This window comes from Marinoscillum pacificum, assembly GCF_024714495.1.
Taxonomy (GTDB): domain Bacteria; phylum Bacteroidota; class Bacteroidia; order Cytophagales; family Cyclobacteriaceae; genus Marinoscillum; species Marinoscillum pacificum.
The window spans coordinates 57,672-173,014 of the sequence record NZ_JAMZMJ010000001.1 but is presented as its reverse complement, the minus strand read 5'-3'; the positions used below and the strand labels follow the sequence as shown (position 1 = coordinate 173,014).

Sequence of the window (115,343 nt, the reverse complement as noted above, 5' to 3'; positions counted from 1 at the left end):
TCCAAACTATCTAAACTTATGTTTATCGGTTTAATGGACTGATCAACCACTTCTGGATAACTCACTTTAGGACCTAAGAAAAAGGCAACTACAAGGAGTAAAACAATAATGAATAGGGCTTTAAGAAACTTCACTTTTTGGATTTTTCACTAAAGGTAATCCGAACCTCTTCATTATCCTAGAGTCACCAGATTCCCATTTTTACTCACAGCAACTTTTGCTAAAGGACTTGATGCCGGACCTTTGGTGACCTCACCAGAGGTGTTGAACTTTGATCCATGACAAGTACAAGTAAATTCTTCCGAATAACTCCAATTGCGTGTACAGCCTGAGTGTGTACATCGGCTAGAAAAAGCACTGATTGTTCCACTTACATTGACAATCAAAATATCATAATCCGGATGCAAAAGCCATCCCTGGTCATTTTGCAAAATACTAAATGGTGGCTCTGTAAGGTCCAGTACTATCTCTTGTCCTCCGTTTGGGTCTGGAACATCTTCTTCTGAACAGCTTTCAAGTGTCAAGCCAAAATAGGCTAATGCAGTGGCAAGACTTGCCTTTTTCAAAAATTCTCTTTTATCCATAATGCCAATTGTTGTTCTATATGAACGATGAAATGGCTCAAATCAGATTTAGAAAAATAAATTTCACATTCTCTGTCCTATTTCTAACTGACTGATTGATATACAGATAAACAAGAACGATTAATTTTAGAACAATGAACGAGTTTATGTTAATATTCAGACACGAAGATGGAGGCAAAGCAGCGTCCCCTAAACAGATTCAACAATGGATGACCATGACCAAAAAATGGCTCGATGAAATAGCCACGAAGGAACAATTAGTTAGCCCTGGAAACGGACTTTCTTTTGATGATGCTAGAGTTGTTGGACATGGGAATACCGTTACAAACGGACCTTTTGGTGATATCAAGGAAACTATTGGAGGGTATATTGTTGTTAAGGCTCAGTCTGCTGATGAAGCCGCGGAATTGGCAAAAAAGTCACCCGTGTTATTAGCTCCCGGCAACACAATTGAAGTTAGAAAAATAGCATATTACAAAGAATAAACTTATCTTCAAGCCAACGCCACAACTGGCTGAATTCCGCTCCATGATTAATAATGAATTGATACCACATTTGTTCCGGCAGGAATATGGTAAAATGACTGCCGTTTTATGCCATCAATTTGGTTTGGACCAAATTGGATTAGCTGAAGACATTGTAAGCGACACTTTCTCAGATGCCTTAGAATCCTGGCCACATAGAGGCATACCAGCTAACCCAACCGCCTGGCTATATCGAGTGGCTAAGAACAAAACAATCAACATCCTTAAAAGGCGACAGTTAGAATTCAACCTGTACAATCAGCAATTATCTGACTTCAGCAAAATTGAGTTTTCCGAAGAATTGATTGCGGACAGTCAGCTGCGAATGATCTTTGCTATATGTCATCCAGAATTACCAAACGAAGCAAGAATTGCACTTGCCTTGAAAGTATTATGTGGATTTGGGGTGGAAGAAATTGCCAATGCATTTCTTACCACGAAGGACGTGATCAACAAACGACTATACAGGACCAAAAAATATCTGAGAGCACATCAAACTGATCTAGATACGATCGATCAATATGATATTAAGAGACGAATGGATAGTGTATTGACTACCATTTACTTGTTATTCAATGAAGGTTACTACTCTGAAAGCAATGACAGCATTGTAAGAAAAGATCTTTGTTTGGAAGCTCTAAGACTTGGTTATATATTAAGCACCAGTGAAGATACCAACTCAAATGAAGTAAAAGCTCTGATTGCGTTGATGTGTTTTCATTCATCCAGATTGGAAGCTCGTATGGGGGCATGTGGTCAGGTAGTATTGTATGATGACCAGGATAGTGAACTTTGGGATCAAGACTTAATTGCTAAAGGCGTTGAGTACTTGAATCGCTCATCCAATGGAGATTCGATTTCCAAATATCATCTAGAAGCTAATATTGCCTATTGGCATACAGTAAAAGAAGACAGTGAAGAAAAATGGAAATACATCCTCACGATGTACGACTTGCTTCTTTTAAAAGAAAAGTCATCTGTTGCCGCTCTCAACAGAACCTATGCCGTTTACAAGCTTGGAGGTGAAGAAGCAGCAGCGAAGGATGCTTATAAGTTGAATTTGTATCAAAATCAGTACTACTATGTCTTGTTAGCAGAACTTCATTCCCAAAAGGATAAACAGAAATCCATGAATTATCTGGAAACTGCCTATAATTTGGCTAAGACAGAACCAGAGAAAAATCTGATTCATTCAAAAATTTCTCAATTGGCATATGCCTGTTAGAGCTTCTTATTGACCTTTTTATCCAATTTTCAACACCTTCACTCCATTCTTTAAAGAATATTCACACAAAGTTTTTCTACTTATAGATTGATTCACTGAGGAATACGCTATTTTTGCGGCTTCATTTTACAGGGATTATGACCGAAATTAGAAATATCGCCATTATCGCACACGTAGATCATGGCAAAACCACGTTGGTGGACAAGATGATTCACTTCTCTAAATTATTTAGAGAAAACCAGGAATTTGATGATTTGATCTTGGACAACAACGACCTGGAACGTGAAAGAGGAATCACCATTCTTTCTAAGAACGTTTCAGTGAATTACAAAGGCGTAAAAATCAACATTATTGATACTCCAGGTCACTCCGATTTCGGTGGTGAAGTAGAGCGTGTATTGAAAATGGCTGATGGCGTACTTCTTCTTGTGGATGCGTTTGAAGGTCCTATGCCTCAAACTCGTTTCGTAATGAGTAAGGCACTTAGCTTAGGATTGAACCCAATCGTAGTTGTAAACAAAGTAGACAAAGAAAACTGTCATCCTGAAATCGTTATGGAGCAGGTTTTTGATCTAATGTTCTCATTAGATGCTACGGAAGAGCAACTTGACTTTACAACAGTTTATGGTTCTAGTAAGAACGGATGGATGAGTTCTGATTGGCAAAAGCCAACGGAAGACATCTCTCATTTGATGGATGTGATCCTTGAGAAAGTACCTGCTCCAAAAGTTGTAGAAGGTGTTCCTGCATTACAGATCACGTCTCTTGACTTTTCTAATTTCGTAGGTCGTATCGCTATTGGAAAAGTAGTACAGGGAACTTTGAAGGAAGGTGCTCAACTTGGTCTTGCGAAAAAAGACGGATCAATGAAAAAGGTTCGTGTGAAAGAACTTCAGGTATTTGAAGGTCTTGGCAAGAAACAAGTAACTGAAGTGCCTTGTGGAGATATCTGTGCGATTACAGGTATTGAAGACTTTGACATTGGAGATACCGTTACAGATTTCGAAAATCCAACTGTACTTCCTCGTATCGCTATAGATGAGCCTACCATGAGTATGCTTTTCTCTATCAACGATTCACCTTTCTTCGGTAAAGAAGGAAAATTTGTGACATCAAGACAGATTAGAGATAGACTATATAAAGAAGTAGAGAGAAACCTTGCATTGAGAATTCAGTCTACTGACTCTGAAGATAAATTCTTGGTATTCGGTCGTGGAATTCTTCACTTGTCTGTTTTGATTGAAACAATGAGACGTGAGGGTTATGAACTTCAAGTTGGTCAGCCTCAGGTATTGATCAAAGAAGTAGACGGACAGAAGCATGAGCCAATTGAGCACATGGTAGTTGATGTTCCTGAAGAATTTGCGGGTAAAGTAATCGAGCTTTCTACTCAGCGTAAGGGTGACTTGAAAGTAATGGAGCCAAAAGGTTCTATCCAGCACTTAGAGTTTGACATTCCTTCTAGAGGTCTTATCGGACTTAGAAACAGAATGTTGACTGCTACTGCAGGTGAAGCTGTGATGACACACCGTTTCAAAGCTTATGAGCCAATGAAAGGTGACATCCCTACTCGTAACAACGGGTCGTTGATCGCTATGGAAGCTGGTGCTAGTACTGCGTATTCAATGGACAAACTTCAGGATAGAGGTATTTTCTTCATCGATCCAGGACAAGACCTATATATCGGTCAGGTAATTGGTGAGCACTCAAGAGGTAATGACCTTGCGGTGAACGTAGTGAAAGGAAAGAAATTGACTAACATGCGTGCATCAGGGTCTGATGATAACTCTAAAGTGGCTCCTAAGCGTCAATTCTCTCTTGAGGATGCTTTGGAATACATCCAGAAGGATGAGTACGTAGAGGTAACTCCTGAGTCATTGAGAATGAGAAAGATTCAATTCAAACCTTAAGTAGGTTTTGATTATAAATTTAAAAGCCATCGTAACTTAGTTGCGATGGCTTTTTTGAATAGATTCATTTCGAGAATACTGGTAGTTAAGTGATTTCAAAATTAGCCGACTATTTAAAACCCCTTAATTGATATTATACACCTTCAATATTACAAGAGTTCTAATTTAAGGGCTTGTACTTTTTCCTCCACGGATTTAAGGTCATCTTCATTTTTTGACACCATTTCGCTTAACTCATTAATAAACTCTCTAAACTCTGCTTCTCTTAAATCAACATCAGAAAAGAAATGAAGCTTGAATCTAATCCTTTTGTAATCACCTTTTATTGAACCAACTAGTAACCTGAGGTTTTTGAAGTCTTTTACAAAAGAATCAACCAAAGCCTCATTTCTTACTTTTTCATCATTACTATCATTTGAAGAAGAGATTAAATTAAGCTTGGCATTCATTTTATTACACAATAAACCAAAATCTTCATGTGAATTCCTAAAATGACCCAAATCGGTTCTTAATATGTCCCCGAAAGAGATTCCAAACACAAGAAATTTTAGTTTATCCATTGCAGTTTCAGAATCTATTTTATCAAAAGTTAAATCAACAATAATTTGATCAATTGAGTCGATAACAGGTTTATTAATGCTGACACTAAGCCATAATAAGACCAAATAATAGAGCCCAAATATGATTAATGATAATTGAAATGATAATATAGAAACATCTCCTTTATCATAGATGTCAATCGAAATTCCACACACTAAAACAATAGGTATTATCCATCTGAATACCACTTGAATAGGCATATTCCATATTCTAGAATATCTGTTATCAAGACTGTAATGAACATCTCCAATACTTTGTGAAAGATACCTTGATAACACCACCAATATTAGAATTGCGAGTAAAGAAGAACCTAAATAAAAATTAAATAAGCTTAAATAGTATTGATTGAAAAAATCACTAGAATTAATATGGTAGGCTATGACTACTAGAACCAGAACTTGGTATACTAGAGAATGTCTACTTTTAAAAATTTCAGATTGAATTATAAAGTAACTTTTATCACTAGAGTTAACAATTTCAGATCTATTGCTTATTAATAAAGCTTGGAATAGTGGTGAAACCAAGTAAATAGCAACTGAAATCTTTATAACTGCTGGCCATGTAATTACATGATTGTCTATTATATCTAGCAATAACCAAAATAGTGTAACAAAAGAGCCAACCAGTGCCCATTTTGTCCACCCAGGATCATTTAGCTTACTATTTAAGTTAATCCTATAATTATCTAATATTTGTAAAGTTTCGAATTTCGTCATTCATACAATAATCTCGATCTGTTAATTTACATTTTAGCAACATAAAAAATACAAAAACACCCAAATTCAGTCAGTAAATAATCAATATCCCGTTTACTTCTCTAGTTTTTATAGTTTAATTTATGATTGATTACACCTATAATAAACAAGTCAAATATTAGTGATATCAACTAGCTAGCCTACTCCCATATCGCTGTGCGATAATGCTAATCACAAAGATTTGAAACGGATGATACATCAAGATGGGCAATAAATATATTCCACTTTCTGACATTCCTACAAAGAGTACAGAAGCCATCACTGAGCCATGAACCAGGGATTTTTTGGTTCCGCAGAAGCTCAACGTAATCTTATCCTCAATAGAAAATCCTAACCAGTCAGCAGCTTTGTTGGATAGAAAAAAGATACTAGCAAACAACACCATCACTACTCCTAAAAGAATCAGAATTAACGTTCCTCCAAACTGCTGAAAGACACCCAAAGTGAACGATTCACTAAAGCTTCTATATACAATCAACCAGATGATGACTTTATCAAACCAGGCCAGCATTGAACTATATTTTTGAAAATAGGCTCCTAAGAATTTATTAAGCGCTATTCCGAGGATTAGTGGTAGCAAAATATGTAAAAACAGGTCTAGCATAACCTGTCCAAAGTCCATTGCAGCTCCACTTTGGTTGGTAATGAAGAAGCCAATCAGAACAGGTGTAATCAACACGCCTAGCAAACCACTCAGGCTTGCATTGAAGATGGCTCCCGGAATATTTCCCTTGGCAATGGAAACCATCACAATGGATGAAGAAACGGTAGATGGCAAACTAGCGAGATAAAACAACCCTATCCAAAATGAATAATATACCGTATCATGTGCAGTGAAATAAAATGGCAAAATCAACAATGGATAAAGCACATACGTAATCATTTGAACTCCTACATGGAGCTTCCAATTGCTTAAGTCAGAAACCAAAGATCCCACATTCAGCTTCAATCCGTAAAAAAAGAAGATTAACACCACTCCTACGTCTATCACTAGTTTCAAATGAAGTGGATGCTCCAACCCTGGCACAGCATAGGCTAGCAAAATCATGACCATTAAGCCTACTACAAACGGGTCCAATACCTTTCTCACGTCAGCAATTTACCGGACAGCCAATTACTAATAAAGATTTCCTACTGGATTATTTCATCAGTTTCTTGTATTTTTACTTGACAAGCAACTGAAGTATTTTGCTAACCACTCAATACTTTGATTTATTAACCAGCTATTTAATCTATGAAAACTTCACTCACTGTAGTGCTATGTGCATTACTATCTCTTGGAGCCAAGGCTCAATTTGACTTATCTCAGGCGTATGCCATCGAATCTAATTTTCACATCGAGTTCAATAATAATGAGTCTCTATATGAGGCAGTATTACCAAAAGAATTCGCAGGCTATGATAGTGTAAAAGTGGTTTTTCATGACACTCTTATGATTGACAATCAATTGGCCATGCGGATGAAACTCCATGTGATCAACACGAAAAATGATCATTACATCTGGCAGCAAACAGCAGTACCATTGAAGTTGAAGTCAACTAGTATTGAGCCAGCAATTGCACCAGACACTCCTCCTACCAATCTCAAATACGTACAAATTGGGGCTTTTGATCATGAAGATGGTGCGCATGAATTATCGAAAACAGCCATCCTGTTTAAGACAGAAATCATTAAGGTAAGCGGAATGTGGAAGGTAGTAATTCCTTATACCGTAGGGCTTTACTCTGAGGTAAAGAAATACCATGAGGATGCGTTTATAACGTTTTACTAAGGTCATTCAATCACTTTTATTGGATCTAGTCTGTCATCTGTCAATATCAGTTGAAATTTATCATTTGGAAAAACATCCAGTTGAATAGCTGATTTAATAGTGGTAAAAGCTGCGATTAAATCAGCATTAAGCTCACTATCTTCATTGACAACCATTTTTAAATTATAGATATCTTCATCCAACTCTAGTAACATACTTGACTCATTTTCATCATTAAATACACCAAGCATCAGCATGAATTCACCTATTTGATCAACCTGGTCTTTCGTTACTGGCTGCTCATAAAATATTTCACCTTTTTCAAATTTCCGTCTACTTCCATAATCCCGTCCCATGAATTTGCGCATAGCAAACTCACCAAAACTTTCTGAATGGTCATCTTCTTGCATTTCCTCTTCAGCTAGCTCAGGTTTTTCTTTAGCCTCTTTCAATACAGGATGCTCTGTTTGGTATAGTGGGGTTTCCTTATAACTCACCTCTGCTGATTCTAAACCTACTGGAATAGCGATTATGTCAGTTCTATCTAAGGTCAAGCGCTTTAAAGACTTCAAATCTGTTAACCAGACTGGTAATTCTGATATGGGATTATCAGATAAGTTCAACTCTTCAAGCTTATTAAAGTCGCGCAAGTAATTAGGAAGCTCAGTTAGATTGTTTTTACTTAAGTCCAACTTCACCAATTGCTTCATGGTAGACAGTTCTTCTGGCAACTCCGTCAGATTCTTATATTTTAAACTTACTTCCAGAACATTTTCCTTATCCTTCAATGCTGCATCCCAACTTGACTCATAGGTAAACCCAAATGCGACAAAAAGAATAAAAGAAGGTAATCCCAATAATAGGAGAACTTTACTCCTTTTAGGATGAGCCGAGTTGCGCAAAATGAGTTTAGGAGATATTAACCCAATCAAGGAAACAAAGCCTAGAACAAGTGAAAGTGTAAAAAATACAATAGCCATAGTCATTTGATTTTAAGGTAAATTACTAGAGCATTGACTCAATTATAATCCGCTAATCACGGTAAATTCTATACCATAAAACACGTAGTAAATTCTCAGAATACAGCGATCAACAAGTAATCAATCAATGGTGATAGCTCTTCATAGATTGTCTTGTCCGCATCCTGCATAGCTCCTATTGAGCCATACACAAGCTTGCCTTTCCTGTTAAAAATCATATTGATAGGATAATCTTCAATAGGCATCATTAAGTCGTTGATACGTTGCGATTCAGCAACCACCTTAAAGCTGCATTGATTCTTAGACAAGAATTTGGATAATGCAGATTTCGTATTGTTATTAAACGAGAGAAAGACCACATCATCATCTTTATATTTCTCTACCAATTGATTAAGCGCAGGTATTTCATCTATACAGGCTTTATGATCAATATTCCAGAAACTCATGACTACTACTTTATTAGCAAGCTCTCCAGAAGAGATTACTTCACCATCTACCGTTTTGACATCAAATAATGGATAGTTACACCCCTTCAAGAGGTCAAAAAACTCGTTTCCTTCTTGACTAGGATTTGATTTTAAATGTTCACGGATATCATCAAAACAAATTTGCTGAGCTTGTGATTGGACCAACAAGCATAGTAGTCCAACACTAAAAAATAGGGCGGTTTTCATGGCGGTATTAGTTAATTTAAGCGGGGCTCTTACTAAGTTAGGAAAGGAATCTGATTAATTACAGCAATTAACATTAAAATATTATTAATCCAATTAATATCATATTTCAAATAAACAGAAAGAATATTTAATTGAATTATTCCAATAAAAACCCTTCTTAATTATACAATTACCGACAATTTCATTGAGGTACCATTTAAACTACAAGTACAAACTGGATTTAAGAAATCACTTATTCCGTTAACTAAGATTATCATATACTTTACACAAGAAAGTATCCCATTAACTAAAAACTAGTTTTATATAAAGCCTCGATTTGACTAATTGCCTGAAGAACGGATGTGCAAAACATCTATTATTAATCTACAAACATTTTACCGCTATGAGTAACAACGCAATTGACACCGCTGCAAGGTTTGGAGACATCCCTTTCAGTGAATTTACAGCAGAACTAATCGATGGAACATTTAATGCACTGGTGAAGCAACACATCATTCAGATGGAGGAGTATTCTGCATTTGTATCTTCTTTAACAGAAGACCTATCTACTTACATCAACAACACCAAAGACGGAGTTAGTTTTGAGGAGATTACGGATTTTGTAATGAAGTATGACCTTCCTACAATTGATGACAGCACTTTGGAAACGGTGCTGGGAAAACTAGAATCACCTAAACCTGCAGAAGCAGCCGAAGAAGCTGGTGAAGGATCTGAAACAACCTGGCTAGGAGCATTGACCAAAACCGTAACTCCGGTGGTAGAAAAGTTAATAGATCAGATTGGTGGCGACTCACCCGATCCCGCATTGGAAGCCATAACTAAATACAATGAAGAGATTTCAGGCACACTACCAGATTACGAGCAAATCACTTCAGCAATGGCCATGTTAATATCCTCCAATAAGTATGGATTGCTTCAAAACCTGGCCAAACAAGGCATGATGCGACTGATAGTCACAGAAGGAGAAATAGAGACAAAAATCACCTTCAGCACCTGGAATAACAGCACCTCAGGATCGTCTACTTCAGATAAGGAACGAGTAAAAAACAAAATTAAGAATGTGAAGGGAGGCGGTTTCCTGGGAATATTCAAAAACAAGGATAAGACCAAGAACAGAACAGTAACTGTCAATACAGCTAAGTCTTATCAGCGAGACAGCAGCGGAACCAAAGTAGACATCTTTGGACGTGTACTCATCAAATTTAAGACAGATTATGCCCCTTTAAACGGTTAGAACAATGGAAGGATTTAGCAAGGTTAGTCTCGGTTTTGCAGAACTGGTTTCGCAACTAATGCATGAAACATTTGATGCTACACTAAGTGCTAACCATTATCAAACTAACAAATATCTAGAGCTCGAAAGAGCTTTAGATATCCCTCATTCCAAGTTTGCGGCACTTCATGTCTCGGAAGATGAAATATTGGAGAAGGAATTGGAAATCTTCAATGTGGAATTGACACCTCAGGTGCAGTTCACTCAAGAGCTTGATTTGATCATCTCTGAAATCTTAGGACAATATGATGATCAACCATTAATCTGGAATGCTGACCAAACACTCTCTGTAGAGGGATCGGCTTTTCTCAAAGCACATCTTTTAGAAACCATCGTAATTGAGAAAAAGGATTTTATTAAAGAATCTTTAATGAGAACCGACTCACCCAGATTAATGATTGAATCGGGCGAAATCAAAACAAAATTGGAACTTTCTAACCTGTTTGAAAATCAGGAATCATCTAACGGTGATCCAATTCAACCGATTACAACATTATCATCATCTAATCAGAATGAACATCCTTCTCCTAATCAACCTGGATTACCCATTCATGAAATTTATGATCCCGAAACTAATGACAAGATTCTGGTGATTGATAAATCTAGACTTCCGCTTCCCACATCAGAATCTCTGCAGGTTCCAGCACTTAGAATTATCTCTAAACCTGTCACGAACACTTCAAATGCATCACTGACTAGTGAAATAACCATTCGTTTTAAAACAGTATGACACTAGAACAGTTGATAAAAGAATATCAGTTAATTCGACAGTTGATTAAAAAAACCGGGATCGATATATCCTACTTGTCCATCCACTTACCGGATGGACAAGTAATTATCATTAAGTAATTAGCTATACCAAAGCCAGACTAATCGCTTTAAAACTCTGCCCGTCGGAAATAGAGCATCCCTTCTGTATCATTTTAAACAATTCGGACTCTCTAGCTTCAGAGTAGGCTTTCTCTGTAGTATAAACTTTTATGCCATCGGCAGTTGATATCGTCTTGAATACTTCCTCATTCGTAAAGTCAATTTGATCGTTATCGGTAGACATTCCAACTAATACCATCTTTTCACCAAGGCATTGAAATGCTTTGATGTCAGACTTGGTCCGAAATTCCAAAAATTGTACTTTTCGTAGTACTCCTTCAAGCACTACATCGCTAAATAAGGTGATGATGTCCTCTGCTTTCTCTTTCTCATCTTCCTTAATTTTCACCCAATCATCGGCAGTAATTCCATTCACGATTAGGTAGTCAACAAACTCTTTCTCGAGTTCCTGTAGCTCAGATGCGGTTAATTCTCTATACTTTGGTGTCACTGCCATTATTTCGCGAATATTTGACTCATATCTCCAAATGCCTTGAATTCAAGCGCATTTCCTGATGGATCCTTAAAAAACATAGTGGCCTGCTCTCCTGCCTGACCTTTGAACCGTACATATGGCTCGATCACAAACTCCACTCCTTTGCTTTTCAAATCTTCTGAAAGCTTCTCCCAGGCTTCCATTTCCAACACCACACCAAAGTGAGGCACCGGCACGTCATGTCCATCCACTGGATTGTGGTGAGCATCTACTCCTTCTGCCTTTGGCTTTAAGTGAATAACAAATTGATGACCAAACAAATTAAAATCCACCCATTGATCAGAACTACGTCCTTCTTCGCAACCTAAAATGTCTCTGTAAAAAGCTCTGGTTTCTACCAGATCGTAAACGGGTACAGCTAAGTGGAATGGTGTCAGTTTGCTCATGGAAATCAATTTTTATGCGAATTTATGGATTATTCGTTTTCTTCGTTTGGAAAGAAAAGCATTTAAGAACATAGGGATACCGATTAGCGTGTTGTTATGCTCAAAAACAGATTCTAATGATCAAGTGGTTGTCATTTTTCATTTCATTATTCCTCTTCTCACATGCAAATGCTCAGGATAGTTTAAGAACTTATTACGCTTGGAGTTTGGATGCCTATAAGCAAAAAGATTATTCGCTCTATCTGAAATATGCCAGACGAGCCAATGAACTAAGGCCTAACCATCCCATTTTAGGCTATAATATAGCATCAGCATTGGCACTAAACGGAAAACATCAAGAAAGCATTGCTGCTCTCAAAAATTACTTGCAAATGAATGCCTCTATGGACTACATGCAAGATCTTGATTTCATATCTCTAAAGGATTATCCAGAGTTCAAACAACTAAAGAAAATAGTCAATGAGCTCCTACAAAAAGTGGAATCAAGTGAATCATGGAAGAAGTTTAGTCAAAAGGAAGATCATTTTGAATCTATCGGATACAATCAAAAAGATCAAACTATAATGCTGGGAACAATCACTACCAGAACACTTTACTCAATGGATAATGGAGAGCTAGATAAGGTTTTAGATTATGAGAAAGAGCCATTGACTTATGGAGTCATGGGCATAGACTATGCTGATGACTACATATGGGTCTGTACAGCTGCACTTCCCGAGATCAACAATTACCAAAAGGAATATGAGAACAGGTCTTCTATCATTGGATTGCATCCTGGAAATTACAAAGTAAAATTTGCTTATGAAGTTCCGAATGCATTATTAGGAGACATCATTTATGTTCATGATGACTTGGTTTTAGCATCCGATGGATTGAATAATAAGGTTTATCAGGTTACAAAAAGTGGTGCCTCAGTCTATGCAGATTTTTCGGATGATCTTTTCAATGTTCAAGGAATAGCCTGGGTCAATGATAAGCTGATTCTAAGCGATTATATTCTTGGATTACATACTTATGACGCACAAACTAAAGAGCTCGTAAAAATTGATTCCAGAAGCTTATATGCTGATAAGGGAATTGATGGGATTTTATTTGATGATGGTTATCTCTATTGTTTCCAAAATGGAACTACTCCTAAGAGAACATTTAGGATAAAACTAAACAATTTTCAAGTAAATGAAGTGGAGGTAATCGACCAAAATCTGCACGAACAAGCAGAACCAACTCAAGGTGTAAAAGTTGATAACGACATCTACTATATCAGCAACAGTGCCTGGAATGCTTATGAAGAAGGAACCTACACTGGAGGAGAAGACTTGGTCATTCGCAAAATCAAGAAATAACAATTAATCGAACAAACCAGAACAAAAAAGCTCCAACCAGTAACTGATTGGAGCTTTTCATCTATATTCTCATGAAATCAATCTGCTTCCTGATACAACAATTCATCATTTGCAAAATCATAAAGTGTTAACCTGCGAAGCTCAAAATAAGAAGTCCAGAACGATCTAAGGGCTCCTATGTAATTTCTTCTAGCATCATCCTTTTCACTTAGCGCTATGTTGAGGTTAGTTATATCAATCTTACCAATCAAATATTGATTTTGAGAGACATCATATCTTTCCTGAGCAATGGCATCAGATTTCTTGGTGATCTCGATTTGAGATCGCAATACCTCAAAACGACTCACCAACGTAATTATTTCTTGTTCAAAAAGCTGAATTTCCTGAGTTAAGGTATAATCGATCAGCTCCTGGTTTGCCACAGCCGTTTGTATTCTGGCTTTGGATCGTCCCCAATCCACAATAGGCACGCTCAAGGTGACATTAACCCTTTGTTGATTGTTTGGATTTTCGTAGGTATTTGGTATAGATCCAGCAGAGTTGTTCAAACCGAAAGATGCTGATAAATTGGTTTGATTTCGCTGCAATCTGGCACGTTCTACCTCTCGCTCAGCTTCCATCCTGCGCCGTTCAAACTCTAAATAATCGGATCTATTTTGCTTGGCATATTCCAAGGCGGTCAACAATGGAATCTCAAAATTTGGCAGTTCATCAGGCAGAACTAACTCTATGTTATTAGCTGAGCTATCTTGAAGACCAATATATCTTCTCAATGCCAACCTATTGGTCTGCAAATCAAGTTTCGCTTGTACTACTTCTTGTTTTGAACGCAATAGTTGAAGTTCCACTTGTAGCAATTTATCTCTACCGGTAGTACCAATATTATACCTACCTTCTTCTATTCTAAAAATCGTATCGTTGTTCGCCAGGTTAAACTCTGCAATCTGCAGGTTAATTTGAGCATCCAGGTAATCAAAATAACGTGCTGTAGCCTCTTGTGAAACGGCCTCCATTTCCTCTACATAGGACCGTTTGGATTCTTCATATCGGAGTGGCTCTGTTCGTTTGTCCCATTTCAGTTGATTAAACCCAAAAATTGGTTGGTCTAGTTGAATATTGAAAAGGGTTGCATTGTAATTCGGATTAGGCTCATTACCAACATGGTTGAGATTATAAAACTGCTGCATACGCGTATTTACACTGATCTCACCCCCGGAGAAACTAATTGGCTGAACCAATCCGAGATTTAAATTAGATAAGAATTGCTCCTGATTTCTAAATGCGTACGTACCATCCGGCTGTATAACCTGATTATAACTTCTATTATATCCAGGCAGTGAACCACTTAAATTTAAAAATGGATTGTAACCAGCTCGGTACCTTCTGTATTCCCAATATTGATTCTTTTTACGCGTTTCAGCTGCTTTTGCTGCAGGTGACTGCTTCTGGGCTTGCTCTATTACTTCTACCAGATCAAGATTTAACTGACCATGTGCAACAGATCCAAAAACAGTGATTAGTATAATGATTAAGGCAATTCTATTCATATCTGAGTGATTGAATTGGGTCTTGTGATGCTGCTTTTCGCGCTGGAGCAATTCCAAATATGAGACCAACACCAGCAGCAACTCCAAATGATAAAATGATCGAAGAAAAAGTAATTACAGTAGGGATATCGGCGATACTTGACACCATAAAGGCAATGGATACACCTAGTATTACACCTATTAAGCCTCCAGAAACGCTAATCATCATTGCCTCAAACAAAAATTGATTAACAATGTCAAACTTCTTGGCTCCTAGGGATAATCGAAGACCAATCTCTTTGATACGTTCTAGTACCGAAGCAAGCATGATATTCATAATCCCAATTCCGCCTACCAGTAATGATATCCCTGCAATAGCTCCTAAAACGTAATTGAAGATATCGTTTGTCCTTTGTTGTTGCTTCAACAACAATTCGGGAATTTCTATTTCAAAATCAATCACACCATAATGCTTTCTGGTCAGCATTCTACTGATCACGTCAGCAGTTGGTGACATACTGTTAGACTCTTCTACCTGAACCACTAAACGATCTAATTGATGATAGTTAGTGCCGGAACCGGTGTTTTCGCCTTGCTCCTCACCTCCTATGATTACCACCATTCCCCCACTACCTCGATTTGCAGCTTGCAGCATTTCCTCTGTAATCAAAGCACGGTTTTTGAACCGGATCAACATGGTTTGTATTGGCACATACACATCCATATTGTAATCTCTAATACCAAGGTTTGATATGCTATTAGTGGAAATCAATCGTTCTTCCAATATGCCAATAACTTTCAGCCAGTTATTACCACACTTGATATACTTCCCTAATGGGTCTTCTGTAGGGAAAAACTTGGTCTTGATGCTTTTCCCAATGATGCACACAGGTTCTCCATGTTCCATATGATACTCTGTAAACATCTTACCATCTGACAACTTGAAATTGAAGATGTCAAAATAGTTTGGTTCTACTCCGACCAACTTAGCAGATCTTCTAATGCCATTATTCATCAGATAGGTGTCCAATATAATTTCAGGACTCACTTTATTGATTCCAGGAACAACATCTTTGATTGAAAGAACGTCCTGAGTGCTGAGACCGGGAGAGAACTTTTGTTTTTCTTTCTTCTCACCTTCTTTTAGATCTTCTTCACTTTGAGGCACTATCGGCTGAATAACGATGTTGTTAACACCTACGAGCTTGATTTGCTCGATGATCTCTTGTTGAGCTCCATTCCCAATAGCAAGCATGGCAATTACGGCAGCAACACCGAAAATAATACCTAAGGCCGTAAGGATAGAACGCATTCTATTTGCTAATACCGCCTCTATGGCGATATACAAATTCATTAAAATCTTCTGATTCATCAAGCTCCCGGTTTCTGTCTTCTGGAACCTCTATCACTTAAAGATTTGGCTGGACTAGCTGACTCATCATTTGTAGGATCATTATTTCTCTTCCCGTTCAGATGATCTAACAAAGCGATATCATCGAGTTCCACCTTGCTATTAGTAGGTAATGAGAGATATACCTCTTGTGTTTCTTTCAACCCTGAGATGATTTCAGCAGAATTTGCATTGGTTTCTCCCAACTCCACTTCCTGCTCAGAATATCCCAAACCATCCTTAACGTAAACATATGAAATACTGTCAGCGAAACTATGTAAAGCCTCCAAAGGCACTGAAAGAACATCTTCCTTTACAGTAGTGTATATTTTGTTACTTGTTGTCATTCCAGGTCGGAGTGTCTCGTCAATAGCGTCTAGCTTGATAGTCAATTCGAAAACTTTCGCATCTGAGTTAGGTCTTTGCTCCCCTACGTTAGCTACTCTGGTCACTACACCTGTCAATTTCTTGTCTGGGAAAGCATCTAAACCAATATCTACTCTTTGGCCTTCATCCATTTTACGTATATCTACTTCATTGACATAGGTCACAGAGTTCATTGCTGATAAATCAGGTAAAATAGCTACAGTTGGCTCCCACGCACTGATCTGACTTCCTTCTTTTATGGGTTTACCATCCCACCCTTTTTTGTAAATCAGCATTCCTGCCTCAGGAGCGATAATGGTAAACTCATTCTGCAAGTTCATCATTCCATCAAGTTCCAATCTAACTTTTTGAAGCTTGGCAGTTACTTCTTGCATCTTGGCAACATTCTGTTTGCGCTTAATGTCATATTCCTCTTCAGCTTGTTTCAAAGCACGAATGGCTTTATCAACCTCCATTTGGTTCTTCTTGATGGTAGCTGGTGGCTCATATTGTGATTGCTCAAGAACTAGTCTCTTCTCCTCTACTGTATATTTTAGATTAACGAGATTATCCCTGGCCTGACGCATCTGCAATGTGGTATCTAGCTGCGTTTGCTCAAATTGCGACTGCTTTTCATCCAATTCAAGTTGAGTATCCTTTATTCTTGTCGTGATATCCGAAGGGTCTAATCTGGCGACGTACTGTCCTTTCTCAACATAAGTACCTTCTTCTATAATATGCTGGATATTCACCTGGTAAACCCGGTAGTTCCTAAGTTTAGACGGGCCTTTGATTTCCGTGGAACTTATAGCTTCCAGTTCACCAGTTGTATTAATGTCTACAACAAATTCTCCCTTGTCTACTTTTACAATAAGGTCTCCAGTTTCGGAGCCATCGGATCCGCTCCAGATGAAGAAAGAAATAAGAGCTACTAGAATTATGGCTCCTATCGCCAAATTTCGTTTATTACTAATCATTATTCAGTTAGGTTATTTACTATCACAAAACTATACTTTGGAAAACTTCTTTGGTTACCATCCAAATCCGATAATCACCACTCAGTAAGTTTTGGACTAATATTTTAGTTGTAACGTCAAATATGATTAGATGTTATTTAACGGAAAGAAAAAGTCAAGACAAAAAAAGTTAAATAACTTCCTGCTTCTAAAACCTTTAAACTGCCTAATTCGTGAATATCTGCAACCTATTCCATACGAGATGCATCTAAAGAGATGACAACAGGGTTTAAACGAAATCCTGAATGTGGGTAAAATATCCTGTCAAAATAGTAGATATAGACAGTCAAGATATTATTTTTGACACACTTTAGAAATTCCAAAAACTGAACATTACTATGAACAAAAAAGTAAATATTGCTTTGCTTGTTGCTTTAAGTGTAGTTCTAACATACTGCAGCAGTAGTAAAAAAGACGCTGAGAAAGCTGCCGAGAAAAAACAAGAACTTGAAGAATTCATTGAAGAACAATTCGAATATCCTATTCCTACTTCTTTTGAAGTAACTAAAATGCTTCAAGATGCAAATGCATCATATGACGCAGCTGTTACTAATGATCCTGCTAGTGTAGACAAATACGAAACAGAATGGCAAAAAGCTCTAAACCTTGGTGTGTATGGAGCTGATTTGAGTTTCGCTAGCACATTTGACAAAAAAGAAGAATCAGTAGCATTTTTGGAAGCATCTAAAAAATTGATTGATGAACTAAACATCTCTACTGCTTTCAACAAGTCTTTAGCTTCTAGAATTGAGTCAAACCTGGAGAATAAAGATTCATTGATTTTGATCATTACTGAGTCTTTCTACCAAACTTACAATTACCTAAATCAATCTGGTGATGAGAAAACTTCACTTTTAGTAGTTTCTGGTAGTGTAATCGAAGGTCTTTACATCACTTCTGAATTGATCAAAGCAAGCGACTACAATGCTGACTTAATGCAAGTTTTAGCTGCTCAAAAAGATCAAGTACAGAAATTGACAGCTTTGATGGAAAAACATGCAGATGATGCGAACGTGAACAAAGTATTACCTACTTTGAGATTCGTTGGTTTATTCTACGACCAATTGGGTGAGTCTAATGAGATCAGCCAAGGTCAGTTCGAAGATGTTGCTAACAGTATTGCTGAAATGAGATCCGAAATCGTCGGATAATAAAATATCATATTTTTGATTCAAAGCCGTCTTGGTTTTTCAGGTAGTATTGGTTTAATTTTCTTGTGAAAAACAAAACCAAGGTTTAAACCACCTGCAATCAAGACGGTTTTTTTATTCCTACTATGACCGAATCGATTATTAATGCTCTTGTCCACCTTTTCGCTATCATCGAAAGCGTAAAAGAAGACCATGATGTAGTTGATTCGGGCGAATTGGTAGTGAAACCTTACCTGTCTCGTTTATTCAATCAGGAAGTTACTTCAGAATATCTCAAGTTATTTTACGATTACCTCTCCTTCTATCAGGAATCAAATGCTCCCTCCGGAGATGAGGAAGAACAGCTTGGCATTGATTCTACCAGTATTTTGCAAGTTGCCAAAATCTGCAACCAACTCAACAAAGAACTACTCGCCAGAGAGCGAATTATCGTATTTCTTCAACTTCTAGAGTTAATCAACACCGACGAAAAGGTTATTGACCGTGAAGCTGAGTTTATCTCATTAGTTGCAATGAACTTCAACATTGATCAAAAGGAGATCAATAACTTGAAGTCGTTTATCCTTCAGGAAGACGGTAAAAACATCGACCCTCAAAAGGCTATGGTCATTGACAACAAAATGACGGAGTGGCCAGAGGAAGTAGCCTGGATGATGCGTAAGAAGCGCAAAAAGGTAGATGGCAGTACCGAAGCTCATCACATGTTTGTGGAGAATTTATTCGGCAAGATCACTGTCATGTATATCGAGTCGGTAGATATCTATGTGTTCAAATACGTAGGTCCGCTCAATCTATTCCTAGAAGGGAATAAGATTATACCTAAGAAATTCTATATTCTCAGTCCTGGAGCCATTATCAAAGGACCCAACATAAGATCTATATACGAGTCTGAAATTATCAGACAGTTTGTTCAGGAAAAGAACAAAGTTAAAATCGTGATGGTTGGTGAGGATTTGGAATATCACTTCAAGAATAGTGACAAAGGAATCCAGAAATTCTCCTTTTATGAAGAGTCTGGTAACCTGATTGGAATCATGGGAGGAAGTGGCGTTGGTAAATCAACGCTTGTAAATCTCCTTAACGGCAAGTTAGAGCCAACTTCTGGAAGGATTCATATCAATGGTCATTCGATCCATAAAGCCAGTCAGGAAGGTGTTATTGGTTTTGTTCCGCAAGACGACATGTTGTTCGAAGAGCTTACCGTCTATCAAAACCTTTACTATAACGCAAGGATCTGTTTTAGTGACTTCTCTCCCAGCCTACTCGACAAAACAGTCTGTAAGGTGCTTGAAGATCTTGACCTCTTCGAAATCAAAGACTTAAAAGTTGGAGATCCGCTTAACAAAACCATTAGTGGAGGACAAAGAAAGCGCCTAAACATTGCGCTAGAGCTCATGCGTGAGCCATCCGTTCTTTTTGTAGATGAGCCTACCAGTGGTTTATCATCCATGGATTCGGAGAAAGTCATGATCATGCTCAAAGATTTGGCTCGAAAGGGAAAATTGGTGATTACCATTATTCATCAACCTTCATCTGACATATTCAAATTGCTAGATAAGCTTTGGATGCTGGATAAAGGAGGTTTCCCAATATACAATGGAAATCCAATTGATGCGGTAGTGTACTTCAAAACGATGAGTACGCAGGTCAATGCGGCTGAAAGTGAATGTACCAGATGTGGGAATGTTATCCCGGAACAGATTCTTCAAATTGTTGAGGCGAATGAAATAGATGATTCAGGAAGGATGACTCACAGCAGAAGAGTACCTCCAAGAGCCTGGTACACGAAGTATAAAACCTACCTGGAGAGCAACCTAAAGAAAATTCGTTTTGAAGAGCGTTTACCTCCAACTAATTTCCATATACCGAATCAGCTAAAGCAATTTAGAATCTTCTCGGAACGAAATGTACGGGCCAAGTTGACCAATACACAATACATCTTGATCAACTTACTAGAAGCACCTGTTCTTGCATTCATCCTTGGATATTTCTCGAAATATAATCCAGAAGGAGAATACATTTTTGCAGATAACAAAAACCTACCTGTCTATCTATTCATGGCGGTTGTAGTTTCATTGTTTATGGGAATGTCCATAAGTGCTGAAGAGATCTTCAAGGATCGACGAATCCTCGAGAGGGAATCATTCTTGAACCTAAGCAGAATGTCTTATATCAACTCGAAGATATTCTTCCTGTTCTGTTTATCGGCTGTTCAAACGTTATCCTTTGTTCTGGTTGGTAATTTGGTGTTAGAAATACACGGAATGACCTTCTATTACTGGATCATTTTGTTCTCTACTTCTTGTTTAGCCAATTTGATAGGATTGAACATCAGCTCAGCTTTAAACTCCATTATCACCATATATATTCTCATTCCTTTCATCCTTGTTCCTCAGTTATTACTTGGAGGTGCCATGATTAAATTTGACGAATTACATAAGAGTTTGGCGAAACAATCACAAGTACCACTTGTAGGAGATATCATGGCTTCCAGGTGGGCTTATGAAGCGCTCTCCGTGGCTCAATTCAAATACAACGACTATGAAGAGCATTTCTTTCCGTTTGAAAAGAATATGAGTCAATATAGCTACAATCGATCCTATTTGGTGCCAAGACTGGAAGCAATGACTAAGCAAATTCTTAGAGATAGCGGCAATTACCAAGCTTATGAAGAAGAGTTTGAAATACTTCAGAATGAAACAAACTATTTACAAGAGAAATACAATGTAAGAGGTTTTGCCTTATTGGCTTCATTGAATGCCGAACTTTTCAACGTCAGTATTGGTACTCGATTCTTGACTTATCTCGGAACTGTTCAAGAGCATTTTCAAGAAAAATATGAGGAGTCTGCAATTCGTAAAGACTCAGCTTACAGTGCACTAACCAAGGTTTACGGCAAGGACGGCTTCTACGAAATCAAGAAAACGCATTTCAATGAAAGCATTTCAGATTTGGTTGAAAACAGAAACGAGTTCAATATGATCATTCAGGCGGAAGATCGCTTGATACAAAAAAAGGATCCAATATACATGGACCCTTATAATCATTTTGGACGAGCACACTTCTATGCTCCCGTCAAGATCATCGGAAATTTGAAAATTGATACAGTGCTTTACAATGTTATTATCTTATGGATCATGATAGGCATTTTGTACATGCTACTGCTAGATGATACCCTCCGAAAAATCATTCATTTATTCAGTGGTAAGAAGAAATAATTCACTTCGCTGTATAGATTTGATAGCCCCAAGGACCTAAAGTAAACTGCTGATCTTCTGTTAGTTCGACGGTATTTCTACCATTAAAGCTTTTATACTCTCCGCTGTATACTTTATCCTCTACTGAAAATACTACTTCCTTGTCTGAAGCGTTGAATAATGCAACCACTTTATTCCCATCTTTCTCTCTAAAGATCACATTAACTTGTTCGGGTTTATTGGTCTTTAATGGAAGCATTCTTCCACCCCATTCCCCATTCCAAAGCGCTTTGTTATCTTTTTTAAGATTGTTCAACCTGGCATATAAACTATTGAATGGATGATCACCCCAGGCTATTTGATCCTTCTCAAAAAATGACAGAGACTGTTTCAATCCCACTTCTTGTCCGCTATATATTAAAGGCATTCCTTCAACCATGTAGGTGAAAGCTGCAAAATTCTGAGCAGCTAATCCGAATCGATCAAAGACTGTACCTTCCCAGGAATTCTTGTCATGGTTGCTCGTAAAAGTCATTTTGATTTCGGTAAGTCGAGTGCTATTGATCATTTTGGCTATGTATGCATTCAAAGCTGTGGCATTTTTATTTCCTTTAGCAATGGCATGCATCGTTTCTTCTAGTTCCCAGGCATAGCTCATATCAAACGCATAGTGCATGGCCCGATCGTCCCATTCTGCAAGCATAAAAACAGGTTTTACTGACTCCAATGATCGTCTGGACTGTAGCCAAAAATCTGTTGGCACATATCCAGCTACATCACACCTATAGCCATCTATGTCAAACTCCTCAACCCAATATTTTAAAGACTCTATCATGTAGTCCCTGAGCCCTTTTTGCTCATAATCAAATACAATGACATCTGACCAGTCCCAACCAATGGGAGGAATAAAATCTCCTTTGTAGTCATGCAAATACCACTCCGGATGTGACTTAGTGAGCTCATTATCCCAGCTACTGTGATTCCCTACCCAATCAATAATCACTTTCATATCATGTTGGTGAATAAGGTCTACCAGATGCTGAAAGTCTTCATTAGTACCAAACTCAGGGTTCACTTCACGATAATCTTTGACAGCATAATACGACCCTAAAGTGCCTTTCCGATTTATTTCTCCGATTGGGTGAATGGGCATCAACCACAATATGTCCACGCCAAGTTCTTTCAGTCTAGGTATATGACTTTCAAAAGCCTTGAATGTTCCTTCAGGGGTAAACTGCCTAATATTTACTTCATAGATCGATGCATCCTTTACCCATTCTGGGTGTGTAATGTTAGGCAATTCATTCATGGTAGATGTAGAAGTACAAGCTGATAAAAATAAAGCAAACACCAAGATTTGCAATTCAAGCTTTTTCATATGAATTCAATTATAATTTTAGTTTCTTATTCAGTACTTTACCCGAAATCTGAGTAATGTCTCCTGATTGTAAAGGGGCCAAATTCAAATCTTCAATTGCTACGCGAACTAAGCGTAAAGTTGGATGACCAATTTTAGCCGTCATCTTACGAACTTGTCTGTTTTTGCCTTCTATCAACCTCACTTCCAACCAGGTTCGTATCGGGTGTTTATCATAATTTACCGGCGGATTTCGTTCTTTGAGATCAGGATCGCTAATGACTTTTACCTGGCACGGTAACGTATGGTAAGTTCCTTTAACATTTATATCTAAACCATTTCGAAACTGTTCAAGGGATTCTTCAGAAGGCACACCCTCTACCTCTACCCAATATGTTCTGTTGTGTTCATTTTTAGGGTTCAGTAATGCACCGTTTAATTGACGATCATTGGTCAATATCAATAGACCCTCACTATCTAAGTCCAACCGCCCGACAGGATACACATCCTTTGGCAAAGTGTAAATAGAACCCAGCCCCATATTTCCATCTTCATCAGTAAACTGACTGAGCACTTTATAGGGCTTATAAATGATAAAATAGTTTTTCGTTTTCGCCATGAATGATATCTTCACAATATGACTTTTGCTGATAAAATTTTAAAGTTCTACCAGGCTTTAACACCTCCTAAAGGACTTGCTAAAGACATAGTCGTGCTTAATCCCTACAAAGATCAACAAGCATGGGAACTAACCAAGAAGTTCTATCATCAATATTACAATGACACCAACGAGCGAGTAGTTTTATTCGGCATTAACCCGGGTCGGTTTGGTGGTGGATTAACTGGAGCACCATTTACTGATCCCGTCCATTTAGAGGCTGTATGTGGAATAAAAAATGACTTGGATAAACGAGCTGAGCTGTCTAGTACTTTTATCTATGAAATGATTCAAGCCTGTGGAGGCCCAAAAACTTTTTACAGTCGCTATTACATTTCCTCTATATCACCTCTTGGTTATGTCTATGATGATAAGAATCTAAACTATTATGACATCAAAGGATTTAAAGACTTATTTCTAGATTACGCCAAAGACTTAATGGTCAAACAATTGGATTTTCCCTTGAACACATCTGTAGCTTACAGTATTGGCAAAGGTGATAACATCAAATTTCTGAAGGATCTGAACAAAAAATACGGTGTATTTGAATCCATTAAGCCATTACCACATCCACGTTGGGTCATGCAATATCGATTGAAAAGAAAGCAAGAGTTCATTCAGGAATACAAGGACACCTTAGGGTTTTAAAAATCAACTTCCAGATTTTCCTGAAGCCTTTCTACTGCTAGATCAGATTGGGCAATCATTTCTGATCCCATATGAGTTAAAAACAAACGCTTGGTCTTTAATAGGCTCTTTTTTAGCAGGACAGTTTCAAACCCTATATGTCCAGGAGAATCCTTTGTCAAATTATTACACTCAAGAATAAATAAATCCGTTGACTCAGCCAGCTCAATAAGGTTGTCATCCCATTCGGTATCGCCTGAGAACCCAAATAACTTACCTCGAATTTTCAATTGTACTCCGTGAGGATTTGAAGGCGGTGCATGTGTCACTTTTAATCCACGAACTTCAATACCAGCCAAAACTTCACTGAAAGTGTCATTGTATTCATAAAACTCTACACCAATTTCTTCTAATAGATGAGAGGTACCAGGGTACAACGCCTCTTGAAGCTGATATACCTTTTCTTTGATTCCTTCTGGCCCAACTACGATCAGTGGTCTGGATCGTTGATATTCTAGCTTATTGCTAATCACTATAAACGGAATACCACCATAATGATCTCCGTGAAAATGAGTAATAACAATTAAATCAATACTTTCAGGTGAAATCTTATGCTGTTTAAGTTTAATCAATGTAGATGCTCCGCAATCCACTAGAACATTGTATTGATCATCTTGTAGAAGGAAACAGGTGTTGAATCTTCCTTCAGATCCAAAGGCATCACCACACCCTAAAACTTTTAGTTTCATTAATAGTCTTTTAGTCCCAGTGCCAATTTATAATAACTTCTAATCTTTTGCGGATTCTCTCCACGGTTAAACATTCTAAAAGCTCTGAGATTTGCCAATTGCACTTTCAAATAGCCATTTGCAGCATATTTTCTAGCAGAAACGATTACATCCTTTTGAATAATGTGATACTTAGCAATTTCTTTAGCTCTCCGAAGCAAATCAAAATCTTCCATCACACAATAGTATTCGTCAAACCCATTTAGTTTCTCAAATAAAGAACGAGTAATAAACAAAGTCTGATCACCACCCCTGCACCACATCATTGGAAACCTGGTAAAAAAACTATTAATGCTAAGTAATGAAGTACCTGAATCAAACCTATATCGATAGCCACCATAATAAGACTTACAAAGTGCCTCCTGAATGTCATCACAGAAACTATCAGGGAGAACCAGGTCTGCATGCACAAAATAGAGCACGTCATGTTTAGCTCTTGATGCTCCAAAATTCATCTGAGCAGCGCGTGAACAAGTTGGAGACTTCAGCAAAATGACTGTTGGAAATTGTCGAATAGTTTCAAGTGTACTATCTGTTGAACCTCCATCAACAACAATTACTTCATAATGATCAGCGTTCTTATTATTAGTCAGCTGTTTCAGTAATTGAGCAATGTTTTGTTGCTCATTCAGGGTAGGTATAATGATACTTAAATTCATGGGGCAGTATGAAATTGATGAAATCTTACCTACGAAACAAATTATTTATTAGATTTAATAACTAAACTTATAGTTGTCACCATGATTAAGTACTACAATTTACTTTGGGTTTTTCTAGGCGGGACACTTTTGTTGATTTTTACTGTTCCAGATTATAAAGTAATAAAATTAACAAATGGTGGTAAACATATCATTGAACAGGACATTCGTAATGGTGAAGTCAGCACGTTCTACCCTGCTGGTAATGTGAAAACTACCATTACCTATGATAAAGATGTGAAAAATGGACCAGCCACAAGATATTACTCTAATGGGAAGATCCAGTTGGAGATGAAATTTATAAATGGTAAACGAGAAGGAGTCTCAAAAAAATACTATATAAATGGCAGCCTATATGCCACAACTCCCTATTCCAATAATAAAATTAATGGAGAAAGAATAACCTATTATGATGATGGCTCTATTAAGGCCAAGGCACAATACTTCAATAATCTGCATGGAACTGGATTAATTGAGTATACAACCACCGGCAATCGTATTCCTGAGCGCCGAATTAATATAGAAACTGATTTTTACAATGGGCATGATATACTCAAGTTTACCATTCCTGATTGCTATAGAGAAGCGTTTTATACCGGTAAGTTAGTTAATGGCAAATACCTGGATCCTTCAGCGAAAGGAGTAAATCCATTACCATCTACAGATGGGTATCACTTTGTGAAAATTGAAAATATCAATGATGGTGACGAAGTAATTTGTAGCTGTACAACTAGAGGTGGAAACACTTATGTAACCAGTAGACCGATCAATTTCATAGATCAAGCTTCAATTTCTTCTGCAGAAGTTATTTCCATTTCTTCACACAAATAATTGAAACAGGCTTTTTGTTTCGCTTCATTCAGGTCAGTCCAAACAGATTTTAGTGGCCTTAATGCAACAGGACATTTGTCAATATTCATCATGTGTATTAAGCGTTTCCATGTAAATTCATTGAATACAGACTCATCATCTAAAAGATCATCTGTATCAATTACTTTATCACATATGGCTTTAATCGACCCATCGAGTTGAACTCTCTTTAAATGAATCTCATAGTCTAGCGTTTCTTGATTCAATTTAATGGTATCAAGAGCCTCAAACTCCTTTTTAACCTTTTTGTAGATGAGATTAAGATCATCAATACTTTTAGCAGAAATACGTATACTGCTCATTTTAACTGCGGTTGGTTAATAGATATAATTCACTTTGATGTCGTCTAGAAACAGACCTTGATAGGTTAAATAAGTTATCGAACGACAATATTTGTTTTGGTGACTTATATTCTTCGTATCGATGCGAGAGAAGCAAAAGTACAAAAAAAAGCCAACAGAACAAGTCTATTGGCTTTTCAAATCTCTTTATATCAACTACTTAGTTCAATTTTTCAGACATTTCGTTGAATTTCTCTTTCATATCTAAGTTATTATAGATGTATGCAAGAGTTTCGATAGTTGTGGTATCTTCTGGCTTCAATTCGTAGATTCTCTCCCACTGAGGAAGCGCAGCTTTTAACTTATCCTTAATAACTGGCTGCATGTCTCTAGCCTTCTTTTGATCTGCTTTAGACATTCCAAGGTTATTTACTTCTTTGATTACATCCTGAGCTTCATTAATTAATTCAACACCAAGGTTGAAATTAGCACCATAATGATCTGGATCAATCTCGACCGCCTTTACATATGCATTTTTAGCACCTTCGAAATCTTCGGTTTCACCTAAAAGAATTCCAAGAGAGAAATATAAATCAGCGTTATCTGGCTCGTTCTCGATAGCTTTAGTTAAATCCGCTTTTGCTTCATCCACTTTTTCCAATTGGATCAACAAACTGATTCTTTGCTTAGAAAGATTTGGATCATTTGGTAACACTTTTAAAGCCTCGTCGATTAAAGCAAGGGCTCCTTCATTGTCTTTCAATCCAGAAATCATGATATTGATCTGATTGTAATAAAGGTCTGTACTTGATGCTCCCTTATCGATTGCAGTTCCATAAAGCTCTACAGCTTGCTCGAACAACTCACCATTGTGTGCAGCATATGCAGCATTCACTATAGCGTTGGTATCTTCAGGCATTACCATAGAAGCGCTGATGAAGTTATCAACTGCGGTCTGGAATTCCTCATTTTGAAAACCCTCAACACCTTTGTTGTAATAAAACGAGTAATATTCGCTTATCTGCTGTGACATCAATGTAGGAATACCCATATTCCCAGTCACATAAAGACCTTTTTCATCAGGATCTAATTCATGTGCTTTGTCAAATGCCTTAACTGCTTCTTCCATTGCATTATCAGATAAAGCCGCAATATCTGCATTGGACGTAGTATCAATGGTTGCATAAATCAACCCTCTGTAATACCATGTTTTAGCGTCATCCTTAGTTTTCTCGTGAACAATCGCTTCATCAATGATTGCCTTAGCTTCTGCTAGCTCTCCTTTCTCTCTCGCGGAATTTGCTGCATTGATTTTTGGCTTCTTTTGCGAATATGCTGAAACCGCAATTAGTGCCGCAAGTACAAACAAATATGATTTTCTCATTGTCATTGGTTATTCAGTTACTATTGTATTCGTGTTAATGTTATTCTTCTGAGTTCTCCTGAACTTCTCCTCCTTCGTTATTCAGTTCATCCGGATTTTCAATTTCTTCTTCCTCGATATTGGAAATCTTTTCAACTGCTGAAATTGAATCCTTTTCATTTAGTCTAATGAGTTTGACTCCCTGTGTAGCTCTACCCATTACTCTCAAACTCTTCACTTCTGTTCTTATCGCAATTCCAGATTTATTGATAATCATTAAGTGATCATCTTCTATCACATCTTTGATTGCTACAAGTGAACCTGTTTTTTCAGTGATATTCATGGTTTTCACCCCTTTACCACCACGCTTGGTCATACGGTATTCTTCAAACTCAGAACGCTTTCCGTATCCGTTTTCAGAAACCACCAATAAATTGGCTGGGTCTTTATGATCTACACAGACCATGCCAATCACAAACTCACCATCTTTCATGTTGATTCCACGCACACCAGCAGCCATCCTACCCATTGGTCTTACATCAGACTCATGGAAGTTAATTGCCCGGCCAGAGTTGGAAGCAATTACGATATGATTATCACCGTTTGTCAAGCGTACATTCAATAACTTATCTCCTTCGTTGATGGTAATCGCATTGATACCGTTCTGTCTTGGCCTTGAATAGGCTTCTAGTGATGTTTTCTTGATCGTACCACGTTCTGTACACATGATCAAGAAGTTGTTATTGATATAATCCGGATCATTCAAATTGATCACATTGATTACAGCCCTCACCTTATCATCTGCCTCGATGTTAATCAAGTTTTGGATAGCTCTTCCCTTAGATATTTTGGACCCTTCTGGGATAGCCCATACCTTATGCCAGAATACTTTACCAAACTCTGTAAAGATCAGTAAGTAGTTATGATTGGAAGCTATAAATAGATGCTCAGTAAAGTCATCATTCTTGAAAGTTGCTGCTTTTGAGCCAACTCCACCTCTACCTTGTGTTTTGTATTCTACTAAAGGTGTACGTTTGATATAACCTTCATGAGAAATGGTAATTACCATATCATCGTCAGGAATCATATCTTCTGCAGTGAACTCATCAGCCGCATGCTCAATGTACGTTCTTCGCTCATCACCGTAGCGATCCTTCAGTTCTAAAAGCTCATTTTTAATGATTTCCATACGCTTACCCTCATCAGCAAGAATGGCTTTCAATTCTTCAATAAGCTCTTTGATTTCGTCGTATTCCTTCTGAATTTTTTCACGTTCCAGACCTGTAAGTCTCTGTAAACGCATATCCAAAATCGCTCTTGCCTGGATTTCAGATAAACTGAATTTTTCCATCAAGCCATTTTTCGCTATCTCTGGATCTCTGGAGCTTCTGATCAAAGCAATCACCTCATCCAGGTGATCCAAAGCAATTAAATATCCTTCTAAGATATGTGCACGCTTTTCTGCTTCTTCTAGCTCGTATTGAGTTCTTCTGATAACTACCTCATGTCTATGATCAACATAATATTTGATCAAATCTTTGAGGTTGAGCGTTTTAGGTCTACCTGCTACAAGCGCCACATTGTTCACACTGAATGAAGATTGAAGCTGTGTTTGCTTGTATAGGTTATTTAATACGATATTCGGTATAGCGTCCTTTTTCAGCTCGTATACGATACGCATACCTGATCTATCGGACTCATCACGAATATCAGAAATACCTTCTATTTTCTTCTCATTGATTAACTGAGCAGTCTTTTCAATCATCGACGCTTTATTAACCAAATAAGGGATTTCTGTTACGATAATCTGCTCTCTACCAGACTTCAATGTTTCCACTTCTGCTTTAGAGCGGATTACTACACGTCCTCTTCCTGTTTCAAAAGCAGAACGAACTCCCTGGTAACCATAGATTATACCTCCTGTTGGGAAGTCTGGAGCCAGCACAAATTTGGTCAGCTCATCTATTGTTATATCGTTATTATCTATGTATGCGGCAATACCATCAGCTACTTCATTAAGATTATGAGGCGCCATGTTTGTTGCCATACCAACGGCTATACCACTAGAACCATTCAATAGAAGGTTCGGCAGTTTACCGGGCAATACACTTGGTTCTTTTAAGCTATCGTCAAAGTTTGGAGAGAAATCAACGGTGTTTTTGTTGATATCAGACAGCATTTCATCTGCAATTCTCCTCAGGCGAGCTTCCGTATAACGCATAGCAGCTGGTGAATCACCATCTACGGAACCGAAGTTACCCTGACCGTCTACTAATTCATATCTCAAGGACCAGGGCTGTGCCATACGAACCATGGTGTCGTAAACAGCACTATCACCATGAGGGTGATACTTACCCAATACCTCTCCTACGATACGAGCAGATTTTTTGTAAGGCTTGTTGTAATTAACCCCCAATTCGAGCATTCCAAAAAGAATACGACGGTGTACTGGCTTCAAGCCGTCTCTTACATCTGGAAGGGCTCTGGAAATGATTACCGACATTGAATAATCAATGTAGGCTCCTCTCATTTCGTCTTCTATATTGATCGGGATAATGTTAGTACCGGAACCGGTCGATCCTGAATCTTCTCCAGGCACATTTTCAATATCGTCTGACATGAAAAATCTTTAATAGTTTACCTTAAAAACAAGTCGCAATTTAAGCATTTTTTTTATCTGTACGATGCTTTAATACGGGTCTATTTTTTGCCTGTTTTTAAGCTTGTAACGCCATAAGCGTCTATGGTTCTCACCAACCTTTGGATTTTGCTTTTTCCAGATTGGTTGACCTCTCACTTCGATCAATCTTCCTGTAGATGGATCGACTATTACATGCTTCAATTGAACGTGATCGCTCTTCATCGGAGAGCGAGGAATTTCTGGAATATTAATACTGATTCCTACCTGAATCATCATGCCATGATTAGTGTGTCTGATACTTGTGGCATCTGGCAAATTGACCACATAGCTCTTGAAGTCATAAGAAGGTCTTACAACTACTCTGAAATACTCTGACAGATTCTTTTCTATGTTGACTCCAATGTTGGTAAAGAAGTTCTGGCCGATTCCAACCGCAGTTTGATTAATTTCTTTCCCAGCCTGAGCCCTACCTAACTGTAACTCTGCCACAAAAGTGTAATCCCACCAATCATAAAATTGATAACCAATAAGTCCGAAGTATTTGAAATAACTAGTCTTGTCAAACTTAGGCTCATAGCGCCTTATTCTATCCTCCAACACCGTAGGCTTTAGCGGGTTCATGTATTGACGCTCATATTGAAACCCTACTCCTAATCGAAACTTATTGATGTCATAATCAATAGCAAACATTATCGGAACGGTTGGCATGGCTCCAGAAAAGCCCAGTTCCATGGTATCTGTATCTAATAGAACCTGTCTGTTTCGAAGCGATGGATTATTAACAGGATTGGACAGATAATCATATGGTACATCAAACTGATCATCAATATTTACTTCTTCAGCGAGATAAGGATTACTCATCCAACCATCGTAACCAGTAAATATGCTTCCTAGCTCATTCTGATTGCCAAGAATTAACTGAGATTGATTGTCTTGATAGAAATAGAACCCTTCTAAGGAATGGGCATAATTGGTGACTCCATATCCTGTTGTTAAAGTGAAGGAGAACTTATTGATAAAGACTCTGAATGGACTTCTGTGGATGTTATAGCGCGTATAAATATCGTCGGATTGACCAAATCCAGAGAGGCCTAAGCCAATGATTAAACATATGACGAGTACAACCTTACGCAAATTTTATCCTGTTTGACCCCTAAAATTAGGCATTAATTGACACCAATCAATTGAATTTCGAAGATTAAAGGCTTATATGGCCCTACTTTCGACGCATAAGTGGGAATAATCTCCAAGTCTATCATATTTTGAGTTAAAAATGGCGGAATTACTTGTGCACTCTCTTTGTATGCCAAATAGGATGGCATAATAATTAATGCACGTTCTTGAACAGCCATTCTACCAATTCCAATTTCAAAACCGGGTATCGTTTTACTTTGACCATACACAAACTCAAAGTAATCAGGGTTTTGTACCCTATCGAAAACCGCATCATCTAAAAACCGACCTTGATAGGTAACAGTTATTGTACTATCATTAGCTGGTCTGGCACTACCTCCATAGGACAATCGCTTATAAATCATTCCATTAGGTAAGATCTCAGGTCGATTGATCGGATTCTTTACTGTATCGTCCAACTCATTGTAGACCATGTAGTCATAGATTAAGTCCAGTTCATTATCCAGAATATCTTCCTCGTTTTGAATTTGAAGTAATTCAATTTCTAATTTGATGATCGCGTTCTCAGGAATTAATGTTGAATAAGAAAAGTCACCAAATGCCACGCGTGAAGGCAATATAAAAGCCCACTTCTCTCCTTCTTTCATATATCCCAAGGAGTAATCAAAACCAACTGGATAAATCGCATTTACACCCTGCTTCACAATTAAGGTATCAGCATCAAGGGAATCATATTGATCTATGATCGTTCCATCCAATAAGGACATAGAATAGAAAAAAGACAATACCGAGCCTGATGATTGACTTTTGCCTGTAGGGTTTTCTGTAATTGGGTAATAATAAATTCCAGAAGTATCTACAGCTGCCTGATCCAAAACACCCATGGAATCAAGATAAGCCTCTATTTCTATCACTTCTTGATCATCAATAGAGATGTCAGGATCTTTTTGACAAGAAATAATAAGAAGACTAACTAAAAATAATACGGACAGTGATATTCGACTCATCTAGGCTCTAACGACGTAATCGTGAAAAGATTATATCGCAAAATTAGGCCTTTTGATCAAAGGTCTTGCAAAACATCTGAAATATTGGAAGCTTATCAATTCCTATCTGCTCTCCTATCTTCAACATCTGCAAGTATTCATTTCTACCTATATGACGATTCGTACTGATGATTTCTTCATCATTCTCCAAAAAGAAACTAGCGATGAATCGAATCAAGATATAAGGAGTATCAAGTACTTCTCTACGATATTCCTCAGTAGAAACGGCCTTATCATGATCAAAAGTCTCCTTTTCCATGGTTGCCATATCAAAAGAAGCATGCATCGCTACATTCAACACATGGAAGAACTTATCCGACCAGATGTCATATTTCTTCAAAAGAAACTTCATAGCATACACCACAGGATCTTTCTTCATGAAGTATCCACCCTTTGACAACTTACGTGCCTTTTTATTCAATGCTAACTCTTCAAATAAGCTTACGGTACCATCAGCAAGAGCAACGCCTACTGTAGGCGACATCATGATCAACGAAAAGAAATCATGCTCATTAATTTCAAGATAAGGAGCTTCTGTTTTACAGAAATCTTTTCTTAAAGCTTGTGTTGCTTCCAGTACTTCTGGAATAGCGACCATTGTTTCTATTTCGTATTCTGTGAACATCTATGCTTTTGAGTTAGGATGAATGCCTGAAAATAGTTAAAAACTTCAAGTAATGAAAAAGGGCCAGAAATATCTGCCCCTTTTTCTTTTGCTATCATCTTACTGTTTATTCTTCAGTATCAGCTTCAGAAGGTTCTACAGCAATAATTTCTTCGTAGATAGCCTCATAACGGCTTTTTACTTCTTCATCAGATTTTAATGCCTTTTTCAAGTTATTGTATAACCCTACTCCAATATCAGATTTGATCTTACCAACATAAACTTCTTTGAAATTGGCCTTCTTATCTTCGATTCTCTGTTGAATGGACTTAAAAGCTTCAACAGCCTCTGGATCTGCTTCTACCGCAGACAAATCAGAAGCTTTAGAAAGCTCATTGTAAGTGCTGATGTCAAGTGATTCAGAATTATCCAACCAGGTGGTAATCGAATCCTTAACCAGGTTCTGAAGCATTAACGTTTCTCCTTCAGCCCAGGCCATCACAGTTGCATATTTGGTTAAGTCTTCGTCTGAAAATGACTGTTCTTCTTGAGCTTTCACATTAAACATCCCGACAAGAAGTAAAATCATCAGTACGCTCTTCCTCATAATAACTTAATTTTTTGTTTAGATTTTTTCTTTTACAACTGACAATACTATCAATCGGTGAAGGAAAATCCCAACAAAATTTGGATTATCTGGCTGTCTCTAAGGAATGATACATATGAAAAACCGTTTCATTTCTAGCTGCATCAAAACTGAAATTGACCTTTTCAGTTTGACCCTTGGGTCCAATAGTTTTTAATGTAACATCATTAACTCCCTCATTTAAAGGTACTCGCGTATAGTAAATGCTGTGAGGTATTGTTTGCCAGTTACGCGTATCAGCTTTTTCTGTTGCAGCATTAACCACTCCTACCAATAACGACAATCCTTCACGCAAAGCTTCTTCTTGTCGTTCCTCTTTTGTTTTCTCCTTATCACTCCCTCCAACATCTCCACGTATTGCTGCTTCAACTGCCTTTTTGGTAGCCGCTCTTAATAAACCCTTCGTTAACTCCTTAAACATTCGCTCATCCAATGTTTTATGAGCAATCGCATTCACATCTTCACCAAGTTGAAGTTTGTATTGATGTCTATCGGAGGTTTCTATTACGGCACGCTGATAAAACTCATTGCGATCCTTATACTTCGGAAAGGCGATTCTGAACAATCTCAAGTCAGTTAACTGCTGCTTTTGATGTGGATCAGAAAGCTGATATGGAAAAGAAAAGTTATAATCTTCATTAACGAAAGTAACAAACCCATCTCCTCCATCCAGTGCGGTGAAGTTAATAGACCATTCATCCTTAACAGGCCCTAAGCCATTTTCCCAGAAGAAGACCAATTCTTGCCTATTGGCAGAGTTGCGATTATAAGTAATTCCAAATTGCTTTTCGTAAAAGTCCAGTTCTGTATCAAACCCATTAAGGAAAGCTGTTCTTAGGATATCCTGCTTCAATTGATCAGGAACTCCCAAATTGAAAAGCTTAGCATAGTCAGTTTGATAAATATCAAGAGAATTTCTGTAAGCAATGAATGCATTGTTCACATCCCCCGATGCCTCGTAAATAATACCCATTAAGTTATGGATAAAAGCATCTCGCTTGTACTTATTATCTCCTTTATATCGATCACTCAGCTCACTCAAACGAAGATTCAAACGTCTACACTCAACCAATGCAGCTTCATAATCTTTTAGCTTTAAATAATTGAGCGACTTATAATAGAGCAGCAACAAATGCTCATGGTCTTCACCAGGGTAAGTGATCGTAGTAGGATTGACTAAAAATGATGCCGCAATATTGGCGTAGTTCTTTGTGTAGTCTTCTCCAAACAAGTATGCTTTTTCTAGCCATTCATTACTTTCTTCGTAGTTTCCAAGCATACTATTGACCACTCCTTGATTGGCAAAATATAAGAACTGGGCTTTCTTACGCCCAGCTTTTTTGTTTTGATCCAATACTTTCTTGGCGGCTTCAATATTGCCCATTTCAAAATCCTGATTGAATTCAGAATTTATCTGGTAATAGGTGGCGCAGGAAAACGAAAAAAGAGTCAGAAGGCCAATAAAGAAAGTATTGACCGTCTTATTTTTCATACTCAAAGTGGTTTGTTTTCCTTAGTTCTTGATGTATTTCTTGATCTCCTTATCACCAATCCACACTTTCTCATTGGTTTCCAGGTTAGCCAACTCCAAATTGACTTTGTAGCTCACTACCTTCTCATTTTTGTACGAATCCGTCACAGAAGTGATTACTCCAAACATCATAAAATCAGCACCAAGCTCACGTCCCCATTTTGATTGAGTTTCAGGAGATGCGAACTCATTTTGATCAGCGCGCTCTTCTCTAAGCTTTTCTCTAAATACAGAGTTTTGTACCACGCGTACCATTCCTGAGTTGATAAATTCACGCTCTACATCTTTGATGAATGTTTCTGGCTCAATGTGTTCAGTAGTCTTATTTTGAATCATCCCAACGATGACTACAGGTTTTTTACCTGTTCCCTGGAAGAATTCCTCTCTCCATGGTCTGCTCAACACATCGTTGATCATTTCTTCCGCAACCAGTTTAGAATCGGTATCATTCCATCTTCCGCTTAAATCTATTTGCTGATCTGGGCTGACTCTAGTTACTGTTCTGTTGGCACATGATGATACCAGTGCTATAGCTACTACAATTAGGAAGGAATTTGTAAGTTTTCTCATTGTTAAATCAAGGTTTGATAATGTTTTTCCCACAGATGTAGACGAATTTATTCGCCTAAAGTTCTGCTGAAATCTTAATATTCAAAAACCTTGCCGATAATGAGTTCGGAATAGCAAATTGATTACCATTAACATCCTCAATCCAGGTATAAGACAAGGTATTGTCTGCAGCTAAGGCATTTAGCACTTCAGCTCGAATCCAGATGTGCGAGAAAAAATTATTGACTCTCATGTCAAATTTCTTACTCAGACCAAGATCAGCTCTATAATACTCATCTCCGGAGTACGCATTACGGTATCGAGCATTGTTGGGAGGACTAAATGGATAGCCAGAACCGAAGACTAAATTCAAATACACTCGCAAAGTTGGATCTCTTGGCATGTGGTCCTCAAAATAAGCGGCTATATTGATTCGTTGATCCATTGGTCGACGAACTTCTCCTATTTCTTTAACTTCTTGTCTAGCAATTATCGATTGATTGGCAGGACTGTTAGACACTTCATTTCCATCTGAATCAAAGTATGCTATGTAGTTATCACCAATGATGTCTTCTTTGGTTTGAAGAAATCCAACACTAAACCAGGATTGAGTTCCTTTCACAAACTCGCCATTGACTCTAAAGTCCAGACCTTGTGCAAAACCATTTCCATTTTGATCTGGATAATATCGCAAGCGCACATTGTCTATATCGTAAGGAATGATGTCATACAATTGCTTTCTGTACATATCAGAAGTAAACAAGAATGGTCTTCCCCACATGTAAAACAATCTGGTGGTACCCAAAATAAAATGCAATGAACGTTGTGCTTGCACATTGTTAGCCAAGGTACCATCATAGGCTCTTAACTCTCTGTAAAATGGTGGCTGCTGGTATAACCCTACTGAGAACTTAAAGGTGGTAATGTTCTTCCACTTTGGTGCTAACCGATAAGACACTCGAGGACTGATCAGTAACTGCTCATTGTAGTCCCATAAAGTTGCTCTTACACCTGCATTGATTGCATGTACAGAATCTTTCCAAAGGTGAGTTGTTTGGACATAGGAATAATATTGATTGGCATTCAACGACAGATCATTGAAAATGGAACTCTTCATCTGAATGTAATCCGATGAGTCTACATAGCTGTATTCGTTAATCTGATCTTGAATATCCTGTATGGCTATTCCAACTCCTCCTTCCAATACACTGTTTTCATTTAACAAATATTCCCAACGAGATTCAGCCGTGTACAAATCCGCATTCAAATTATTTCGACCGTATTCATAATTGGTCCCAATACCTCGTTCTACCACGCACTGATCAAAGGAAGATGAAGTTGGGTTGGTGTTGACATCACATAGTCGGTACGCTCCTTCTACATCGAACTGCTCCTTTTCATAGGTAAATAAGGATGATCCAATGAAGTGAGTTCTCAATCGGGTATTGAACCGGTGAGTTAATCGAAAACCTAACTGATAGGTATCATATCGCATGATTTCACTTCCTTCAAATGCTGTTTGCAAGCGGAAGTTCCTTTGCACTGAACCAAACTCTGTGGTTTGAGATACTGGTTCTGTATAGTATCTATTGCGACCATAAGATGCCAGAATATTGAGTTTAGTTTTATTCAGGTAAACTGATCGATCTTTGGTCAAATCAAACGTAAGAAAGGCCTGAACATCTGTATATGTTGGAAAATACTGCCCTTGCGTTTCTAACGTGTTCAATAAATACCTGGAGTCTCTATGACGTGCACCTATTAGATACGAAATCTTATCAGTACTACCACCTGTATACGCTGTTCCACCTAGTAAACCTATTGTCACTGCAGCTTCGAGGCTATCCGGCTCTTTATATTCTATGTTAAGGCTACTGCTTAGTTTGTCACCATACTTCGCTTCCCAACCGCCAGCATAAAACTCTATATCGCTAACCATATCAGGGTTGACAAAGCTCAAACCTTCCTGGCGTCCTGCATTGGCCAAAAATGGTCTGTAGACGGGAATATCATTTACATAAACCAGGTTTTCATCAAAGTTTCCACCTCTTACCGAATAAGCTGAACTTAACTCATTATTGCTGGAAACTCCGGGAAGAGTGACCAACACTTTATTAAAGTCACCAAAAGTGGAAGGCAAACTTTTAGCAGACTTGGCGTCTACTTTATAAGAACTTACTGGCTCCTGATCAATAACACTTTTATCTTCTATCTGAACATCCTGTAAACGAGTGGTTTTCTCTATAAGAATGACATTTAATTCTTTATCACCTGCTAGTTCAAGCTCGATGGATTTAGTTACGTACTGAACATGAGTAAAAATGAGCTTGTAGCTGCCTTGTGGAATTCGAATTGAGTATGCGCCTGAAATATCTGAAACCGTACCAAGAGAGGTGCCTTCCAGTAATATGGATACACCAGGTACATCATCCCCAAACTCATCCTGAACTTTACCAGAAACCACAGCGGTCTCTTGAGCAAAACTCTTCAGAGTGATGAATAAGAATAGAATTAGGTAGGCAGGTTTAGACATCATTCCTGATATCAAACGTTTTTAAGAGTGGATATTGTCTCCACAGGATCATTTGATTTGAAGACAAAACTTCCCGCAACTAGCATGTTGGCTCCTTTCTGGACTAATTCTCTGGCATTTTCAGAGCTCACACCTCCATCAACTTCGATTAAAAGGCTAGGATTAACCTCTTTAGCCATTTCTGCAACACGCTCTACTTTGGAGAAGGTATGTGGTATAAATTTCTGACCACCAAAACCTGGGTTAACACTCATTACCAATACCAAATCAATATCAGCAATGATTTCTCTTAACACTTCAACGGGGGTATGCGGATTCAACGCCACTCCTGCTTTCATTCCTAATTCTTGTATAGCACTGATAGTACGGTGAAGATGTTTACACGCTTCGTAATGTACGGTAACAATAGCCGCTCCACTATTCTTGCAATGCTCCAGGTATGCATCAGCGTCTTGAATCATCAAATGAAAATCCAGCGGCTTTTTTGCATGCTTGGCAATCGCCTCAGTTACTGGAAAACCAAAGGAAATATTTGGAACAAAAACTCCGTCCATGATGTCGATGTGGATGTAATCAGCTTCACTATTGTTTAGCATTTCTACATCTCGCTGAACATTTGCAAAATCTGCAGCTAGCATTGAGGGTGACACCAGGCACTTGTCCATTCCTTAAATCTTTACGAGTTTAACTGTTTTATTGAATCGTTTCGTGCGCAAGATTAAGAAATACACACCATTTACGGTAGGATCAATAGCGATTTCTAGATTATTTGGAATCTCTTGACCGTCTATTTTATTGTGGTAAATAGATTTACCTTCCATATCCTTAATGAGGATTTCTAGCTTTCCTTTTAGTTTGAGGTCTCCAAAGTCAAGTGTTACTTTGTCTTCAGAAAATGGGTTAGGATAAACTTTTAGTTTGTCTTCAAATACATCTACTGCATCAATAGTAGCTCCGTTAACTGCTAAACGGTACTTTGGTACACCAAATCCATACAATGAATCTGGCACCAAAGAGCTCGTTCCGGACATGCGAATAGACTCCATCACTTCCTCGTTAGTCCACTCTGGATTAGCCTGCCAAATAGCTGCTGCAAACCCTGCAATTTGAGGAGAGGAAAAACTAGTACCATTACCTGTTGTTATTCGAGCACTTGTAGTCTCCCCTGATGTAGACAAGCTCGCATTAAAAATAGAAGCGCTTGTTCCCATGGCACAAACATCTGGCTTAATACGCCCATCAGCTGTAGGTCCCACGGAGCTAAAACTTGATTTATTGTAACCAGATGTTACACTTCCAACAGTCAATATGTCTTTTGCATCGCCAGGACTCGTGATATACTTCCATGATCCATTTCCTTCATTTCCAGCACTCACCACTACAATCATTCCTTTCTGTGAAGCGATATTTGCAGCCTTCGCGACCAAAGTATTCTGACCATTCATGTCTTCATAGGTATAGTCCATGTTCTTATCAGAAAAGGTGGAATACCCCAAAGAACCATTGATCACATCAACACCTAAGCTATCTGCAAACTCCGCCGCAAACAACCAATTATATTCTTCAATCCAATATTCTGACTTGACATCTTCTGTCACACACAGCACGAATGATGCTTTAGGTGCTGTTCCAATTACGTCCAAATAATCAGAAGCAATGTTGGAAAATACAGAAGCACCGTGGGTATTGTATTGAAACACATTGCCTGAGTTGGCAATAAAATCTCTCGTAGCTACTAATCGATCTTCTGCAAAAATATGCTCAAATGGTTTGTATTTATTCACTCCTGGAAACCCACTATCAAATACAGCGATCATCATTCCCTGACCTTCAAAACCATCTTCATGCATATCGTCAGCACCAAGCATGGCTAATTGCACTTCGGTATTACTATTTACACTTTCAGGATCCAAGAATGTCTCAGCAACCGTATAAGTCCCGGGAGTTGTCAATAATCGGGTGCCTCCTGCGATATATACCACACTATCCACAAAGCTTAACTGTCCCACAGATGTAGCCTGAGAAGCAGTCATCTGAGCTAATACGCCATTGAACCACTTGGTAGAGAAGAACACATCTACTCCTTTATCAGCTACTTGATTGATGTAATTCTGATCAACAGGCAAATCCTGCTCTGTGATGGCAATTCCATGCTTTTCACGACGAGCTATCGCCCTTGATGTAAGAAACTCTTCTGGATGGTCTATTGAATAGCCAACATTGGCCTTATCTGAAAAAAACACCATGTAGCGATCTTGCGCTGAGGTGATTAACATAGCTACCAACATCAGGCAGCTTAACAATACTTTATTCCTTCCCATATACTATCAACTTCTGACTCAGAATCCGGCCTTTCTCAATCGCTCCAACTTCGGATCCTTTTTGTGTACAATTCACTGTACAAAATGAGAGCTGAATGTAGTCTTTCTCTACAAGACCGACATTTCTTAAATATACTTCAGAACGCTCGTCTTGATTTACTAAATTCTGTTCAATGTCCTCTATTATTACTCGAATGGCGTCAGATGAGGTATAACTGACATCACCTAATGAATAACTATCCACTGATTCATAGTAATACTCCTGACTTTCACGAGTATTGTAGGCATTTCCATCCCAGGTTTTATTTACAGATACTGGAAATACTAACTTCACCAGATCAGTATTGTTTTCACTGAACACCGCATCTCGACCTGTTTTTCGCACCGCCCAAACGGAATCTAATGCGAGTTCTACCTCAGTATTTCCGATGTAACGATTGATTAGGTATTTAACCGTACCATCACCAGCTACTAAAGAATCAACAATGACCTCTTTTAATATGTAGGTTGTTGTAACCGGTTCGAAAACCTCGTAGACTGTCTCTTCAACCTGGTAGGTCCAGAAATTACCAACCTGTAGCGGTAAAAAGTCATATCCCTGATCTAAAGTGAGATCGCTCACTTCTTCCGAACAACTCAAAGTTGCCGTTAGTATCAAGGATATGATGAAAAATCTTTTCACTGATTAAATCTACTTACTTCGCGTTAATTTCTGGCATGCCATTGCTTGCATGGTGCTTGCTCTGATGGAAACTTGATTTAATCCATCCACCGCCAATTACGTCATTACCTTCGTAGAATACAGCTGCCTGACCTGGGGCTATGGCACTAACTCCATTACCAAAGAATACTTTGATGGTATCACCAACCTGCTCGATCACAGCAGGCGACCCTTTGTCATTGTATCGAACTTTAGTGATGGTATCCTTACGCTCTCCTTCGATAGAAGCGTATTTCTGCATGGTTAGGTTGTTGACATACATGCCATCTCTAGACAGTTCATCAAACGTACCCAAAACCACTCGATTCTTATCTTTTTGTATTTCAGTTACATAAACTGGAAATCCCAAGGCAATTCCAAGACCCTTACGCTGACCAACTGTGTAGAATGGATACCCTTCATGAGTTCCTACCACAGTTCCATCCTCCAATACAAACTCTCCTCCTGCAACCTGCTCTTCCAATCCATCTACACGACGTTTTAAGAAACCTCGATAATCATTGTCTGGTACGAAACAAATTTCATACGATTCAGATTTGGTCACTAGTTCATGGAATCCACGCTCAGTAGCCATGTCTCTAATTTCTGACTTGTGTAAGTGACCTAATGGATATTTCGTACGGCTCAAGCTTTCCTGAGAAATTCCCCAAAGAGCGTAAGACTGATCTTTATTCTCATCTTTCCCTTTAGAAATAACAAAGCGACTGTTCTCTTCACGAACATTGGCATAATGGCCAGTAGCAATGAACTCACAGTCTAGTTTATCCGCTCTACGCAACAAAGAATCCCATTTGATGTGCGTATTACACAGCACACAAGGATTTGGCGTACGACCGTCCAGGTATTCATTCGTAAAGTGATTGATTACATAATCACCAAACTCTTCTCTGATATCAACAATAAAGTGTGGGAATCCGAGGCTAACGGCTATGTTCCGTGCATCGTTGATGGAGTCCAGACTACAGCAGCCAGTTTCTTTTTTAGATCCTCCTGAAGATTGATAATCCCATGTTTTCATGGTCATACCGATCACTTCATAACCTTCTTCGTGTAGCATCACTGCAGCCAGTGAGCTATCAATGCCGCCACTCATAGCGACAAGTACTCTTCCGTGTTTGCTCATAATTCGTCTCGCGAGGTTCAAAGCCTCGTTTACGTTCGACATGTCATCCTGAAAACCTTCAGGACCATTCTGATTTCTTTCAAATCAAAAAAGAACGAGAAATCCCGTTCTGCTTGCAAAGTTAAATCATTTTATGCCAGTAAGTTCACTCCCCTGAAATAAAAAAAGCTGGAACTAAATGTTCCAGCCTGTGCTTCACTCACGTTAGCAACCAACGTGCATCTTACACATATGAGCAACCACTCTCATATTTCTTTCTCCATTACTGGACAGGAAACTCTACGTCCTGCGTAGTAACATTTGCAGCGTTGATAGTCACATCCTCAGCCACAATTGAATCATATGTTAAATACTCAAAAACTACATCATATGATCCAGCCTCCAGCCCTAGGATAGCGTAAGCTCCATCAGCGTCAGTAAATGAACTCGTATTGAAGGTATCTGCAGCGTAAACGGATACTTGCGCACCTTCAGCAACAGCGCTTAAGCTGTCTGTTACAGATCCTACTAATCGACCTGCAGTCGATAAATTCGTTGCCTTGATAGTTGGCTTGAATGTAAAGCCATTGTATCCATCTTTCGCATTTCCTTGCGGAACAAATGAGTTGGCTACATCAAAATCTAACAACAACTCTGATGTGAGGCCACCAACTACTTCAATGGATGGGCTAATAAATACTTTGATTCCAGAAGATGATCCACTAGGAACTTTTAGATCATATGTAGTACCATCTTTCAATACTACGCTCGCTTCTGATACGTAAACGCGTACCAGGTCGTAAGTACCTACAGGCACTTCCAGGTCAACCAGACTGGCTGTTACTCCATTGGTAAGATCCAATAGATTATAAGACGCAGGTTCCTCTGTCAAAGTCATAAAAGGACTTCCCTGACTTTCACCTTTACCTCTTACCTCGACCTTAGTAACGGTCACGTTTGCTTCTGATACGTCATCGGTGGGAAACGGGGCATCAGTCATACGCACACTTAAAGTACCATAGGCAGACTCATTCTCAGGATCGCTGCAACTACTCAACATTAATGCTGAAACAAGTACTATAATTAGTGTGAAATATATTTTTGCTTTTGAATTCATAAACTTCCTTTCGGTCATCCGTTATAAAAACAGACAGCTTATGATTTCTCCTACCGGCTTTTTGAAAAAAAATATATTTTAATCAAAAGAGTTGAGGGATTTACTCCGGAGACATCTCGAAGTTAGCAGTTACTTCTTCCAGGGACAGTACATCAACCTGCTGTGAATCTGTTAGATAACCATCCTTTTCAATGTAAATGGTATAGCTACCTTCTTCTACTCCAAGAATGACATATTCTCCTGAGGATTCGGTAAATGTAGATGTATACAAATCATCATTATCGTCAAAGACCGATACCTGTACATTAGACAAAGCCTCATCAGTATCTGAATCTACTACAAAACCTCTGACAGTTCCGGATGAAGCTAAATTAGTAGCTTTCACTGTAGGCTTGAAATTGAACCCGCGGATTCCATTGGGGCTATTGTCACTACCTAGAGGCACAAAAGATTGGGACACATCAAAATCGATTAGAATTTCCAATAGATCATTTTCAACAATTTCTATTGAAGGAGATACTTTCACCTTTAACCCAGAAGAGGCACCAGATGGCACATTTAAATCAAAATTTCTTCCATCGGTCAGAGTTATTTCTGCTGCTTCTATGAATAAATTGAATGATTGAATATTGCCTACTGGGACTTTTAGATCAACCAAATTTTCTGAAAGCCCATTCCTTAACTCGAAAATATTGATAGTGAACAATTCCTCTGACAACAATAAAGTTGAATCACTGTGATCTGCAGTTATTTTATTGATTGTTATATAAGCCGATTCAATCAGTTCTACTGGATATGGTGCATCCGTAATAAGTAATCTAAGTGTGGCCAACCGATCAATTCCACCTAACTCAAACGGCTCATCACCTTCATCGCAGGTACTTACAGCAGCGTTGATCAAGTTTTGCATTTCATCATTTCCAGAAATCGCTACTTGCTCTCCCTGGTGATCCAGAACTGTAATGGGGTACCCAAGCCCAAGCACTTCTTCGGTCTTTCTATTAGCTAGTAAATAATAAAGCTCATTATCATTTGGAATGGACTCAACTTTTGCGCTTTGATAAATTGGATCATAGGATACCACTTCTAATGGATAGACGAAATCAATACACTCGATATCTGAATCCGTCCCTCCTTCTACACAATTCTGAGCTTGAAGCTCAAGATCAATGGCATTACTAATTTCTGTTTCCAGGTATTTTTCATTGATTACATTAATTGGATAAACGAGCCTGAACTGATCTCTACTGGTGATCTCTTCTTGATAGGCAGTCTCAAATGCTTGAAGATCACTATAGGTATTGATTTGGTATAACTCATCATTCAAATAAGCTTCGACAGGAAGCTTTACAGTCAAACAACTGGCATTGTCCAACACATTATCGATAGATCCATCCAATAAGGTTATATTGATCAATTGTCTTTCAAAAGTGGAATTAAGATTAATTACCTCATTTTCATCAGGGTACTGCACATCTTCATAGCTCTCCATACAACCTGTAAGGCCAAGAAGAGCCACTAAAAGCAGCATCAAGCTCGATCGATATGTATTATTCCTATGCACCAAATTATTTTTCAAGAGTTAACTATTTCTCCTTCAGGAACATTGAATTCTATCCAGATACTATTATAACAGATAGCCATTCATTTTTCCTACATTATCTAATAACTTGCCGAAATATTTTATCTTGAAAATGTCCAAAGAAAACTCCGATAATGTATGTGAAGAAAAGGTTTTCGATCAACTGTTCCGTTCGTTTAGTGAAGAGTTGCACAAAGTTCTTTACTATAAATACGGAGCAGACAATGATCCATTAGATATTGTACAGGAAGCCTTTTCAACCTTATGGGATAATTGTGCCAAAGTAACTCTGGAAAAAGCACGTGGATATTTATATACGATCGCCAACAATAAAATGCTCAACGTGATCTCCAGAAGAAAAACGGTTCTCAATTATGCCAGTCAATATAATGGCTCTGTCACGTCCAATCAAACACCCCAATATGTATTAGAAAGTAAGGAGTTTGACCACAAACTCAAAACCGTATTGGAATCGCTTACGGAAGATCAACGAGTTACCTTAATGATGAATCGTGTGGAAGGTAAACGACATAAAGAAATTGCTGAGATACTTGGGATTTCTACGAAAGCGGTAGAAAAGCGAATTTATAAGGCTCTGAGTATCATTGAAGAGCAATTAGGTAAAAAAATTTAAACTTGGGTAGGAAAAATTAAGGGTCACCTGTTTTTAATTCAGAAGATATGAAAGACCAGGAGCGCATATTGCAATATTTGAACGGATCTCTTTCCGCCAAAGAAAAAGAGGAGTTCATGAAAACTGAAGACTATCAATTTATTGATCAGGTCACTCAGTCATTGCAGGCCTTCAAGGCACCGACATTGAATACAGAAGAGGCCCTAACCACGCTGAAAAATCGACAAAGCAAACAAGCCAAAGCTGTCGAGTTCTCTCTATGGAACAATGCATGGAAGGTTGCTGCTTCTATTGTTATAGTAGCAGCCGCTCTATGGTTTTTATATCCAAAATCATCCACGGAACAATTTGTTGCTAGTCATGAGCAACAAACAGAATGGATCCTGCCTGATGCTTCAAAGGTAGTCCTTAACAAACACTCCGAACTCTCCTACTCAGAAGAAGAATGGGAGAAATCCAGAAATCTCCAATTGACCGGAGAAGCCTATTTCGAAGTGGAAAAAGGAAGTCAATTTACCGTAACAACCACCTCTGGGATCGTTACCGTATTGGGCACTCGCTTTACGGTCAATTCTAGAGAAAATTATTATGAAGTAACGTGTTATGAAGGCACAGTTGCCGTTACCACTACAGATCCAAAAAACAAAGACACCAAAACGATCTTGGCGAAAGGAGAACAAGTTCGGTGGGTAAATGACCGTGTGCAGCGCAATACAGTCAGAGCTGTACATCCATCCTGGGAATCAGGGTTCTCTGACTTTGAAGAAGTCCCTTTTTACTTTGTTATCAAAGAGTTTGAAAGACAATACGACGTAACAGTCGAATACCCTGAATCAGAAGCAGAAAGGCTGTTTACAGGGTCCTTCCACAACGAAGATTTTAATTCTGCATTGAAAGCTATCACAATTCCACTAAGTTTAGAGTTTCAAACCAAAGGAAACTCTGTTACGCTTAGTAAATAGTGTGTAAAAACTTAGTAGTATTTATACTATTCTACATTGTCACCTTATCCTCTCAACTTCTAGCTCAAACAGGTAGAGTCCCTCTTAAAGAGCTCCTGCAGAAAGTTGAACAGGATTATCATATCCGATTCACATTTGCAGATGACGTCATACAAGAAGTAAACACCTCTCCTATTCAAGCTGAAAACCTAGAGGATGTCTTGCAACAATTGAGATTACAAACGGGCCTACAGTTCGAAGCTATTCAATGGGATATTATTGCGATTAGCCCAAAGAAGAATAGCCTCATCACTCTTAAAGGCTATATCAAGGACATTCAATCCAATGAAATGATCCCTTTTGCAACGATTCAGGTAGGATCTCAAATAACCACATCAGATGTAAATGGTCAATTTCAGCTGGAGAATGTATTGGTAGTTGATTCCACTAACATTATCATCGGCCAAATCAGTTATTTTACTCTGGAGAAGAACCTAAACTCTTTTGATAATCCTGGAGAACTAACCATCTCTCTTCGACCTAAATACGAAGCCTTATCCGAAGTGATCATTGACAATTACTTTGTTCCTGGCATTAGTCATGTGCAAGGTGGTGGTTTTCGATTTACACCTAATGAGCAACAAATTCTTCCTGGTTTAACAGAACCAGACCTCCTATTTTCCTTACAAACCTTCCCTGGCATATACAGCGCCAATGAATCAGTCTCTAATATCAATATTCGTGGTGGTACCAATGATCAAAACCTGGTATTATGGGACGGAATCCGTATGTTTCAGACCGGTCATTTCTTTGGGTTGATCTCAGCTTTTAACCCTTACATCACCGAAAGTGCCACTGTCGTAAAAAATGGAACAACTAGTGATCTGGGACAAGGCGTATCGGGAACACTTGACATGAAGCTCAAAGAAACAGTACGAACAAAAAGCGAAGTAAGTGGAGGAGTTAACCTTCTACATGCCAATTTTCAAGCCGGCGTGCCAATTACCAAAAACATCTCATTAGAACTTGCAGCCAGACGTTCTCTGACTGATCTATGGCAAAGCCCTACCTATGACTCCTATTTTGATCGAGCCTTTCAAAACACGGCTCTGAACCGAGCCCAGAACAACGATAGCCTGATTCGTCAGGACCATCGATTCCTCTACTACGACTGGCTGGCCAAAGTCAATTACCAACCCGACACGCAAAACAAACTGAGTTTCACCGTTTTTAACATTGCCGATGAACTAAGCTTCGCAGAGGAAACGACATTTGATAATGCTAATACCTCTAAAGAAAGCCAGCTGAATCAAACCAGTAAAGGAATCAGACTGGGCTACACCCGTTTCTGGACGCCAAAACTGAAAAGCAAAATCAACCTCTACCAATCTGAATACCTACTAGATGCTACGAATCAGTATCTAGTAGCTGATCAGACATTAACACAGTCAAATAAGGTCACTAACAGACAAGTTTCGATAACCCTAAGCCATCTGATTAACTCGCAACTGGATTGGCAATGGGGCTATACTGCAGACATGACGGCTGTAACAGATAAAGTCAATCTCAACAGACCTTCACTAACCAGTGATATTCAGAGGGTTCTCAATTCACACATTGTTTATGGTCAAGCCAACTGGTCGCAAGAAGCTACAGGAACATTTGTCTCAGGAGGATTACGACTCAACTACTTCCAACAGGCAGATCCTCAATTCATACTGGAGCCGCGCCTGAGCGCGCATCAATACCTGACAGATGAATTGATGTTGGAGTTTTTGGGAGAAATGAAGAGTCAGACAATCACACAAATCATTGACTTGCAAACCGATTTCCTCGGTATAGAAAAGAGACGATGGGCGTTAGCGGATGGCAGTAATTTTCCTATTATCCGAAGCAAGCAAGCCTCCCTTGGATTACACTACGAACTGAATAACTTCTTTGCTAGTGGAGAATTGTATGTAAAACAAGTCAAAAACATCATCTCCACAAGTCAGGCCTTTCAAAATCAACTAGAATTTATCCAAGTACCCGGAAGTTATGATAGCTATGGACTCGATTTTATGATCAAAAGACGTTTTGGGAAGCTAAACTCATGGCTAAGCTATGGGTGGGCACATACTAATTATACTTTTGATCAATTAGAGCTAGATCAACCAACCTTCCCTAGCAATCTGGACATTCGACACAACATATACCTCGGCAACTCACTCAAAACTGGGCAATTTGACTGGTCTCTCGGAGCCAATTACCACTCAGGAGTACCTGTGACACGTCCAGACAACATTGATCCCGTTCTCAATGGACTAATCAACTATCAATCTCCTAACCACGGCAAACTTCCAGATTATCTCCGACTAGATTTCTCTGGTACGTACCGATGGAACTTCCCCAATGGGCATTATTCATTAATAGGGTTGTCCATCTGGAACATCATGAACCGAGACAATCCGCTTCGCACCTACTACGAGCGCATTGCCAATACACCTATTGCCATTGATCAACTAGCGCTGGGCTTCACTCCTAATGTAAGCCTGCAGTTGCAGTTTTATTTTTGATAGGTTAACCCTCGTTATTAGAGATCAAGTACCTACCGATAATAATCAAGCATTGCAACCGTTAATGAACCAAAAACCATAACATATGAAAACACTAATCTTCTCTTCCCTATTATGTTTCAGCCTGTCATCCATCGCACAGGCTGCAGCCGAAAGTCCTGCTGATACCTCAAAAGACTCCAGCTACACTTGTGAGAAATTAGTTTTCAATCCTGAAACACAGGAACTGATGTTAACAGGAGATGTCAGCTTTAAGATGGAAAACATCGAACTGAAGCACGCTGAAAAGGTCGTTTACAATAAACGAACAAGGGAAATTACCGCAACTGGATTGAATGAATTCACTTTTAGTGGAACCATTGAAATGGCAAAAAAGCCAAAAAACAAACGTCTTAGTTACAAAGTCGGTGAGCAGGTGGCATACCTTGATTGATACTTAAAATAACTCAGCAAATTATCTAACGCAAGACCAAAAAGGATCTCCCTTAGCCTACATCTGGGATGAGCTAAGCACTAATTATCAAACACATAATACATTTCCCCGTCTCCAAATAGCCAGTTTTTATCACGTGCAAAGATGCTTTTCCGCCAATGATTGCGTTCAGACAAGTAAACAATTTTGGTGGTAATGGCCACTTCATTGTTGATGGTTATCTTCACTTTGTACAGGCCATCCACTTTTTGGTTCACTTTCTTGATCTTAATGGCATCAACTGGCACCACTGTAATATCATCTTTGTAAAACATGAACTCTTGCTGTGGACCAATGGTGACCTCATCAAAATCAACGTAAGTAGCAAGGTATTCCTGAACGGTACTGTCAGAAGCCACGAGCTGTAAGACGTTTTGTTCCTCTTTAGCAATGTTCTGAGCTTGTAAGGTATAATGTACCAAAAGAAAGGCGAATAAGTAGCAGTATCTAATCATGGGAGTATCGTTTGGAGGTAAGATGCGGTTAGTGAGGTGATGGTTGCATGTGGGGTGTTCGTGATTGCTGGAGTACCAACTTTCGAGGCTAAAGGGAGTGAAAGTCTTTATGTATTATTTACAACTTCTGCAACTCAATAGCCTTATTACATCTTCGTAAAATACAATGTGCACCATTCATTCTTGTTTTAATTTCAAGGAACAGCACGAACTTTCTGGTACGAAAGCCGAAAATGTCCAAGAACATCCTACACGAGCCAAAAAGAGCCTTTTTAAAACCCGCCGTGATTTGACCTAAAACCTGCGCAGGTTTTGGCAAAAGTCTGCGCGGGTTTAAGAGAAAGTCTGAGCGGGCTTTAGAAACAATCTGCTGATCATTGGGCAAACTCCTGACTGAACCTGAGGAAGTCCACGTCTGAACTTAAAAACTCCAAAGTAGGCAACTTAAAAAAATACAAATTCATCATTTACCATCTATACTCTTTTCTTTTTCATTATTAAATAGCTGTTCTCCATCACCAGCTAACACCCACATCTCGCTTGTATTAAAGACTAAATTATAATTGTTTCAAAATAGGATTACAGGTTAGGCTCATTGTGCCTTACCTTTCTTGTTATCCACAAACCGGTATAAACATCTCAGGCAACCTTTTTGGCTAAGGATGAAGACTTGGCTATTTTACAAGAGCATCCACTGTACAAACCGCTAATCCATGCTCAAACTCTTTCGAAAAATCAGAAAAGAATTGCTCTCCAATGGCAAGATAGGCCAATACCTCAAATATGCTTTTGGAGAAATTGCCCTAGTGGTGATGGGCATACTCATAGCCATACAGATAGACAACCTCAATGAAGAGCGCAAGCAACTGGCATACGGTCAGGAGCTGATGCAAGAGTTGGTAGTGGAAATCAACAAAAACATCTCCATACTCAATTGGGCTATCCAAAATAACCAGGAAGCAAGTTCAGTTCTGGAAACCATGTATGGTATCGAGGACTTGCGCAGCCTACCTACCGATAGTCTTTTCAATTTCTTTGCTGAAGCCAATATTGACATTCAGGCACCCAACAATACGTATGAAAAAATCAAAAGTCAGGGCATAACGCGTCTCTCCAAAAACGAGGAGTTGAACAACAAAATCAACTTATACTTTAACCTATCCGTGATGACCTACAATAGGAGAATATCATTCTATCTGGACCGACAAGCTAAAAGGCGTGCTTACCTAAAAGACAACCTAACGGTGAATTTCAATTATGATCCAATAAAGGGTTTCGATCCGGTAGATGAAGTGGAAATGAAAAAGGAAATGGTAGCCTTTCTCAATCTGTCACAAACGAAGCAGCTAATCATCGAGATGGAAAATGATTTAGACACACAGCTGTCTTTCCTAATATCCTATAAAGAGGTCTGGGAATCTCTGGTAGTGGACATCCACAACGAACTATCCAAGTCAATGGACAACTTGGACCCCTTACCGGACTTTGACAAGTTATAAGGAACAAGCAACTATGCTGTTGTAGGTGTTTAATAATGTTGCGCCATATATCATCTACTCCTACAACCCTCCCTGAGTTTAATTGGTTGAAAAGTTTATTTAGGTTTTGTCCCTCCCTTAAGAATGGAGGGAGAGAATATTTCTTCAAAATTCATGCGACCAATGCAATCAATAAACTTTTGACCCTTCGACACCCTACAGGGTCGGGGTAATCGAAGGATGATATCAAACCTGCTACTTAGATTTTCATTTTCTTCCTCGTCTACTTCTCCAACCCTCCCTAAGTTAATTGGTTGTCATAATATTATTTAGAGACGTCCCTCCCTTGCTAAGGGAGGGAATGAGGGTGGGTTCGAATACAATTAAAATCTAGCCCATACCTGACTTTGACAAGTTATAAGGAACAAGCAACTATGCTGTTGTTGGTGTTTAATAATGTTGCACCACTGTTGTGCTCCAGTTCTTAAGTCAGGGATTGATTAATTCTTCTAGAGTTAGAGAGAGGTATTTGTAAAGGAGGATTAAATCTAATAGTTTTAATTAAATCAACTATATTCTATTTATTCCTGCTTCATAATGACTAATCAAACATGGATTCCTAAAATTCTTCCAATTATGCGAGAAGAAGATTATCACACTCATTATATTAGTACAACTAAAAACAAAACGCAATTCTTTGGTTATCAAACCTTTGTATTCCCTGATGGTTTTCCTGGATCTGATTGGAAAAAATCAAGAAAAGAATATGTTATTCTTCACCTGTTTGATGATCAAGGAAATCACATCAAAACCGAGCATTGGTTTGCAGGCACTACGGATCAGATAAACCCTGAAGAACTGGCTCATAAACTTCACGAAATGATCAATGAGTTAGAAGAAGTTACATTTCAAGATATTGCAGTAGTACCTTTCAGCACTGAAGTAGACGGAATCCAATTTGGACTTATACCGAACGATGATGATGAGTCCATCTCCTTGCAGCCGAGTTCAACAATCGCATTTTATGCCCCATGGGATGGTGAGTATTACACTTAAGTTCGAGATTTAGCAGACTTTAGCAGCTGGATCTATTTCAACTTGGTTTTATAAGCTTACTCAAGTGTCCTCCAGTGTCCACTGCTGAAACATGCTTTTGTTATCTGCGATTTTGGAAAAGTCTGAACCATCTTCTGTAGTGAAAACGCATAAAGTAAACTGTCAGACCATCTATGGTAAATTCATTTATTTTCTGGCAATAGATCCAATTTTGGATGATTCTGATCCAGTCTGAGTACAGATCAAACTAATTCTGAAAATAGTACAGAAATAAAAGTGCAGCAACAATTATCATCAATAGCTTAGTTAATGAACGATACATCCATAACATTAGATGGTCTAATCTCTGCTCCCGTCAATCCTTTATTTTCTATTTCAATCTTCAATCTTTGTGATACAAAAGTATCAGGTGATAGGTGGGTATTAAAAAGATCTAATTCTCTATCAAAATCTTTATTTAAACACAACTTCTTCGTATAAATAAGAGGGTCCTTCTTTTTATATGCAAGCCAATCTTCGATGTTACTAATTGGTATTTCATATTGATATTTAGGTTCAATTTCAGACCCTCCAACAAATATGCATCTACCAAAATCTATAAAATCCGTTGTGATCATAGGACAATGTAATACCTTGTATCCCTTTATTTCAACTCCATTTTGATACAAGTTGGCTTTGTAAAGTCGAAATTGAGATAGTTTAAATTTATTTAGGACTTCAATGGCTTTTGGACTCAGTAGAAATTTCCCTCCCCAATACAGAGCCTCCGAGTAGGATAAAAAATCCGTAATCTTTGCCTTTTTATCCAATCTCAAGTATTCAAAAACAAAATCTTTCTTTGGAAAGGCATAATAACTTTTGGCAAATTCTGGAAAACTACCTTTTGGAAAATTAAATAGGCAATATCGGTTGTATTCTTCAATATTCTTATATTTCTCTTCATCCAAGTATACCTGAACACCTCCGTCGTTAATACCGATTTCTTTTGGATCATTCGAAAAGCGCAATGTGTAGTACTCAGAATACATTAATAGATCTTTGTTAATACCCGTTAGTTTTAAATCAGTATCAATAAAGATATACTTTATTTTATGACCAACTAAAATTATCTAATCTGAGACACGTAATCGAAGGATGATATCAAAACCTTGTTATTTAGATTTCCATCCTCTTCCTCGACTACTTGTCCAACCCTCCCTAAGTTTAATTGGTATATCTGCTTGATTCAATCCTGTCCCTCCCTTTAAAATGGAGGGAGAAATTGATTTTTCTAAATTTGGAATGAGGTGTTTGAAAAATATATGACGTTGAAGGCAATCATATTTATCATTTCTCAATCTATTCCATTAAAAAGATTTATAATTAGATAATATTTCAAAGTACCAGTCTATATTTTAATGATTAACTATCACACTTCTATTGCAATCTTAATCCTAATTATTCTTTTCATTTCCTGCGACTCCATAAAGAATAAAAACACTACTACAACAGTTACTGACACTATAGAACACAATCCAAACAGACAAAATACCGATAGCCTCATCTATGTATCAGAAACCAACATTTCTAATCAAAAATGGACAAACTTCATTAGTCGCAGTGCCAAGCGCAACACGATCATTCTTAATGTTAAAGGGGTTGATGCACATAAACTGATGTATTCTTTCGAACAATACGATCCAAATGGTGAACTAGTAGAAAAGTATACCGGTTACGCCCAATCAAAACCCAGATCATACACTTCAATCAATGTACGGTTTGAAACAAGAGCACGTGCTATATATTTCATTGATGAGTCCACAAACAATAGTAATGCCTCTGGCACCCCTCCTTATTTGCATAGTATAAGCTTACGAATAGAAAAAGACTCCAGCAGGTTTGCCTCTTTCATCTATCAAATAAGAGGCAACCGTTATCGGTTCGACAACCTTATGACACCAAATGCAATGGAGCCGTATTCCAAATATATAAAACCTCTTATTATGCCAATATATGAATCCAAGAGAAGCTACCAGTATTTTATAGGGCAAGGAGATACAGCTAATGCTGTAAATCATCATAAAAAATACCAGGATCTATTGGACAACATGAATAAGGCATTAGAGCTAACATCTCAGCACGTTGATACTAACTATGACTTTAAGCATGACACTACTTTAACAGATCTAGCATCCTTTTATCAGCTGGATTCAGTGATCAATTTATTTCAATCATACAATATGATTTTTAGAAGCAACAGTCTAGTGTCAAAACCACAGGTAATACCGAAGGAATTAAATGAAAATCTAATAGCTATTGTGCGATTTGACAAGGACGGAAATATTTTGAATAAGTATTTTGAAAAAATCGAGGGAATGAAGGAATTCGAACGCTTTAAAGAACCCATAGGTTCTAACCCGTTCATGATAAGAAACAATTCCTTTCATACTTTTGATAACAAGGTAATAGGGATAATGAGTCATCTTTATGGATTTGAAAACATTCAACATTTATTTAGTATATGGGAAGACCAAGGGGATAGTCTTGAGCTGGTAACTATTTTAGATAAGACAATAAGCATAGGTATTGGTGGAGTCAATCTGGACACAATGATTACAACTTCAACAGGAAGAATACTACTAATTGGGGATAAAGCAGGTGGAGACGCAGGAGATACTTGGGGTGCATTTTGGATAGCCGAATTAACTAAACCCAATCACTTAAAAGTGATATTTCAATCCAACTTTGAAGGAAATACTGATTATATGGAAGCTATTAATCACTATTTCATTAACGATTCTACCTTAGCATTGGATAGAGTAGAAAGAAATTGGACTAACGAAGGCTATCAGGATTCAGTTTTATCAACTACAAAAGTTAACCTATTGACACTTCCATATGAACTTAAAACAGAAGAAAATGAATATATGTATTAGTAAAAAATGAAATTCATAAAGGGTCTATCCTCTTCCCCATCTCTCCCTGAGTTTAATTGGTAGTAAAGTTCATTTTGTTCTAGTCCCTCACTGGCCATGCGCCACTAGCCGTGCGCCCCTTAAGAATGGATGGATTGATTTCTCGAGAGATTTAATGAGGTATTTGTAAAGGAAGGTGAAAGAGGGTAGTTTTAATTACTAAATGATAATGATTTGTGAATAATTATATAATCATTCTAGCAACCTTTTTAAATTTCAATTCTACCACATCATTGGGAGGAACTTATGATCCAGACCATTTAAGAGAATTACTAAAGACCCACACAGCCCAGGAAGCATTTAAAATGGAAGGTGCAATTCTTCTTAACCTTGGAAACGAAGAATTAATACACGAAGATTATGATGGATCACAAATAATTAACATCTCCAAAAGTCTTGCAAAACTTGATGATGATCTTAATGAACTTACTAATTTAAAATTTAAGAAAGGAGAACTATCCTTAGGAAAATCACAATACAAATTTTCAACTACGAAACAGTTTTTCCGACATTATGACAAACCTGATTGCCAATATCTTCAACTGATTAATGATTGTCTTGTCCGTTCTAAATCTGACAAAAAAGTTTTCTTGTTATATGATTATGATGAAGGAGAATTTGCTTTGTGTATTGTAACTACTGAGCTTTTCGAAGAGATCATCTATACCCTATCAAAACTGGAAACAATGAATCAAGAGAACAATCCAAGAAGACTTGATTTCTTGATTAAAAAAGACCCTAGAGTTATTGAATTCACTGGAATTCTCAATAACTCCCCCAAAAGAATTGATATTATCATCCGAACTGAAGAATAGAATCTATCCTCTTCCCCATCTCACCAGTCTCCACTTCAGGTAAGATCTCACAGTTGTCCCAAAGACCTGTGGTTAAGGTTTTGGCATAAGATGCTGGAAGATTATTCTCCTTCATGAGTTGAGCAGCTGTATAGTGATCATATTCAAAGGACTCATGGCTAAACTGAAATCCTTTGGCATCGCCAAGGATCATATACCATACTCTGGTGGTACCATCATTGGCAGGCATGCCAATTACTCCAGCATTGAGCCAGTACTTTTCAGCCTGCACATCGTGAAAAGGAAGCCCACAATGGCCAGATAAGATTACATCTGCTCTAGTGGTATAAAAGTTCATTTCCTTCACTTCCCATGGAGTAGATCGGAAGATAAACTCGGAAGTATTGAAGTAGCTGCCATGTAGTACAAACACAGACTTCCCTGCATAGTGGAAGCGGATAAAGTCCGGCCATTCATGTAGCCAATTCTTACTCTCTTCGCTCACATTTGAGAAAGCGTATGGATACCACTGTCTGGAAAAGACATCACAGCGAGATTCTTCGTTGAAGTTGCAGCCACAGTCCTCTTCTCCGTTTCTGATTTGCATTTCTACATTCCCCGCAATGGAGTGAATCCCCCACTCTTTGATCAAGTCTAGACATTCTTGAGGTTGTGCACAATAGCCTACAGCATCACCTGTATTGACCACATTTCTGGAAGGAATACCAAACTCCTCTGCAATAGACTTGAGCTCCCGCAAGGCTTGCAAATTGCTATAGGCTCCACCAAAGATGAGCACCTTTCCTGTGAGCTGACCGATATCCTTAACGCTTCCTTCCATAGATCAATGATGACACAAAAAACACAACAAAACAAGCAACAGTTCCGACTAGATTCACAGACAACAATGCTCCATAGGTGGTATTCCAGAAGATCAGAGGTTCTGGATAAATCCCTGTGGCATAAGCGATTCCAAACAGTACACCCGTAACAATAGTTAAAACGAATACCGGGCCTTGAGCACGGTATTTCCAAAACAAAAAGATTGGTGCAAGACCAATCACCATCGTTCCTGAGACAGTCGTGGCAGACAAGATCGTTGGATTCAGGAAGACCGGAATGGTTCCCACCACTGCCATGATAGCCATCACCAAACGTCCAGTGGAAACTTCCGTTTTTAAGATGCCCAGATCCATCACGATGAGTTTAGAGAACGAGGCAAAGGCTGAGTCCAAGGTGGAAGCTGCAGAAGTAATCATGATGAAATTCACTAGTAACATCGCTACTGTCCCAAGCGATCGACTCACTTCCACCGCTGCTTGTCCAGACATGCCTTGCTGAGCAGCGTACACTCCTACCAAACTAAACAGGACAATTGCGGCAAATCCAATTGGTACGGCAATGGCAAAAGCTCTTAATGTGGTCTTGGGATCTGTAAGAAAACCTCTATCGGTCATCACCGGATCGTGGAACGGATAACTGAACACCTGAATCAATGCCACCAACAACAAGTCAACTCCACCTTCCAATGTCCAGGTACCTGAAGTCAGCACATTGCTTACTCCTTCTGTTTGGGGCAGGATCATTCCAAGAATCAACAGCAACAATACGCCAAAGAAGATCATCTGCACTGCATCGGTGAACATGGAGCTCTGCAAACCACCTCTGAGGCTGTAAAACAGCGTTAGTCCGGTGAACGCAATGATTGCCAGGTAATACGAGACAGAGCCTGCATCACCAAAATATGAGCCAATGACCATGGTATTAGACCATACTTCATTGAATAGTCGGAAACCAATTAAAATAGAAAAGACGATCACCGCAGATCGTCCGTATTTAGAAGTCAGGAAATCATGAATACTCGAATAACCTCCTTTCGTTCGCAGTTGATAGATAATCACTCCAGCAAACAAAAACGACAGATAATAAGTGGCATAAGCTACACCGCCAACAATACCATATGCCAACCCAAGATTGGCTGCATTGGTGATCGATTTGGCAAAGATCCACGAGATCACCAGGCTGCTAACCAGCAACCACTTGCCCGGAACCTGACCAGTCTTAGATCTCGCCTGAAAGAAAGTTTTCCAATTGCTTGCCACTGGTGATAACACAATCATCAGGATCATGAACACTCCTAGTAGCAGCCACTGTATTGTTGATGTATTCACTTAAAGCTTTATTCTTTGATCAGTTTTGATTGCCCCTTCCCTAAAGGGTGCAAAACTGACCTTCTATTTTCATTATCTTTTCATCAAATAATTCATTCCCCACATAGGAGTATCTCAGCGTGACAATTCTATTATAAATCATTCCATCTGTTTAAAATGGATTTCTCCTATCGTCGAAATGACAATAAAAAGTACTCCCACCTTCATCTTACCCATTTTGTCATATCGCAGCAAAGCGGAGATATCTTTCTTTTTTATTTCACGATTCATCAATTTGGATTTCTCCTATCGCCGAAATGACAATTCTTTCAATTTCACCATCCCTTTAGGGAATAAAAGGGCAAAATGGTGAAATCACTCATCCCACCAAACCGAATAGTTTATGCTATTACCCTCTGTTTTGCCTGAAGCGTCAGTATAATTCGTCTTATTAAGTGCTTCTTCACTTGTTGGGTATGGCATTCTAACAGGAATCATCCCATTATTTAAGCTAGCGGACACAGACTTGAACTGCGGATAACCTGTTCTTCGGTACTCAATCCAACCCTCATAGCCATTGATCAGGTTTCCCAGCCATTTCTGCGTGATGATCTGCTCCATCCGATCAGACACGCCATAGGCTGCATTTCCAGTAGTTAGATAATCTGCTGGCAGTTCAGTATTCCAATAGGCAAACGCTTGCTCCACTCCTAGATCATAATAACTCTTAGCATCTCCGATAGTGATCAAGCTCCTTTCAACAGCTTCCGCTAATAAGAAGTTGGTCTCCCAGGCGGTCATAAAATTGGCATCAAGCAAGTCTGTTTGCTCTCTGAACATTACTCCGGGCAGACTGTAATTTTTCAACGTCACAGGATTAGTGGACACATCCTGACCATTAAGCAATCCTCGATATCTGGAGTCCACAAACGCACTGTCAGTTGGCCGGAAAAACACGCTGATTCTAGGATCATTATAATCCTTTAGCACTTCTTCAATGGTTTCAGACATCACAAATGAATTAAAATCACCATCCCGTAGGTTAGCCATTCTAAAGTTATTTGGCCTGCTTGCAGTGAAATCAAATGCTGCATTTTGGTCATTGGACTGAATATACTCATCAGCAGCTACAATGCTTTGAAGCTCAGTCCTCACATCCACTTTTCCAGAAATCCGAATCAAATATTTGATGCGCAGCGAATTAGCAAACCTCTTCCAATTATTCAGATCTCCACCTAACAAATCATCTCCATCCAATGGTTGTACACCTTGATAGTTTTCAATGATGGTTATTGCTTGTTCCAGATTATCCAGAATACCATTAGAACCTGTATAGATTTCCTCTTGAGTATCATAAACAGGTGAAGTAATTCCGTCCGTTTTTCCTTTGAATGCTTCACTATACGGTACATCTCCATAAAAATCCGTCAAAGCGGCGGTCATATATGCTTTCAGAATCAAAGCAGGTCCTTCATACACGGCATACACTTCATTTTCACGAGACAGATTGAGTAAGATCTCATTGTCACGCAAATTGGAGTAAAAGATTGGCCAAGGATTGCCCCCCAACTGAGGAGAATATAAATCTCCACGATCAAATAAGTTGAAGTCCGTACCGGTAAAGTATTGCCCTAAGAAGCTACCAGCTGTAAAGCCTTCGTAAGACATCTGCTCACCATAATCAAAGATCACTTTACGTAATAGCGTAGAAGCAGGCACCTCCGTTGGTGCATTGGGGTTGGTATTGATTTCTTGAAAGTCTTCAGTACAGGCAGCGAACAACACCACCAGACTTAATAAACTAATGTTTCTTATTTGTTTCATGATGTTGTTGATTTAAAAGTTTAAGCTGATTTTGATTCCATAACTGCGTGTGGTAGCATAAGACATGTCTTCGACTCCACTTACAAATTGATTTCCCTGCACTGCAAGTTGTTCTGGATCAAAATGCGGTATCTCGCTGATCGCAAACAGGTTACGACCAATCAATGAAACTGATAACTTCACATCATCTGATAAGAAACTTCCTTTTAGGTTATTGAAGGTATAACCAATGGCTAGCTGTCTCAATTTGATGTAACTAGCGTCATAGGTATTGTTCTCTTCATGGTTACGATCATAGTATTGACGGTAATATGTCTCTGGATTAATGGCGGTCGTATTCTTTTCCCAAACAGGGTTTTCTTCCGTTCCTACATTCACTACTCCATCGGCAACAATGCCGCTTTCAGGACGATAACCCGTTTCCTCTAGCTGGCCTGCAACTCCAGCTAAAGCTTGTGTTCTGGAGACCAATATTCCTCCATGACGCCAGTCAAACAAGAAGTTCGAATTCCAATTCTTGTAATTCAATTCATTATTCCATCCAATGATGAAATCCGGATTGTAATTACCCAACAACATCAAGTCATTGTTGACGATGTACTGTCCATTGCTATTGATGATGAAATCATTATTCCCATTTTTCAGATAACCTGTACCGTACATATCTCCAATTCGGCCCCCTTCTTCTACCTGATAATAAACCGCTTGATTTGGGTTGTCATAAACACTTGAGTAAGCCAGAGTTATGCGACCCGCATTGTCTGGAAGTGATTCCACCGTTGTTACATTTCTGCTAAAGTTCGCTTGAGTACGCCACGTAAAATTGTTTCTATAAACCGGAACTGCTGATACGATCGCTTCTACTCCCTGTGATCGTACTTCTCCTCCATTGATCACTTCTTCTTCATATCCGGATGTTATGGAGATCGGTAATGAAATAATCTGATTCTCGGTTAACGCATTGTAATAAGTCACATCCAAACTCAATCGATCATCAAAGAAACGGACATCAGCTCCCAACTCGATAGCAGTTGTTTGTTCAGGAAGCAAATTGGCATTTGCAATGGTGCTCGCATCTGTAAAAGTTGGCAATGAATTGACAGGTGTGGATGGTGTGAAAGTACTTGCTGTCTGGTAAGGACTAGTATCATTACCAACCTGTGCCCAACTAGCTCTTAGTTTGGCAAAAGAGACTTGTCTCGGCAACGTAAATGCATTAGATAGAACATAAGTCGCTGCAACTGATGGATAGAAGAAACTTGGATTAGGCAATGAACTTGACCAATCGTTTCTTCCGGTCACTTCTACAAACACATAATCTCTAAATCCAAACTTGGCCAGCCCATAGGCACTATTGATTCTCTTTTGATAGGTGTTTTGGAAGATCTCAATAGGCGAAGCTCCATTGGAAAGGTTAAATACTGCAGGTACCGCAAGTGTCAACACTTGTGACTGAATACTCGAGAACGATTGATCCATTCGATTCCCTCCCAAACTCACGTCTAAAGAGAAATTCCCAAAAGATTCATTATAATTTAGGAGAATATCTGAGTTGGTTTCTCGATACTCAACTCCTTGCTCGGCATAGGCTCCTTGCTTGAATCGGTTTGTACTGAAATGCCGTCTAAACTGTCGATCTTCATTGGAATAATCCATTCCAGTTCTAACTGCTAAACTCAAATTGTCTGTGAAATTGTATTCTGCTCGAACATTTCCAAACACGCGATCCCGATCAAACGAATTGCGGTTTTCCTTTAGAATAAAATATGGATTATCGAAATAAGCATAGTTGAATGAGAATTGTTCACGATTCTCCAATCTTGGTTGCCAATATTCTTTCAGAGCAGCAATATCCAATGAACGTGGCCCCCAGGCAACTAAAGAATAATTGACATTTTCTGACCCATAACCATTCGATGGACGGTTGTCGCTATTAGAATTGACATAGTTGATACTTGTTGAAACCTGAAGTGCCTCTGTAGGTCTAAAATTCAATCGTGCAGTAACGTTTTTTCGATCCAGATTTACTCCGGGAATAATCGACTTACTCTGCAAATCGGTAATCGAGAATCGATATGAACCATTTCGGAAACCTGAACCTATTGACAAGTTGTTAATGGTCGTTACACCAGTTTCATAGAAGTTCTTCAAATTGTCTGGATATGCCTTAAATTCCGTTGGAGTAATGCTTTGTCCATCATACAAGGCTAAATCAGCGCCTCGTACCACCGATCCATCAGGTAATGTAACCGGACTATTAAACTGTGGAATCAATCCTGCTTCATTAAACTTTGGTCCCCAACTGTAGGAAAGCAAATCATTCGTTCCACCGCCGTTTCCATCTACAAATTCAAATTGACCTGAATTCCCCTGTCCGTATTCGTTTTGAAATTGAGGTAACTGAAAGGCTTGCTCTAGATACACAGAGGAATTAAAACTGATACCTAAACCTTTGGCTTTGGAGCCATCCTTGGTGGTGATGATAATCACTCCATTAGATGCCCTTGTTCCATACAATGCTGCTGCTCCTGGTCCTTTTAATACCGATAAAGAGGCGATATCATCTGCATTGAGTTCCATTCCACCATTTCCAAAATCAACTTCTTGAAACCCTGCTGCCGCTGCATTGGTAAAGTTCAAATTGGTGTTATTGTTGATTGGAGTGCCATCCACTACGAACAATGGGTTATTATTAGTAAAGGAAGCTTCTCCGCGAATGACAATTTTAGAGGTAGATCCGACACCCGTTGCTCCTTGACTTATGGTCACCCCAGCTAGTTTACCAGAGAGGTTATCAATGAAATTTGGGGTTTTAGCTTCAATTAAATCATCTGGATTGAGTCGCTGAACGGGATATCCCAAATCTCGTGTTTGTCTCTCAAGACCTAAAGCAGTCACGACCACCTCATCCAACTGACTTGCTTTTTCGGTAAGCGCAATGGTTAATGGGTCATTTGAACTGACAGTAACTTCCAGTGTTTCATATCCTAAAAAGGATATTATTAATACCTCATCTGTTGATGCATCCAATTTGAATTCACCATTGTAATCCGAAATAGTCCCGTTAGAGGAACCTTTGATCAAAATGGATGCTCCTGGAATAGATTCTCCAGTCTGATCCGTGATTTTTCCGCTGATAGACGATTGTGCGAACACAATAAGCCCACCTAACTGCAGCAATAGCAGTAGATAGATTTTCTTCATGTTTAGTTGATTAAGTTAGTTGTTGTCTGGGTGGTTGACGGTCAGGTACTAACTATTGGGAGGTCCTCTATGTGAATGTATTCCAACAAAAGGCTGTGGAATAATTTTCGACTTTGGAACTTGAGTATTCTTGGTATTCAGCGCATTCAACAAAGCCTTTATTCTTGATGAGGAGGCATAAATTTGAATATCTTCAGAAAAATTAAGATCAGATTTGGAGATCAGTAACTCACATTTAGCTTCAATGGATCCAAAATACAATTCAAGATCTGAACACAGGTTATTGGTTTGCCAAAGGAGACGTTCAAACACCTCTGATTTGAACATACCTCTGTTCATAGCAATCAGGTATGCTCCACCGCGCTTATCCGGTCCGATTACTGCATTACCATGCTGCAACGCCTCATGAGCATGCTCAATGTCTTCGGAATTTAAGTCAGGGCAATCAGCGCCAATACCTATAACGTTGTAATAACCTTGATAGAAAAGTTCTCTGAAAGCATTAGCGATACGTTCTCCGAAAGAATAGCCTCTCTGTTGGTCTTCAGTAATGCAAACAACAGGAAGTCCTGAACTTCTTGCCGTGTTTAAGACTAAATCTTGGAGGGATCTATGGAGTGATAGGTTATTAACCTGTAGTTGTTGAAGTCGCTTCAACGATGCTTCTTTCTCGGAAGTCCGAGTAAAGAGCAAAATGGCGGTATGTTGAGTGTCGACTATCATTTTAGGGGCAATAACATGAACAACCTACGTAACTCGAGATTGTTTTGGATGTAAGCTAAGCTAATTTTTACTACATCCTATTGCGCTATGCTAGCACTGTATGCTAGCCGACACTCAAAAAATGTGCTTAATTCAATTTGGAGATTAGATCTACTACAGCATCTTCTTTGCTTCCAGCAAAACCTTCTACAAATGCCCCACCCTTGAAAATAGCGAAATATGGAAGGTTAGTTACTCCCCCTGCCTTACGCGCTTCCGGGTTTTGTTCTGCATTCACATCTAGAAAAGACACCCCTGTAAATCGGTCATCATTAGAGAGTCGCTTATATTTTGGAGAGAACAGTCTACAGTTACCACACCAATCTGCATAATACTTCACGACCACTTTATCATTTTCACTCAGTTTGTTTCCAAACTCAGCATCAGTTACTATTTCTACTGCCATTGATTTCTGATTTTTTAAGAATTAGACAAATTAAAAACTCAGTTTTGGGTTACTTTGTTGCGGCAAAAATAAACAAGGATGAGCTTAAAGACTTTTGTGAAGATCGGAAAAATTGACAATCTATCAGACGCGCGTTATTGTGCAGGAATGATGGTTGATATATTAGGTTTTAACCTCGAAGAAGGCACTGAAGGATATGTGTCACCAGAGAACTTTTCAGAAATCTCCGAATGGGTAGCTGGTGTTTCTTTTTGTGGAGAATTTACCAATGCTCAGCCAGCAGAGGTTAAACTAGCCACTATTCAATATAAGATTGACTATATAGAAGTTCAGAATGTTGATTTACTGGAAGAACTTTCAGATTTAGACACTAAACTGATTCTGAAAATCACCCTTAACTCTACTGACGATCTGGAGAAGCTCAATAGTCAATTGGAACTGGCAAGCGGTTTGGTAGAACATGTCATCATTACGTCACTACATCCAGAACTTTCGGATGCAATTGTTGCCAAACTCGCAACTATCGATACTGATCTATCGATTTTGAGAGGATTTGATATCAATGAAGTAAGTGCCTGTGAAGCGGCTGACAGCAATGTATTTAGTGGTATCGAAGTAGAAGGAAGTCCTGAAGATCGTCCTGGTTTTAAAGATTACGGGATTGTAATGGACATACTGGAAGAACTAGAAGAAGACTAAAGAAATAAAGGCACAACCATTTGGTCGTGCCTTTTCGATTTGATTAGGGTAATTGTTGTTTAATTAATCTGGTTTATTGGGGTAATTAAATTGTATCGAGTGCTCCTTTGATATCATTCCAGATATCTTCTACATTCTCTACTCCTACTGACAAACGAACCATTTTCTCTGTTAGGCCTAATTCGTTTTTGATTTCACAATCGACATCAGCATGAGTCATGGTATAAGGATGCTGAGCCAAACTTTCCGTACTTCCCAGAGATACGGCCAGCTTGATCAATTTCATATTGTTCAGCACCTTAAAGGCTTCCTTCTCGCCACCACATACGTCAAATGACAACATGGCTCCAGGTGAACTGTACTGACGTTTATAAATTTGGTAATCCGCACTATCCTCTTTAAGTAGACCCAGATAATGAACTCTTTCTACTTTAGGATGGTCTACTAATCGGTGAGCAATGATTTCAGCATTACCTGCTTGCTGGTCCATGCGAACTTTCAGGGTCTCCAAACTCCTCATTAGCAACCAGGAAGTCCACGGGCCTGCCATATTGCCAACAAACGTTCTGAAACCCTTTACTCTAGCAATCAATTCTTTACTTCCAAGACATGCTCCTGCAACAACATCACTATGACCACCAATGTATTTGGTAGCTGAATACAACACCAGGTCCGCACCATGATCCAACGGATGCGACCATAAAGGCCCCATGTAGGTGTTATCCACGGCAACCAACACTTGATCATTCGTTGAATGTTCATCAGCCAATTGCTTGCACATCTCAATATCAATGAGTGCATTGGTTGGGTTTGCAGGAGTCTCCAGATAGATCATTTTCAGAGTTCCCTCAGCTTTTTTGATGATCTCTGCTATTTCTTCTTTCGTATGATGAGGCCTAAATTCAGCCGTTTTGATTCCATACTGAGTTAAAATCTTGCGGATAAAGTGATCCGTACCACCATAAACTGGAGCACTATGCAATAAAAGATCACCTGGTTTCAAAAACTCAAACAATGTGGAAGTGATCGCCGACATTCCACTTTCGAAAACGGCACAATCTCCTGCTTTGTCCCAAAGCGACAAACGGTTTTCAAGAATCTCTAAATCTGGGTTATTCAGTCGACTGTAGATGAGACCTAATTCCTCATTTTCTTCCTTTTCTCTGAGACCATAAGCCACTTCAAAGAAGGCCTTACCTTCCTCAGCATTCTTGAAAACAAAAGTGCTGGTTTGAAAAATTGGACATTTTATGGCTCCTTCTGATAATTCAGGTTTATAGCCATAGGACATCATTAAACTTTCGGGTCTCATATTCTCTGGGTTTGTTTCAAAATTAGAGATACCCTAAACTATTTCCGAATTATGATTATGTATTAGAAATTAAATCTACAAAATCTATATTTACAGAAAATATTTCCAATCAGCTCAATTAAAATCCATTCAATCAGAAAATAAAACTATGGATTCAACTGATATAAAAATCCTCAAACTGTTGCAAAGGAATGCACAGTACACGCACAAAGAAATAGCCGACAAGATCGGTTTAACAATTACACCCGTCTATGAACGAATTAAGCGTTTAGAAAAAGATGGCACAATACAGCGATATGTGGCTATGCTCGATCAGGAGCAACTGAACCTATCATTGGTGTCTTTTACGAATGTTTCCCTTAAAGAGCATTCAAAAAATTACATCAAGAAATTTGAACAGGAGATTACCAAAATCGATTCTGTAGTAGAATGCTATCATATCGCGGGACAATACGATTACATGCTTAAGATTGTGATAAAAGACATGAAGGCCTACCAGTCTGTAGTAATCAACCAGTTGGCCTCCATGGAAAATATTGCTAATGTCACCAGCTCTTTTGTGATGACTGAAGTAAAAAAATCTTCAGAACTACCTATTCAGTAGCTTACTTAACTGAGTTCAAGCGAACTTCAAAAATCAAAGTTGCATTTCCAGGAATTGTTCCACTTCCTGTAGTACCGTATCCGTACTTAGATGGTATAAACATAGTAATTTCACCACCCTCACTTACATATGGCATCAAGATTCTCCAGCCTTGAATCAAGTTTTGTAAATTAAAATCTACCGCCACGTTCGAATCAAACTGTTTATCTGTTGACAATAGTCTTCCAGAATAATCCACATTCACAACATCAGAAGATGTTGGATAAGTCTCTCCATCACCTGCTTCTGTAATGATGTAACGCAAACCATATACGCTATCCACTTCCGCGGTTAATTCATTTTCTTCAATATATTGATCAATTAATAGTTGCTCATAATCGAACATAGACAAGGTTTCCTTCAGCTTGACATTCAAAATCAATGTACTATTTGCTGCTACTTTTCCATCAAACGCTGTGTTTTGTCCATAACCGTAATAAGAAGGTACAAACATCGTCATAGACCCACCTTCTTTAATATATGGCAACAATATCTGATATGCAGGAATCCAGCTACTAAACCCTATGGCTACACTATCCTCATCCAAAAATTGAGATCCTCCTAAAATAGTACCAGTAATTTCAACTATCGTAATATCATCGGCAGCAGGTTTTGCACCAGTACCCTGATCATGGATGATATATCTTAGATCATATCCTCCCGTATCGATCTGTGCGGTCAGGCCATTTTGATCAAGATATTGATCAATTGCTTCAGTTTCTTTATTAAACTGGTCTATCGGATTGACAACATCATCATCATTTAAACAAGATGTAAGCGACAACATAGTTAAAATGCCGAAACTTAAAAACAACCTATTCATCATTTGAACCTTCATTCTATTTAAACCTAAATTTCAAATATTTAATTTTTTCTCCTTTTGCAGTCCAGATCCCCTCATATTTTGTTTTAATGCCATGGTGATCTTTTAGCAACTCTTCCTCATTATATAAATCTTTGGTGTAAACGAGATCATCAACATGAAACTCGTTCTCCAAAACTTCCAAAGTGTAATCAAACAGCGAGGTACTATCAGTTTTAAACTTAAACCAACCATTTGGCTTACAAAGTTTCTGATAGACGTTTAAAAATCTTGGATTGGTCAACCGACGCCTAACATCCCTATCTCTCGGTCTTGGATCTGGAAATGTTAACCAGAACTCATCTACTTCTCCTTCCCCGAAAAATTTATCCAATTCATGAATTTTAGTTCGAAGAAAAGCCACATTGTCTAGATCGTTTTCCAATGCATACGTGCTACCTTGATACAATCGATCTCCCTTGATATCCACACCGATGTAACTTCTATCTCGATCTACTTCTGCCAGCCCTACACTATACTCTCCATCTCCACATCCCAACTCAACGGTTATAGGACGCTCATTCTTAAAATATAGTTGGTGCCAGTTATCTTTTATTTTTTCAAAAAGTGGTTTACCTGGCTCAATGATGTTTTCTCTCTTCGCATTCTCTGCGAATCGAAATAGTTTCTTTCTCACAATCCTTCAATTTCTGCGACCACAAAAGTACTACCACAAACTAAAATGAGATCAGTAGTTTGAGCATTCTTTGTAGCTACAGTTAAGGCATCGTTCACATTTTCAAATGCTTCACCTGATATTCCTGCCTCAAGTGCTCTGGATTGAAGTTCCGTGGCTGCCATGGATCGTGGAACAGATGATTGGATAAAATAGAATTGAGCTTGCTCAGGCAGCATTTTAAGTACCTTATTCACTTCTTTATCCTTCACCATTCCTATGATCAAATGAAGCTTTCCTTCACCGTGATGGTTAATTTGGTCAATTAAAATGGACAAACCAGGTTCGTTATGACTTACATCCGCTATGGTCAATGGTTCACTTTTTAAGATTTGCCACCTTCCTTTCAAGCCTGTTTTGCTCTTGATAGCTGAAAGGCCTGCTCGAATTGCTTCTTCACCTATTGTAAAGCCTGATTGGTTTAATACTTGAACACTCTGGTAGATTCCAGGAATATTTTTAAGGAAATAATTTGCTGTAATATCCGTAAACACATTGTCAAGCAATATTTCATTCGCCACTTTTAGATCAAAATACTGACCTGTCAAGCTTTCAGAAATTGATTCACAGTAAGTCTCAGCGAAATGAATAGGGCTTTCGCCTTCTTGAGCTTTAGCTTCAAAAACATGTGCGATTTCAAGCTGATTGGCTCCTATCACCACGGGAATACCTGACTTGATAATACCAGCTTTTTCTCCTGCTATTTTTTCCAACGTATCACCCAACATATCTGCATGATCAAAACCAATCATGGTAATCAACGAAACAAGTGGTGTAATCACATTGGTACTATCCAATCGACCACCCAGACCCGTCTCTATGATGGCAATATCTACCTGTTGATCAGCAAAATACTTGAAAGCCAGGGCAACCGTTACTTCAAAAAACGAAGGATTAATTCGTTCAATATGTTGTTGATTATCAGTTGCGAACTGAGCAACATATTCTTCTGGGATCTCCTCACCATTCAACCGAACTCTTTCTGTAAAAGACTTCAAATGAGGAGAAGTATATAGGCCCGTTTTATAACCTGCACTTTGCAGAATAGAAGCTAGTGCATGTGCAGAAGAACCTTTTCCGTTGGTACCAGCTATATGCACACTTTTGAATTCATTTTGAGGATTCCCAAGAGCTTCCAGAAGTGCTATTGTGTTGGTCAAATCCTTTTTAAAAGCAACTTTGCCGACACGTTGAAACATCGGCAACCGATCGTAGAGGTAAGTCAATACCTGCTCGTAATTCATTACTTGGCCTTAATAATAAAAGTTATGGTGCCTGATGAGGACCTTGCAGGCATGTATATGTTTGTTTTCGAGAATGTCAAACGTTCAATCGATTGACGGTAGAGTCGTTCTACACTTGGAGAAACCGTGGATGAAATCAATTCAATTCCAATGATGTATCCTTCCTGATCCACTTTGATTTTATACTCTATTTTGCCTTCCTCTGATGAATTATCCTTAGGGTCAGGTTGTTGATCCCAAACCCAACCAGACATCTGAAGGCTTGCACCATTTGCAGATCCTTGATCACCCATTAATGCTCTACCATCAATAGTTCCTTCCTTTTTGCCTTCACGACCATCTTTGGCAGTCTCTCCGCTGCTATTGTTGGTTTCACCTTGATCAGCTTTTGGCATTAACGCCTCTTTTTGGACTTCTGACTTCTTAGGTTCCTCTACTTCTGGCTTTGGAGTTGTTTTCTTGACTTCCTCTTTCACCACTTCCTTTTTCGGTTGTTCAACAGGTTTTTTCACCTCTTCAACCACCTGAGGACTTGGCTGATCTGTCACTGGAGTTTCCTGCACCGGATCCACCTCATCCACAGGTTCCTCAATGGATTCAGTTTCTACAGGTTCCTCAACACTGTTTTCCTCTGCTGTTTCTTCAGCGGACTCTTCAGAGGCTTCTTCTTCCTGTGTTATTTCTTCTGCTGGATCAGGAGTTGTTACGGGTTTTGGACCAGAACCGACATTTTCAAGCCCGAATGCTAATTCAATCCCGTAAGATGGAATGGGCGGATCCGGCTCCCTCCATGCAATCAAAAAGTAGAACAGCAGTAGCAAGACTAGCTGCACACTAATAGAGGCAATCCAACTTATCCGACGATATTTCTTTTCTTTCTCCTCAGCCATATTAGTTCGGCTTGGTCGCAATAGATACTCTAGCCTCTAAAGCTGTTGCTATACCCGCAACGCTCACCACTTTCTCCACAGGAACAGTCTTGTCGCAGTGCAACACCACTACACCTTGCTTTCCAGCTAATGCACTTCTAAGGACTCCTTCCAGTTGATTCAATGATACTTTCTTATCATCTACGAAATACTGCAAGTCATCAGTGATAGTAACACTTACTTTTTGCATCACGATCTCTGAACTCTTACTGGATGGAAGGTTTACAGGCAAGCCAGATGGCGTAATGAATGATGAAGTCAACATAAAGAAGATCAACAACAGAAATATCACATCCGTCATGGATGACATGCTAAATGATGCCTCTATCTTATGTTTCGAATTTAAATTCATTTCTGCGGCTCTTGTAATAGATCAACGAAATCAATAGAACTATATTCCATTTTATGAACTAGTTTCTGCACTCTTGAAACCAGGTAGTTGTAACCCAGATAAGCCAAAATACCTACAAACAACCCTGCAGCAGTGGTGATCATCGCTTCATAAATACCACTAGACAGCAACTTAGGGCTAACAGCTCCTTCTTCCTGAGCGATAGCAATGAAGGCCTGAATCATACCTGTCACTGTTCCTAGGAAACCGATCATTGGAGCAGCACCACTAATAGTAGCCAACATGCTCATGTTCTTTTCCAAACGATACACTTCAATCTTACCTGTATTCTCGATACTGGCTTCAATATTCTTTAACGGACTACCAATTCGAGAGATTCCCTTTTCGATCATTCTGGCAACTGGAGTATCTGTCTGAGCACACAACATTCTTGCTCCATCCACATTGCCATCTAAGACCATATTTCGGATTTGATCTTTAAATCCTTCCGGGGTTTTATACGAATTGTTAATCACCAACAATCGCTCTACGAAAATATAAATGGCTCCAACCCACAAAAGGATGATTGGGATCATCATATAGCCACCATTCAATAACAACTCCAATACTGAAATTGTCTCTGCACCTTGCTCAGGTTCTATTTGTAGTAATATCATTTATTTCTAAAAGTGTATAAACAAAAAAATCGTTTAATCTCGCACACTAAACGCGAGATTAAACGATAGATTGTTAACTAGGTTTGATTAATATCTTAGAGGCCAAATATCTTGTCCAAATTCTGCTTTAAAACCTTCTAAACCAGCTTTAGCATCAGCAAATGAATTGTATTCAGCAATTGCCACTCTGTAGAATCTCGACTCTCCAAAAGGAGGAATCACAATTGGGCTTCTGCCGTCCTTAGACAATTTACTTGCAAAATCCTGAGCTAAGTCATCATCAAAGAAACTACTCACAATGATATAAGTTTTACCAGTTTTCTCTGTTAATGAAGTAATCTCACCAGCTGGCTTTTGCACTGCCGGCTGAGGTTTTGGCTCTTCTTTCTTAACAGTTTTCTTTGGCTCTTCCTTCTTGGCTACTGGAGTAGTTTCAGCAGGCTTCGTTTCGGCAGGTTTAGTTTCCTCTTCTTGCTTTGGCTCTACTTTTTTCTCCGGAGCCTTCTTAGCAGGAACCTCCTTCTTAGCAGCAACTTTCTTAGGTGTCTCTTCAGAGTTCCTGTCGATTAACAACAATACAAAAGCAACTAAAGCGATTCCAAGAACTCCAAATACTACATAGCGCACAAACTTACCACGTCCACCACTCGGCTCTGTTTGATAAGAACCTCCTGCTGGAGGAACTGTACCACCTGCGCTAGCTGCAGGTTCTGTATATTCTATTCCGGCATCAATGTCATCAGAATCATCATCTGATCCGAATACGGAAGCAGCGACTTCATTGTCATCACTCTCCATACCGATTTCATCAGAATCAAAGTCTTCGAAAGACTCTTCTTCATAGAACCCACCAGTATCTCCTTCAGCCAGAAGTTCTTCTTCTAGTTCTTTTTCCAATTCCTTCTCCCAATCCTCAGGTTCAGAATCATCAAAACTACCAAGGTCATCTTCTGTGATTTCCTCTTCTAGCATCTCCTCACCTACAGGCTCAGGAGTATCTTCTATTACCGGAACTTCTTCTTCAACAACTTCCTCTTCTAGTTCGTCATCAAATGGCTCATCATCCATTGGTTCATCACCATCGTCATCAAGCTCATCGTATTCTAGATCAGGTAAACCAAAATCCTCATCATCATCAAAATGATTCTCTTCTGGATCTTCGTTTAGATTTTTGTCGTCAGCCATTAGATTTGATTTAGTCAAAAACAAGTTAGTAAAAACCTTAATAACCCCCAAAAAACCTCAATAACGCATGAAAAACAGGTGATTGATAAAGGCGAGTCAGGTCGGTGTTTACTATTTATCACTTAATTCAGCTAAAATATAACTTAATTTTAACCTGAGAAAACTTTTTGATTCGTTACAGTGCAATTTTCTAGGCGATCTACCTATTCATTCACTTAGATGATCTTTTCTTAAAACCTCCAAATCACACCGATCTTTCCAGTAAAACCTCTTACCGGGTAATTCAAATACCGCTCATAGTTCGTTCCCAGAAGATTATTGATCTGTACAAATGCAGACCAACTATGATCAATTCGATACTTTCCACCTAAAGACATGTCAAATACAGTAGACAAATCAATAGCTTCTCCATCCACTGGTGATGGCGCTTTGATCCCCTGCAACACCTTAGCTCCTGCTGATAACTGGAATTTAGGTGTTATTTCCTGAGTGTAATTGACTTTGAGTTGTGTTGTAGGCAAATACCATGCTTCTTCTACAGTTGTTGGTTGATAAGCTGAGATAATCATCTGCCCTATCAAACTTGACTTTTTATTAATTAAACGAACAGTTGCTCCGAAATTAGTAGTACCCAAGCCTTCTACATCATACCCAACAGCAAAGCGTGCCGAGTCTGCAACAGAATGATAAAACAATGGTTGATATGTAGAATAGGTATACTCCACAAACGGCTCTAATGTGAGATCAGGTCGTAAGGCATAATTAATTCCTCCTTTGATTCGGATCTTGTTGTTTTCATTTAAAAGAGTCAGCGAATCATCTAAGTAACGATTCTGCATTCTTAAATCATTCAGATTGGTTGTATACAAACCACCAGTAGCATCAATAAAAATTCCAAGCTGATCTGAAACGGAGAAATCAATGGCTACATCTGGATATATATTAACTCCAGAGGTGCTATCATCTTTACCGATAGCAACCAATGCTCCGGCTTTAATAGTTAGTGCATCTTTGCTGAAGATCACACCAGGATTTAATCCAAAAATATTTCTAGTTGATGAATAACCGCTAGTATACTTCCAGGTTTCAAATGAAATGCCTCCGTATGCAGCTAGCTCATCACTCAATTGATACTGACCATTCAAATCAAGGGTTACTCCATTGTCCTGATTGAAAGCTTTCCCATCATAACCCATTGTAACTGTTTGAAATGTCGGTGTAAATACTACGCTCACTTCATCAGATTGCACAAATGACACTGGAGCTGCTAACGCAAATTGATTCAATCCTACTTTATCAGTAATCTCAGGCTCAACATCATCGGCATAACCATAATAGAAGAATGCTTCTCGTTCAAACTCAATCAACGGATAGAATGTCAGCGACTCATTCGTCAACTTACCCATTACATCCACTTTGGTATCACCATAAGCGCTTTTCTCATCTCTAACCGGACCAGTAGCAAACGACTCATGAAACACATAAGCGCCTACTGAATTACCATCGGTGAGTTCTGTACCAACATATGCTTGCAACAATGGCGACAGATAATTACCAAAACCTAGCTTCACGTAATTGTTTTGGCTGATCTCAGCATACTTTGTTTCATAACCTCTAATCGATGGAGTAAATGGCAATGTTTCCAGGCTAATTTGAGGTTCTGACAATTGATATTTTAAAGAAACCGTATCTTCCGTCAATGGACGTAGAGATGACTTCAGGTACACTCTATTGGCTTTTGGCAATGTGAGTGGTTTATCTTTCTCAATAATGATCTGTGCGTCTTCTATTTCACCAGAAGGCGGTTCTTCTTGAGCAAAAACCACGTATGATCCAATCAGACAAATTAAATATAGTGCGTATTTCATCATTATTTGATCGAGTCCCCCTTAGCCTCTGAAACGATTACTTCCTCCGTTTTCCTTTTAATTTTTTCCATCTTTTCACGAGCCTCCTTCACTATCTCCGGAATCGTCGCGTTTTCAATAATCGATTTAGTGGTTGCTTCCGCCTGAAGCAGCTCTCCCATCTCTAAATAATCATCAGCTATTAACAAGAAAGATTTCCCAATCCAGTATGGATAGGATCCATAGTTCTTGTTCATATCAAACAAGACCTCTAATGAGCGTTTGAACTGCAACTGATCATGATAGACCTTACCTATCATATATTTAGCTTCTGCGCCGTTTTCATTTTGAGCTTCGTTGGCTACTTTAATGAATTCATCCATTGCCAAACTGTAGCTCTTCTGACGATAGTAGATTCTACCTTTGATCAACCAGGTATCGGTTTCTATATTTCCAGGCTTCCAATCACCAGCTAAGATCTCATCGGCATAATACAACGCACTGTCCAGATCATTTCGCTGGAAATAGGCAGTCATCAAACCTTCTTGAGATTGATACAATTCCTTTCTATTTGAAGCTTTGACCTTAAGCAATTGATAGTTGTTGATAGCGCCTGAGTAATCTTTCATTTCCAGATACGCTTTGCCTCGCTTGTCCAATGAGCGCATCAAATAAGAAGAACTGCCCTGATCAATCACTTTTTTAAATTGTGCAACAGCATTCTTCCAATCTTCCATTCGCAAATAAGAGTCAGCCTGGAAGTAAAGCGCATCAATCGCAAATCCACTATTTGGATACTTGTTATTAAACTGAGTAAGTTTCCTAATGGCTTCAGAATATTCCTGATTGTAGTAGCTTGCCTTAGCATTTTCAAAAGCAACTACCTCTAAACTACCGTCATCCGGATTGGCTGCCTGGAACTTATCCATGTATTGCTCGAAATCTTTGACCTTCTCTCCTTTCTTAATCACTTCTTGTAATCCTAATAAGGCATCATTCGCCACTTCATGGTTCATATGATTATCCAAAACATCGGTATAGTATTGTTTGGCATTGGACAGGTCATTTAAATTCAAATAGCAAAGTGCTAAATCTGTCTTTGCATAAGGAATGAGATTACTTTCCGGAAAAGCACTCAACATGCTTTTGTAAACTGGCACAGCGCTTTTAAAATCTCCTGAAGCCACATAGATTTTACCTTTTTGGAAATATGCATTATCCGCAAAAGCTGAACGATTGTCCGCGATGGTCTTATCGAAAGATTGTATGGCTTTAGTAGTCTCTCCTTTCAATTGGTACGCAAGTCCCAATTGATAGCTGATATAAGAAGCGTATTCTGGTTGGGTTACTTCACCATACTGTTTGATGGCTCTGTCATAATCTTTCTGCACATAGAAACAATCCGCCAAACGCAGACGGGCATCTACTGTCAATTCATCACGCTTGAAGCTATTCATAATAAAGTCCTGAAAATACTTCTCAGCACTCTTGTAGTCCTTTTCATTGTAACTGATATAGCCCAGACCATATCGAGATTTATTTGTCCAATCATCAATTCGCTGATCCATGCATTTCTTATATGCAGCTTGCGCCTGATCATATTGATTAAGAACAGAAAGACACTCTCCTTTCAGATAATAAGCCTGAGCAGTAATCTCTTTATCCATTGCGTAAATCGCAGCTTTATCGAAATACTCTGTTGCCCTTTGAAACTTACTATCATTGAACAACAATTGACCTTTCTGAAAGGCTACTTTTTGATAGGCTCTTTTCAATGGAGTTGACTTGTTTGGAATGGATTCCAAATGAGCCAGGGCCTGGTCGTAATTAGAGCTCTTTAAGTAAGATTGAGCCAATAATTCATTGGACTCCAGCTTATATCTACTATTTGGATATTTGCTTAAAAACGTATTGAAATCTGATACAGCATCCGCAAACTGGTTTCTTTGATAATTAATCTTGGCAAGCGTTACATAAGACTCTTCAACCATTTCAGGATTGGTAGTACCTTCTGTCACTTTCTTGAAAGCTGAATAAGCATAGTTCAGATTGTTTTCTTTCATGTAAAGCTGACCAAGGTAGAAACTACTTAACTGGCCTAATTCTCCCTTATCCAAACCAGACAACTTGAAATACTCAATGGCATTCTTATTCTGATCTAACTTGAAGTAACACATTCCTAGTTTGTAGTAGGTAGATGCAGTAGTTCTTCTGTTCAGGTCTATATATCGCTGCAAGTATGGCGCAGCGTTTTCAAATTTCTTTTGCTCATAGTAAGCTTCACCTAACAAGCGGTTTAGCTCCTTTTTACCCTCTCCAGTTACTTTCTTCAGCTTCGGCTCTGCATATGCATACAACCTCGTATACGAACGCGTCTCAAAATAACAACTTGCAATAAGCATGGAAACCTGACCACTATATTCCGAACCTTCTTTATCAATAGGCTCTAACACAGCTAAAGCTTCATTATAATTCTTTTGACGATAGTAAATAACTCCGAGGTAATAAGAAGCATCTTCCATATATGCTCCTCTAAAATCAATCGCTTGCCCAAAATTGGTTTTTGCACGCTCGACATCTTCCGTTTCCAGATAGGCATATCCAGACTTAAAGAGCATTTCCTCCTGATCTTTGATATTGAGTTGACTTCTTGAGACTAACTCATAATAAGCAATAGCTTGTTCATAATCTCCTTTGGCAAAAAAGTGATTACCAATCAAGAAATTAGCTCCTCCTGCCAACGGATGCTGAGGTTCATCTGCTATGAATCGTTTAATATCTGTGAGACCAGACTGATCGCTACTTTTCAATTTAGAAAGAGCAGCATAATAGCGTGCCTCAACACTTGGTGATTCCGTACGATTAAGATACTGTTGGAATAAAGTGGCCGCCGATTGATAGCTTTCTTGTCTGTAGGACTCCATGGCTTGCTGATACAAGCTTTCAGATCCTTCATCAGCAATGGACTGCTGAGCATTTAGAGAGAATACAGATAAACCAAAAAAGAATAACAATATTCTTCGCATGTAGTAAGTTTTTGATTTGTGGATAGAACGCAAGAATCAGTCCAATTGTATTAGTGCATCAGTTTAAATATCAGCTCACGCAAAATATCTCCTTCTTTCATCGGGCCATAGCCAATTCCTTTGGACTGTAAATCTGCGTGATGAATCATCTCTATGTTACGAACTACCACATGAATTGGATAGTTTTTAGCAGCCATAATGTATTCACCAGCAAAAAATGGATTGACCCCTATCGCTCTGGCAGCAGCTCCTTTCTCATAAGCATTCTGATGATGCAGCACCAAAAGTTTGGAAAAATAAGCATACAAATTGGCAATGATCAAAATCAGAGGATTACTCGAAGGATTTGCCGCAAAGTAATTGATAATCTTAACAGCTTTCACTTCATCTCGGAGAGAGATCGCTTTTTGCAACTCGAAAGCATTGTAGTCTTTGCTAATCCCTACATATTTTTCAACCGCCTTATCATCGATTTGCTGACCGTCAGGAACATTCAGTTTTAGCTTATCCAACTCATTGGCCAAACGCTGTAGATTATTCCCAATGTTCTCGGTTAGGATCATAATAGCCTTGTCAGAGATGTTTGCTCCTGAAGCTTTCGCATAGGAACTCACCCAACCTGGCACTTTGTCATCATAGATCTTTTTAGAATCAAGAAATACAGCATTTTTGGTCAGCACCTTAGCCACCTTAGTCCGCTTATCCAGACTCTTATACTTATGGCCAAAAACCAGTATGGTAGACGGTAAAGGATTTTCCAGATAAGCACAAAGCATTGTCTGGGCGTCTTCCTTTTTCCAATCCTTGATGTCTTGTGCTTCTTTAATTAATACTACCTGTCGCTCACCCATCATGGGGTATTTACGAGCTACATTGAGTATATCGGTAAAACTCACATCCTTACCATAAAGCACATATTGGTTAAAACTCTTCTGAGTTTCATCCAATGCATTTTTCTCGATGTGTGATAGAATATTGTCAATAAAAAACGGCTCATCCCCTTGTAGGAAATAAACCGGTGCATATTTACCGTTCTGAAGATCTTTTACAATCTCTACATATTCAGCCATGCGGTAAAGTTAAACTGTCTTACCAGATGAGAAAGTAGTTGCTATGAGTTTTTCAAAATTGTTCAACCATTCCACTGCTCTCTGAAAATTCATTAATTCACCTCTGCTTACCATCACACAAATTGAATTAGAGATTATTTTATCCTGTAATAATTGATTTTTTCATAATCATATTTCGATTTCAATAAGAAATCAATAATTTATTGATGGATTTAATAAAAACATCAACTGTTCAATCGTGCTTTTTGATCAATATAAACCGTCCGAGCATTTCGATGAGATGTTCGAACAACAGGATTGCCGAGGCCCATATTCGGAATTTAAAGATCACTTACAGAAATTCTCTAAGAAGAAACTGTTTCAACTACAGGACTCTGCAGATAAAGCGCAGATGTCTATGGGGATGACCTTTAATGTCTATCATGACAATCAAGGAATAGAGAAGATTCTTCATTTAGATCTTATTCCCAGAATCATTTCAGGAAAGGAATGGGAGATAATTGAGAAAGGCCTGATCCAACGAATCACAGCATTAAACATGTTCATCGGAGACTTATACCATGAACAAAGAATTTTAAAAGAAGGAATAATACCTGAAGAACTTGTCTTGACCAGTCAAGACTTCTTGAAGCCATGCGTCGGACTTAATCCTCCAAAAGGAATCTGGTGCCATATTACGGGAAGTGATATCGTTCGAGACAAATCAGGTAAGTTTTATGTACTTGAGGACAATCTTAGATGTCCATCTGGTGTATCTTATTTATTAGAGAACAGAGAAATCATCAAACAGGCGTTTCCACAACTTTTCTCTAATATAGGTGTAAGACCAGTATCTGATTATTCAAACATGCTACTAGCTATGTTGCAGAACTTATCAGATAAGCCAAATCCGACTGTTGTGGTCTTAACTCCTGGAATTTATAATTCGGCCTATTTTGAGCATTCATACCTCGCGCAGCAAATGGGTGTAGAGCTGGTAACCGGTCAAGACTTGATTACACAAGATAATCGTGTCTATATGCAGACTACTAAAGGTCTCAAGCAAGTGGATGTAATCTACAGACGAATCGATGACACATTCCTGGATCCAAACACTTTCAATCCTAAGTCTATGCTAGGAGTACCTGGAATATTTGAGGCTTACAAAGCTGGAAACGTTGCCTTAGCCAATGCACCTGGCACAGGAGTAGCAGATGATAAAGCCATCTACGCTTATGTTCCTAGAATCATCAAATTTTATTTAGGTGAAGAACCAATTCTTGAAAATGTACCTACTTACTTATGCTCTGAAAAAGAAGATTTGGAGTATGTGCTGGAGAACATCGAAGAACTCGTAGTAAAGGAAACAAACGCAGCTGGAGGTTACGGGATGATGATAGGACCAAAAGCATCCAAAGAAGAGCATGCGAAATTTAGAAAACTCGTAGCTGCTGAACCTAGAAAATACATAGCACAACCAACCCTTTCTCTTTCAACAGTTCCTACCATTACAGAAGCAGGAATAGCACCAAGACATGTAGATTTAAGACCATACATACTGTATGGAAAAGAAATCAAGGTTTTGCCAGGAGCACTAACCAGAGTAGCTCTGGTGGAAGGGTCACTAGTTGTTAATTCCTCTCAAGGTGGAGGAAGTAAAGACACATGGGTTTTGTTTGATTAATTAATGACGTAGAGAGGATGTTAAGTAGAGTAGCAGATTCATTGTTTTGGCTCGGTAGATATACTGAAAGAGCCGAAAATTATTCCAGATTCATCGATGTGAATTTCAATCTTTCAATGGACTTACCTCCAGGCATGGCAGAGCAATGGCAACCATTGATTGCTGCAACAGGAGATGAAAAACGCTTCCTGGAACTTTATGATGGGTATTCCAGAGAAAATGCCATTAAGTTTTTGGCTTTTGATAAGGAAAATGACAACTCCATATTGGTATCGGTAACAAAGGCTCGTGAAAATGCCAGACAGATCCGTGAAAGCGTATCTAAAGAAATTTGGGAGGTATTAAATGATCTCTATCACTTTATGAACAATGCGGTAAAGCGTTCTGCATGGAAGTCTCTGGACCCTGATCAGTTCAAACAGATTAAGTATAAGCTTCAGCTATTGCAAGGAATTGGATATGATACTTCTCCAAGAACTCAAGGATGGTACTTTAATAAACTGGGCCAGTTTCTGGAGCGTGCTGACAAAACGTCCAGAATATTAGACGTCAAATACCATGTATTGCTCCCATCAGTTGAAGAAGTCGGATCACCATTGGATTTCCTTCACTGGAGTGCTTTGCTAAAATCAGTTAGTGGATTCAACGCCTATAAAAAATTGTATGGGAAAATAGAACCATCCAACATTGTGGAGTATCTGGTTCTGAACGTATACTTCCCCAGATCCATCTTTTATTGCTTGACAGAAGCTGAGAAGTGTTTACACGAAATTTCTGATGCCAAAAGAGGATATTCCAATCCGGCGGAGAAGGCCATCGGTACTTTGAGGTCGGAGCTGGAATATGCTGATATCAACGACGTATTCAAATACGGTTTGCATGAATATCTCGACCAACTGCAGCGAAGAATAAATGATATTTCGACGGCTGTATATGAACAATATTTCAAGATTCAACCTAATTTCGCTACTCAGGCACAGGATCAATAATAGATGACATATTGTTTAGGAATTTTGAGTAAAGAGGGCGTCGCTGGACTTGCTGATACTCGTATTACTTCTGGTAACGACACTACCACAGCAAAGAAAATTTACACTGTTCAACGCGAGAAACACTCATTTTTCATCATGACTTCTGGCCTTAGATCTGTGAGAGATAAGGCCATTACGTATTTTGGAGAGGTAATCGAAGCGCAAGACGAGAAATTCACTAAACTTTACAAAGCCGTTAACCAATTTGGTGAACAGGTAAAAAGAGTGGCATTGGAAGACAAAAGAAGTCTTGAAGAAGCTGGTCTTTACTTCAACTTATTCTCCATTGTAGGTGGTCAATTAGAAGAAGACAAAGAGCCTAAAATGTATCTACTCTATCCACAAGGTAACTGGATAGAGATTGGACCTGGAACACCTTACGTAATCATCGGAAATACAGGCTTTGGGAATCCAATTCTAAAAAGATCATTAACTTATGATTCGACTTTGGAGTTTGGACTCAAAAGTGGATTCCTTTCTTTTGATGCAACAAGGATTTCTGCCAATGACGTGGATTATCCTATTGATACGGTTGTTTTAAGAAAGAATGAATACAACCTGATCGAACATCGTTTCGAAGAAAAAGAGCTCGGCCATATTTCAGAGTTTTGGAATTCAAGATTAAAAGCAGGGATTGAAAAGTTACCAGCTGTAGCATTGTCCAGAGCTTTTGCTCCTAATGAACAAATGACACTAATTGAGTGAGAATAAAAGTAAAACACCTTACACAATACATATACAGCAAAGAGGTTGTTCTGCAGCCTCACCATCTTTACTTTTGTCCTTCCCATAGAAATTATCTAAACCTTGAATCCTTCGATATTCAAGTAAATCCTCATGCTTCAGGACTATCCTTTCGAACGGATATTGAAAGCAATGCTTTTCATCAGTGCTGGTTCAATGATCCAATCAAGGAACTAACTGTCGTAGCTGAGTTTATAGTGGAAACTCAGCCAATCAATCCTTTTGATTTTATTGTAGAGGAACCTGTTGGTGATCCAACACCCATTCAAACTCCTTACCTGCAACAACAATCACTATCTTCCAATTTGAGTGATTGGTTGAATGATGTGGTTTCACCTGCCGGCAACAACATGGTGACCTTATTGACCTTTTTGGCTAGTGAAATTCATGAAAATTGGGAACATACAATTCGCTATGAGCCAACCATCATGCCTCCTGATGAATGTTTTTCGAGTAAAAAAGGGTCGTGTAGAGATCTGAGTTGGATGATGATTCAGATGCTTCGCAGCATCAATATTCCAGCAAGGTTCGTAAGTGGGTATGGATACAATCCTAATCTCGGTGAAGGTCATGAATTACATGCCTGGGTCGAGGTTTTGTTGCCAGGTGCCGGATGGATTGGAGTAGATCCAAATTCTGGTTTGTTAGCGACAGATCGCTATATACCTGTAGCTGCCAGCTATCTCCCACGCAACACCTTCCCTATCCAGGGAAGCTACTTTGGTGATGCTTCATCTGAATTGAAATTTGAAGTCACTTTAGAACAATTATAGAAGTATCTTAGTCATGTGACTATGACTTACTCCTTTCAATCTCTAGAATCTCAATCTGACCGTACTGCAGTTGTAACTGGCGCTAACGTTGGACTTGGTTACGAAACAGCGAAGGCATTAGCATCTAAAGATTTAACCGTAGTTCTAGCTTGTCGAAATCTGGACAAAGCCAATAAGGCGATTGAAAGAATCAAGAAGTCATATCCTGCCGCAAAATTAGATGCGCTGGCGTTAGATCTGTGTAGTAATCAGTCCATACGATCATTTGCATCAGCTTATAATTCAAAATATAAGTCACTTGACTTATTAATTAACAATGCTGGCGTCATGATGCCACCCTATCAGCAAACAGAAGACGGGTTAGAAAGCCAGATGGCGGCCAATTACTTTGGACATTTTCTATTGACAAGTCTCCTACTACCTACATTAGAATCTACTCCAGAATCAAGAATTGTCGCGTTAAGTAGTCTAGCTCATGCCTGGGGTGACATTGATTTTGAAGACATCAATTCAGCTAAGAATTACAATGCTCGAAAAGTCTACGGTCAAAGCAAATTAGCTTGTCTGATGTTTGCTTATGAACTGTCACGACAATTGAAAGCGAAGAATTATCAAGTATCATCATTAGCGGCTCATCCAGGAGTGACCATCACAGAAATTGGAAGAAACCTTCATCCGCTTTTAGTGAGATTAGGTCATATAGTCTCTCCTTTTGTTTTTCAAAAGCCTAATGAAGGTGCATGGCCAATCTTAAGAGCTGCTCTTGATCCTAAGGCCAAAAGTGGTGAGTACTTTGGCCCTGGAGGATTTCGTCAATACAAAGGACCAGCCGTAAAAGTGGGATCAGATCGAAACTCAAGAAATGAACAGAAAGCGCGTCGTTTGTGGAATCTTACTGAAAAATTGATGGAGATAAACTTCTTTCCTACTTGAAATCTCGGGTTTTGTATTTGGTTTGTTCAAACTGTTTGAAATACATTATCTTCAATTGATCGGCGATAGCGTTTTCTTGAAGCAAAGATGCGAAATGATACAGTAAGTAATAATGCTCTTCGTTGGTTCGATCAAACACTTCCCTATTACTCAATAGCATAAATCCTGTCATCAAATAATCTTCTTTGGTCATATGATGAAGGACATTGTTAACAAACCTCAGCTCTTCTGTGTATCCCGGAGTCCTGTAACTCACATATTGATAGATATTGTTTTCAGGATTGTCATCATACCGTGCCCAGTACAAATCATTGAGCAATAGACCAACCATGGTTCCTGAGAATGAATCATGTCCCGTTTGATCAATATAAATTAACAAATAAAACAGGGTCAAATCAAACTGTCTTTGCTCGTAGCCAGACCAGATAACTTCACGCCAAACATCGTTCACCTTCAACTCATTTGTAGAAACACTATCCTGAACGATCAATTCCAAAGCCTTTACCCGTGCTTCTAGATGGGGATGACTCTCCAATGAATCCGTCTTGTAAATCAGGAATTGACTTTGTTGCTTACTCTGCATGGGTAAACTCTTTACAAACCACTGAGGCTTTGGTTTGAAACGTGATGTAAATAGGCGAAGAAACAGTCTTTCCATAGCCACTTCAGATGTACATGCACTATATCCAAGTTTGTTTAACACTTGCATGCCTTCAGCTGGATCATAACCTGCCTTTCTCATGTAAATAGTGGCTAATGAATCTGCTTGCAATTCCATTCTTCGCATACTATTTCGGTATTCATACATAGCTTCTTGAGCTTCAGAAAGCCGCTCATTGGATGTAACACCCTTAACAACACGCTGCATTTCTGATCGTAACTTTCCTTCTGGATCATATTCCATATTAAGCACAATGCGCTCAGCAACGTGATATTTCAACTGATGCGCCAATTCATGTGCCAGAACAAAAGCCAGTTCATCTTTTGAGTCTAAGGTTGCAAAAAGAGCAACATCAATTTCAAACACATTGATCATCAATGATCCGGCATTTACGAAAGCTGAAGATTTGATAAAGAATATTGGATCATCAAGATGAAGTTGATTGGCATCAAGAATTCCAGCAGCTAGCTCATTAACCAATAGGCTTAAAGAATCATGTTTAAGATAAAAGCCATTCTCTACATTATCTAGAATATAATCTCGTGTGTCTAAAATGAAAGACTTATAAAATAAGGTTTGCTGATCTAGTTTTGCAATTTCTCGCTCGGCATTGTGAAAAATCTGATCAACAAGCTCAGTATCATCGCCACTATATCTTGGAGTCAAATTCGCAGGACGATCAATAAACTGAGCCATTAATGGATTCAGTAAGAGAATAGAGAGAAATATGTGGATTAAAATTCGAAGCAAACTCAGCTAAACTTTTTAGAATTCTGGCATTATTGAAAAGGCCGTCTATTTTTGCGGCGGTAAGATAAAAACTAATTCTTTGAACCAATGAAAGATTTCGTTGCTGAACTGACATGGAGGGGTATGATTCAAGACATCATGCCAGAGACTGATGCACACTTGATGGAAGAAATGAGAGCTGCTTATGTAGGAATAGACCCTACTGCAGATTCCTTACATATCGGTCACCTGGTAAGTGTTATGATGTTGAAGCATTTTCAAGTGTGTGGCCACAAGCCTTATGCTTTAATCGGAGGTGCTACTGGAATGATTGGTGATCCTTCAGGTAAGTCAGCTGAGAGAAATCTTCTAGACGAAGCTACATTACGTCACAACCAAAATGCGATCAAAGATCAACTTTCACGCTTCTTAGATTTTGATTCTGACACACCTAATGCAGCCAAACTTGTCAATAACTATGACTGGATGAAAGAATTTTCATTCCTTGGATTCATTAGAGACGTAGGAAAACACATCACTGTGAACTATATGATGGCCAAAGATTCTGTAAAGAAGAGGCTATCAGGTGAATCTTCTGATGGCATGAGCTTTACCGAGTTCACCTACCAATTGGTTCAGGGGTATGACTTTTTACACCTATACAAAGAAGCTAAATGTACGCTTCAAATGGGTGGAAGCGATCAGTGGGGAAACATCACCACCGGCACAGAATTGATCAGAAGAATTGGCGGAGGAAAAGCGTATGCATTGACATGTCCGTTGATCACCAAAGCCGATGGAACCAAGTTTGGTAAGACAGAAGGTGGAAACATCTGGCTAGATGCCGAAAGAACGTCTCCTTACCAATTCTACCAATACTGGTTAAATACTTCAGATGTTGACGCTGAGAAGTACATCAAAATATTCACTTTCCTTGGCAAGGAAGAAATAGAAGAGTTGATCGCTCAACACCGTGAAGCTCCTCACCAGAGAGCTCTTCAAAGTAGATTGGCTGAAGAAATCACAACTATGGTTCACTCCAAAGAAGAATTAATCAAAGCTCAAAAGGCTTCTGAAATTCTATTTGGAAAGTCTACAACTGAAGATTTAGCTGAATTGGATGAGCGTACTTTACTTCAGGTTTTTGAAGGTGTACCACAATCAGAAATCACTAAAACACAATTAGCGGAAGTAGCTAACGTGACAGATTTGTTGAGTGAACTAACAGGAGGAACTATTTTCCCTTCAAAAGGTGAAGCTCGCAAAATGATCAAAGGTGGAGGTGTTAGCATCAATAAAATTAAAGTTGGTGATCCGAATGATGCAGTTGAAGTAGAACTTCTTCAAGGCAAGTACTTGCTGGCTCAGAAGGGTAAAAAGAACTACTACCTGATTTCAGTGGTTTAAGAATAGTTAATTGTATTATTTTTACAATTAATTAAATCCAGCTAAGTTTTAAACAATGTGTCAGTATAGACTACCCCTTCTATTCCTATTCTTTATTGTAGGGCTCACAGCATCATATGCTCAAGAGTCTAATGATGACTTCTCAGACTATTCATATCTCTGGGAAGACTCTAAGGCTAAAGAAAAAGAAGCGAAGCAAAAAGCAAAAGCAGAGCTTAAACGCCAAAAGGAGCTGGAAAAGCTTCGCAAGAAGGGGCTTCTAACTGATACCACTAAAACTGCCGCAAGCAATTCTATTGCATTGGATTCTATACCTGCTGATAGTATTACTATAAATACTGACAGCACCATAAGTTCAACTTTAGTTCGAGATAGTTCAGTAGTCAATGAACCGAATGAATCAGTAACCCAGGCTGACTCCATTCCTCCTACTCCGGAAAAAGTAATTCCACGAGATACCATTCCTGAACCAAAACCCAATCTAGATGAAGATCCTGAAAAGAATCAACCAGAAGAAGGTTTTGATCTGGATGATTTAGACAAACAGGAAAAGGAAAAGAAACGACTGGAAGGCAAACCAATCCAGGATTTCAGAGGAGGCTTTGGATCTGGTAAGTCATCGGGAGGAACATTCAATGGAGGTTTTAACTACACCCGCATTGGTGATCAGAACTTTGTTGGGCTGACTTTAAATCCAGATTTCTCAATTGGGAAAGTAGGTGTTGGGTTGAACATTCCTATACTTTATGGATTGGAAACCAAGAAAATACGAACGGAGATCTTTGAAGATGGTGTCGGAGTTGCACGTTTGATCACCTACATCCGCTATGGCGTACAAAAGAAGGATCATGTATATGTAAAAGTTGGACAATTAGACAACACAATGATTGGCTATGGTGGGCTAATTAACAACTACACGAACACGACTAGTTTTGAAAAACGAAAAGTAGGTTTGCATACTGATTTGAATTGGAGGTATTTGGTTGGCATTGAAAGCATGTACAGTGACTTCAACCCTCAGTCATTTAACTTGTTTGCAGTACGTCCATATATTAGACCACTTGGAATGCTAAGTATTCCAGTAGTGAACACCCTGGAGATTGGATCCACAGTCGTCAGAGACAAAGACCAAACCAATCTTTCTATTACGGATGGTGAAACTGCAACCTATCAGTTCACAGATGGTGGAGTTGGTGGTTTTGGCATCGATATGGGAATCACCGTATTGAGAATTCCATTCATTCAAATTGACTTATTCGGAACATACTCCAAACTAAAAGCTTCAGACAGCTTGAAATTGGCTTTTCAACAATATGCCATGGTAAGTGATGTAACAGACACCCCTTTAGAAGATGGATATTCTGATGGTTCTGGTCAAAGTGTGGGACTAAACTTCCGCTTCAACTTCATAGCCGATATCATGAGCACAGACCTGAGAATAGAGCGATTGAGCTATACAGAACATTTCCTTCCACAATTCTTCGATGCTACCTATGAGATCAATAAAGACGCAAGATTATTTGCCTTAGGTGATGCTGTGGCCATGAGTGGTATCTACGGTAGTTTGACAGGTCAAATATTGCAAAAAGTCCAATTGGGAGGAAGTCTCTTACTCCCAGACAATATTGGTGAAGATGCTCCTGCCACCGTAAGAGTCAATGCAGACATTGATCGTCTTGGTGACAAAGTATCCATGCATGCCAGCTATATCAAAGGAAATCTAAGCACATTGCAAGACGCTTTCACTTTTGATGAGCGTTCTCTGGCGAAAGTTCGGTTCATCTACCATCTGAACAAGTTCCTGGCGGCGGGTGTCGACTACTATTGGGCATTCACTCCTACAGCAGATGGAGGATATCAATCTGAGAAGTACATTTCACCTTATTTTGGATTGAGCATCGCTTTCTAAAGTTGATAAAACAACCCAAAGCTAAAGTTGGGAGCAGCTAATTGGTTTTTTGCTGCCGGTGCAAATCCTGCAGAGGCACTGATTCCAAATGTATCAGACACCAAATAGTTCAATTCTGGAGTAATCGATACGTATTCAATATTGTTACCAAACATAGAACCTTCAGAATTGGACTGGCCATTAGGAACACCGTTATAAAGTGACTGTACTGATTGGATTTTTAGAATAGCGATCAATTTAGATCCTGCATAGCCAAACTCTCCTCCTATTCTGAAATCATCTGAAAAGTCCTTTGTTCGGTTATTGAAAGCTGTATAAGCTGATACATAAAAAGGCGCTGGGTAGAAGGAATGACTCGCATCCAAACGAATCATTTGGTTGAACTCTCCATCTCCAGTCTGTAGAATCTTTTCTGATGACACTTCTGACGAACCCAAAGGAAGCCCTAACACCAACGAAACAGAGAATACAATTGGCTTATCCTGATTCCAACCATATTTGAAAGCTAATTGTGAATCACCAAACGCATTCAACTCTTCGCCTTCAATCGTGTCACCACTTTGATTGAATACCACTTTATTCAATGTAGACCTTACAAAAAATGGCACATAGGCTATCACATTGAAATTCTTACCCAATCCATATTCTGCATATAAACTAGTGGTATATAAACTGATCGTTGGTATATCCACCACATTACCATCTCCATCAAAGAAGTATGGAGATCGGATCATATTCTCTGCTAACTTGAAGTACCCTTCATTCTTACCATAAACCCATGCACCTCCTGCATAAGACTGACTAAAAGTGGAAATAACTATGAATGTAATTAATAGAAGTCTTTTCATGGTTGCGTTAGTTTAGATCAGCATAGCCAAAAGTGATACTGGCAGGTTTACACAAAATGATAACATACCGAAAGTCATCAAGCTGAATGGATGGGTCTATCTGTGAAACATTAAACTCTTTGGCTCCATTGTCCTTGATTTCCGCAATCTCCACTCCTTGCGCTCTTACAGCTGTGCCATCGGTGGAATTTGCGAGATAAATGAAAGTTCCAAGAGCAAAACTTGTTTCAAAATCTTCACTTAAATAGAGAAACAAATCATTGCCGTTGTGTTGCAAGGATGCAATACCCGTAGCTTTATAACTCCCTACGCTAACAAAAGAGCCAGTTCGACCTTGTACTCCAACCATAATCGGCAAAGGTTGACTACTCACATTTGCCACAGCAGCTGTCACCTGAACAATTCCATCTCCTAAACCTGTTAAAACTCCATTTTGATTTATCGATGCTATTTGTGAGTCATGCAGTGTCCAAACAGTATCTTCTACTCCTTCATATGGTTCACCATCAAGTCGATTAACCTCAATTTCTATATCGATGGACTCACCTACATCAATACTGCTATTCGTGACACTCAACAACACCTCAGACACATCATTGGGATCAGCTACCACCGTAATTGAAACAGTTGTCTTAGCTTCCCCAGGATTATTTATTTGAATATCTGTTTGTCCTTTAGTCAAAGCTGTCACCAGTCCATTACCATCTACGGAAGCCACAGTAGGTTGGGAACTGGTCCAAACCAAATCTGCATCTTCTTCTACCCACATATTGTAGTAATAGGTAGCTTCTAATTCAATGGTCTCTCCAATTTCAATACTCGCAGCGTTGATATTGGTTAGAATAGCCGGGTCTTTTGGATCATCCAAATAATCGGTCCCGATACAACCGAAAAGGCCTACAAGAAGCCAGGACAAATTAAATCGTTTGGTCATAGCAGTATGAATTTCTACTAAATACGGTTAAAAACCTCTGAAAGCTAAAAACTCTGTCCTCATTCTACTTCATTCGTCCACTTCACGACAAACGATTTGGGTTCTTATTAGTAGTATATAGAGATCAAATAATGAAACACTATGAAAGTATTAATAATAGGAGCAAACGGTCAAATAGGCCAAATACTTGCTCACAAACTCAAGAAAAGCAATCTCCACCCTGTAGCTATGGTGCGAAAAGCCGAACAAGTTGATCAATTTAAGTCTAAGGACATAGAAACTGTAGTGGCAGACTTAGAAGAAGATTTTGAATACGCATATGATGGGATCAATGCAGTGGTATTTGCTGCTGGCTCTGGTGGACACACCGGACCAGACAAAACCCATCTGGTAGATCGACTTGGAGCAAAGAAAGCTATTGACCTGGCTGTAAAAAAGAAAGTAAAACACTTCACCATAGTCAGTGCATTAGGAGCAGATTACAATCCGTCAGAATGGCCAGACAGCATGAAACACTACTATGAAGCCAAAGCAGATGCCGACAAACACTTGATGCAGTCAGGCCTCAATTTTACCATAGTAAAGCCTGGCAGGCTTACCAATGACCCGGGAACCAACAATATCACTCTTGGTGCGGAAATCACCAAAGAAAGTGACTCCATCCCAAGAACCGATGTGGCCACTGTGCTAGAAAAAGTAATAGCCAACCAAAAGGCGATGAATCACTCGCTCGAGTTGCTTTCAGGATCTACACCTATTGATAAGGCAGTAGAAGCTTTATAGGATTCTTATTATCAAAAGACTATTTATCCGATCATGTAAATAGCGGGTCCACATTGATCATAATTCAGTAAGTTTAGTCATAACCTAGAAAGTATTATGAGAAAAACTTTACTGACATTAATCTTTATAATTCCAGTTTTTGTCTTTGCGCAAAAACTGGATATGGACCTTGTTAAAGGCATCAAACCAAGGAGTATCGGACCAGCAGGTATGGCGGGACGAGTTACTTCTATAGATGTAGTCAACTCCAGACCTGAAGTCATTTACGTAGGAACAGCTTCAGGCGGCCTCTGGAAATCTGAAAGTGGCGGAATAGGCTGGGAACCTATTTTTGACAAGCATACTACCGCTTCCATCGGAGCAGTTGCTATCCAGCAATCCAATCCATCTGTTGTCTGGGTAGGAACAGGTGAAGGAAATCCAAGAAACTCGCTCAATGGTGGTGATGGTATCTACAAATCACTAGATGGCGGTAAGAACTGGACCAAGATGGGTCTAGAAAAAACACGTCATATCCATAGAATCATCATCGACCCTATGAACCCAAACACTGTTTATGTGGCAGCAATCGGTTCACCTTGGGGTATTCATTCTGAACGTGGCGTATTTAAAACGACGGATGGTGGTAAATCCTGGAAAAAAGTACTTTACGTAAACGACAAAACAGGTGCTGCTGACCTGGTGATGGACCCATCTAACCCAAATAAGCTAGTGGTTGCCATGTGGGAGCATTACAGACAGCCATGGTTCTTCACTTCTGGTGGAGACGGATCAGGGCTCTACATCACTCACGATGGTGGTGAAAACTGGGTAAAGAAAACGGATGAAGATGGTTTGCCGAAAGGAGAACTAGGCAGAATAGGTCTGGCTATTGCACCTAGCAACCCTGACATCATCTATGCACTTATTGAATCCAAGAAAAACGCGCTTTACAAAAGTGAAGATGGTGGCTTCAAATGGTCGAAAGTAAGCGACAAACCAGAGATTGGAAATCGTCCATTCTACTATAGCGACATCTTTGTTGACCCGATCAATGAAAACAGGTTGTATTCAGTATTCACTTATGTGAATGTCAGTAATGATGGAGGTAAATCCTTCGAATCTTTGATGCCAGCTTACGGTGTAAGTAACGGTGTGCACCCCGATCACCATGCTTTTTGGGTACACCCAGAAGATCCAAACTATATCATAGAAGGTAATGACGGAGGGTTGAACATCTCCAGAGACCGAGGTAAGACCTGGCGATTTGTCGAGAACATCCCTGTCGCACAGTTTTACCACATAGCAGTAGATAATGAGTATCCATACAATGTCTATGGTGGAATGCAGGATAATGGCTCTTGGGCTGGACCAGCCTACATATGGAAAGCACAAGGCATCCGTAACAGCTATTGGCAAGAGATCTCATTTGGTGATGGGTTTGATGTGATTCCTGATCCAGATGATAGTCGTTACGGGTATAGCATGTCTCAGGAAGGTTTTGTGGCCATTTATGATCGTGAAACTGGTTATAACGAATACATCAGACCAACTGCTCCAGAGCTGGAAGAAAAGCTACGATTCAACTGGAACTCAGCTATTGCGCAAGATCCATTTGATAACAATACTATTTACTTTGGTAGCCAATTCGTCCACAAAAGTACCGATAAAGGCGTGACCTGGAACATCATCTCTCCTGACTTGACGACCAATGATAAAAGCAAACAAAAACAGGACGAGTCTGGTGGACTGACCATGGATGCAACAGGTGCAGAGAACTACTGTACAGTCATAGCCATTAGTCCTAGTCCGGTAGAAAAAGGCGTGATCTGGGCCACCACAGATGATGGCAAAGTACAACTGACTAAAGATGGTGGCGACACCTGGACAGAGGTAAGCAAGAACATCAAAGGACTTCCTTCCTTCATTTGGATTCCGCAAATTAAAGTCTCCAACAAGAATGCTGGTGAAGCACTGATTGTTGCCAATAACTACAGAAACTTTGACTACACGCCATACGCGTACCGAACTACCGATTTTGGTAAAACATGGGAGCGAATCGTAGATGGTAACGATGTGGAGAGCTACACACTTTCTATCCTGCAAGACCCAGTAGAGCCAAAGCTTTACTACCTGGGTACGGATGATGGACTTTACATTTCTATAGATGGAGCAGCTAGCTGGACCAAATGGAAAAACGATTACCCAACAGTCAACACGATGGACCTGGTGATTCACCCAAGAGAACATGATTTGGTGATTGGCACATTTGGAAGAGCTGCCTGGGTTGTAGATGATATCAGACCTTTGAGAGAGATTGCAGCTTCCGCGAATAAGGTGCTCGACAAGACAGTTCATATATTCACCCCTCCTACGGCATATCAAGCCATGTATCAGCAACCAACAGGTTCTAGGTTTGGAGCAGATGCAATGTTTAACGGTGAAAATCGACGAGGTGGCGCTATGATTTCTTACGTGGTGAATGCACCAAAAAAGAAGGAGGATGAAAAAAAAGAAGAAGGTGAAGAAACTAAGGATAAAATCAAATATGATTCTCTAACACTTCAAATTTACAACAGTAAAGGTGACTTAATCAGAACACTGAAGCAAAAAGCACCTGAAGATAAGGGTGTCAACAGAATGTTCTGGGGACTGGAAGAAAAAGGTGTCAATAGGCTGACTAGAAGAGAGCTCAACACTGATCGGGAGCCCGGCGGTACTGAAGTGTTACCAGGTACGTATAAGCTCAAACTTACCTTTGGCGATCAGTCATCTGAAACAACTATTGAAGTGAAAGCTGATCCAAGAAGAACCATACCTACCAACATACTTCAAGCGAAATATGACGCTATCAAAGAAATGGAAGCTAAGCAAGAATTGGCTGTTGGACATGTAGAGCAGTTGAAAGAAAAGATCAAAATCACTGAAACCCTCATCAGTAGAATGAAGGAAAAAGATGAGAAAGAATTTGAAGAGCAAATCAAACTCAGCAATGAGGTAAAAGATACACTCAACACCTTTATGGACATCTATTTCGGAAAAGAAGATGATAGACAAGGTATCACTGCTGATCAACCAAACACCATTGATAACTATCTGGGCAATCTTTCTTTCTACCTGGGAAATGCTACCCATGCACCATCTGCCACAGAAGAAGCATTAATGAAAAAGTTTGCAGACGAGATGACCAAAGCCAATGAAAAAGTAGATGCTTATCTGAGTGAAGAATGGCCTAAATACAAAGAGAAAATGGAAAATCTAGACTTGAGTCCTTTCAAAGATTAGTCTAACAAAGAGGTCGTTCAAAATCCATTGAAGCGGCCTCTTTTTTAACTTCACTATAGTGCTAACACCAAACAAACAGCACAATTCATTTTGTCTTTCAAAAATTATTAAATCTGTTTCAGTTAATGTATTTTCTGCTATTAGAGCTAATCTAGAACTGCTTGGCTCTAATTGTTAATAGAAGTTAATACGTGTTAACATTTGTTAAGACCTACCTCCACCCTTTTTCAGACATTCTGAATCACTACTAAATTGCGAGCAGTTTTACTAAACCCCGACATGTGAGGGCGGATAAAAATGTTTTTTAGTCATTAACCTTTTAATTCGTAATTTATGTTAGCGTTTAATTCTACTTTTTTAAAACTTAATTGCATTGCTTTTTGCCTATTTATGGCACTTTCATTAGCCCCTACAGCTGGGCATTCACAAAACCAAAATTCCAATTCATTCATACCCGATCTGTACAACATCGAGAATACCACTAATGAAACATTCAGGTACAAGGCCACATTGAAAAACAATGGTAATCAACCCATTAGGTACTCGCTGAGTGCGACTATTCCTGAGGGCTGGAGATCAACTTTTAAAGCACGAGGAAATGGTATTACAACAATCGGTTTGGATGCAAACAAAACGGAAAATATTACCATTGAACTCGTACCTGCATACAATTGCCAACCAGACAGTTACCAAGTACCCATTACAGCAATTTCTGAAAGTGACACGCTTCAATTCCAATTGGAAGCGGTAGTCAAAGGATCATATGAACTGGATTTAACAACTCCATCAGGTTTACTCAGTGGACGTGTTACGGAAGGTGAAAATTTCACCGTTACACTTAAAGTAAAAAACACAGGAAGCCTCCCTTTGCGAGATTTGGAGCTATCATCACGAAATCCTTCCAAATGGACAATCTCATTTGATCCAGCATCAATAGATCTATTAGACGCAGGAAAAGCAAAAGAAGTAACTGCGACTATCAGCGTTCCGGACAAATCGCTACCAGGTGATTATCTGAGCAAAATTACCGTCAAAAACTCAGAAACAAGTAGTACCATGGACTACCGTGTAACTGTAAAAACCTCCGCACTAGCAGGGTGGGTTGGAGTATTAACTATATTGGCCTCAGTGGCTATTGTATTTTTCCTGATTCGAAAATTTGGAAGAAGATAAGCTGAGTTATGGAAAAGGCAATTATTGAATTATCCAATTTGAGTAAGAGTTATGGTTCCCTCAAAGCGGTTGATCGACTTAATCTATCCATTAAAAAAGGTGAAATCTTTGGATTACTTGGACCTAATGGGGCAGGGAAAACCACATCAATCCTGATGATGCTTGGCCTTTCCGAGCCTGATCAGGGTACTGCTTTCGTTTGTGGACACAATGCTACATTTGATCCTATTTCGGTACGAAAAAAAGTAGGCTACATGCCGGACAGTCTTGGGTTTTATGATGACATGACCGCCTGGCAAAACTTGCTATATACCGGAGAATTGAATGGCATTCCCAGAGATCAACTTGAAGCAATCTGTGCAGAGGTCATACAGACAGTAGGTCTCGATCAAGAGGTCATACATCGTAAAACTTCGACATTTTCTCGAGGAATGAAGCAAAGGCTCGGTCTGGCTGAAGTATTGATCAAACAACCTGAGGTAATTATTCTGGATGAGCCAACGCTGGGAATTGACCCTATCGGTGTAAAGGATTTCCTAAACCTGATAGTTAAACTCAATCGTGAAAAAGACCTTACAGTACTCTTATCTTCTCATCACCTGGAGCAGGTACAGCAGGTCTGTGATAGAATGGGGATTTTCATCGGTGGACAATTATTAGCCGAAGGTGACCTGTCTACACTTTCTAAAAATCTGACCAATGAAAACCCATACCATGTCAACATTACTCTGGCTGAGCAGCCCCCAACCCCCTGGAAAGGTCAGGAAGACATCCAGAAATTGACTCAAGTCAGAAATATTAAAATAGATGGATCAACTATTGGCATATCGTCGAGTGAGGACATCACGGCAGATCTTGTACGCTTATTTGTGAACAAAGGATACGATATCATCGGTGTTCAAAAGAAAGAATACCATTTGGAAGATATCTACCAATCCTATTTTAAAGCATCATAATTAATGGACCTATGGAAAAATCAACCAATACATTATCCATATACACGAGTCGTCATCGTTTGTGCCCAAGCCCTGTTTGGGTAATGGTCAGAAAGGAAATTTCAGGACATATCAGAAGTTGGAAATTCATCGTATTGCTGGTTCTGATTCTACTCACTTACTGGGGATCATTGCTGGTATCTATGAGCGATCTTAGATCAATCACATCTTCTATAAAAGACCCTGAATCATTGTTTATATACCTTAAACTTTTGACACATACCAATGGCTCATTACCACCATTCCATGTATTCATGAGCTTTTTAGGACCTCTGTTGGGAATCAGCCTGGGGTTTGATGCCATAAACTCCGAAAAGCAAAATGGCACACTCAATAGAATTCTCGCTCAGCCGGTCTACAGGGACAATTTACTGCTGTCCAAGTTTGTGGGTGTTTGGATTCTTGTAGGTGCCCTGATGCTCACACTAACCCTACTGATGATTGGAACTGGAACTATACTAACAGGAATAATCATTGAGATGGAAGAGTTGTGGAGAATTTTGACACACGCATTAATCAGTGTGTTTTACATAGGGCTTTGGCTGGCTATTGCCATATTGCTCTCTGTGGTTTTTCATCAACCTGCTACCTCGGCACTAACAGCCATTGCCATCTGGTTATTCTTCACCGTATTTTATGAAGTAATCATCAATTTAGCTGTGAAGGCCATGATCCCGGATAATCCGTTGCAAGCTTCGGCTCAATATGAGATTTATCAGCTAGCTTTCAACTTTTTAAGACTTGCTCCTAGTCAATTATACACTGATGCAACTACAACTTTACTTATGCCGTCAGTTCGTAGCCTCGGTCCTGTCACCATGGATCAAATGGCAGGTGCCATACCTACCAACCTTCCATTCAAGGAAAGTTTGATGATTGTATGGTCAGAGGTAAGTGGATTGATTGCAGCAACTTTCGTATGCTTTGCCCTTGCATATTACAAGTTCATGCGTAGAGAAATCAGAACTTAATCTTCAAAATATACCTTCGACTAAGAGAGTATCATAAAAAAGGGACGTCTACATCTAGAAGTCCCTTTTTCACCTAACTTATTTCGAATATACTTATCAGCCGGTATTCCTCATTGCTGAGGCAATACCATTAATTGTTAGCATTAATTGTACCTGAGTCTTTTCAGCTTCAGGATCATTCTTCGCCTTTTCAGTTCTCCATTTGTCAAGTAATTCAACTTGTTGCTTATGAAGAGTGGCCATTAATGATGCCCTTAACTGGTTAGAATAGAAGTGATTTTTACGTCTCTCTTCTATACCTCTCTCCAACAATTCCATCAACATTTGACGAGTCAGTGAAAGCTCATTTAAGAACATGTTCAAGAACTTATCCTTAATATCTTCTTCCTTCACCAATGAAGCGTACATTTTGATGATCTCTTCATCAGTCGCAGCTAAACTAGTATCCACATTGGTCAATACATAACGAATGAATGCATCATGCTTCAATGCTTTCTTGAATTCAGCATAAAGCTCTGGAGTATTAGTCTTCAAGTCATTGATAGCAGACCCAAGTCCATACCAGCTTGTCATATTGAACCTGGATTGACTCCAAGAGAACACCCACGGAATCGCTCTCAAATCCTGCAATGAGTTTGCTCCCGTTCTTTTTGCTGGTCTTGAACCGATTTTACTCGTTTCTATAGCATCAATTGGTGTTGCCTGACGGAAGAAAGGAATGAACCCTTCTTCGTGCATTAGCTTTTCATAGTAAGTCTTACTATCGTCCGCTAATTTTTGAAGTACATCAGCCAATGGATGTGGTTTTCTTTCTGTAAAGTGGCTACTGATTGACTTGGCAGCGGTACTCGCTACTAATAATTCAATGTTGTACTCAGCATTAACTTTATTGGCATACTTCTGTGCAATCGTCTCGCCCTGCTCTGTCAAACGCAGGTCTCCAGCGATACTTGAGTGTGGCAATGAATTGATAAAGTAATGCGTTGGTCCTGCACCTCTACTGATTGAGCCACCTTTACCATGGAAGAAGCGAATTTTCACTTCAAACTGTTTTCCAGTTTCATATAGTCTACTTTGAGCTTTGAAGAGATTCCACTGGCTGGCCATGATACCTCCATCTTTATTACTATCAGAGTAACCCACCATTACTTGCTGTACTGGCATCGGCGTTTCTTCCTTCTCCTGGATGTACTTAATACTTCTAGCAGTGTAAGGATGTGACAAGAAACCTTTCAAAATATCTGGACCATTAGCCAAATCATCAATCGTCTCTAACAATGGCACGACAGGAAGTACACAAACCAATCCTTCCTTAGTCTGAATAGTTAGACCTGCCTCTCTTGCCAGTAAATAAACGAGTAATAAATCAGAAACCGAACGTGTCATTGACACAATCAAAGAACCAATTCCTGCTGTATCATACTTTGATATGTGAGCTTCCAAAACTTTGAAACAACTGACAACAGCCTCAGCATTTGGTCCAAGTTTCGTGTTTTGATGGGTGAATGGTCTATTTGATTTCAGTTCTTCATTTAAGAAAGCTAAACGCTCCTCTTCACTCCAGTTTGGATAATCCGTTTTCTCAAAACCAGCAGCTTCTAGTAACTGCTGCATGGCCTTGTCATGAAAATCACTATTCTGGCGTACATCCACCTTCGCCAGGTAAAAACCGAAAGTCTCAATTGCTCTGATAGCCGTATGAATATCATCTCTTGCAATTGACTTAGCTCCATAATTAAGCATAGCTTTCTGTAGCAGCTTTAGGTCTGCCAGTAACTCCTTAGAGTTCACATAACTTCCCGGGTACTCCATAATCTCTGTAGCGTGACCTCTACGCGTATCAACAGGCAGTTTTGTCAGTACGAGATTGATAAATTGACGAAATGCTTCACCTCTATTTCTTGTATAGGCTTCCTCTCCACGTGCTCCCAGCTGTGTTTTTAACTCATGAAGACGATCTTTTAACTCAGGATCTACGGTTGAAGAACTTGCGGTGAAACTCAAATGCTTCACTAAATCAACTAGTGTTCTGCGAACAACTACTATGGCATTTAATCTAAGTGCAGTCAGTGTCTCGGCTGTCACTTGATCCGTCACCAACGGATGACCATCTCGGTCACCTCCTACCCAATCTCCAAAAGAGAGCTTAGGCCAGGCATCCAAGTCGTACAAAGTCTGTGAATCAAAGCCTTGATCTTCCCAGGCTTGTAACATTCGTCTGTCCAAAACGGGTATTACCTGTGGAAACACATTAATTAAATAATGCATAATGTTTCGGAGCTCTGACGGCACATCAGGCTTCTCCAGGAAAATCTCTCCTGTCTTCCACAAACGATAAAGCGTTTGCTTAATATTATGTCGAATGTTTTCTTTTTCCTTTTCTGTATACATAGAGTTTTCACGCTGTACCATTAATAGATACAACTCTCTGTGATGCTCCAATACAGTTGCTCGTTTCGCCTCAGTAGGGTGAGCTGTCAATACGGGTTCAATACGAATATCCTTAAGTCTTACAGCAATATCCTTTTCACCAATTCCAAGATCTTTAAGTTTCTTGAAATTGTTCGCCCAAAGGCCATTGACAGACGCCAGATCCTTGTCTTCCTGAGATCTTCTGTGTTGTACCGCTCCATTGATTTCCACCATATTTACCAGTTGGAAAACCAATGAATACAACTGAATATGTTTTTGTGTGAGCGGCTGTGATTCCAATTCCGGTATAAACTTGATCCACGGAATCTGATTGGCCATCTCTTCTTCACCATTCTCAATGAGAATATCCTTTAAAGCTTCCAACAGAAACTCCAGATCCTCATAGGGTTTACCTAATGTTTCTTGTAATAATTTTAGCGTAGATTTCATCAAAATTTACTTTATAAACCGGTCATTTATTTGGTTATATTGCAATAAAAGCTAAAATTATTTGGAATATCAATAAATAGCATCATCAATATAGAATAATAATTTATTTCACCTGTTGATTATTAACTTTACCAGCTAAAATGCAATAATTCTACTATGGATAACCGAAAATACTTACCTCTTATCATTGTTACGGCGGTCATTTTGATTGTCATTCTTTCACTTGGGAATTCCTTAATCTATAAGGTGAAATCCGGTGAAAGAGCTGTCATTTTCAACACACTTTCTGGTGAACTGGATAAGCAAAACGTGATAGGACCTGGTTTTCATGTGAAAGCACCATGGAGTGACGCTTACATATATGATGTTACAGAGAACCAAATTGAGGAAACAATGGACGTGTTGGACAAAAACGGCCTAAATATTAATGTAGATATAACAGTTCGTTTCCACCCTATTTATGATAGCATAGGTGAAATCTACGAAACATTCAGAATGGATTATCAAGATAGATTGGTAAGACCTGAAGTACGATCTACTGTAAGACAAGTAATGGGAAGGTATACTGCAGAGGAAATCTACTCAACGAAAAGACCTGAAGTAGAAGGAGCTATCAAGTTAGAAACAGATCAGATACTGGGAGCACCAGGAAACAATGTTGAAATGAGAGCGTTATTGATCCGTTCAATTAAGCTTCCAGAGCAAATTAGGTTAGCTATCGAAAATAAATTAAAGCAAGAGCAAGAAGCTTTGGCTTATCAGTTTAGATTAGACAAAGAGGAAAGCGAAGCAGAAAGAAAAAGAATCGCAGCGGATGGTGAGGCTGTAGCCAACAAAATTATCAATAGCAGTTTAACAGATAACTTACTTAAAATGAGAGGTATCGAAGCGACTAAAGAATTGGCGAACTCTCCAAACAGTAAAATCGTTGTAGTAGGCAGTGGAAAGGACGGTTTACCATTAATTTTAGGTGGAAATTAAAGTCAGCCCTAACACTTTTAAAAATCGATAGTTAAATCAGCATAAATAGTTAATTTACAACCCAATTCTAGCATAATATAAAAAGTATAATAACAGATGTCGAATACAGCAGAGATTAAAGTAGATGGTAAGAGCTACGAGCTGCCTCTGATTGAAGGTTCAGAGCAAGAAAAAGCGATTGATATAAGCAAACTAAGAGCTGAGTCAGGAGTCATCACCATAGACCCAGGATTCAAAAACACAGGTTCTACTAAAAGTGCGATTACTTTCCTTGATGGAGAGCAAGGTATCCTAAGATACAGAGGGTACCCAATCGAACAATTGGCCGAAAAGTCAACCTTCTTAGAAGTTGCGTATCTATTGATCTATGGTGAATTGCCGGACACTGCGACATTTGAGAAATTTAAGTCTGACATCACGAACCACACGTTGGTGCATGAGGACATCAAGAAGCTTCTAGACGGATTCCCTTCAACTGCTCACCCAATGGGCGTGTTATCTTCTCTAGTTACTTCATTGACAGCATTCTATCCACAGAGTTTGGATCCAAACAGACCTGCTGATGATGTTAATTTGAGCATTATCAGAATTCTGGCTAAAATGCCAACATTCGCAGCATGGTCTTACAAAAATCAAATGGGTCACCCTGTGACTTATCCTGACAATAGCCTTGATTACTGTAGCAATTTCTTGAAAATGATGTTCGGTCTACCAACTGAGCAATATGAAATTGATCCAGTTGTTGCGGCAGCTTTGGATAAGTTATTAATTCTTCATGCAGATCACGAACAAAACTGTTCTGCTTCTACAGTAAGAATAGTAGGAAGTTCTCATGCTAGCTTGTATGCTTCTATCTCTGCAGGTATTAATGCATTGTGGGGTCCACTTCATGGTGGAGCAAACACTGCTGTTATCGAAATGCTTGAGGCGATCAAAGCTGATGGTGGTGATACACACAAGTGGATGCAGAAAGCAAAAGACAAAAACGATCCATTCCGTTTGATGGGCTTTGGTCACAGAGTGTATAAGAACTTCGACCCAAGAGCTAAAATCATCAAGAAAGCTGCGGATGATGTTCTAGAAAAATTAGGAGTAAACGATCCAGTATTGGATATCGCGAAAGGGCTTGAGAAAGAAGCTCTAGAAGATCAGTACTTCGTAGAAAGAAGCCTCTACCCTAACGTAGACTTCTACTCAGGTATCATTTACAGAGCATTGGGTATTCCAGCTGAAATGTTCACCGTAATGTTCGCATTAGGTCGTCTACCAGGTTGGATTGCACAGTGGAAAGAAATGAGAGAGAATAAAGAGCCAATCGGAAGACCAAGACAGGTTTACATTGGTGAAAACGAGAGAGATTACGTTGCTATGGGCAACAGATAATCCTTTCTCTTCAATAGATAAAAGAAAAGCAACTCAGAAATGGGTTGCTTTTTTGTTGATACCGAATCTTATCACGAATTAGATCGTATTTAGCAAATAACAATGCCTATACTATTCCTTCTATCAAGTCTAGGAGCAGTAAATGGAGTGCTTATTGGGCTCTATCTCCTATTAAAGAACAACAATAAAGCTGCTAATTTATACCTGGGAGGGTTACTTCTGGCACTCAGTTTGCGAATAGCCAAAACCGTATATTATTCTTTCAGCGAACAAGTTGATTTTCTTATACTGCAACTTGGACTTTCTGCCTGTGCCTTCATTGGGCCTTTCTACTTTCTATACACCAAGTCCATTTGGCGAAAAGCATCTAAAGTCAGTACTCCAGATTTAATCTTAATAGGTTCTATAGCTCTATTAGTTATTACAATAGGCGTTATATTTCCTTACAGAAGTAGACCTGAAATCTGGAATGAATACATTGTCTATGGCATTTACACCATATGGTCTGGCTTCTGTCTCTTTGGGTTGTTTAATGTGTATTCAATTCTCAAATCAACCAAATTCAGACCTACAACCTGGAGTAAGGCCCAACAGCATCTAGTATTCATCACACTAGCTATTTTGATCATTAATATAACTTATCAATTGGCACTTTTTGGTTGGTATACTTATCTGTGGGGTGCAATTGTCTTTTCATTGGGCATCTATTATTTGATAGGAAACTTACTGGTTATGACCAAAATACCAAGTCAACAAACTACCAACTTTACCGTCCCTGATGCTGCCGAGAAACTGATGGAATTAAATCGGTTTATGATACAGGAAAAGCCATTCCTTAATCAAAAACTGAAAATGGAAAACCTGGCCGAGCTGTCTGGCATGAATAAGCATACCTTATCCAAATTACTTAATCAAGAATACAAGCACGGGTTTGCTCACTACGTAAAAACGTACAGAATTGAAGAAGCCAAACACCTTATTCAAAATCGTCCTGAACTGTCTCTAGAAGGCATCGGTTTTGAAGCTGGTTTCAGTTCCAAGTCGTCTTTCTTTGAAGCCTTCAAAACCTTAACTGGCTCCACTCCTTCCGAATACCGCAAAACTCTTGAGCCCATAGCCCTGTAATTACTCCAGAATGATCATTTTGGAGTTCTAAACCTGTTAATATGGCATTTTCATCATTCAGTGTGTCTACTCTTGCTAGAAAATATATTGATGAAAACCAGATTTTTAATACTCTTTTTATTGACCTGCCATATTATTCATGCTCAGACAGATTATGAATTAGTCACACATACCTTGAACCAATTTATAATTGGCACCCAATACAACTACCCTGATTCAATAGCACTGTCTTTCTATCCAGATACTCGGATGTTTCTCTATAATGGCACCGACTCAGCTTTTCACATGACCTCTGAGGAATATGCCGCACTTTACAGCAGAAGAAAGCATGGCATCCCAAATAACAGACCTTCTAAAATTACTCATATCGAAATAGATGAGGATGTGGCCTATGCAAAGATCGAAGTAGATATCCCTTACTTTGGCAATCGCTATCATGACCTGCTACTACTCAAAAAAATCTTAGGTGAATGGAAGATTGTTTCTAAAGCTACTTCAGCCACTCCCATACCACGGAAACCAGAAAAATTAATCCCTAAGCCAGTTAAAGAAGTAGTCATATCTGAACTTAATCATCCTTGGAGCATGGCATTTATCAATGAGCGTGATGTGCTCATTGCTGAAAAAGATGGAACGGTATTACGAGTCAACCTAGAAACCAAAGAAAGAATCAGCATCAAAGGATTACCTAAAGATGTAGCCAGAGCTATTAAGATAGATACCTCGAAGTTTGAAAAAGGAGTATTCCCTTACAGTTTACATGGTAAAACGGCTAGTTTCAATGCTGGGTGGTTTCAAGTATTATTAGATCCAGATTTTGAAGCCAACAAATACGTATACATCTCCTATGCTGCTGAAAATAAGGAAAGGGCGAGCACCACAAAGGTGATTAGAGGAAAGCTAGAGAATAATCACTTAACCGAACTAAAAACGCTATTCGTAGCTGAACCTTATACACACGGGTTATTCCACTATGGAGGTGGGATGATATTTGGTCCGGACAATAAACTTTACATTACTGTTGGTGAACGTAATTTCTTTGAATACATGAACCCTGAGTTGCCAGTAGCTCAAGATGTAAAGGACAGAAGAGGCAAAGTCTATCGCATCAATCCTGATGGCAGTATCCCTCATGACAATCCAGATTATGGATCAGCTGCGGTAAAAGGACTTTACGCCATCGGAATCAGAGCTTCTCAAGGATTGACGATTCATCCTGAGACACATGACATTTGGTTTAGTGAGCATGGCACCAACCTAGGAGACGAACTAAACATCCTTCAAGCTGGAGCCAATTATGGATGGCCTAATGTGACTACAGGCACTTACAGAACTGATTATAAGCCCAAATCAATTCCAAATGCAACCTATACTGCCCCTATCTACTACTGGAGTCAAACAGTTGCTCCTACTGGACTTACTTTTTACGCAGGTCATGAGTTTCCACAATGGAATGGCGATCTAATAGTTCCCGGCTTAAGCAAGGGAAGTCTTTGGCGAATGAAAACAGAAAACGATCAGATAATTAGCGCAGAACAATTATTCATTGAGGACCCTGTTAGAATAAGAAAGGCTATAGTTTCTCCTAAGGGTCAACTATACCTATTAACAGATGAAGAAAATGGCAAACTCATCTGGGTTTATAATGAAAATAATTAGCAACTAACTAAAGCAACTCAGAAATGGGTTGCTTTTTTTTGTACTTAGTAAAAAAAACTAATTACTATATCTCTAGTTATCTTTGTTATAGATTTTTATTGCCTGCAAAAGCTTTTCTTCTTTACTCATATTAATAAGGCTAGGTATTGCGATTCCAATCGCTCCGATAATAAGGAAGGGAGAAAACTTAATCTCAGCATCGTATGGTGGAGGCCCCTCTTGTTTATTTAATGAAGCTGTATGGGCAATCCCTGCTAATATTAATGCTGCTGATCCCGCATAAATACCTATGTTGGTATTTTTCATTTTTCTTACTTTGTCTAACTGGAACATGCTAGCCTCATGGTTCTTTAAATCACGCTTCAGGTTATCGTAATTCATTTCTTTAAACTGATAGCCTTTCTCGTAGTAAGACATTTTTATTGCTCTGCTGTACCCTCCTGTATACATTCCATTTGGCCCCATCATTCCTGGCGAATAAGACCATTCAGTTGCTGAATACGTGCTTATTTTTCCTTCAATATTTCGTTTAAACCAAACATCGCCTCTCATGCTGATATTCTTCTTAAGGTAATACCCAGTCTCTCTTTGGTAAAACTTTAGATCCGACAATAAATACTTCATAGAATCATCTAAAAGCAAATAGTCTTTACCTATCAGTTTATCAACGAATTCAAGCTTATTGCCATAAACAGTCTCTCCAGAATTCAGCCCAACGTAAAATGGCTTACCTTCTTGACCATGTACTCCAAAGAAGAAAAACAACAAAGCAGGAAGGATGATTATACTTTTCCCCTTTGTCGAGATAATCGAAAACATGTTAATCATTATGTTTAGTTAGTGTCGGCCGTTTGATTCATGGATCCCACAAAAAGTGACCGTTAGTTAATTATTTGCAATAGTAATTACTCATTGATTAATAATTTGTAAAAGTCCCAAATTTCTATGACACACTTTCCTTCCACATATTTGATAGATTAAGATGGATCGAATTAGTGGGAGAAAAACAATGTCAAATAAAAAAAGCAACCCTTATGAGGTTGCTCTTCGCTTAAAAACACTCAGCTAGCCGCCTTGTCAATGAATAGCTGAAATGTGCCCATGAAAGGCTTTGTTAAACTCCTGTGGTTTCTCAATATGCGAAGCATGTCCAGCATCCTGAATCACCACTTCCTGGTAGGCACCTCCATTTTCTTCATATGTAGTTAAAACTGCTCTTGTCTGACTGACCATTGGCTGTGGAGCTGCAGCATCCTCTCCCGGCCATCCAGGTATGTAATTGAGTTTACCTAATGTTGCTAAATCAAAGAATGATTCATCTCCTACGATCATGTCTTCACTTCCATGAACCCAAAGTACTGGTGGCTTAACATCGAGGTTTATCAGACTATCTACATCTGAAATCACATATTTAGGAGATAAAGCATTGATTGGACCATATTTACCCGGCCCAACATTTGGCCAAAAGTCGGAAGTGGAAAAGTCACCTGGATATTTCTGTTCGCCTGTTTTTTCCATCAAAGAAGCAGTTAAAAAATCTTCTTCTCTCGCAGCTTTGAATCCTGCTTTGTAATAATAGGTATTGATAATGTTACGTGGTGAATTCTGGGTACTATCTGTTCGGTCACCTGCAGATATGGCGGCAATAAACTGTGGATTGACCGTGCCACCACCAGAACCTGTAAAGTCATGGTTATTTGGTATTCCTTCCAATCCGTGAGTACCTCCAAATCCATACGGTGAGACAGGCGAAACAAAGGTGACAGACAAAACCTTATCAGGATGATCAACTAAATATGCATAACAAACTCCACCACCCATCGACCACCCAACAATATGTGCCTGATCAATATTCATAGCTTCAAACAAAGCATCTAGATCATCAGCCCAATCATGGGCTCCTCTGTTAGCATCTATGAGTTTATCTTCGGTCCAGCCAAATCCTCTAAGATCTGGAGCAATGGCTCGATAGCCTTCAGGCAAGGTGGTCATTATTTCTTCCCAATAAGTGGCTGCGGAAAAATTGCCATGTAAAAAAACAACAGGGATGCCCGCATCCCTGTATGTCAGAACATGCGAACTGATTCTATCCGTAAGAACCATTTGTGACTTCACACCATCTAAGTGAGTGATGCCACTATCTATTGCAGAATAGATTTCTTCTGTTTCTGTTGTTGTTTCTTGAGTTTTTCCTGATTGACATCCAGCGATAACTAAGACACTGACAAGCAATACAATATACCAAGCTGATAATGGGGAATGTGTCTTTATCATTTGTACTTCTTAATTCTGGTTAATGGAATTGGAAGATAAAATGAATAATGACTTTGTATCAGAATCCGACTTTTAAAAGCCTATTGACTTTCAGTGAATACAAGCTAATTTATCTTGCTTGTAGAACCCTAGACTTAAATATTAAACCATTGACTTTTGTAGCTTGTCATGTCCAAAGAACGACATATCAATGAGAACGGATTCACATCTTAATTTAAAAGGAATTATCACCCAAACGCCAATTGCAACACAAAAAAGGGCGACACCACTCCTGGCACCGCCCAAACTATCAGTCCTAATCTTAAATTTTTTAGTTGTTCATCATCCCCCCTCCGGAATCTCCACCATCCTTTAAGTCGTTGTTGTCTACATTCTTGCCTCGCTTACGTGGTTGACCAACACTCAACTTACCAAAGCGATAGCTGAAGTTGATTTTAAAGTTCATGTTATACATCACATTGGTGTTGTACTGGTCGATGTATGCTGATGAAATCTCAGAAGTACGCTTCATCTTTCCTCCAATGAAGTTCTCAGCACCGATACCTATACTACCTCTGTCATCATTGAATGATCTGTTCAAACTTAAACTATAGATGTAGAATCCTGTTTGATTTCCTTGAAGTTGCACTTGATTCCCTCTAAAGAAACTAAAGAACTGGAATGCCCAATTATCTGTCAATTTGTAACTACCGAATATTCTACCGCTTAATACAAACCCGCTATTGCTCGCATTGTAAAGAGGATCATCAACGTTGTTATTCATTACAGAGTAATATCCATCAACACCTCCGTTTACCATGAACTTTTTGCCAATTTTGATGTTAGCAAAAACACTCAAACCATAAGCATCTTCTTCTCCAATGTTTTGATATGTGGAACTAATGGTATCCTGTCCTATTACTTCTCTTACCTGTTGGATAGATCCGCGAGTATTTCTCATGAATGCAGAGAAATTTAAAGACGTCCCTTTCTTAAATGTACTGTAAGAAACCTCAAAATTATCCGTATACTCAGGATCCAAATTAGGATTACCTTGAGAGATGTTATTCGGGTTAGACGCATCCACGTTAGGGTTTAAGAATCGCAGTGATGGACGCTGGATTCTTCTGTTATATGCAGCTTTTACCGTGTTACCCATTCCCAATTTCTTAGAAATATTAACGCTAGGAACCAATACTCCATATGAAGGAAGTTCTAGAGAAACCTCATCTTCAAAATTGGCAGATATGGTGGTATATTCATATCGACCACCAGCCTTTAAGCTGTAGCCTTTTAAGAACTCTACAGTGTAGCTTACATAACCTGCTGTTACATTCTGATTATAATCGAACACATTACTCAATCTATCCCCAGTGGCCGCTTGATATGCATCAGTTCCTTGGGCTGTAAAATAGGTGAAATCACTGGTCACTTCTCGCATAATATTCTTAGCACCGAATTCAACTATCTGTTTCTCTCCTATTGGGTTCACATAATCAGCCTGAACCGTAAATTCTCTATTGTAGCTATCGTTATTATTTTTAATGCGATAAAGCACATCATCAGAATTTTCATCCTTAGATATGTTCTCAAAGTCATTGACTCTACTGTTTTGACTGTATAATGACAACACGCTAAACTCTTTACCTTTAGTTTCAAAAGTCTTGATGTAGTTCAAACTAACATCTACAGTGTTGCTCAAGTTTGCTGTTGACATATCTTGAAGGTTGGAACTGAGCAATTCGCCAGAACCATCAGTCGTACGTGTGATACGATCATCCTGAGTATTGTTGAAATTGAATAATCCGAACTTTACAGAAGCATTGATCCAGTTGTATTTGTTCAGCTCATAGTCAAAACCAAGATTGTATCTACCCATCAACATATCTGTCAACGTACTTGCCGATTGGTTGGTGATTGATTGGATATTTCCTTCTGAATCAAATAACGTTTGTTCGTTATCAAAATCGCCCTTGATATTGTAACCTGCTCTACCAAATCCACCTAAAGTGAATCCAGCTCTACCTTTTCTATAGGATGCATTCACACCAAGGTTGGATCCTCTCAAACCAGCACTTGAATTTACACTTACCGATGTGCCTTGTAGATTATTCTTTTTAGTGATAATATTGATGATTCCACCCGTTCCTTCAGCATCGTATCGAGCTGATGGTGAGGTAATCACCTCTACAGACTTAATCTGGTCTGCCGGTATTTGTTTTAAAGCATCAGCAATACTGCTTGCCGATATAGTTGAAGGTCTATTATCGATAAGAACGGTAATGTTACTACTTCCACGCATCGAAACATTTCCATCCAAATCTACACTTAGCAATGGCACTCGACGCAAAACATCAGATGCATCACCACCAGTTGTTGTCTTATCCTGCTCAGCGTTATAAATTATCCTATCAACTTTTTCTTCCATTAACTCACGTTGACCTTCTACTACTACTTCATCAAGCTCTTGAGAAACCGATTCCATTTTCACTTTACCTAAGTCATATGAATCTCCTTTACCAGAGAAGCTATATGGACCTTTGTCTACTTTATCAAAGCCAATAAATGAGATTGATACTTTATAAGATCCTTCAGGAATAGATTTAATGGTAAACTTTCCGGATTCATCTGCGATAGTTCCGTCTTTTGTACTTCCATCTTTTTCATCAATCAAAGCGATTGTTGCAAATGGTACTGGCTCATTTTCAGGATCTAAAATTTGTCCCGATATCTTTCCATAACCAACTTCTGGTTGTTGACTTTTACCTTTATTGCCATAACTAGCAGGAGACTGAGCTACTGTAGAAAAGGTAATAAGTGCTAAAATGATGAGTAATGTATGCTTCATTCCAATATTTTGAGTTGTCCTAATTCGTGTACATACAAATAGACGGGATAATTCACCTTCAGTAATTTTAACTAGACGTTTGAGCGGTTTTTATCTGCATTGACCGCCTCACAATCGACGAAATCCATGGTCGATTGCCAGACGGCACTAGTCGGTAGATTTCTCTAATTGGCAGAGTTGACATATATTAAAGAGTATAGACATGTACGTTTGTCTTATCGAGATGACTATGGCAGCAAAAAGAAGTAAACGATTGTTCTGGTTAGAGTTTGGAATAACTACTACCGTGTGGTTATTGCTCCTGGCTCTTCCTCCTCTTGGTTGGGGAATCGATTGGCCCATGCAGTATTGGATCAAAACGATCATTTTCGCTTTGGTGCTTACTGCCATGTATTATATCAACTCGGTCTATCTGGTTCCAAAATTTCTATTGACGAACAAAATCTTACAATACAGCTTAATTGTAGTAGTTGTGGCTGCGGTCATATTAGTGGGAATGAGAGCCATCGAACATAGTCTTGACCTACCTAGATTAATTCACGAGATTATCCGTCCAAACGAAGAATACCGACCAAAAGGATGGTGGAGGTTTGATTTTACAGGAATGCTTATGATCTTCCTGGTCCTTGGTTCTAGCACCAGTATCTTGCTAATTAGGAAGGATCAGAAAGACAGATTAACGAGAGAAGAATTAGAAAAGGAAAAGGTCAGCACTGAACTTTCGTTTTTGAAAGCACAAATCAATCCTCATTTCTTCTTCAATACACTGAACAGCATCTATGCTTTGACCTCTCTCAACGTGGCGGATGCTCAAAAAGCCATTCACAAGCTTTCAGCGATGATGCGCTATGTATTGTACGACTCACGCAAAGAATTATGTACGCTTTCTCAAGAGATTGATTTTGTATCGAATTATATCGAACTGATGAAATTGAGACTTCCTGAAAAAGTAGACGTTAAGTTCACAAAGCCAACAGAATCTCAACACGTGTTGATTGCGCCAATGTTGCTACTTCCGTACATAGAAAATGCATTCAAACATGGCATTAGTTCTCAGCATAAGAGCAGCATTGAAATAATCATAGACCTCACTGGTCAAAAGTTAGGTATGAAAGTAACCAACACGATGTTTGAATCAACCGGACTTAAATTGGAAGGAAGTGGCATCGGTATGCAAAATACTCAGCGACGCTTAGAGTTGATTTACCCAAATCATCATGAAGTAAAAATCAATGAGGTAGATGGTCTATATATTGTTGACTTTCAAATAGATTTGATCTCATGACATTGAAGTGTATAGCAGTAGATGACGAACCTCTTGCTCTTGGTCTGGTTACAGCCTTTATTGAACAAACTCCCTTTCTGCAGCTTACAGCAAAATATGACAATGCAATAGAAGCACTGAGACATCTTCATGGTGAAGACCAGGTAGACCTTCTTTTTCTGGACATCCAGATGAGCGATCTCACCGGAATAGAACTTGCGCGCATTCTGGATAGCAAACCATCTAGTAGCAAACCTCTAATTGTTTTCACAACAGCATTTGATCAATTTGCCATTGAGGGCTACAAAGTAAACGCCATTGATTACCTACTGAAACCTTTCAATTACGAAGAGTTCTTAAGAGCTGCTAGTAAAGCAAAAACATTAAAAGATAACCAGTCACTCAGCAATGTTTCAGCTCTCACACCAGACCCCAAAGATTACATATTTCTTAAAGTAGAATATCAGTTGGTCAAAGTGATGCTGTCTGATATTCGATACATCGAAGGATTAAAGGATTATGTGAAAGTGCACCTGTATAGCAAAGAGCATCCTATTCTTTCTTTGTCTAGCCTTAAGACAATGGAAGAGAAATTACCCGCCACGGAGTTTATGCGAATCCATAGATCTTATATCGTTAATCTGGATAAAATATCAAGTGTAACAAAGACGTCTTTGCAAATTGGGAATGATCAATTGACCATCTCTGAGAATTACAGAGATGAATTTCACGCAAAGATCAAAAGCGGATTGTAATTAGTACTTTCTATTGAGAATTTCACCCAGAATTACTGCTTTTCTGGCATCTTCAGGATTTCTAAGCATACTAGCGATATCAGAAGCAAACTCTGATTCATTTACATCCTCCTCCTTCTTACGATCCTTCAGTTTGATTCGGAAGTGTTCATCACGCTCAAAATCCAGCTTGGCACCTTCAGCATTTTTAATGGATTCTTCATATACTCGCCTACTTTCATCATCAGCAAATTTGCGATTGCGACCTTCATTTCGAATATCATCATCCCACTTATTCTCCTGAGCCCATTTTCGCTCTTCTACAACCTGACGAGCTTCCAAGGGCCTTGGTTGTTCTTGATATTCTTCCTCTTCCGTAGACGAATTGCCTTCGGTAAACTCCTTCAGCAGCTCTTCAAATGATACTGGCTTATTTGGACGACCTGTAGGTGCATTTGACGATCTTCTCACAGGCTTTGCTGGTGTAGCATCTCCTCCTTTATTCTTAAAAGCTCTGGAAATTAAATACAAAGCTCCCGCAATAACGTATATCCAAATTTTAAAATCGTCCATATGTACTAAAGTAGTCAATTATCCTTCTAGTTGATCTAGAATACGATAAAAATGCCGCTATTAAACAAGAAAAGCCAACCCTGAGGGCTGGCTTTTCGCGATTTAACTAATTCAAAAGACTACTCTTTAATAACTTCTCGTATGAACTGCACGTCACCTGTATTTACCTTCAATAAATAAATACCACTGCTCAATCCTAGTCGATCCATAGATACCGACTTATTCTGTAGCTGTGTAGCACTTGAAATTTCATTGTATACAACTTTACCTTCAAGGTTCATCAAGACCACTTCTACGCGTTCAGCATCAACTCCTTTTAAAGAGAACCCGAACTCATCAGACGTAGGAACTGGATAAACCGTCAATTCAGGCTTGGTTACAAGATCACTTTCTGATCCAGATGCATCTGTTCTAGCTAGTGAAGATCCATTCACCACATCAAAGGTTACAGTCATAGACTGACCAGCTACCT

98 protein-coding genes (2 of these 98 cut by a window edge) are annotated in these 115,343 nt (G+C 39.0%); 39 read left to right on the top strand and 59 right to left on the bottom strand.

Features of this window, described 5'->3' with window-relative positions; genetic code table 11:
- Positions 1-134, bottom strand: the 5' portion of a protein-coding gene (locus tag NXS00_RS00705) for an alpha/beta hydrolase (RefSeq protein WP_258097182.1). Its footprint begins 850 nt before the window's first position; the window shows 134 of its 984 coding nt (coding positions 1-134); it begins with the start codon at positions 132-134; its stop codon lies off the left edge, out of view.
- Positions 135-173: 39 nt separating this feature from the next.
- Positions 174-584 carry a QcrA and Rieske domain-containing protein gene (locus tag NXS00_RS00700; protein ID WP_258097181.1) on the bottom strand — a complete coding sequence of 137 codons (411 nt, stop codon included), beginning with the start codon at positions 582-584 and terminating at the stop codon, positions 174-176.
- A gap of 134 nt (positions 585-718) precedes the next feature.
- Here NXS00_RS00700 and NXS00_RS00695 point away from each other — a divergent pair, with 134 nt between their 5' ends.
- The 3 genes from NXS00_RS00695 to typA all read left to right on the top strand — a co-directional run bounded on the left by NXS00_RS00695 (position 719) and on the right by typA (position 4,243).
- Positions 719-1,069: a YciI family protein gene (locus NXS00_RS00695; RefSeq protein ID WP_258097180.1), complete on the top strand. Its 351-nt coding sequence runs from the start codon at positions 719-721 to the stop codon at positions 1,067-1,069.
- A 43-nt stretch (positions 1,070-1,112) separates the two neighbouring features.
- Positions 1,113-2,333, top strand: a complete 1,221-nt coding sequence (locus NXS00_RS00690; protein ID WP_258097179.1) for an RNA polymerase sigma factor — start codon at positions 1,113-1,115, stop codon at positions 2,331-2,333.
- A 137-nt stretch (positions 2,334-2,470) separates the two neighbouring features.
- Positions 2,471-4,243 (top strand): translational GTPase TypA, encoded by a 1,773-nt coding sequence (typA, locus tag NXS00_RS00685; RefSeq protein WP_258097178.1) that lies wholly within the window; start codon positions 2,471-2,473, stop codon positions 4,241-4,243.
- A gap of 149 nt (positions 4,244-4,392) precedes the next feature.
- On the opposite strand, the gene NXS00_RS00680 is transcribed toward typA, so the two are convergent.
- Both NXS00_RS00680 and NXS00_RS00675 read right to left on the bottom strand, forming a co-directional pair.
- Positions 4,393-5,559 carry a hypothetical protein gene (locus NXS00_RS00680; RefSeq protein ID WP_258097177.1) on the bottom strand — a complete coding sequence of 389 codons (1,167 nt, stop codon included), beginning with the start codon at positions 5,557-5,559 and terminating at the stop codon, positions 4,393-4,395.
- A 166-nt stretch (positions 5,560-5,725) separates the two neighbouring features.
- Positions 5,726-6,688: a bile acid:sodium symporter family protein gene (locus NXS00_RS00675; RefSeq protein WP_258097176.1), complete on the bottom strand. Its 963-nt coding sequence runs from the start codon at positions 6,686-6,688 to the stop codon at positions 5,726-5,728.
- 144 nt (positions 6,689-6,832) lie between these two features.
- Here NXS00_RS00675 and NXS00_RS00670 point away from each other — a divergent pair, with 144 nt between their 5' ends.
- A complete protein-coding gene (locus tag NXS00_RS00670; protein ID WP_258097175.1) occupies positions 6,833-7,369 on the top strand; it encodes a hypothetical protein in 537 nt (178 codons plus the stop codon).
- Positions 7,370-7,371: 2 nt separating this feature from the next.
- On the opposite strand, the gene NXS00_RS00665 is transcribed toward NXS00_RS00670, so the two are convergent.
- Together NXS00_RS00665 and NXS00_RS00660 are read right to left on the bottom strand one after the other, a co-directional pair.
- A complete protein-coding gene (locus tag NXS00_RS00665) occupies positions 7,372-8,328 on the bottom strand; it encodes a leucine-rich repeat domain-containing protein (protein WP_258097174.1) in 957 nt (318 codons plus the stop codon).
- Between the two features lie 95 nt (positions 8,329-8,423).
- A complete protein-coding gene (locus NXS00_RS00660) occupies positions 8,424-9,002 on the bottom strand; it encodes a TlpA family protein disulfide reductase (RefSeq protein WP_258097173.1) in 579 nt (192 codons plus the stop codon).
- A gap of 382 nt (positions 9,003-9,384) precedes the next feature.
- Here NXS00_RS00660 and NXS00_RS00655 point away from each other — a divergent pair, with 382 nt between their 5' ends.
- Positions 9,385-10,236: a hypothetical protein gene (locus tag NXS00_RS00655; RefSeq protein ID WP_258097172.1), complete on the top strand. Its 852-nt coding sequence runs from the start codon at positions 9,385-9,387 to the stop codon at positions 10,234-10,236.
- A gap of 4 nt (positions 10,237-10,240) precedes the next feature.
- Complete coding sequence (locus NXS00_RS00650; protein WP_258097171.1) at positions 10,241-11,005, top strand: hypothetical protein; 765 nt, start codon at positions 10,241-10,243, stop codon at positions 11,003-11,005.
- 123 nt (positions 11,006-11,128) lie between these two features.
- On the opposite strand, the gene NXS00_RS00645 is transcribed toward NXS00_RS00650, so the two are convergent.
- Both NXS00_RS00645 and NXS00_RS00640 read right to left on the bottom strand, forming a co-directional pair.
- Positions 11,129-11,602 (bottom strand): DUF6495 family protein, encoded by a 474-nt coding sequence (locus NXS00_RS00645; protein WP_258097170.1) that lies wholly within the window; start codon positions 11,600-11,602, stop codon positions 11,129-11,131.
- A complete protein-coding gene (locus NXS00_RS00640; protein WP_258097169.1) occupies positions 11,602-12,027 on the bottom strand; it encodes a VOC family protein in 426 nt (141 codons plus the stop codon). Before NXS00_RS00640 ends, NXS00_RS00645 begins: the two co-directional genes overlap by 1 nt.
- Positions 12,028-12,143: 116 nt before the next feature.
- On the opposite strand from NXS00_RS00640, the gene NXS00_RS00635 reads away from it, so the two are divergent.
- Entirely contained in the window at positions 12,144-13,370 is a 1,227-nt protein-coding gene (locus NXS00_RS00635) for a hypothetical protein (RefSeq protein ID WP_258097168.1), read from the top strand.
- A gap of 77 nt (positions 13,371-13,447) precedes the next feature.
- Here NXS00_RS00635 and NXS00_RS00630 read toward each other — a convergent pair whose 3' ends face one another.
- The 3 genes from NXS00_RS00630 to NXS00_RS00620 are packed head-to-tail and all read right to left on the bottom strand — an operon-like array spanning position 13,448 to position 17,629.
- On the bottom strand, positions 13,448-14,917 hold the full coding sequence (locus tag NXS00_RS00630; RefSeq protein ID WP_258097167.1) for a TolC family protein: 1,470 nt from the start codon (positions 14,915-14,917) through the stop codon (positions 13,448-13,450).
- Positions 14,910-16,268: an ABC transporter permease gene (locus NXS00_RS00625; RefSeq protein ID WP_258097166.1), complete on the bottom strand. Its 1,359-nt coding sequence runs from the start codon at positions 16,266-16,268 to the stop codon at positions 14,910-14,912. Before NXS00_RS00625 ends, NXS00_RS00630 begins: the two co-directional genes overlap by 8 nt.
- A complete protein-coding gene (locus NXS00_RS00620) occupies positions 16,268-17,629 on the bottom strand; it encodes an efflux RND transporter periplasmic adaptor subunit (protein ID WP_258097165.1) in 1,362 nt (453 codons plus the stop codon). Before NXS00_RS00620 ends, NXS00_RS00625 begins: the two co-directional genes overlap by 1 nt.
- Positions 17,630-18,006: 377 nt before the next feature.
- Here NXS00_RS00620 and NXS00_RS00615 point away from each other — a divergent pair, with 377 nt between their 5' ends.
- Together NXS00_RS00615 and NXS00_RS00610 are read left to right on the top strand one after the other, a co-directional pair.
- A complete protein-coding gene (locus tag NXS00_RS00615; RefSeq protein ID WP_258097164.1) occupies positions 18,007-18,819 on the top strand; it encodes a hypothetical protein in 813 nt (270 codons plus the stop codon).
- Positions 18,820-18,944: 125 nt separating this feature from the next.
- A complete protein-coding gene (locus tag NXS00_RS00610) occupies positions 18,945-22,037 on the top strand; it encodes an ATP-binding cassette domain-containing protein (protein ID WP_258097163.1) in 3,093 nt (1,030 codons plus the stop codon).
- A gap of 1 nt (position 22,038) precedes the next feature.
- Here the strand turns inward: NXS00_RS00610 and NXS00_RS00605 are convergent, their stop codons facing one another.
- Complete coding sequence (locus NXS00_RS00605) at positions 22,039-23,394, bottom strand: alpha-amylase family glycosyl hydrolase (protein WP_258097162.1); 1,356 nt, start codon at positions 23,392-23,394, stop codon at positions 22,039-22,041.
- A 10-nt stretch (positions 23,395-23,404) separates the two neighbouring features.
- Positions 23,405-24,007 (bottom strand): pseudouridine synthase, encoded by a 603-nt coding sequence (locus NXS00_RS00600; protein WP_258097161.1) that lies wholly within the window; start codon positions 24,005-24,007, stop codon positions 23,405-23,407.
- Positions 24,008-24,010: 3 nt separating this feature from the next.
- Between NXS00_RS00600 and NXS00_RS00595 the strand changes: the two genes are divergently transcribed.
- On the top strand, positions 24,011-24,679 hold the full coding sequence (locus NXS00_RS00595) for a uracil-DNA glycosylase family protein (RefSeq protein WP_258097160.1): 669 nt from the start codon (positions 24,011-24,013) through the stop codon (positions 24,677-24,679).
- Here NXS00_RS00595 and NXS00_RS00590 read toward each other — a convergent pair.
- Positions 24,676-25,407 (bottom strand): MBL fold metallo-hydrolase, encoded by a 732-nt coding sequence (locus NXS00_RS00590; protein ID WP_258097159.1) that lies wholly within the window; start codon positions 25,405-25,407, stop codon positions 24,676-24,678. The genes NXS00_RS00595 and NXS00_RS00590 overlap by 4 nt on opposite strands.
- The gene (locus NXS00_RS00585; protein ID WP_258097158.1) at positions 25,407-26,105 is read right to left on the bottom strand and encodes a TIGR04283 family arsenosugar biosynthesis glycosyltransferase; all 699 of its coding nucleotides are present in this window, start codon (positions 26,103-26,105) and stop codon (positions 25,407-25,409) included. The genes NXS00_RS00590 and NXS00_RS00585 overlap by 1 nt, the downstream gene beginning before the upstream one ends.
- Positions 26,106-26,186: 81 nt before the next feature.
- Between NXS00_RS00585 and NXS00_RS00580 the strand changes: the two genes are divergently transcribed.
- Positions 26,187-26,975 carry a toxin-antitoxin system YwqK family antitoxin gene (locus NXS00_RS00580; protein ID WP_258097157.1) on the top strand — a complete coding sequence of 263 codons (789 nt, stop codon included), beginning with the start codon at positions 26,187-26,189 and terminating at the stop codon, positions 26,973-26,975.
- Here NXS00_RS00580 and NXS00_RS00575 read toward each other — a convergent pair.
- From NXS00_RS00575 to NXS00_RS00500, 16 genes are all read right to left on the bottom strand, one after another.
- Entirely contained in the window at positions 26,924-27,316 is a 393-nt protein-coding gene (locus NXS00_RS00575; RefSeq protein WP_258097156.1) for a hypothetical protein, read from the bottom strand. The two genes, NXS00_RS00580 and NXS00_RS00575, sit on opposite strands and share 52 nt — an antisense overlap.
- Positions 27,317-27,515: 199 nt before the next feature.
- Positions 27,516-28,679: a tetratricopeptide repeat protein gene (locus NXS00_RS00570; protein WP_258097155.1), complete on the bottom strand. Its 1,164-nt coding sequence runs from the start codon at positions 28,677-28,679 to the stop codon at positions 27,516-27,518.
- 40 nt (positions 28,680-28,719) lie between these two features.
- Entirely contained in the window at positions 28,720-31,278 is a 2,559-nt protein-coding gene (gene gyrA, locus NXS00_RS00565; protein WP_258097154.1) for a DNA gyrase subunit A, read from the bottom strand.
- 69 nt (positions 31,279-31,347) lie between these two features.
- Entirely contained in the window at positions 31,348-32,433 is a 1,086-nt protein-coding gene (locus NXS00_RS00560) for a hypothetical protein (protein WP_258097153.1), read from the bottom strand.
- Between the two features lie 32 nt (positions 32,434-32,465).
- Positions 32,466-33,440: an FKBP-type peptidyl-prolyl cis-trans isomerase gene (locus NXS00_RS00555; RefSeq protein ID WP_258097152.1), complete on the bottom strand. Its 975-nt coding sequence runs from the start codon at positions 33,438-33,440 to the stop codon at positions 32,466-32,468.
- A 43-nt stretch (positions 33,441-33,483) separates the two neighbouring features.
- A complete protein-coding gene (locus tag NXS00_RS00550) occupies positions 33,484-34,104 on the bottom strand; it encodes a hypothetical protein (protein WP_258097151.1) in 621 nt (206 codons plus the stop codon).
- A 106-nt stretch (positions 34,105-34,210) separates the two neighbouring features.
- Entirely contained in the window at positions 34,211-34,690 is a 480-nt protein-coding gene (locus NXS00_RS00545; RefSeq protein WP_258097150.1) for a hypothetical protein, read from the bottom strand.
- A gap of 85 nt (positions 34,691-34,775) precedes the next feature.
- Positions 34,776-36,221, bottom strand: coding sequence for a COG3014 family protein (locus NXS00_RS00540; RefSeq protein ID WP_258097149.1), 1,446 nt, complete (start codon positions 36,219-36,221; stop codon positions 34,776-34,778).
- A 21-nt stretch (positions 36,222-36,242) separates the two neighbouring features.
- On the bottom strand, positions 36,243-36,830 hold the full coding sequence (locus NXS00_RS00535) for a penicillin-binding protein activator LpoB (protein ID WP_258097148.1): 588 nt from the start codon (positions 36,828-36,830) through the stop codon (positions 36,243-36,245).
- A gap of 55 nt (positions 36,831-36,885) precedes the next feature.
- Positions 36,886-39,345: a TonB-dependent receptor gene (locus tag NXS00_RS00530; protein ID WP_258097147.1), complete on the bottom strand. Its 2,460-nt coding sequence runs from the start codon at positions 39,343-39,345 to the stop codon at positions 36,886-36,888.
- 8 nt (positions 39,346-39,353) lie between these two features.
- A complete protein-coding gene (gene rpe, locus NXS00_RS00525) occupies positions 39,354-40,007 on the bottom strand; it encodes a ribulose-phosphate 3-epimerase (RefSeq protein ID WP_258097146.1) in 654 nt (217 codons plus the stop codon).
- A gap of 3 nt (positions 40,008-40,010) precedes the next feature.
- A complete protein-coding gene (locus NXS00_RS00520; RefSeq protein WP_258097145.1) occupies positions 40,011-41,663 on the bottom strand; it encodes a S8 family serine peptidase in 1,653 nt (550 codons plus the stop codon).
- Entirely contained in the window at positions 41,650-42,345 is a 696-nt protein-coding gene (locus NXS00_RS00515; protein ID WP_258097144.1) for a hypothetical protein, read from the bottom strand. Before NXS00_RS00515 ends, NXS00_RS00520 begins: the two co-directional genes overlap by 14 nt.
- 13 nt (positions 42,346-42,358) lie before the next feature.
- Complete coding sequence (gene mnmA / locus NXS00_RS00510) at positions 42,359-43,507, bottom strand: tRNA 2-thiouridine(34) synthase MnmA (protein ID WP_258097143.1); 1,149 nt, start codon at positions 43,505-43,507, stop codon at positions 42,359-42,361.
- Between the two features lie 262 nt (positions 43,508-43,769).
- On the bottom strand, positions 43,770-44,603 hold the full coding sequence (locus tag NXS00_RS00505; RefSeq protein WP_258097142.1) for a DUF4382 domain-containing protein: 834 nt from the start codon (positions 44,601-44,603) through the stop codon (positions 43,770-43,772).
- 100 nt (positions 44,604-44,703) lie between these two features.
- Positions 44,704-46,182, bottom strand: coding sequence for a DUF4382 domain-containing protein (locus NXS00_RS00500; RefSeq protein WP_258097141.1), 1,479 nt, complete (start codon positions 46,180-46,182; stop codon positions 44,704-44,706).
- Positions 46,183-46,297: 115 nt separating this feature from the next.
- On the opposite strand from NXS00_RS00500, the gene NXS00_RS00495 reads away from it, so the two are divergent.
- The 4 genes from NXS00_RS00495 (at position 46,298) to NXS00_RS00480 (ending at position 50,748) form a co-directional block, all read left to right on the top strand.
- On the top strand, positions 46,298-46,819 hold the full coding sequence (locus NXS00_RS00495) for an RNA polymerase sigma factor (protein WP_258097140.1): 522 nt from the start codon (positions 46,298-46,300) through the stop codon (positions 46,817-46,819).
- 47 nt (positions 46,820-46,866) lie between these two features.
- Positions 46,867-47,781: a FecR family protein gene (locus NXS00_RS00490; protein ID WP_258097139.1), complete on the top strand. Its 915-nt coding sequence runs from the start codon at positions 46,867-46,869 to the stop codon at positions 47,779-47,781.
- The gene (locus NXS00_RS00485; RefSeq protein ID WP_258097138.1) at positions 47,781-50,315 is read left to right on the top strand and encodes a TonB-dependent receptor; all 2,535 of its coding nucleotides are present in this window, start codon (positions 47,781-47,783) and stop codon (positions 50,313-50,315) included. The genes NXS00_RS00490 and NXS00_RS00485 overlap by 1 nt, the downstream gene beginning before the upstream one ends.
- Before the next feature lie 85 nt (positions 50,316-50,400).
- Complete coding sequence (locus NXS00_RS00480) at positions 50,401-50,748, top strand: hypothetical protein (protein ID WP_258097137.1); 348 nt, start codon at positions 50,401-50,403, stop codon at positions 50,746-50,748.
- 80 nt (positions 50,749-50,828) lie between these two features.
- Here the strand turns inward: NXS00_RS00480 and NXS00_RS00475 are convergent, their stop codons facing one another.
- Entirely contained in the window at positions 50,829-51,242 is a 414-nt protein-coding gene (locus NXS00_RS00475) for a hypothetical protein (protein ID WP_258097136.1), read from the bottom strand.
- Positions 51,243-51,955: 713 nt separating this feature from the next.
- Here NXS00_RS00475 and NXS00_RS00470 point away from each other — a divergent pair.
- Together NXS00_RS00470 and NXS00_RS00465 are read left to right on the top strand one after the other, a co-directional pair.
- Entirely contained in the window at positions 51,956-52,741 is a 786-nt protein-coding gene (locus NXS00_RS00470) for a hypothetical protein (RefSeq protein ID WP_258097135.1), read from the top strand.
- A gap of 576 nt (positions 52,742-53,317) precedes the next feature.
- Positions 53,318-53,776, top strand: a complete 459-nt coding sequence (locus NXS00_RS00465) for a hypothetical protein (RefSeq protein WP_258097134.1) — start codon at positions 53,318-53,320, stop codon at positions 53,774-53,776.
- Between the two features lie 302 nt (positions 53,777-54,078).
- On the opposite strand, the gene NXS00_RS00460 is transcribed toward NXS00_RS00465, so the two are convergent.
- The gene (locus NXS00_RS00460) at positions 54,079-54,804 is read right to left on the bottom strand and encodes a hypothetical protein (protein ID WP_258097133.1); all 726 of its coding nucleotides are present in this window, start codon (positions 54,802-54,804) and stop codon (positions 54,079-54,081) included.
- A gap of 369 nt (positions 54,805-55,173) precedes the next feature.
- Between NXS00_RS00460 and NXS00_RS00455 the strand changes: the two genes are divergently transcribed.
- Entirely contained in the window at positions 55,174-56,691 is a 1,518-nt protein-coding gene (locus NXS00_RS00455; protein ID WP_258097132.1) for a hypothetical protein, read from the top strand.
- Positions 56,692-56,906: 215 nt separating this feature from the next.
- Entirely contained in the window at positions 56,907-57,545 is a 639-nt protein-coding gene (locus NXS00_RS00450) for a hypothetical protein (RefSeq protein WP_258097131.1), read from the top strand.
- On the opposite strand, the gene NXS00_RS00445 is transcribed toward NXS00_RS00450, so the two are convergent.
- The 6 genes from NXS00_RS00445 to NXS00_RS00420 all read right to left on the bottom strand — a co-directional run bounded on the left by NXS00_RS00445 (position 57,526) and on the right by NXS00_RS00420 (position 65,870).
- Complete coding sequence (locus tag NXS00_RS00445) at positions 57,526-58,365, bottom strand: metallophosphoesterase family protein (protein WP_258097130.1); 840 nt, start codon at positions 58,363-58,365, stop codon at positions 57,526-57,528. The two genes, NXS00_RS00450 and NXS00_RS00445, sit on opposite strands and share 20 nt — an antisense overlap.
- On the bottom strand, positions 58,349-59,695 hold the full coding sequence (locus NXS00_RS00440; RefSeq protein WP_258097129.1) for a sodium:solute symporter family transporter: 1,347 nt from the start codon (positions 59,693-59,695) through the stop codon (positions 58,349-58,351). Before NXS00_RS00440 ends, NXS00_RS00445 begins: the two co-directional genes overlap by 17 nt.
- A 354-nt stretch (positions 59,696-60,049) precedes the next feature.
- Positions 60,050-61,498, bottom strand: coding sequence for a SusD/RagB family nutrient-binding outer membrane lipoprotein (locus NXS00_RS00435; RefSeq protein ID WP_258097128.1), 1,449 nt, complete (start codon positions 61,496-61,498; stop codon positions 60,050-60,052).
- Positions 61,499-61,510: 12 nt separating this feature from the next.
- Positions 61,511-64,702 carry a SusC/RagA family TonB-linked outer membrane protein gene (locus tag NXS00_RS00430; RefSeq protein WP_258097127.1) on the bottom strand — a complete coding sequence of 1,064 codons (3,192 nt, stop codon included), beginning with the start codon at positions 64,700-64,702 and terminating at the stop codon, positions 61,511-61,513.
- A gap of 48 nt (positions 64,703-64,750) precedes the next feature.
- On the bottom strand, positions 64,751-65,425 hold the full coding sequence (locus tag NXS00_RS00425) for a TIGR04282 family arsenosugar biosynthesis glycosyltransferase (RefSeq protein ID WP_258097126.1): 675 nt from the start codon (positions 65,423-65,425) through the stop codon (positions 64,751-64,753).
- Positions 65,426-65,552: 127 nt separating this feature from the next.
- Complete coding sequence (locus NXS00_RS00420; protein ID WP_258097125.1) at positions 65,553-65,870, bottom strand: thioredoxin family protein; 318 nt, start codon at positions 65,868-65,870, stop codon at positions 65,553-65,555.
- A gap of 78 nt (positions 65,871-65,948) precedes the next feature.
- On the opposite strand from NXS00_RS00420, the gene NXS00_RS00415 reads away from it, so the two are divergent.
- A complete protein-coding gene (locus NXS00_RS00415) occupies positions 65,949-66,569 on the top strand; it encodes a phosphoribosylanthranilate isomerase (RefSeq protein ID WP_258097124.1) in 621 nt (206 codons plus the stop codon).
- 85 nt (positions 66,570-66,654) lie between these two features.
- Here NXS00_RS00415 and NXS00_RS00410 read toward each other — a convergent pair whose 3' ends face one another.
- Positions 66,655-67,881 carry a cystathionine gamma-synthase family protein gene (locus NXS00_RS00410; RefSeq protein ID WP_258097123.1) on the bottom strand — a complete coding sequence of 409 codons (1,227 nt, stop codon included), beginning with the start codon at positions 67,879-67,881 and terminating at the stop codon, positions 66,655-66,657.
- A gap of 148 nt (positions 67,882-68,029) precedes the next feature.
- On the opposite strand from NXS00_RS00410, the gene NXS00_RS00405 reads away from it, so the two are divergent.
- A complete protein-coding gene (locus NXS00_RS00405; protein ID WP_258097122.1) occupies positions 68,030-68,485 on the top strand; it encodes an Lrp/AsnC family transcriptional regulator in 456 nt (151 codons plus the stop codon).
- A gap of 1 nt (position 68,486) precedes the next feature.
- On the opposite strand, the gene NXS00_RS00400 is transcribed toward NXS00_RS00405, so the two are convergent.
- The 10 genes from NXS00_RS00400 to holA all read right to left on the bottom strand — a co-directional run bounded on the left by NXS00_RS00400 (position 68,487) and on the right by holA (position 80,371).
- A complete protein-coding gene (locus NXS00_RS00400; RefSeq protein WP_258097121.1) occupies positions 68,487-69,311 on the bottom strand; it encodes an FKBP-type peptidyl-prolyl cis-trans isomerase in 825 nt (274 codons plus the stop codon).
- A gap of 52 nt (positions 69,312-69,363) precedes the next feature.
- Positions 69,364-70,023, bottom strand: coding sequence for a tRNA (guanosine(46)-N7)-methyltransferase TrmB (trmB, locus tag NXS00_RS00395; protein ID WP_308708158.1), 660 nt, complete (start codon positions 70,021-70,023; stop codon positions 69,364-69,366).
- The gene (locus NXS00_RS00390; RefSeq protein WP_258097120.1) at positions 70,020-71,306 is read right to left on the bottom strand and encodes a bifunctional folylpolyglutamate synthase/dihydrofolate synthase; all 1,287 of its coding nucleotides are present in this window, start codon (positions 71,304-71,306) and stop codon (positions 70,020-70,022) included. Before NXS00_RS00390 ends, trmB begins: the two co-directional genes overlap by 4 nt.
- A complete protein-coding gene (locus tag NXS00_RS00385) occupies positions 71,306-72,196 on the bottom strand; it encodes an energy transducer TonB (RefSeq protein WP_258097119.1) in 891 nt (296 codons plus the stop codon). The genes NXS00_RS00390 and NXS00_RS00385 overlap by 1 nt, the downstream gene beginning before the upstream one ends.
- A gap of 1 nt (position 72,197) precedes the next feature.
- Entirely contained in the window at positions 72,198-72,587 is a 390-nt protein-coding gene (locus NXS00_RS00380) for an ExbD/TolR family protein (protein WP_258097118.1), read from the bottom strand.
- On the bottom strand, positions 72,584-73,243 hold the full coding sequence (locus tag NXS00_RS00375; protein ID WP_258097117.1) for a MotA/TolQ/ExbB proton channel family protein: 660 nt from the start codon (positions 73,241-73,243) through the stop codon (positions 72,584-72,586). The genes NXS00_RS00380 and NXS00_RS00375 overlap by 4 nt, the downstream gene beginning before the upstream one ends.
- Before the next feature lie 87 nt (positions 73,244-73,330).
- The gene (locus NXS00_RS00370) at positions 73,331-74,428 is read right to left on the bottom strand and encodes an SPOR domain-containing protein (protein ID WP_258097116.1); all 1,098 of its coding nucleotides are present in this window, start codon (positions 74,426-74,428) and stop codon (positions 73,331-73,333) included.
- A gap of 230 nt (positions 74,429-74,658) precedes the next feature.
- The gene (locus tag NXS00_RS00365) at positions 74,659-76,299 is read right to left on the bottom strand and encodes a hypothetical protein (RefSeq protein WP_258097115.1); all 1,641 of its coding nucleotides are present in this window, start codon (positions 76,297-76,299) and stop codon (positions 74,659-74,661) included.
- Complete coding sequence (locus tag NXS00_RS00360; RefSeq protein WP_258097114.1) at positions 76,299-79,301, bottom strand: tetratricopeptide repeat protein; 3,003 nt, start codon at positions 79,299-79,301, stop codon at positions 76,299-76,301. Before NXS00_RS00360 ends, NXS00_RS00365 begins: the two co-directional genes overlap by 1 nt.
- A 50-nt stretch (positions 79,302-79,351) precedes the next feature.
- On the bottom strand, positions 79,352-80,371 hold the full coding sequence (holA, locus tag NXS00_RS00355; RefSeq protein ID WP_258097113.1) for a DNA polymerase III subunit delta: 1,020 nt from the start codon (positions 80,369-80,371) through the stop codon (positions 79,352-79,354).
- A gap of 280 nt (positions 80,372-80,651) precedes the next feature.
- On the opposite strand from holA, the gene NXS00_RS00350 reads away from it, so the two are divergent.
- The 5 genes from NXS00_RS00350 to NXS00_RS00330 are packed head-to-tail and all read left to right on the top strand — an operon-like array spanning position 80,652 to position 85,515.
- On the top strand, positions 80,652-82,034 hold the full coding sequence (locus NXS00_RS00350; protein WP_258098433.1) for a circularly permuted type 2 ATP-grasp protein: 1,383 nt from the start codon (positions 80,652-80,654) through the stop codon (positions 82,032-82,034).
- Positions 82,035-82,051: 17 nt separating this feature from the next.
- Positions 82,052-83,023, top strand: a complete 972-nt coding sequence (locus tag NXS00_RS00345) for an alpha-E domain-containing protein (RefSeq protein WP_258097112.1) — start codon at positions 82,052-82,054, stop codon at positions 83,021-83,023.
- A 3-nt stretch (positions 83,024-83,026) separates the two neighbouring features.
- Complete coding sequence (locus NXS00_RS00340; RefSeq protein WP_258097111.1) at positions 83,027-83,770, top strand: proteasome-type protease; 744 nt, start codon at positions 83,027-83,029, stop codon at positions 83,768-83,770.
- On the top strand, positions 83,767-84,582 hold the full coding sequence (locus NXS00_RS00335) for a transglutaminase family protein (RefSeq protein WP_258097110.1): 816 nt from the start codon (positions 83,767-83,769) through the stop codon (positions 84,580-84,582). Before NXS00_RS00340 ends, NXS00_RS00335 begins: the two co-directional genes overlap by 4 nt.
- Positions 84,583-84,603: 21 nt before the next feature.
- The gene (locus NXS00_RS00330; protein ID WP_258097109.1) at positions 84,604-85,515 is read left to right on the top strand and encodes an oxidoreductase; all 912 of its coding nucleotides are present in this window, start codon (positions 84,604-84,606) and stop codon (positions 85,513-85,515) included.
- On the opposite strand, the gene NXS00_RS00325 is transcribed toward NXS00_RS00330, so the two are convergent.
- Positions 85,508-86,872 carry a M48 family metalloprotease gene (locus tag NXS00_RS00325; RefSeq protein ID WP_258097108.1) on the bottom strand — a complete coding sequence of 455 codons (1,365 nt, stop codon included), beginning with the start codon at positions 86,870-86,872 and terminating at the stop codon, positions 85,508-85,510. The genes NXS00_RS00330 and NXS00_RS00325 overlap by 8 nt on opposite strands.
- Positions 86,873-87,013: 141 nt before the next feature.
- On the opposite strand from NXS00_RS00325, the gene tyrS reads away from it, so the two are divergent.
- Together tyrS and NXS00_RS00315 are read left to right on the top strand one after the other, a co-directional pair.
- Complete coding sequence (tyrS, locus tag NXS00_RS00320) at positions 87,014-88,312, top strand: tyrosine--tRNA ligase (protein WP_258097107.1); 1,299 nt, start codon at positions 87,014-87,016, stop codon at positions 88,310-88,312.
- Between the two features lie 55 nt (positions 88,313-88,367).
- Entirely contained in the window at positions 88,368-90,221 is a 1,854-nt protein-coding gene (locus tag NXS00_RS00315) for a hypothetical protein (RefSeq protein WP_258097106.1), read from the top strand.
- Here NXS00_RS00315 and NXS00_RS00310 read toward each other — a convergent pair.
- Positions 90,218-91,069, bottom strand: a complete 852-nt coding sequence (locus NXS00_RS00310) for a hypothetical protein (protein ID WP_258097105.1) — start codon at positions 91,067-91,069, stop codon at positions 90,218-90,220. The two genes, NXS00_RS00315 and NXS00_RS00310, sit on opposite strands and share 4 nt — an antisense overlap.
- 7 nt (positions 91,070-91,076) lie before the next feature.
- Positions 91,077-92,003, bottom strand: coding sequence for an Ig-like domain-containing protein (locus NXS00_RS00305; RefSeq protein WP_258097104.1), 927 nt, complete (start codon positions 92,001-92,003; stop codon positions 91,077-91,079).
- A 141-nt stretch (positions 92,004-92,144) separates the two neighbouring features.
- On the opposite strand from NXS00_RS00305, the gene NXS00_RS00300 reads away from it, so the two are divergent.
- The 5 genes from NXS00_RS00300 to NXS00_RS00280 all read left to right on the top strand — a co-directional run bounded on the left by NXS00_RS00300 (position 92,145) and on the right by NXS00_RS00280 (position 99,189).
- Complete coding sequence (locus NXS00_RS00300) at positions 92,145-92,786, top strand: SDR family oxidoreductase (RefSeq protein ID WP_258097103.1); 642 nt, start codon at positions 92,145-92,147, stop codon at positions 92,784-92,786.
- Positions 92,787-92,882: 96 nt separating this feature from the next.
- Positions 92,883-96,050 (top strand): WD40/YVTN/BNR-like repeat-containing protein, encoded by a 3,168-nt coding sequence (locus tag NXS00_RS00295; protein ID WP_258097102.1) that lies wholly within the window; start codon positions 92,883-92,885, stop codon positions 96,048-96,050.
- A 390-nt stretch (positions 96,051-96,440) separates the two neighbouring features.
- Positions 96,441-97,223 (top strand): COG1470 family protein, encoded by a 783-nt coding sequence (locus tag NXS00_RS00290; RefSeq protein ID WP_258097101.1) that lies wholly within the window; start codon positions 96,441-96,443, stop codon positions 97,221-97,223.
- Between the two features lie 8 nt (positions 97,224-97,231).
- A complete protein-coding gene (locus NXS00_RS00285; protein WP_258097100.1) occupies positions 97,232-98,179 on the top strand; it encodes an ABC transporter ATP-binding protein in 948 nt (315 codons plus the stop codon).
- 11 nt (positions 98,180-98,190) lie between these two features.
- Positions 98,191-99,189 (top strand): ABC transporter permease, encoded by a 999-nt coding sequence (locus NXS00_RS00280; protein WP_258097099.1) that lies wholly within the window; start codon positions 98,191-98,193, stop codon positions 99,187-99,189.
- 96 nt (positions 99,190-99,285) lie between these two features.
- Here the strand turns inward: NXS00_RS00280 and NXS00_RS00275 are convergent, their stop codons facing one another.
- The gene (locus NXS00_RS00275; RefSeq protein WP_258097098.1) at positions 99,286-102,051 is read right to left on the bottom strand and encodes a phosphoenolpyruvate carboxylase; all 2,766 of its coding nucleotides are present in this window, start codon (positions 102,049-102,051) and stop codon (positions 99,286-99,288) included.
- A gap of 156 nt (positions 102,052-102,207) precedes the next feature.
- Between NXS00_RS00275 and NXS00_RS00270 the strand changes: the two genes are divergently transcribed.
- The 4 genes from NXS00_RS00270 to NXS00_RS00255 all read left to right on the top strand — a co-directional run bounded on the left by NXS00_RS00270 (position 102,208) and on the right by NXS00_RS00255 (position 107,199).
- Positions 102,208-103,032, top strand: coding sequence for a prohibitin family protein (locus NXS00_RS00270; RefSeq protein ID WP_258097097.1), 825 nt, complete (start codon positions 102,208-102,210; stop codon positions 103,030-103,032).
- 96 nt (positions 103,033-103,128) lie between these two features.
- The gene (locus NXS00_RS00265; protein WP_258097096.1) at positions 103,129-104,415 is read left to right on the top strand and encodes a citrate synthase; all 1,287 of its coding nucleotides are present in this window, start codon (positions 103,129-103,131) and stop codon (positions 104,413-104,415) included.
- A gap of 102 nt (positions 104,416-104,517) precedes the next feature.
- On the top strand, positions 104,518-105,540 hold the full coding sequence (locus NXS00_RS00260) for an AraC family transcriptional regulator (RefSeq protein ID WP_258097095.1): 1,023 nt from the start codon (positions 104,518-104,520) through the stop codon (positions 105,538-105,540).
- A 90-nt stretch (positions 105,541-105,630) separates the two neighbouring features.
- Positions 105,631-107,199, top strand: a complete 1,569-nt coding sequence (locus tag NXS00_RS00255; protein WP_258097094.1) for a PQQ-dependent sugar dehydrogenase — start codon at positions 105,631-105,633, stop codon at positions 107,197-107,199.
- Between the two features lie 72 nt (positions 107,200-107,271).
- Here the strand turns inward: NXS00_RS00255 and NXS00_RS00250 are convergent, their stop codons facing one another.
- The 3 genes from NXS00_RS00250 to NXS00_RS00240 all read right to left on the bottom strand — a co-directional run bounded on the left by NXS00_RS00250 (position 107,272) and on the right by NXS00_RS00240 (position 112,300).
- Positions 107,272-108,027, bottom strand: a complete 756-nt coding sequence (locus NXS00_RS00250; protein WP_258097093.1) for a hypothetical protein — start codon at positions 108,025-108,027, stop codon at positions 107,272-107,274.
- A gap of 249 nt (positions 108,028-108,276) precedes the next feature.
- The gene (locus NXS00_RS00245) at positions 108,277-109,473 is read right to left on the bottom strand and encodes an alpha/beta hydrolase (RefSeq protein ID WP_258097092.1); all 1,197 of its coding nucleotides are present in this window, start codon (positions 109,471-109,473) and stop codon (positions 108,277-108,279) included.
- Between the two features lie 310 nt (positions 109,474-109,783).
- Complete coding sequence (locus tag NXS00_RS00240) at positions 109,784-112,300, bottom strand: TonB-dependent receptor (protein ID WP_258097091.1); 2,517 nt, start codon at positions 112,298-112,300, stop codon at positions 109,784-109,786.
- Positions 112,301-112,529: 229 nt separating this feature from the next.
- Here NXS00_RS00240 and NXS00_RS00235 point away from each other — a divergent pair, with 229 nt between their 5' ends.
- Positions 112,530-113,585: a sensor histidine kinase gene (locus NXS00_RS00235; protein ID WP_258097090.1), complete on the top strand. Its 1,056-nt coding sequence runs from the start codon at positions 112,530-112,532 to the stop codon at positions 113,583-113,585.
- Positions 113,582-114,319: a LytR/AlgR family response regulator transcription factor gene (locus tag NXS00_RS00230; protein WP_258097089.1), complete on the top strand. Its 738-nt coding sequence runs from the start codon at positions 113,582-113,584 to the stop codon at positions 114,317-114,319. Before NXS00_RS00235 ends, NXS00_RS00230 begins: the two co-directional genes overlap by 4 nt.
- Here the strand turns inward: NXS00_RS00230 and NXS00_RS00225 are convergent, their stop codons facing one another.
- On the bottom strand, positions 114,320-114,871 hold the full coding sequence (locus tag NXS00_RS00225) for a hypothetical protein (protein ID WP_258097088.1): 552 nt from the start codon (positions 114,869-114,871) through the stop codon (positions 114,320-114,322).
- 119 nt (positions 114,872-114,990) lie between these two features.
- On the bottom strand, positions 114,991-115,343 hold the 3' end of the coding sequence (locus NXS00_RS00220; protein ID WP_258097087.1) for a S8 family serine peptidase. 7,603 nt of this gene lie beyond the right edge of the window; the window shows 353 of its 7,956 coding nt (coding positions 7,604-7,956); the start codon falls outside the window, past its right edge — the gene reads right to left on this strand; its stop codon occupies positions 114,991-114,993.

Bases quoted from the DNA above. Each gene is read 5' to 3' on its own strand.
- typA (WP_258097178.1), top strand. From the start codon at position 2,471: ATGACCGAAATTAGAAATATCGCCATTATCGCACACGTAGATCATGGC.
- NXS00_RS00690 (WP_258097179.1), top strand. From the start codon at position 1,113: ATGATTAATAATGAATTGATACCACATTTGTTCCGGCAGGAATATGGT.
- NXS00_RS00670 (WP_258097175.1), top strand. From the start codon at position 6,833: ATGAAAACTTCACTCACTGTAGTGCTATGTGCATTACTATCTCTTGGA.
- NXS00_RS00410 (WP_258097123.1), bottom strand. From the start codon at position 67,881: ATGAGACCCGAAAGTTTAATGATGTCCTATGGCTATAAACCTGAATTA.
- NXS00_RS00235 (WP_258097090.1), top strand. From the start codon at position 112,530: ATGGCAGCAAAAAGAAGTAAACGATTGTTCTGGTTAGAGTTTGGAATA.
- NXS00_RS00610 (WP_258097163.1), top strand. From the start codon at position 18,945: ATGACCGAATCGATTATTAATGCTCTTGTCCACCTTTTCGCTATCATC.
- NXS00_RS00650 (WP_258097171.1), top strand. From the start codon at position 10,241: ATGGAAGGATTTAGCAAGGTTAGTCTCGGTTTTGCAGAACTGGTTTCG.
- NXS00_RS00445 (WP_258097130.1), bottom strand. From the start codon at position 58,365: ATGGAAGGAAGCGTTAAGGATATCGGTCAGCTCACAGGAAAGGTGCTC.
- NXS00_RS00420 (WP_258097125.1), bottom strand. From the start codon at position 65,870: ATGGCAGTAGAAATAGTAACTGATGCTGAGTTTGGAAACAAACTGAGT.
- NXS00_RS00475 (WP_258097136.1), bottom strand. From the start codon at position 51,242: ATGATTAGATACTGCTACTTATTCGCCTTTCTTTTGGTACATTATACC.
- NXS00_RS00460 (WP_258097133.1), bottom strand. From the start codon at position 54,804: ATGTATTCTGAGTACTACACATTGCGCTTTTCGAATGATCCAAAAGAA.
- NXS00_RS00360 (WP_258097114.1), bottom strand. From the start codon at position 79,301: ATGCGAAGAATATTGTTATTCTTTTTTGGTTTATCTGTATTCTCTCTA.
- NXS00_RS00700 (WP_258097181.1), bottom strand. From the start codon at position 584: ATGGATAAAAGAGAATTTTTGAAAAAGGCAAGTCTTGCCACTGCATTA.
- NXS00_RS00605 (WP_258097162.1), bottom strand. From the start codon at position 23,394: ATGAAAAAGCTTGAATTGCAAATCTTGGTGTTTGCTTTATTTTTATCA.
- NXS00_RS00665 (WP_258097174.1), bottom strand. From the start codon at position 8,328: ATGGCTATTGTATTTTTTACACTTTCACTTGTTCTAGGCTTTGTTTCC.
- NXS00_RS00385 (WP_258097119.1), bottom strand. From the start codon at position 72,196: ATGGCTGAGGAGAAAGAAAAGAAATATCGTCGGATAAGTTGGATTGCC.
- NXS00_RS00590 (WP_258097159.1), bottom strand. From the start codon at position 25,407: ATGAAACTAAAAGTTTTAGGGTGTGGTGATGCCTTTGGATCTGAAGGA.
- NXS00_RS00225 (WP_258097088.1), bottom strand. From the start codon at position 114,871: ATGGACGATTTTAAAATTTGGATATACGTTATTGCGGGAGCTTTGTAT.
- NXS00_RS00365 (WP_258097115.1), bottom strand. From the start codon at position 76,299: ATGATGAAATACGCACTATATTTAATTTGTCTGATTGGATCATACGTG.
- NXS00_RS00625 (WP_258097166.1), bottom strand. From the start codon at position 16,268: ATGAATCAGAAGATTTTAATGAATTTGTATATCGCCATAGAGGCGGTA.
- NXS00_RS00345 (WP_258097112.1), top strand. From the start codon at position 82,052: ATGTTAAGTAGAGTAGCAGATTCATTGTTTTGGCTCGGTAGATATACT.
- NXS00_RS00400 (WP_258097121.1), bottom strand. From the start codon at position 69,311: ATGTTGTCGCTTACATCTTGTTTAAATGATGATGATGTTGTCAATCCG.
- NXS00_RS00430 (WP_258097127.1), bottom strand. From the start codon at position 64,702: ATGAAGAAAATCTATCTACTGCTATTGCTGCAGTTAGGTGGGCTTATT.
- NXS00_RS00490 (WP_258097139.1), top strand. From the start codon at position 46,867: ATGAAAGACCAGGAGCGCATATTGCAATATTTGAACGGATCTCTTTCC.
- NXS00_RS00495 (WP_258097140.1), top strand. From the start codon at position 46,298: ATGTCCAAAGAAAACTCCGATAATGTATGTGAAGAAAAGGTTTTCGAT.
- NXS00_RS00570 (WP_258097155.1), bottom strand. From the start codon at position 28,679: ATGAGAAAATCATATTTGTTTGTACTTGCGGCACTAATTGCGGTTTCA.
- NXS00_RS00315 (WP_258097106.1), top strand. From the start codon at position 88,368: ATGTGTCAGTATAGACTACCCCTTCTATTCCTATTCTTTATTGTAGGG.
- NXS00_RS00535 (WP_258097148.1), bottom strand. From the start codon at position 36,830: ATGAGAAAACTTACAAATTCCTTCCTAATTGTAGTAGCTATAGCACTG.
- NXS00_RS00330 (WP_258097109.1), top strand. From the start codon at position 84,604: ATGACTTACTCCTTTCAATCTCTAGAATCTCAATCTGACCGTACTGCA.
- NXS00_RS00505 (WP_258097142.1), bottom strand. From the start codon at position 44,603: ATGAATTCAAAAGCAAAAATATATTTCACACTAATTATAGTACTTGTT.
- NXS00_RS00230 (WP_258097089.1), top strand. From the start codon at position 113,582: ATGACATTGAAGTGTATAGCAGTAGATGACGAACCTCTTGCTCTTGGT.
- NXS00_RS00555 (WP_258097152.1), bottom strand. From the start codon at position 33,440: ATGAGTCGAATATCACTGTCCGTATTATTTTTAGTTAGTCTTCTTATT.
- NXS00_RS00645 (WP_258097170.1), bottom strand. From the start codon at position 11,602: ATGGCAGTGACACCAAAGTATAGAGAATTAACCGCATCTGAGCTACAG.
- NXS00_RS00545 (WP_258097150.1), bottom strand. From the start codon at position 34,690: ATGAGGAAGAGCGTACTGATGATTTTACTTCTTGTCGGGATGTTTAAT.
- holA (WP_258097113.1), bottom strand. From the start codon at position 80,371: ATGGCTGAATATGTAGAGATTGTAAAAGATCTTCAGAACGGTAAATAT.
- NXS00_RS00250 (WP_258097093.1), bottom strand. From the start codon at position 108,027: ATGATTAACATGTTTTCGATTATCTCGACAAAGGGGAAAAGTATAATC.
- NXS00_RS00640 (WP_258097169.1), bottom strand. From the start codon at position 12,027: ATGAGCAAACTGACACCATTCCACTTAGCTGTACCCGTTTACGATCTG.
- NXS00_RS00245 (WP_258097092.1), bottom strand. From the start codon at position 109,473: ATGATAAAGACACATTCCCCATTATCAGCTTGGTATATTGTATTGCTT.
- NXS00_RS00310 (WP_258097105.1), bottom strand. From the start codon at position 91,069: ATGAAAAGACTTCTATTAATTACATTCATAGTTATTTCCACTTTTAGT.
- NXS00_RS00280 (WP_258097099.1), top strand. From the start codon at position 98,191: ATGGAAAAATCAACCAATACATTATCCATATACACGAGTCGTCATCGT.
- NXS00_RS00550 (WP_258097151.1), bottom strand. From the start codon at position 34,104: ATGTTCACAGAATACGAAATAGAAACAATGGTCGCTATTCCAGAAGTA.
- NXS00_RS00595 (WP_258097160.1), top strand. From the start codon at position 24,011: ATGACTTTTGCTGATAAAATTTTAAAGTTCTACCAGGCTTTAACACCT.
- NXS00_RS00295 (WP_258097102.1), top strand. From the start codon at position 92,883: ATGAGAAAAACTTTACTGACATTAATCTTTATAATTCCAGTTTTTGTC.
- NXS00_RS00255 (WP_258097094.1), top strand. From the start codon at position 105,631: ATGAAAACCAGATTTTTAATACTCTTTTTATTGACCTGCCATATTATT.
- NXS00_RS00240 (WP_258097091.1), bottom strand. From the start codon at position 112,300: ATGAAGCATACATTACTCATCATTTTAGCACTTATTACCTTTTCTACA.
- NXS00_RS00620 (WP_258097165.1), bottom strand. From the start codon at position 17,629: ATGATTAGTAATAAACGAAATTTGGCGATAGGAGCCATAATTCTAGTA.
- NXS00_RS00695 (WP_258097180.1), top strand. From the start codon at position 719: ATGAACGAGTTTATGTTAATATTCAGACACGAAGATGGAGGCAAAGCA.
- mnmA (WP_258097143.1), bottom strand. From the start codon at position 43,507: ATGAGCAAACACGGAAGAGTACTTGTCGCTATGAGTGGCGGCATTGAT.
- tyrS (WP_258097107.1), top strand. From the start codon at position 87,014: ATGAAAGATTTCGTTGCTGAACTGACATGGAGGGGTATGATTCAAGAC.
- NXS00_RS00465 (WP_258097134.1), top strand. From the start codon at position 53,318: ATGACTAATCAAACATGGATTCCTAAAATTCTTCCAATTATGCGAGAA.
- NXS00_RS00390 (WP_258097120.1), bottom strand. From the start codon at position 71,306: ATGAATTACGAGCAGGTATTGACTTACCTCTACGATCGGTTGCCGATG.
- NXS00_RS00370 (WP_258097116.1), bottom strand. From the start codon at position 74,428: ATGGCTGACGACAAAAATCTAAACGAAGATCCAGAAGAGAATCATTTT.
- NXS00_RS00530 (WP_258097147.1), bottom strand. From the start codon at position 39,345: ATGATGTCTAAACCTGCCTACCTAATTCTATTCTTATTCATCACTCTG.
- NXS00_RS00470 (WP_258097135.1), top strand. From the start codon at position 51,956: ATGCTCAAACTCTTTCGAAAAATCAGAAAAGAATTGCTCTCCAATGGC.
- NXS00_RS00630 (WP_258097167.1), bottom strand. From the start codon at position 14,917: ATGAATAGAATTGCCTTAATCATTATACTAATCACTGTTTTTGGATCT.
- NXS00_RS00350 (WP_258098433.1), top strand. From the start codon at position 80,652: ATGTTCGAACAACAGGATTGCCGAGGCCCATATTCGGAATTTAAAGAT.
- NXS00_RS00480 (WP_258097137.1), top strand. From the start codon at position 50,401: ATGAAAACACTAATCTTCTCTTCCCTATTATGTTTCAGCCTGTCATCC.
- NXS00_RS00305 (WP_258097104.1), bottom strand. From the start codon at position 92,003: ATGACCAAACGATTTAATTTGTCCTGGCTTCTTGTAGGCCTTTTCGGT.
- NXS00_RS00340 (WP_258097111.1), top strand. From the start codon at position 83,027: ATGACATATTGTTTAGGAATTTTGAGTAAAGAGGGCGTCGCTGGACTT.
- NXS00_RS00375 (WP_258097117.1), bottom strand. From the start codon at position 73,243: ATGATATTACTACAAATAGAACCTGAGCAAGGTGCAGAGACAATTTCA.
- NXS00_RS00655 (WP_258097172.1), top strand. From the start codon at position 9,385: ATGAGTAACAACGCAATTGACACCGCTGCAAGGTTTGGAGACATCCCT.
- NXS00_RS00275 (WP_258097098.1), bottom strand. From the start codon at position 102,051: ATGAAATCTACGCTAAAATTATTACAAGAAACATTAGGTAAACCCTAT.
- NXS00_RS00405 (WP_258097122.1), top strand. From the start codon at position 68,030: ATGGATTCAACTGATATAAAAATCCTCAAACTGTTGCAAAGGAATGCA.
- NXS00_RS00615 (WP_258097164.1), top strand. From the start codon at position 18,007: ATGAACAAAAAAGTAAATATTGCTTTGCTTGTTGCTTTAAGTGTAGTT.
- NXS00_RS00680 (WP_258097177.1), bottom strand. From the start codon at position 5,559: ATGACGAAATTCGAAACTTTACAAATATTAGATAATTATAGGATTAAC.
- NXS00_RS00270 (WP_258097097.1), top strand. From the start codon at position 102,208: ATGGATAACCGAAAATACTTACCTCTTATCATTGTTACGGCGGTCATT.
- NXS00_RS00585 (WP_258097158.1), bottom strand. From the start codon at position 26,105: ATGAATTTAAGTATCATTATACCTACCCTGAATGAGCAACAAAACATT.
- NXS00_RS00260 (WP_258097095.1), top strand. From the start codon at position 104,518: ATGCCTATACTATTCCTTCTATCAAGTCTAGGAGCAGTAAATGGAGTG.
- NXS00_RS00325 (WP_258097108.1), bottom strand. From the start codon at position 86,872: ATGGCTCAGTTTATTGATCGTCCTGCGAATTTGACTCCAAGATATAGT.
- NXS00_RS00575 (WP_258097156.1), bottom strand. From the start codon at position 27,316: ATGAGCAGTATACGTATTTCTGCTAAAAGTATTGATGATCTTAATCTC.
- NXS00_RS00300 (WP_258097103.1), top strand. From the start codon at position 92,145: ATGAAAGTATTAATAATAGGAGCAAACGGTCAAATAGGCCAAATACTT.
- NXS00_RS00415 (WP_258097124.1), top strand. From the start codon at position 65,949: ATGAGCTTAAAGACTTTTGTGAAGATCGGAAAAATTGACAATCTATCA.
- NXS00_RS00380 (WP_258097118.1), bottom strand. From the start codon at position 72,587: ATGAATTTAAATTCGAAACATAAGATAGAGGCATCATTTAGCATGTCA.
- rpe (WP_258097146.1), bottom strand. From the start codon at position 40,007: ATGGACAAGTGCCTGGTGTCACCCTCAATGCTAGCTGCAGATTTTGCA.
- NXS00_RS00540 (WP_258097149.1), bottom strand. From the start codon at position 36,221: ATGAAAAATAAGACGGTCAATACTTTCTTTATTGGCCTTCTGACTCTT.
- NXS00_RS00635 (WP_258097168.1), top strand. From the start codon at position 12,144: ATGATCAAGTGGTTGTCATTTTTCATTTCATTATTCCTCTTCTCACAT.
- NXS00_RS00580 (WP_258097157.1), top strand. From the start codon at position 26,187: ATGATTAAGTACTACAATTTACTTTGGGTTTTTCTAGGCGGGACACTT.
- gyrA (WP_258097154.1), bottom strand. From the start codon at position 31,278: ATGTCAGACGATATTGAAAATGTGCCTGGAGAAGATTCAGGATCGACC.
- NXS00_RS00290 (WP_258097101.1), top strand. From the start codon at position 96,441: ATGGCACTTTCATTAGCCCCTACAGCTGGGCATTCACAAAACCAAAAT.
- NXS00_RS00265 (WP_258097096.1), top strand. From the start codon at position 103,129: ATGTCGAATACAGCAGAGATTAAAGTAGATGGTAAGAGCTACGAGCTG.
- NXS00_RS00520 (WP_258097145.1), bottom strand. From the start codon at position 41,663: ATGGGAAGGAATAAAGTATTGTTAAGCTGCCTGATGTTGGTAGCTATG.
- NXS00_RS00285 (WP_258097100.1), top strand. From the start codon at position 97,232: ATGGAAAAGGCAATTATTGAATTATCCAATTTGAGTAAGAGTTATGGT.
- NXS00_RS00435 (WP_258097128.1), bottom strand. From the start codon at position 61,498: ATGAAACAAATAAGAAACATTAGTTTATTAAGTCTGGTGGTGTTGTTC.
- NXS00_RS00660 (WP_258097173.1), bottom strand. From the start codon at position 9,002: ATGAAAACCGCCCTATTTTTTAGTGTTGGACTACTATGCTTGTTGGTC.
- NXS00_RS00425 (WP_258097126.1), bottom strand. From the start codon at position 65,425: ATGATAGTCGACACTCAACATACCGCCATTTTGCTCTTTACTCGGACT.
- NXS00_RS00455 (WP_258097132.1), top strand. From the start codon at position 55,174: ATGATTAACTATCACACTTCTATTGCAATCTTAATCCTAATTATTCTT.